The sequence below is a fragment of the Thermosynechococcus sp. QS41 genome, from assembly GCF_031583515.1.
In the GTDB taxonomy this organism is placed as follows: domain Bacteria; phylum Cyanobacteriota; class Cyanobacteriia; order Thermosynechococcales; family Thermosynechococcaceae; genus Thermosynechococcus.
In genome coordinates, this window is record NZ_CP134181.1 from 2,047,555 (window position 1) to 2,160,817 (window position 113,263).

Consider the following 113,263-nt stretch of genomic DNA (forward strand, 5'->3'; position numbering starts at 1 on the left):
CTTGGATATTTTGTTTTATCCCCTGTTCAAGCGGTTGGGTTTGAAGCTGCGCAATCGCATCATCTGGAAATTTGGCCATGGTCTCCATGCCACAAAGCGCTTTTCTGGCCGCTATGAAACGATTCTCTGGTTCACGAAGTCCGATCACTACATCTTTAATTTGGATGCCGTGCGTATTCCAGCCAAATATCCGGGGAAACGCCATTTCAAAGGTCCCAATAAGGGCAAACCCTCGGGCAATCCCTTGGGCAAAAATCCATCCGATGTCTGGGAAATCGTTCTTCAGGATTGGCAAGAACTGGTGTGGGATATTCCCAATGTCAAGTCCAATCATCCTGAAAAAACATTGCATCCCTGCCAGTTTCCCATTGAGTTAGTGGAGCGGTGCGTTCTCGCCCTCAGCCATGAAGGGGATTGGGTCTTTGACCCCTATATGGGGGTGGGATCATCCCTCTTGGCTGCCCTAATGCACAATCGGCGGGCGATGGGCTGTGAAAAGGAACCCACTTATGTCAACATTGCTCGCCAGCGGATTCAGGCCTATGAAAATGGCACCCTGCCCTACCGTCCCCTCGGCAGACCGGTGTACGCCCCCACAGGGCATGAGAAAATAGCCCAAGTTCCTGAAGAGTGGCAACAGTGAATTGGCGATCGCTCGATGAACGGGTACGCATTCAATCCAAGTGGGTGACCTTGATTGCCGAGAAGTGGTTGACGGACACAGGTGAAACCCTAGAATACTGGCGGGTAGAAAAGGCGGACTCGGTGATTGTCCTGCCGCTGCAAGGGAAGGATTTAATCTGCCTGCCGCCAACCTTTCGGGTGGGGGTTCAGCGAGCTACGGTGGATTTTCCCGGTGGCAGAGTAGGGTCGGATCAAGATCCGATCGCGATCGTGCCGCAAATTTTGACACGGGAATTGGGAATTACCGCTAATGTCATTCAAGGAATCACCCCGATCAGTGAGCAGCCTTGGCTAGTCAATATACACCACCGTTTCCTCGCCGTGACTCTCTACCCATGTGTCGAGCTGCTGTTGATACGCTTGTCGCTCTGCCTCACACCGTTCTTGGTAACGTATCTGTTTTTTTTGCGGGTGATGCCCATCTGGTCGAGGGCATAACTAATGGTGGAAACTTGAACGCCAAATCGCTGGGCACGGTCGATTAAACGGTCATCGGGATGGGCAGCAACATCGGCTGCTAAGGCCGCCCAATCCAGCTTCCAAGGACGACGGGGGACAACTGTGGGGGCTAAGTCGTCTCGCTTCAGCCAGCGATGGATAGTGGCGCGGCTCACCTGAAAAATTTGAGTCGCTTCACTGATTTTGCCACCTTGCTTGATATAGGAGACAACCCGCTCTCGTAAGTCCAAGCTATAGCTCATATTCTTGAGTAACATTCATGACGCTTTGAGTATAGCCTATGCCTCTTGAAAATATCTCACTCCCTTTGGAAACAGCTATAGCTATACGTTGACATCTCCCCTATTGCCAAACTTTTATTTTCCCCTAGGGCAAATTTTTGAGCTATGAGCCTATCGGTCAATTATTGCTATAGAGGCTAAAGAGCGATCGAAAGTCGAAGAGACGAATCAACATTGGCCAAAAGGCATCTAGGCCATTGGGGGCTTTGGGTTTGTGCCACCATGTGAGGCCACCATAGAGCAGTTGTACAAGGTGCCGCTGTGCCTCATCACTGACCTCTAAAAACCGCAGGTAAATGCAGCACCGCTCCTCTTCAGTGCGGGTACGAACCACGGCTGCGGTGACGCTAAAGTCCTGTTCCAAAAAGGTCAGCGTGCCGACGGTATCTCTTTGGGCTTCGATAAAACGCCCTGCGGTCAGCAATAGGGCAGCACCAGTCTCCGACACATCGCGGGTATAGCCCCAGTAGGTTTGATCCCCCAGTTGGAAACGACATACAGTGCAAACGGGAAAGCGATCGCTCTGACGGCGGGTGGGCTGATCAATGGAGGACAGAACCGCAATCAAGGCAATAAAGGCGTTGTAGAGCGTCCAAGCCAGCATCACCTCTAAACCCGCCCGTTCATACTCCATTGGTGGCCAGATATGGAGCCAGTAACCCCCATAGCGGATAAAGACCCCCACCCCGACTGCAATCACAAACGCCGCCAGCGGCCATGTATAGCGCAAATTCAACCGCTTCCGATTGGAGAGGGTGCCCTTGTTAGTGACAATGCTGCCAATTTTACCGAAGGGATTGCGGAGGATTTTAATCAGTTGCACCATCCCCGGAAAGGCAAAGGTCACCTCATAGACTTCACCCCAGACGGAAAAATACCGCCCTTCTGTCGCCCAGCTAAAGGTGGCAATTACTAACAGCGTGTAGGGCAGGGCATAGAAAAGGTACTCACCCAACGTCGCCACCGTTAGGGAGATGCCTGTCATTAGGCTCAAAAACGGACCAACGAGAAAGCAGGTGCGGGTAAAGGGATTGATGTTGTGCAACAGCAGCGAGAGGTGGCAACTGCGCTGAAACCACGACAGTTTTGACCAAATGGGGAGATCATCACCACAGAAATAGATTTGCATATTCCCCTGTAGCCAGCGCAGCCGTTGCTCCAGATGATCTTGGAAGTTGCGAGGAGACTCCCCCATGCTGAGGATTTCATTGAGGTAAACGAGGCGATAGCCAGCGATCTGCATTTTGGTTCCCGTTTGGAAATCCTCGACCACACAGCGGGTGTAATAGCCGCCTACGGCTTCTAGGTCACGGCGGCGCACCACATAGGAGGTACCGCAGCAGATAATAGCGTTGCCAAAGTCCCGCCCCGGCTGAATAAAGCCAAAAAAGTACTCCATATCGCCGGGCATCATGAACTCAATGCCAAGGTTTTGGGAGTGGTAGTCAGGGTTAAAGAAGTGCTGGGGGGTCTGCACCATGGACACGTGATCATCTTGAAAGAAGCCCACGGTGCGGCTCAGGAAGTTCTGAAACGGAATAAAGTCGGCATCAAAAACAGCAATCAGTTCACCAGTGGTGTATTTCAGGGCATGGTTGAGGTTCCCTGCTTTGCGGTGCTCATTGGTGGGACGGGTGAGATAGTTGACCCCCAGATGCTCACAGAGATCCGCAATTTCCGATCGCCGACCATCATCGAGGACATAGATGCTTTTATTTCGGTAGTTGATCGCCTGACAGGCCACAATCGTCCGCCGCAAAATATAGGGAGGCTCATTATAGGTGGGAATGAAAATATCCACACTGGGGCAGTATTCACCACTGAGAACCGCCTGCTGATAGTAATTGGCCTGTCGCGATCGCCATGCGGTCGTCAGCCATGCCGTCTGATAGAAGTAAAGCAAATAGGTGAAAAAGTAGAGCACCTCAAGACCATAGAAGCCAATACTGGCAGTAAAGCTCAACCAGTGGGCATCATTGAGCGTCACCCAGCCCCGCCACACCAGATAGCGGCAGCCAAAGAGAATAACAATGAAGCGAATAATCAAGCGTGTGACATTGTTGCTGGGAATAAAATTGAGGGCAACTGCCATCACTGCTGCAAGGACAATGGGCCACCACACGCTTAAATCATCGGTGGGCATCTGCAGGAGGTCAGGCAGAGGCCGCAACTGATCGGGATTCACTAAATCAACGGGAAAGAGCGTCGGTCGCCACACCGTCGCCAACAGCACACCAAAGAGGAATAGGATGCTGAAAACAAAAAGACCCCAGACCCACGGTGAAACCAGTTGCGGGGGGGAAGTGGGCTTGGGTGGCTCATGGGTCATAAGGAGACCCCCTAGGGGAAAAAGAGGAAATTTAGGCCATCGTCGGCATTTGCAGGCGAGCAAAAATCATGCGGCCTGCCGAGGTTTGCAGGGCACTGGTCACAACCACCGACAACTGATCGCCAATGTGATCCACCCCCTCTTCGACAACCACCATCGTGCCATCCTCAAGGTAGCCCACCCCTTGCGCTGGTTCTTTCCCTTCCTTGAGAATCTTCAACTCCAGCGTATCGCCGGGGAGGTAGATGGGGCGCAGGGCTTGCGCTAACTCGTTGACGTTAAAGACATCCACTTTTTGGAAGCGGGCAACTTTGTTGAGATTCAAATCATTGGTGACAAGGGTGCCATTGATCTCTTGGCACAGGCGCACCAGCTTGGCATCCACCGTTGTTAATTCTGGATAGTCTGCGGAGTGAATGATAATGCGATCGCCCAAACTGGCTTGGAGACGATTGAGAACATCGAGACCCCGCCGACCGCGAATCCGTTTTTGCTCATTCCCCGCATCGGCAATGAGTTGCAGCTCCTGAAGCACAAACTGGGGCACAATGATTTGCCCTTCGAGTACCCCGAGATTCAACAGTGCCTCAATGCGGCCATCAATAATGCAACTGGTGTCCAGTACCTTTGCTCGGGCAGGTTTGAGCATCCCCTCAGCCAAGAGACTGCTGGCAACGGCATTGGGGTTAATTAACCGCAGCAGGGCAGGCCCGTGACTATCGGCCAAGGTGGTTCCCGAATAGGCAAAGACAATACTGGTGAGAACAGCAATCAGGGGTTTAATAAAGGAAAAATCTTTGGGAATGGGCAACAGGAAAATCGGTGCCAGCATCAAGTTGGCCAAGAGCAACCCTACCACCAGACCCACGGCTCGCGACAAGAGCGTTTCTGGGGGCAATTGGCGGATACTGCGCTCAAGACGATGGTAAAGGGACTGCAACAATAAACCAAGGGCAATGCCAACGATGGCGCCAAAGCCAGCCATGACCCACTGCAATCCCCGCACATTGGCCACTTGAGCAAGAACCGTTTCTGGGAGGAGGTCAATGCTGTTGAAGCCAACGGCAATTCCCATCACGACGATAATGAAGAGTAAGATGGTATCGAGCATTAGTTCGCTCCTGTCGCGCTGGACATCTCCATAGGCCATTACTTTAGGATTATACTTTTTTCTCTTTTGCTGCGGTGTTGGGCTGCTGCATATCGAGATGGCGACTAATGCGGGTACCGGCTCGGATGCCCTCAGCTTCCGCTTGAGGCCCCAGAATGGCCCGTGCTACCATACCACCGAGGGTCGCCCATAGCGTTTCCTTAGTGAAGGTTTGACTGGTTTTCACCCACCACTCTAGAAAAAGATGCAGGGATGGGGGAGGAGGTTCCTCAGGGGATGGCGCCGCCAACTGTCGCCCGAGATCTTCCCCCAGTTGCGAACCAACCATATTGCCCACTACGCGCCCGACGGTTTCGCCCACAGGCCCCAAGACCACTTGCCCTGCCAAACCGCCAGCAATTTCACCGGCGGTACCCCCGATTTTGTCACCGCTGTGAATCTCCAAAGCTTTCGCGACCCGTTCCGGCGTTTCCTCAAGGGCAGTAAATTGCAGTTGGGTGATTTGCTCCGTGGCTTCCATTCCTAATCGCGCACCAATCACACCGCCAACAAAGGTGCCCACTTGCACCCCCATGACCGCACCCGCAGGCCCCATAAACAGGCCACCCGCCGTTCCCCCCACCATGCCACCAAGAATATCGCCCACGTAGCCGCCCATGAGAAATCCGCCCATGGAGGTGAGTTTGTTGCCCACCTCTTCAGGTTCGAGATCAAAGGCGCGGGTGAGGTTTTGCAAGCCCTTATTGCCTTGGCCAATGATCTGGACATCCCCCCAAAATTGAATGGCCGCCAGCAGTTGTAGGGGCGTGATTTGCTCGAGGTGATACTCAATGGTAATTGAGGCGGCAAGGGGGTTAACGTGAACAGATTTGATCCCTTGGAGGGTTTTCAGATAGGCACTCAGGGAATCGCGAAAGGCAGCATCCGTTTTCAGTTCTTGAATCCGCAATCGCAGGCGATCGCCCGTGAGGTGCATGACTTCGGCAATCGGCGCAGTTTCGGCAGTGGCCATGGGAAACCCACCCAATAGGCTCTAGTTGCCGTTGTAGCACGCGCACCAAAGTAAGGAGGAAGATCTGTCAAAATGTTAAGGGAATCACACACAGAGTGAATGACCATGACAGCTACGGTAAAGGTCGAACATCTCAAGAAGTCCTACGGTCCCATTACAGCGGTGGCCGATGTCTCCTTTAGCGCCCATCAAGGGGAAATTTTTGGGGTGCTGGGGCCAAATGGCTCAGGGAAAACGACAACACTGCGCTGTCTGTGTACCCTCTCGCGACCGGATGCTGGGGTATTGGAAGTCTGTGGTCTTTCGGTTCTCCACCAACCTCATTTAGTGCGCCAAAAATTAGGCTATGTGGCTCAGGAGGTGGCGCTTGATAAAATCCTCACGGGTCAGGAATTTCTAGAATTACAGGCGGCGCTGTACCACATTCCCCGTGCCCTGATTCCAGAGCGCATTGAAGCAGTGCTGGCACGGTTGGATTTATTGGAATGGCGCGATCGCCAGTGTGGTACCTACTCGGGTGGTATTCGCAAACGCTTTGATCTCGCAGCAGGACTACTGCATCAACCCCAAGTGCTTGTCTTGGATGAACCCACCGTAGGCCTCGACATTGAAAGTCGCCAAGTGATTTGGGATGTGCTGCGGGATCTCAAGGCTCAAGGACTGACGATTATCTTGACCAGCCACTACCTTGAGGAAGTGGATCTCCTTAGCGATCGCTTGGTGATTCTCGATCAGGGGCGGGTGATTGCCAGTGGCTCTCCCGAGGAACTCAAGGCCAATATTGGGGGCGATCGCGTCACGTTGCGGGTACGAGAATTTACACCGCGTCAAGAGGCACAAATGGCCCAGGCCCTTCTTAGTCAATTGGACTGCGTGAAATCGGCGCTGATTAATGCCAACCAAGGCAACTCCTTGAATCTGGTGGTCACAGATGCGGCTGTGGCGATCGCAGCCATTAGAAGGGCGCTAGAGGAAGCAGGACTCCCCCTCTTTAGCGTGGCGCAGTCACGACCCAGTTTAGATGATGTCTATTTGGCCGCCACGGGTCAAACCCTCTTGGATGCCGACTTGGCAGCAGCGGCGCAGCGGGACAGCAAACAGTTGAAAAAAGAGGCCATGCAACGCTAATGGGGCAGCCAATTCTTTGGGTTCATGGAGACTGCCTCGACCCCACGGCGCCCATCTTTGACCGCTATCCCAAGGCGCCGGCCATTTTTGTTTGGGATGTAGCGCTCCTCAAGGAGTGGCAAATTCGCCTGAAGCGGCTGGTCTTTCTCTATGAGTGCCTGCTGGATCTCCCCGTGGCAATGTACCGGGGTGAGGTCGCTCCCTTGGTGAATGCCTTTGTTGAGGTGCACGGGGGCGATCGCGTGGTAACAATGGCCAGTCCTAGCCCTCGCTTTCGCGCCATTTGTCAGCAATTGGCCTATCCAGTGGAGATCCTAGAGCCAGAACCCTTTGTCACGTTACCTGCCAATGCCGATTTGAAGCGATTCTTTCGTTATTGGAAGTTGGCAAAACCCCGCTTGGGACTATAAAAGATGCTGGCGATCGCCCGATCCCTTGAGAAGATGCCTTGGCAGCCGCGATTCTCCCTGTTGGATCGCTATATTCTGCGGGAGATGATTCGCCCCTTTGTCTTTGGTTTTGGCATTTTTACGGCGATCGCTGCCGTTATTGGTACAGTGTTCTACCTCATTCGCAATATGGTGGAGCACAACCTTGGCATCCTCAGTGCCCTTCAAGTCTTTTTTCTGCGTTTGCCCACCTTTGCGGTGCTGGGCATTCCCATGGCGATGCTCTTTGGTTCGCTCCTTGCCTATAGTCAACTCTCCCGTCGCAGTGAACTGATTGCTTGCAAAAGCTGTGGGGTGAGTCCGCTGCGTTTAGTGCGACCGGCGCTCCTAGCGGGGTTCTGTGCCTTGCTCTTTACCTTTGCCCTCAATGAACTGGTGGCTCCCCCCATGGCCTACCGCGCCATCAAGACCTTGGAAGTGGCGATTCAACGCCCCCAACCTACCTTTCAAACCCGCAATATCTTCTACCGTCGTTTTGCTGGGGGGCAGCTTCAGCAACTCTTTTTTGCCCATCGTTTTGATGGCGAGGTCATGGGTCAAGTGACGGTGTTGAACTTTGAGCAGGGGCAATTGCGAGAAATTATTACGGCGCAGGAAGCCCAGTGGCAGGGTTCGGCGTGGCTGTTTCGGCAGGGCACCTACCACCACCTGACCCGCGATCGCGACTATGACGTGGCCGAGACCTTCTCAGAACGAACATTTGCCTACCCCCGCACTCCCCTTGATTTGGCCATGGAAACGCGGGCACCAGAGTTTATGACTAGCCGCGAAATCTATCAGTACTTGCAAGTTTTGGCGGAAAGTGGCGATGCCAAACGTCTGCGGCAGTGGCGGGTGCAGTTGCAGGAAAAGCTCTCCCTTCCCTTTTTGTGCCTGAGTTTTGCCGTTGTCGGTGCCGTTTTGGGCATCAGTTCTCCTCGCCAAGGACAGGGGCGTGCCTTTGGTCTCAGTGTGGCGATTATTTTTGGCTATTACGTTGCTGCCTTTATTTTCACCGCCTTTGGCGAGGGGGGAGCAGTGTCGCCCATCGTGGCCAGTTGGTTACCGAAGGTTGTCGTCAGCGCGATCGCCCTCGGCATGCTCTACCACGCCAATCGGCACTAGTAGGGAATCTGCCAATAGCGACAGGCCGCATGGGCAAGGGTCATCACGCCCACAGGGATAGCCTGTTCATCGACATCAAACTCCGGGTGATGCAGGGGATAGTTGGGGCGATCGCGAAACCCCACCCCAAGGCGAAACATCGCACCGGGGGCATGCTCTAGGTACAGGGCAAAATCCTCTGCCCCAAGGGACGGTTCCGGCAAAATATGCACATGGGGGGCACCCACCACATCAGTCGCCGCCTCCGCCAGCAGTTGCGATAGGTAGGGCGTATTTTCCACCCCCGGTACGCCCCGCCGATAGTGGAGTTGGTAACGGGCACCGTAGGCATGGCAGACATTGGCCACAATTTGCTCAATCCAGGTCGGGAGAGTGGCACGGGTTTCTGGATGGAGCGATCGCACCGTTCCCTGAAGCGTCACCTGATCGGCAATGACATTGGCAGCCCGTCCCCCTTGAATTTTGCCAAAGGTGACCACCACGGGTCGCAGGGGATTCTGCGTGCGGCTAATGGCCTGTTGCAAAGCACTGATCACTTGAGCGGCAATCCAAATCGCATCTACCGCTTCATGGGGGCGGGCACCGTGGCCCGATTCTCCCAAAATCGTTAACTCAATGTCATCGGCAGCCGCCGTCAACGCCCCATAGCGTACCGCTACTTCCCCCGCTGGAATGGTGGGAAACACATGGAGCGACAAAATGGCACTCACCTCTTTCATCGCGCCATCGGCAATCATCCAACTCGCCCCTTGGGCAATTTCTTCCGCTGGTTGAAAAATAAACCGCACCCGGCCGGGGAACTCCTCCTTGAGGGCTGCTAACACCATTGCCGTGCCCAGACCCACCGTGGTGTGGACATCGTGACCACAGGCGTGCATCACCCCGCTATGTTTTGAGCTAAACTCGAGTCCAGTGCGCTCTTGAATCGGCAGGGCATCCATATCGGCGCGAATGGCCAAGAGCCGCTGTTTTTTAGGATTCCCCGCCAGTTCCGCAATCACCCCCACTTTGCCCACATCCTGCTGTACGGTTAAGCCGGCGGAGGAAAGTACCCCCGCCACGTAGGCAGCCGTTTGATGTTCTTGACCACTCAATTCGGGGTAGCGGTGCAGATGGCGACGAATTTCAATGAGACGGGGGGTGAGGGTTTGGGTAATCTGGCGAATCCGAGCAAGCATAGCGCAGCCGTGGCGATATTTTTGTATCCTATCGAATCTCAGGAATTGCCGGTTGCCCACTCCTGATAGGGGTGCTCCGCTAAGTAGGCATTGGTATAGCGGGGGTCGTCGGTCACCTCAAGGCCAATCCAAGGGGGTAGAGTCAGGGGATAGTTAGCACGGGGCAATTCAATTTCTGCCAAAATCAGGCCAGTACAGGCGCCAGTAAATTCATCCACTTCCCAACACAGATCACCCGCCGGAATACGATAGCGGTTTTTCTGGATGATGGGTTGTAGGCACAATTCCGCGAGGAGTTCCCTTGCATCAGCAACGGGGATAGCATACTCATACTCACGGCGTTGGCCACCGCTGGCTTTGCCCTTGATCGTGATCCATGCCTCCTCCCCCGCAAGACGCACCCGCACCGTGCGCTCAGGAACTGTGGACAGGTAGCCTTGGGCAAATTGGGACACACTTGTGACCAGCGATCGCCATTCTTCGCCTATGACAAGGAACTTGCGCTCAATTTCGATGCCCATTGCCTAGACCGCTGTGGTAAATGAACCGTGGAGACCATAGGGAATGTGGTGTTTCAAGCGCAATCGTGCCACTGGCCCGGCGCTAATGGCTGCCGCATCAAAGATGAGTAACTGCGATTTGTGGCAACTGGCATCATACACCACCTGCAAAAGCCAGCCATCTTCTTCCCCTTGGGCACCCTGCCAGAGAAAGTCACCCTTTTGCAGACCCCGCGGGACAAAAATGGGTTCACTGGCAAAGCCACGCGGCGCCGCCGACCAAAATTGTTCCTCCCCCGTCTGGCGATCGCACCGCCACAGAGCCTGGAGAGGCGCATTGGTTTTCGGATCATGCCCTGCCGCCAAATAGGTGTAGCGATAGGGTTGCCCCACCTTGGCCGGATGCACTACGGGAAATTCACAGGGGCGATCGCTGACCACTTGCCAATCCACCGCCTTGGTTTTGGGGTTCAATTGAATCCGCCACAGCAGGCTTGAGGGCAGCGCCGCAAAATTCACCTCCCGAAAATCCATGCCCGGTTCGAGATTGGGAAAGTGGCTGTAGGCAATGGACTCCACATGAATTTCATCCCCAGCTTCGTAGGCATTGGCATGGTGAAAGACAAAACAGGCGGGCATCGTCAACATCTGGGGAGTCCCACCCCGACGAGGCAGCAGCCAAACCCGTGTCGGTTCCTGCGCATGGAATTGAATGCACTGGGCAGCGCCCCGCAGTCCCAGCAGATAGGGCAGCGGATTTAACTGCACTGGATTTTGAAAGACAATGGCGTAGTTGGGGGTCAGGGCAAAGTCATGGATAAAAGCAAACCCCGGAATCTGAAATACGGGTTGCGAGACACACTGACCACTGGCATCAAATTCATAGAGTGTAATGCGGGTGCTGAGGCCGGGCTTGACACCAAAATTCACGAGCCGCTGCGTCTGAGGATCAAAGCGGGGATGCGCTGCAAAGGCATCCCTCTCCTTGAGGAGACCCCCTAGGTTGTCGAGGCCAATGGTTTCTAGGGTCACAGGGTCAAGGCAGTAGGGCAGACCGGCTTCCCAGAGCGCCAGTAATTTGCCCCCCCAATAGATCACATGGGTATTGGCAATGTTTTTGACCCGGGTATCGAGGAAATTGGCCAGCCAGCCCCCCGGTTTTTGGGTGCCAAAGACACCGCGATAGAGAAGGCGATTGGCCTTTTCCTCCGCCAAAAATCCGGCGGTACGCACGTAGCGATTGCGAAAATGCACCCGTCCCTTCTCAAAGCGAAAAGCACAGATCATGCCGTCGCCATCAAAGGGATGGGCTAAGGGCACTCCCCCGCGCTCCAACCGTCCAGGGCCATTGCGGTAGAGCGTTCCCACCAAATCCGTGGGCACCGTACCTTCGACATCCTCAATCCAATAGTCATATTCTTGGGTGAGAGATTCGGTCCCCCCCCGCCAATCCGCCATCGTGTAGGGGCGATCTAAAACTCCAGTCATGAGACACTTGGCTCCAACTCAACAGTGACAGAGGATGGAGAGGCGGGCGCCGGCACCTGCTGCGGCAACCAGTTCAACAGGGGTAGGGGCAATAGCGTACTCAGGTTGGTAATGAGCACCAGCAGCCAGAGGCGATCGAAGTTATGCTCGGTAATCCCCAGCCAGTGGGTCAGCAGTGCCCCCAACTCATGGGAGACCAGATTGGCAAGGTTGCTAATGGACATCAGCAGCGCAAAGAGGGTGGCCTCAATCCCCGGCGGACACAGCCGCGCCGCCAACACGAGTACCGGCATAAAGGCAATCTGCCCCATAACTGCCAAAATGAGGCTATCCCCCAAGCTAAACCACTGGTCACTAATGCCCCATTGGCGATTGAGGTGGGTGACCAAAATCAAGCTAGAGAGTCCCAAAAGGGCTGAGAGAATCGTGCTCCAGAAAAAAATGGTACGAATGGGCAGCGTTTTCAAGTAGCGCTGGAAAATCCACACCCCCAAGAGGGAGGCGATGCTAGTGACAAGGCGCACCCGCCCCAAAAACTCCGCCTCAAAGCCCAATTCATTCGTTGTGAAGAAAAAGAAGGCTGATTCCGAGCCGGGGGTGGCTTGCCAGAGGAAGAGAAACGCCACCGGCAACCAAATCCGTTTTTGCATCATTGCTTGGCGCACACGGTTGATGTGCTCCCAAGTCTGACGCAGTTGAGGCCGAGCCGTAACCCGTGCTTCGGCGATCGCCCACGCAACCCCCGACATCAAGAGCGGAAACGCCGCTGTAATTTGAAACACTGTACGCGGACTAAACCACTGCAACAGTTGGCCACTAAAGTAAGCGGTGAGGATGCCCCCCACGGCAGTCGCTGCCCAGCTTAGGGATTGCAGCGTTCCCATTTCAGTCGCCGATTCCTGGCGTGCCCGTTCCACCACCAGTGAATCGACAATCACATCACTGAGGGCGATCGCGATCGAGGCTGCGAGAATCGCTGCCGTTGCCTGCCAAGGGGTAGCCACCCACGTCCCCAAGCTCAACCACGCCCCACAGCCCAGCAAGCCCGACAGAACCAGATAGGAACGGCGACGAAATCCCAAAAGCGGCACACTATCAGAAATGAGGCCAAACACCGGCTTAATGACCCAAGGCAGCGCAGCCACACCCATTAATGCTGCCACTTCCGCCGGCGACAGCCCCAACTCATCCTTAAAGAAAAAGCTAATGGCCAGCCGTGCTAAGCCCAACACCCCTTGGACAAAATACACCAGCAAAATGGCTAAGAGTTCGCCACTGGGTTCTTGCCCAAAAAGGAGCGTCTCCTTGAGCCACTGAAACCAGCGTTGAGGTTGCGAAGGTTGAACTAACATTACCAAATGTTAAGCAACAGCATTGCCTCCATCATATCCAGACAAGCTGAAAATTGCTAACACGGGTACTCTTCATTGGCTCCTAGACTCGCAAGAGACGCTAATGGCGGTTATTTGGCAACCTCCAGTTGATCGAGGCGCAGCCAAACTGTAGGGGTGGGCACTGGAAATTTAATCTGCGCATAGTCACCGCGAATCTCCACCACCTCGCCCCGTCCCTCAAAGAGATAGGGGGGATAGCGATGATCACTGGCTAGGGCCTCAACACTGTTGGCCAATTTTTCAGCAACGACCTTTACCAAATCTCCCTTTTTAATCGCCATAGGAAACCCTAACGCTGCTCAGCCCACATTCTATCCTAAGGAGAATCGCCAAGGGCTTTAAGTCTGTTGATGAATCCAATTGCCAAACCTTAACCAAGGGGAAACGCCACCTCAGTCCTTCACTGCCATTCATCGGGCACTGCCAAAACAGTAGCCCCTAGAAAATGAGCAACAAAAAGAACAGGGGTCTGAACCAAGACGAAGTTCTTTGGCGATAGACTACGCTTAAGCACCACACTACCTAAGGAAAGCCTTGCATGGACTGTATTCCAGTGATTCTATCCGGGGGATCAGGCAGTCGCCTTTGGCCCTTATCGCGCCAAGCCCACCCCAAACAGTTTATGCGTTTAACAGCCGAAGGGCAGAGTCTGCTACAACAAACGTGGCAACGGTTACAGGGGTTGCCCCATCTTCATCCCCCGGTGATCGTGGCCAATGACGCCCATCGCTTTCTTGTGGCAGAACAATTTCAAGAGCTAGGGGTGACACCAACGCGGATTTTGCTTGAACCCTTGGGGCGCAATACGGCTCCTGCGATTACCCTTGCTGCGCTCTACGTCACAGAAGTCCTCGCCACCGATGCCATTCTTTTGGTGCTACCAGCGGATCATTTAATTCAGGATGTTGCCGCCTTTCAGCAGGGGCTACAACGGGCACTGGCACCCGCCACCAAGGACTGGTTAGTGACCTTTGGCATTACCCCCACCTCTCCCCATACAGGCTACGGCTACATTCGGCGGGGGGAAGCCCTCAGTGAGGCCCACACCTATCGGGTGGCAGAGTTTGTCGAAAAACCCGATTTGGCAACGGCAGAGGCTTATCTAGCGGATGGCCATTACCTTTGGAATAGCGGTATGTTTCTCTTCCGCGCCCAGAGCTTCTTAGCAGAATTGGCACAGCAGCAGCCAGACATTTTGCACCATTGCCGCTTGGCACTGCGGGAGGGACAGGAGGATTTGGACTTTATCCGCTTGGCCAAAGCACCCTTGAGTCAGTGTCCCAGTTTATCGGTGGACTATGGGGTGATGGAAAAGACGCAAAAAGCAGCGGTAGTGCCCCTAGAGTGCGGCTGGAGTGATGTGGGGTCTTGGTCGAGTCTGTGGGAGGTGACACCCAAGGATGAATTTGGCAACAGTTGCCGTGGCAATGTCCTTCTCTATAGCAGCAAAGAGTGCTTTGTTCACAGTCAGCATCGCTTGGTGACCCTACTGGGGGTGGACGATCTGATCGTTGTGGAAACAGCCGATGCCGTTCTCATTGCCCATCAGAAGGCAGCACAACAAGTCAAACAAGTGGTGGAGCAACTGCAAGCGCAAGGGCGCCCGGAGGCGGACAACCATCCCGTCGTCTATCGTCCTTGGGGGCACTACACTGCGATTGATGCTGGTCATCGCTTTCAAGTGAAGCGGATTACGGTCAAGCCGGGGGCGAGTCTTTCGCTGCAACAGCACCATCACCGCGCAGAACATTGGATTGTTGTCAGTGGTACAGCGGAAGTTACCTGCAATGGCAAAACGTTTCTGCTGACGGAGAATGAGTCCACCTATATCCCTGTGGGCGCTGTGCACCGCTTGGCCAATCCGGGGAAAATTCCCCTTGAAATGATTGAAGTGCAGTCGGGAGCCTATCTTGGCGAAGATGATATTGTCCGCTTTGAGGATCGCTATGGTCGCGAGACAGGGCGATAACCGCTGGGCAAACCCTTAGACCGCTAGCCAAGCGATCGCCACCCCAAGGGCGGAACCAACGATGACTTGAATGGGGGTGTGCCCCAATAACTCCTTGAGGCGGGCTTCTGCCAATTCGTGCCCATCTTGGAAAAATTCATCAACAATTTGATTGAGAATGCGGGCTTGTTTACCAGCGGCTTGGCGCACCCCGGCCGCATCGTACATGACAATGCAGGCAAAGACAACGGCGATCGCAAACTCAATGCTATCCCAGCCCCGCTGCAGCCCCACCCCAGTCGCCAAAGCAGTAACAAGGGCGGAATGGGAACTGGGCATGCCCCCCGTTTCCACCAGAACGCGGAAATTGAGCTTGCGGTGTTTGGCAATGTCAATCAGTAACTTGAGCATTTGGGCGATCGCGCTGGCGGCGAAAGCGACCCAGAGGACATGGTTAGCCAGTAGCTCACGAAGACCGTCCATCATGGTTACGGACAAGGACAAACTCTGCGCCCATCCTAACCCACTTCGGGATCGTTAATGACTGCGGCTGGTAATGTAGTCGGCGATCGCCTGCAAAGGAACGGCGGCTGCCCCATACACAGCCAACTCTGCCTTCGCCTCTGCCACCAAGCGTTCAGCCTCTTGGCGAGATTTTTCCAGACCCCACAGGCGCGGGTACGTCATTTTTTGGGCGGCCACATCTTTACCAACGGTTTTACCGAGGACATCGCGGGTCGAAGTAATATCCAAAATGTCATCCACAATCTGGAACGCCAAGCCAATATTTGCCGCATAGCGCGACAGGCGAGCCACATCAGATTCATTCGCCCCCGTCAGTAATGCCCCAGAAACCACAGAGGCCTCCAGTAATGCCCCCGTTTTGTGGGAGTGGATAAAGTGCAGCGTTTCTAGACCAATGTTCGGCTGCCCTTCACACTCCAAGTCCACCACTTGACCGCCCACCAATCCCGTTGCTGCCACCGCATGCCCCAACCGCGCCACAATTTTCAGCAGATATTCTGCGGGCACGTTTTTCGTTTGTTCCACCACATATTCAAAGGCATAGGCCAGTAAGCCATCCCCCGCCAGAATGGCAATATCTTCGCCATAGACTTTGTGATTTGTGGGCTTGCCGCGACGGTAGTCATCATTGTCCATAGCCGGCAGATCATCGTGGATCAGCGACATCGTGTGGATCATCTCTAGGGCACAGGCGGTGGGCATGGCCATTTCCACGGTGCCCCCCATCAGTTCACAGGTGGCCAAGCAGAGAATTGGGCGCAGCCGTTTGCCCCCTGCCATCAGTGAATAGCGCATCGCATCGTAAATTTTCTCTGGGTAGGCAACGGGGATCGATGCTTCGAGGGCCGCTTCCACAAGGGCTTGGCGTTCTTTGAGGTAGGCCTTGAGATCAAATGTGCCGGCGGGATGGACTTGGGGGGGATCAGCGGAAATCATGAACAACTCCTCAGGGTGCGGGCGGCATAGAGGTCAACGAGAGCAGGGGCTTGTGCCAGTTGTGACGGCGACAATAGCTCCATACAGTATTGTGCAACAACATGGCAACGGTCATCGGACCGACGCCCCCCGGAACAGGGGTAATATAACTGGCCACAGCACAGGCAGCCTCATAGTCCACATCGCCCCAGAGACTCGATTTGCCGTCGGGGCGTTGAATGCGATTAATCCCGACATCAATGACCACTGCCCCCGGCCGAATCATGTCGGCAGTAATCCGCCGCGGCTGTCCCATCGCTGTGACTAAAATCTCAGCACTACGGGTGACACTGGCAAGATCACGGGTGCGCGAGTGGGCGATCGTCACCGTTGCATTGGCAGTGAGTAACATCAAGGCCAAGGGCTTGCCGACCAAAATACTGCGACCCACGACCACTGCCGAGCGACCTGCAACATCAATGCCATAGGCGACCAAAAGCTGCATCACTCCAGCAGGCGTACAACTGCGCAGTCCCGGTTCATCGCGCACGAGCCGACCGAGATTTTCGGGATGCAGGCCATCCACATCTTTATCCGGATGAATCGCGTATAGCAGGGGACGGGGATCAAGGTGGGGTGGTAGGGGTAATTGCAGCAGAATGCCATCCACCCGTTCGTCCTGATTTAGCTCAGTAATTCTGGCCAATAAATCCGCTTCTGTAATGGTGGCCGGTAAATGGGCACCAAAGGATTGAATCCCGACGCGGCCACAGGCTTGTTCTTTGGCACGGACATACACGGCACTGGCGGGATCATCACCAACCCGCAACACGGCCAACCCAGGCGATCGCCCCCACTGGGCTTGAAACGTCCGCACATGATCAGCCAACTGGCGTTCAATGGACTGGGCTAAGGATTTGCCATCAAGGCAGGCAGCGGAGTTTGCAACCAAAGGACACCTTAAAATTGATCAATCACGAAAGTCTAGGGTTGAGTTGCCGAATGCGTTTCCATCGGTTGGCAACAACATCGAACTAGTTTACCTCAAACAGGGAACACCAAGGCTAGCATTGATCAAGTTCTCTCTGCTAAGCCACCGTAGATAGGGAATTGCGCCAGAAGAGTTAACGAATTGTGCCAAAGGCTTAAGAATCGCTAGGGGCGATCGCCCGAAGGGGAGGTTCGCTCCACTTGAATTTTGGCAATGGCAGGGGTAGTACACAGGTAGGTCAGCACATCCTCCGCACTCATCAGGCGCTTGAGCACCACTTGGCCAATGGTTGAGGCCGGGTCAGGATGGCTGGGCTTCACTTCTACCATGAGAACCATCTCCTCCACTTGGTACAGCCAGAGCTTTTCCTCCCCCTCTAGAATGTAGAGGCAGGTACGGGTGATCACGGGCGATCGCCGCCACGCTTGCTCATTCCAGAGGCCTTGGGGTTCCCACACGCGGCCAATCTGCCACCCCTCAGTGAGGAAAAAGTATTTCATGCCACAGGCGGCGATTCATTCCCTTGGGCACTAGCGGTCTCCTCGGGTTCCATGGAATTAAAACAAGCTGCCGCTATCAGCAAAAATGGCGTTCCTGGCAGGAGGGGTAAAATAAAGCCGATAACCCCAATAATTCCAAAAATCACACCAAGAACCATACGTGCTGTATTACGGATGCTTTTAGTCACAGGCATTCCCTTCGAGTTGCAATCGGCGAGGATGATTCACCTCTAACGTAGCCTGAACCTTGCCTTTTCACAAGTTGCTGGTGCTAAGCTTTATCGAGAATCGCATCCCGCAGATCCATGCCGTCCATTTCTGCTTTGTAGAGGTTTGCCCCCTTAAAGTTGGCACGGCGGGCATTGGCCTTCGACATCTTGGCGGCAATGAGAACCGCATATTCAAAGTTCGCTTCAATGAGACTGGCACTTTCAAGAATCGCTTCTTGCAAAATTGCGCTCTTGAGATCGGCCAAGTGCAGGTTGGCCTGAAAGAGATTGGCACGGGTGAGGTTGGCATAGGCAAGGGTCGCTTCCACTAGGCTCACTCGCCGCAGTAGCGTGCCCACCAAGTTGGCTTGGCGCAGATCGGCCATGGCAATATTTGACTTGTAGAGATCAGCACCCGCTAAGGTAGCCCGTTGTAAACAGGCCCCCTGCAAATCCGCCTCAATCAGGTCACTCATGTAGAGGTTTGCTCCCGCCATGTAGGCATCCTTGAGGAGGGCATGGCGCAGATCCGCACCTGCTAAATTGGCCTGATCAAGATTGGCATTGGTGAGGTTGTACAACTCCAAATTGGCGCCCGTTAAATCTGCCTGTCCCAGATCAGGGCGAATATCACTGTTTTGCTCCCGCCATTGATTCCAAGCGGTAACCCCCTGCTTGAGAAGCTGAAGATGTTGGGGATTGGCCACGGCAGTTATCCTTGGGCACTCGGATCAGTGTTTTGATAACCGTAAAAATCAATGCGATAGTCAACAATTTTCACGCCAGTTTTTGCTTCAATCTCAGCAATGAGAGAGGGGGGTAGCTCAACATGAACGTCAATAATTTTCTGGCTATCGAGACAATTGACATGGCTGTGACTATCACTGATATTGCCGTAAAGGCGCCCATCGGCACGCTCAACGCACTCAATAATGCCATGCTCGGAAAGGGCTTCGAGATTCTGATATACAGAGGTATGGCCGATGTCTTTGCCGGCTTGATTCAGGCGATCGTAGATCTGCCGCGCTGAGAGGTGATCCTTGGCATCCCAGAGCAGTTCAAGAATGGCACGCCGCTGCCGACTCAGCCGCAATCCAAGCCGCTGACAGCGATCGATCGCATCCTCAAGGGAACGAATGGGGGGTAGGGGACTGGGAGCAGGAGACGTGAACACGGCGCTATCCTAAAAAATAAAATTCAAACAGCAGATTTTGCTTAGCTAAGTAGCCTATTGCAGTTAAATCGCAGTTTTAGGGTTATCCATTTGCTAACCTGTAGTCACTATGATAATCAATCCTTTGGTTATAATCAAATTCGCTCCTTGTCAAGGCTGTCAGCCGCTGTTTGAGACAGCAAATAAAACCCCAGAAAGGCAAACATCATGGCAGCGATCGCCTTGACCACTTTCACGGGGATCAATGTGGCAATCCCACTGCCCAAAAGCACACCGAAAAACGTTGTACACACCAAGCCAGAGGCCACGCCTAGAAAGACAGCGGTAGCGGAGCGGGCATTACTCCCTAAAGTAATCGCCACCAGTTGACTCTTGTCCCCCAGTTCTGACAAGAACACAATCGCAAAACTCACGGCAAAGGATTGCCAGTCCATCCAATTTCTCCAAAGATGTTGCTGCTATAGGGCAGATTAACGGTATGGGCAGTTGCGGTCAACGATCGCTAGTGGCGCAGGGTGGCAGGATCAGCTTAAAACAAGTTACGATTCTTAATATCAATTCTGCTTATAGCCCTGTTCTAAATGGCGGAGGTGCTCATGTTGAATACCACTACTGACGGATCGAGCGCGATCGCACCGGACACCACCTCCTTGAGCAGTCTGGCACAGGCTTGGGCAAAGCGCTATATTACCAACCTCAACACCACCGCCCTTGCGGAGGATGATCCAGCGGTGGTTGCCCCTCGGCTCTTGGCCGAATTGCGGAATGCCAGTGTCAAGGCTTGGCAGCGCACTGAAGGCTTTTTGGCCGCAGAGATGATTCGCCATGGCATCCCAGCGGAACTGGTGGATCCTTGGAGCATCTCCAAAGACATCCATGACATTTATCAGCGCACCCTCAAACTCTACGAAGCCGGCAAGGGCACCCAGCAAATGACCGCCAAGCTGGCTAGTGCCATCAGTGAGATTCGCCGCCGCTATACTGCCGTCGATCCGCGGGTGATTGGCTTTGTCAGTATGCAGTTTCACCACACGGGGGTATTACTGCTAGAAGTGGCACCAACGAGCCAACGTCCGATCCTCAGTAGCTTCTTCAAAGTTATTGATGATCACCTCTACATGCCCTTGCACCGTGCCTATAACGCAGCAGCCAACTACGACTACAATGATCCGGCCTTGGCTTTAGTGCGCCATCTGTTGCCCCAGAGCACGGCGATCGCCACCGCTATTTGTGATCGTGTTGCCGAACTCAACCCCCAGCACCGCTGTTTTAGTGGCCCTTTGACCCAAGCCAGTGTGCGTGTTTCCAGTATTCGCGATGTCGAGATGTTCCAAATCTACCTCTGGGTATGTCTTTTGGAGCAAAGCCTTGAGGCGCTGCAACGGGAACTCTTTCCTCTGTGTTTGATGCTTTATCCTTCGCTGAATGTGATATGGGAGCTAGTGTTTCAAATGGTGCACCTTTTGGGTAAGGAAATACAAACCCGTGCCGCTGGCTATGATACAAGTGTTTTTACCCCCTACTATCTATCTCTCCGAGAAATGTTTGATCCCAAGATTTTTCAAGGACTCCTATGATTCCCAATTTGCAGCAGATTTCTCTCTCCCCTATTGCCATTGCGGGGTCTGGTCTGTGGGCGATCGCCCTGTACTGGGGCTTTTATCCCACGGGGCAAGCCTTAATACAGCGTTTAGTGACGTGGCTAGGGGGTGAAGCAAACCAAAGTGCCGAATTCTGGGCAGGGATGGTGGGGCTAGTTCCCTTTATTCTGGTGGGGACGGGTTGCTTTATCCTCTGTAGTTTGGGCTTGGGACAAAGTTGGGCCTTGAGTTTAGGCCTGATGGCAACCATCGGTGGGGCAATCTACGAACTTGGCCGGCGGGATGGCCAACAATCCTAGGTTGGGTTGCGGGGGAGAATCCGCTAACATTTAGTTAATCTTTATGGTGTTTCCTAGAGAGGAAGCGCACTTCGTTGCCCCTGAGAATACTCGCCGGTGATTCAATGAAAGCGTCTGCGGATGCCAGTTCTACCCAAGAAACGACACCGCCGCTCAGTTTGCTCCTGTTTGTTGCCAATCGTCCGGGCGATGAAGAGGAAACCGCTGCTATTCAAGCCCACATTCAGCAACTACCCTCGAACTTTGGCTTTGAGTTAAAAGTGGTGCCCATAGGTGAGCAGCCCTATCTCCTAGAGGAGTACAAGCTGGTTGCCACGCCTGCCTTGATTAAAGTCCGTCCTGAACCGCGTCAAACCCTCGCTGGTCGTAAGCTGCTGCAAAAAGTAGACTATTGGTGGCCGCGCTGGCAGCGGGAAGTGGCTCTCGGCCTACAGGCAGATATGCAAAAGTCGGCAGCGGAGCAGTCCGATTGCTCGATGGAACTCAGCCGCCTGAAGGATGAGCTGTTTCAACTGCGCCAAGAGCGCGATCGCCTTGCCGAACAACTGCAATTTAAAGATCGGATTATTGGCTTGCTGGCCCATGAGTTGCGTAACCCCCTCACTGCTGTTGGCATTGCCCTTGAAACCCTCGAAGCCAACCTTCAGGAAGAGAGCACTCAGCAACTCCATACTGAGGACATCCAACGCCTGTTTCACCATGCCCGCAGTCAAACCCAGATAATGGGACAACTGATTACGGATTTACTCTTAGCGGCGCGCGGGCCCCAAGATAAGCTGCAAATTATGGCGCGGCAACTGGATCTGCGACAACTGTGCCAAGAAACGGTTGAGGATGTGCGCCTCAATTTTGAACGTAAAAAGCAGCACTTTACCACCGACATTCCTTTGGATTTACCCTTGGTCTATGGCGATGGCGATCGCATTCGTCAGGTCCTTGTTAATCTGCTGGACAATGCCTGTAAATACACTCCTGAAGGGGGCAAAATCCACCTGAGCGCCTTTCACCGCATGACTCAAAAAGTACAAGTTACCGTCTGTGACACTGGCCCCGGTATTCCCATTGAGCAGCAGGAAAAAATTTTTGGCGAGACGGTTCGCCTCGATCGCGATCGCACCATTGAAGGCTATGGCATTGGCCTTGCCCTTTGCCGCCAAATTATTCGTATGCACTACGGCCAGATTTGGGTGGACTCCCAACCGGGAAAAGGCAGTTGCTTTCACTTCACACTGCCCGTTTATAGCTAGCGCTGCCCTTCCTTAACCATGCGGGCGATCGTTTCAGCGCGCAGATAGGGATCAGGCCCAAGGGGCAAAATTTCGTAGAACTCGTTATCTGGCAAGCGCATCAGTTGTAGGGATTCCTGCTCGCGATAGATCACATAGACTCCCGGTGGCCATGTTTTGGCACTGCGCACTGGCACAGGAATGTCACGGCGCTCTTCGCCAACGCGGGCAAGGCGTACCACCTGTGTATTGGGACGATAGACCACCTTATCTTCACGGGTCCGCCGAAATAAAAAGCGATCCAAAACCTTGGGTAGAATCTCTGTTTCTGTGCCCCCCAATTGCAAATTCAAATCCAGCAATTTGTCTTCAAGGGTGAGTTCAATGATGTGGGGTTCAGGGACGAGGGGTTGGGAGTGAATCTCAGTGGTCTCTTGGGGTGGTTCGGCGTTAGGTTTCACCTTCTGGACAATTTGGCTGATGTATTCCAGATCCACTGTCGTGATTTTCTTAAAGGTGACAAACCAAGAGAGCAAACTAATGGCTATCCCCGGTTCCAATGTCGTAATCAAGGTTGCTAGATCCAAGTCATCAAGGCGAATGGCCTTAAGAGCAGCATCGGTTTGACCCAAGACAATGGCTGCATCCCCTGGACTGAGATGTTTGAGGCTGCTGTAGAGCAAGCGCAGATCAATCGTTTCTTGGCAGCCTTGGGTGGAAATGCGGTAGGTGATGTCGTAGAGCCAATCTAGCGTCACCAAGTCATGGTTGAGCATCCAGAGGGCAAAGTTAAAGGCCGTTTGGGGAAAGGCAGCTTGGGCAATGCTTTTGACAATGACTTGGGCGCGATCGCGCTGGAGCAAGGTAAGTAAGGCTGCTTGCTTGTCTGCCTTGGTTGTCAGTTCATGGTAGCCAAGGAGCGCTTGGAACAATTCCTGATCACTGGGCAGTAATCGAATGGCTGCTGGAGGAGTCATAAGCTTTAGTGTCGCAGATTCGTGTGACCCATTGCCCCTCACCCTATGATGAACGATCCAAAAGGCAACCCTAGCCCTTAATTCCACTATAGAGGGTGGTTAGAATATCTATGCTATCCCCCTACCTTTGCTTCCAATTGGCGCACTCGCTTGAGGAGATCCGGCAGCTGCTTCACTGCGGCTGAAACCTTGAGGTAGAGGGTTTGATCCATGGCCGGAATCCCCCCCATGCGGCTATCTGGGGGGACAGAGCTACTGATGCCGGATTTAGCAGAGACAATGGTGCGATCGCCAATGGTCAAATGACCCGCTGCCCCCACCTGTCCCGCCAGAACGACATGATTACCAATGTGGGTCGAACCCGCTAAGCCCACTTGAGCACAGAGAATCGCGTTTTCACCGATGGTACAGTTGTGAGCCACCATCGTCAGGTTGTCAATCTTCGTGCCATTCGCCACAGTAGTCTCTCCGAGGGTGGCGCGATCAATCGTTGTGCCGGCACCAATTTCGACATCATTGCCAATGACCACGGTGCCCACTTGCGGAATTTTATAGTGGCGACCATCGGGCAGAGGCACATAGCCAAAGCCATCACCGCCGAGGACAACACTATTTTGCAGAATGACGCGATCGCCCAATTGTACCCGCTCCCGCAGGGCACAGTGGCTATAGATACGGCAATCGGCGCCAACCACCACATCATCGTAGAGCGTGCAATGACTATCAATTACTGTGCGATCGCCAATGCGCACGCGATCGCCAATCACGGTATAGGCACCAATGGTCACCTCAGCTCCCAAGACGACATCGGCTCCCAGAATTGCCGTCGGGTGAATTTTGGCGGAGGGTTTGGGTTGCGGATAAAACCATTCAATACATTTGGCAAAGGCAAGGTAGGGATGGGGCACCCGCAGCAGGGGACAGGCAGCCTCCCCTTGAAAATCGGGACGGACAAACACAGCAGCCGCTGCCGTGGTCTGCAATAGAGCGGTGTACTTCGGATTGGCCAGAAAAGAGATATCCGTGGCTGTTGCTGTTTCTAAGGGGGCTACCCCCAACACGGGGCGATCGCCCTGCTCTGGACAATCAAGGGTTGCCCCAAACCGTTCGGCCACCTCTGCCAACCGCATCTTGCCGTCCTCATCATCAAACTTGAGTTTTAGCTCAGTCTATCAGGTCTCGTTTGTGAAACCGATCAAGAATTTAGCGAAATCGTTCATACTGAACATTTTATCCTTTGCACGGGTGATATTCATTGAGTGGCAACTTTGTCAATGTGTTTGTTATATTTTTTAACACGTATGCCCGATAACATGGAGTAAGGAGTACATTCTATGGAGCAACGCTTCCCCGAACTGAATGTTGACCTCAGCTTTGAACAGGAGTTTCAAATGCGGGTGATGGAGGAGCAAGTGAGTGCCATGAGCCTTCAGGAAGCGCGTGAGCTACTGTTGCAAGCCTCTCGCCTATTGATGATGAAAGACAACGTCATTCGCTCCTTGGTCAAACGCGCTGCCTAGGTCACACAGGTGTGGGACGGACCTCTTTCTCCACCTTGCTTCCTCCGTCGAATCAAGTAGGGGATAGTGGCCTACCACGCACGGGGCTGAAACTGCGGGTCGTTGAGAATCGTCACCCCATCCCCCGACTGCGCCAACACAAACAAACCTTGCCGATAAGCGTAGCGAGCCACCTCGGGCGGCACAATCATCCCTGCCACGGCACCCAAGAGTTTGGTGCCACGATACTGGTGAGCTAGACGGCGAAATTTCGCAATCCGCTCTAAATGTTCATCAACATCCCCTTGGCTAAGTTTTGTTTTCACTTCGATGAGAACGGCTTCATCGGTGTTAACGACCAACAGATCAATTTCTAAACTCTCGTTGCCGTCTTGAAGAATCACATCACTGTAGAGTTGAGAAACAGCAATTCCCCGACTCTGAAATAAGCGCAACACGGCTGGGCGGACTTGCCACTCCACAAATTCCCCAAGGCGATTGCCCAGTTTGCCAATTTGTTGGTTGAGCTGCCGTGCTTCTTCTCGGAGCAACCGTTCGGTTTCTTGAAAACGCCGGTCAGTCTCTTGGAACCGCCGATCTGTTTCTTGAAAACGTTGAGCCGTTTCCTGAAATCGCTGTTCAAGATCCTGAAAACGCCGGTCAGTCTCTTGAAATCGCCGATCTGTTTCCTGAAATCGGCGTTCTGTTTCCTTTTGAGCCGCCAGTAGCTCTGCCAATAATCGCCAAACATCTTCAGGGGTGTATGCCTGTGTCATTCTGGATTGATAATTGCCAACAAACTGGTGCGTATGCCTTACCATCATAACTTAGGAAACAATACAGAAGCTTGGTAGCTTCAACGCTTCAGTACGAGGGAAAAAACCCAAAAAGGACTTTAGTTCCAGAGGATATAATAAGAATGAGGGCTGACCTTGGTGAAAAAAATAAGCGGTTAGAAGAAGCCTACTGTAAAAATTATTTGCGATCGCTCCTAAGAGGTATTGATATATGACTCGTCCACTGCTGCTGAGCGTGGTGTGGCTGGGGATATGTTATCCCTTGGCCACGTTGGCGACTCCCCTGCCCCCGATCTTGAATCCCATTTCCCCGACCACCGGCTTTGAATCCTCGGAAATGAACCGCCTTTGGCAAAATCAGTGGCGTTCTCAAGACCGCCGTGAGGCCAGTACGATGCTGCAACCATCCGCTGACAAGGTGCTACAAATTGAAGTGGATGGCCAACTGCTGACGCCCAGCCAAGCTCAACAACTCCTACTGCGCCAAGAATAATCCTGCGGGACTTAAACTATTAGCGGGAACATTTCACGTACTCGCTATGCCCCTAACCCGTCGTCAAACCCTCGGCCTCCTCGTCGGCAGTGCCGCTACACTCTGGTTGCGATCGCGCCCAGCCGTGGCTGAAAGTGAGCCGTCAGAAATTTATACGCTGCCGCCTTTGCCCTACGGCTACGATGCCCTAGAGCCAGTGATTGATGCGGAGACGATGCAGCTACACCACGACAAACACCATGCGGCCTATGTGAAGACGCTGAACAAGGCACTGACGCCCTACCGGCAATGGCAGGGGCTACCCATTGAGGATTTACTGCGCCACATTCGCCAACTACCCACCGCCATCCAACAAACCGTGCGCAACCACGGCGGCGGCCATGCCAACCATTCCCTCTTTTGGCAAAGTATGGCACCGAATGGGGGCGGTGAACCCACGGAGGAGTTGGCCACAGCAATTGCAACCACCTTTGGCTCGTTCTCAGCGTTTCAAACCCAGTTTCAGCAGGCAGGTCTGAAGCACTTTGGCAGTGGCTGGGTCTGGCTTGTGCTGACGCCCCAAGGAAATCTGGCCATTACCACCACACTGAACCAAGATTCGCCGCTGATGCAAGGGCAAGTGCCGATCTTGGGCAATGATTTGTGGGAGCATGCCTACTACCTGACCTATCGCAACCGTCGCGATCAGTACCTAGAGGCTTGGTGGCAGGTGGTTAATTGGCCTTGGCTGAGCGATCGCTACGCCCAGATGCGCGCTCTTTTGACTTAGTAAGCAAGGCCTGCTCATGGCGATCGTAGGCATCAATAATTCGCTCGACAAGGGGATGGCGAATCACATCCCCCTTGGTTAGATAACAAAACGCGATCCCTTCGACATCTTTGAGAATTTTCGTGGCCACACTGAGGCCGGAGGTTTGATGTTCTGGTAGATCGGTTTGTGTCAAGTCCCCCGTCACCACCAAGCAGGAGTTAAAACCAATGCGGGTCAACACCATTTTCATTTGGGCAGGGGTAGTGTTCTGGGCCTCATCGAGGATGACAAAGGCATTATTGAGGGTACGCCCTCGCATATAGGCCAAGGGAGCCACTTCAATCACCCCCCGCTCCATCAGGTTACTAATTTTCTCCGGCTCCACTAGTTCGTAAAGAGCATCGTAGAGGGGACGCAAATAGGGATCAATTTTTTGCTGTAAATCTCCCGGCAAAAAGCCGAGCCGCTCCCCTGCTTCCACCGCAGGCCGTGTCAAAATCAACCGCTCATAAGTACCCGACAGTAGCGCTTGGACGGCTAGAACGGTGGCCAAGAAGGTTTTGCCGGTGCCCGCTGGCCCAATGCCAAAGGTGAGTGTGTGGCTGCGAATGGCTTGAATGTACTGGCGCTGGCGAAAGGTTTTGGCACGAATAATGTCGCCGCGACGGGTGCGAGCCAGAATATCCTGTTGCAGCTCTTGGAGGGCTTCCCGCTGCTGGGTGTCGTAGGCATGGCGGACGGTGAGAATATCTACCCCAGACACAGGACGCCCCTCGCGCCAGAGGGTACCGAGGTCTTGAATCAGTTGTTGGCAGAGTTGGATTTGAGCAGGGGTACCAGTGATGTAGAGATCCCGCCCCCTTAAAACAAGGGTCGCCCCTGTTTGGGCGGCAAAGATGCGCAGGTTGGCTTCTTGCTCACCGACAAGGGCGATCGCACTCTCAGTGCTGTGGAGGTCAATCGTGAGGCTTTCCCTCGTGGTCATACCCAAGGCTTAGCGATTGCGCTTGCGGGCGGCCTCCTGTTTGCGTTTGCGGCGCAGGCTGGGTTTCTCATAACGTTCACGCCGTTTGACTTCCGAAAGAATGCCCGCTTTTTGGATTTTTTTCTTGAATCGCCGTAGAGCGGACTCAATGGATTCGTTTTCACCTAAACGCACTTCAGACACGCGCTAACTTTGCCTCCTTGATGATGGATAAGAACGACGACGGGATCGTCGGGGGCGATCGCTCCCTTGATGATCTATTTTAGGTGTACTTTTGGCATCGTCATAGACATCTAAGTAAACCTGCTGACCGGCGGCTTGGGCAGCAGCCTGTAAAACCGCTCGAATGGCATGGAGATTGCGACCGCCACGGCCATAGACCCGTCCCTTATCCTCGCCAGCAAAGGCAAGGCGTACCCAGATGCGAGAATTGGCAGGGGAAAATTCCGCATGCAGCCGTAGGGTTTCTGGTGCTTCCATAAAGGGTTCCAGCAGGAAGCGAATCAAGGCAGCGTAATTGGGGGCAGCCGACTCAGTCATTGCCTATTTTTTGGCAGTTTCAGGGAGAAGATTTGCTTTGACAAACAGCCGCCGCACGGTATCTGTGGGTTGTGCGCCCTGCGCCAAACGCCGCTTGATAGCCTCTTCCTTAAGGCGCACTTCATCACGGATCGGATCGTAGAAGCCCAATTCTTCGAGGGCACGCCCATCGCGGCGATCCGTATTATTCATGGCCACAATCCGATAGGTGGCGTTCCGTTTTTTGCCGTAGCGTTTGAGACGCAGTTTAATCATGTCAGCCTATGGAGATAAAAGGGGCAGATTTTTATCGACAATTTTCTAGTATAACGGACATCCCAAATCGGGTAAAGTAGATTGCGGTTCGAGTTGAGCACTGCCGATGACAAAGACAGCATGGTTATTTCCCGGCCAAGGGTCGCAACATCCAGAAATGATGGCGGATTTGCTAACGGCCTATCCCCCAGCCGAGGAGCGGTGCGCACAGGCAGCGGCTATTTTGGGGTGGTCGGTCATTGAGTGCTGTGCAGGTCGTATCGGTAACTTAGATCAAACCCTCTATACCCAGCCGAGTTTGTTTCTGGTGGAGAGCTTGCTTGTGGATGCTCTCAAGGAACGGGGGGCAAAAGCGGACTTTGTTGCGGGGCATAGTCTCGGCGAATATGTTGCCCTCTATGCGGCGGAGGTTTTTGACTTTACAACAGGACTGAAGTTAGTGCAGCGGCGAGCCGAACTGATGAATGCCGCCGGGGGGGGCAAGATGGTGGCCTTGATTGGCTTTGACCGCGAGCAGTTGCAAGAGGCGATCGCCAGCACAGCCAATGTGGTTCTGGCCAATGATAACCATCCGGGGCAGGTGGTGATTTCGGGGCTGCCGGCAGCGGTGGACGCGGTGCTAGGCAAAATTAAGGTGAAGCGAGCGGTTCCCTTGAATGTGAGTGGGGCTTTTCATTCCCCGTTTATGGCGGAGGCCGCAGCCACGTTTGCCACGCTGCTGGAGGAGTACACCTTCCACGAGGCGATCTTTCCCGTTTTGAACAATGTCGAACCTGAACCGACAACAGATGCAGCGGTGATCAAGGCACGCTTGCGATCGCAGATGACCGGCTCTGTGCGGTGGGTGGACACCTGTCATGCCCTTGCGGCAGCGGGGGTGACCCAAGCCTTTGAAATTGGTCCCGGCAACGTATTGGCAGGCTTGGTTAAACGCACGACCCCAGAGATCACCGTTACCAGCATTGCCACGATCGCTAGTTTGGAGAGCCTTGGGTGAGTCGCGATCGCGAGCCGCTGATCAGTTTGCTCCTCTACCATCTTTTCAAATGGTCAGTGGTGAGTCCACTCCTGCACACCTACTTTCGCGGGCGCATCTATGGTGCCCATCAGGTACCGCTGCGAGGGCCACTGGTGGTGGTAGCCAATCATGCCAGCTACTTTGATCCACCCCTGATTTCTAACTGTGTGCGCCGACCGGTGGCTTGGATGGCCAAGGAGGAATTATTCCAGATTCCCATTTTTCGGACATTGATTCGGTGGTATGGTGCCTATCCTGTGAAGCGGGGAGCCGGCGATCGCCGCGCATTGCAGGCCGCCCTCAAAGCTCTAGAACAGGGTTGGGCAGTGGGGGTCTTTTTGGAGGGCACGCGCACGAAAGATGGGCGCATCTATGATCCGAAATTGGGGGCAGCACTCATTGCCGCCAAAGCTCAGGCGCCTCTATTGCCCGTCTGCCTTTGGGGAACCCAAGAGATTCTCAAAAAAGGTGGATTTCCCCGACCGGTTCCGATTACGGTGCGCATTGGTGCCCCCATTCCCCCCCCGGCTTCGGGCGATCGCCCTGCCCTAGAAGCAGTCACACAGCACTGCTGCGAAGTGATCCACCGTCTCCATGACTTGGGTCGCTAGAGCAGACCATCCTTAGCGGCCATCAATTTCAGGAGATCCACCACACGGCAGGAATAGCCCCACTCATTGTCGTACCAAGCCACCACCTTAAAGAAATTGGCATTGAGTTGGATCCCGGCTGTGGCATCAAAGATACTGGAGCGGCCATCGCCAATAAAATCACTGGAGACAACGGCCTCCTCGGTATAGCCGAGAATTCCCTTGAGATCCCCCTCAGCCGCTGCCTTCATTGCCGCACAAATCTCGTCATAGCTCGTGGCCTTCTCAGTTTTGAAGGTTAAATCCACCACCGACACATCGGGCGTAGGAACGCGAAAGGCCATCCCCGTCAACTTGCCCTTGAGTTCGGGCAACACCAGTGTCACCGCTTTAGCAGCGCCGGTAGAGGCGGGAATAATATTTTGGCCAGCCCCGCGGCCGCCGCGCCAATCCTTCTTACTAGAACCATCCACCGTCGGTTGGGTTGCGGTGACAGAGTGCACCGTGGTCATCAAGCCCTCAGCTAGCCCAAAGGTTTGATGTAGGACCTTCGCCACCGGTGCCAAGCAATTTGTCGTGCAACTGGCATTAGAGACAATCACATCCACCGCTGGATCAAAGGCCGCATCATTAACACCAACGACAATTGTTTTCACCTTGTCGGCATCCTTGGTGGGGGCTGAAATCACCACTCGTTTCGCACCGGCCTCAAGATGCTGCGAGGCGCCATCATAGCCGGTAAATAGACCGGTGGATTCAACAATGTAGTCGGCGCCAACCGATCCCCAAGGCAGTTCTGCGGGATTGCGAATGGCCGTACAGGGAATGAACTTACCATCAATTTCAATGCCCTCTGCCGTGGCCTTGACGATCCCCGGATAGATGCCGTGGGTGGAATCGTACTTAAAGAGGTAGGCAAGGTTATCCGCAGGCACGAGATCGTTAATGCCGACAAACTGAATATTGTCGCAGGCGAGACCCGCCCGTAGCACCAAGCGGCCAATGCGGCCAAAGCCATTAATACCGACTTTCAAGGTCATGAAAACTCTCCCAAGGCAATCAACTAATAACGGGGTAGGGTTGGATCCACTGCCGCAGCATAGGCATCAATACCACCGACAATGTTTTTCACATTACGGAATCCCTGCTGAATCAACCAGTGACCCATTTGCGCCGATCGCACACCGTGGTGGCAGAGTACCAAGGTTTCCCGATCTGGATCAAGGAGCTGGCAAATTTGGGGCGACCATTGGGGAAACGCACTCAGGGGCAAAAGGGTGAAATGGGGGAGGTGAACAATCGCCCACTCCTCTGGTTCCCGCACATCAATGAGTTGCAAGGTATCCGCCTCTGTGGCTAGGCGTTGCGCCAATTCCACCACTGTGATTTGTCCTAGCATGGCTTCCCCTTGATTCTAGGGGGATAGATCGGGGATCGTACTAAAGTCATCCTTAAGATTTACCTGCCGGCGGTAGGCTTTGGTAGGCCACCTCGATCGCCGTCGGTTGATGAGCCACTTGGGGCACATCTAGTACTGCCGTATTCACCAAGTTAAAGAGGGGATTGGCCAAGATACCCGCCAAGGAGGTGGCAATCACCGTCATCACTAGACCCACCTGCAACGGACGCATGCCAAAGGTTGACCAAGAAACCTCGGGATAATTTTGCACAGCTAGGGACATTTCTTGGGGTTCCTTGACCACCATCATCTTGACAACACGAATGTAGTAGTAAATCGAGATCACACTCGTTAATAGACCCAGCAGCACCAGACCATAGGCACCGGCTTGCCAACCCGCCCAGAAGAGGTAAATTTTGCCAAAAAAGCCGGCCAAGGGAGGAATCCCGCCTAAGGAAAGCAGGCAGAGGCTCAGGCCGAGGGTCAGCAACGGGTCTTTTTGATAGAGGCCGGCATACTCACTAATTTGATCGGTACCCGTGCGCAGGGAGAAGAGAATCACACAGGTAAAAGCGCCAAGGTTCATGAAGAGGTACACCAGCAGGTAAAAGAGCATACTGGCATAACCTGCCTCAGTGCCAACGACAAAACCAATCATCACAAACCCCGCCTGGCCAATGGAGGAGTAGGCCAGCATCCGCTTCATGCTGGTTTGGGCAAGGGCAACCACATTGCCAAGAATCATGCTCAGGATCGCCAACACCGTAAAGATGAGTTGCCACTGATCGGTGACACTGGGGAAGGCCAAGGTCAAAAAGCGAATGGCAAGGGCAAACCCAGCCGCTTTGGAGCCAACGGAGAGAAAGGCAACCACAGGCGTAGGGGCACCCTCATAAACATCGGGCGTCCATTGGTGAAAGGGCACTGCCGAAATTTTGAAACTAATGCCAGCAATAACAAACACTAAGGCCACCACCAGACCCAAGGATTCCCCAGAGAGAGCTTGGGCAATTTCTGGTAACTGGGTGTGCCCACCGGAGAGGCCATACAACAGTGACGATCCATAGAGGAAAATGGCAGAACTGGCCGCACCAATCAGGAGATATTTCAAGGCGGCTTCGTTGGAGCGGCTATCGCGCTTGGTGTAGCCGGTGAGCAGATAGGAGGCAATACTCAGGGTCTCTAGCGCCACAAAGATAAACACCAGTTCTTGGGCACCGGCAATGAACATGCCACCCACCGTGGCCGTCAACAGAATCGTCATAAATTCGCCGAGGGAACTGCCGGTTTGCTCAACATAGCGAATGGACATGAGAATCGTGCCCAAGGCTGAAAGGGCAATCAGTCCCCGGAAGAAGAGGCTGAGGTGATCAGAAATAAAGCTGCCAAAGAAACTGACGGTGTCGGGCTGAGTCCACAGGGGAATCATCGTGGCGATCGCTCCCCCTAAACCGACAATGGCAAAGTAGGGGGTCCAGCGATCGGCTTGGCGTCCCTGAATCAAATCTGCTAGGAGGACAACAAGCAGCGTCACAATCACGATGGTTTCCGGCAAAATGGTGCCTGCATTCAGCTGTCCGGCCAGTGTCACCAAATCCATAACTCTTTACGCGCCTTGATGGAATCCCCCATATCTTATCACCCAGATTTTCATTTCATTGGTTGCCCGCGATCGCCTTCTGCTTATGAGTGGGATTAGTTTTTACCAATCTCGGCACTGGCAGAGGTGGTATTTTGATTTTGGGTCAGAGCAATAGCCGCAAAGAGCCGCGATCGCCATCTAGCTCAGCTGCCACCCCCACCGGTAAGGCAGCATTGACCCCCTCATGGCCAAAGGGCAAGTCACTGACAATGGGAAGCCCCAAATCCGCCAAGCGATCGCCCAAAACCTCAATCACGCGAAAATTGGGTTGGGTGGTGGGATCCTCACAGCGACTAAAACGACCGAGGGCAATCCCCTGAATCTGATGCAACACACCACTGCGGCGCCACTGCGTCAACATGCGGTCAATGCGATAGGGGGCTTCACCCACATCCTCTAGGGCTAAGATCACATTCTCAAAAGAAGGACAATCAGGCGTCCCCAGTAAATGAGTCGCGACTGTTAAATTCCCCACCAAAAGACGACCCTGCACCACACCGCCCCCCCAACCCGTTCCCAAGAGCGGCTCTAGGGGTTTGCCCCGCACCAGATCAAAAAGCCGCTGCTGACTCCAAAGGGGTTCTGCCGCCAGCGTGGTGAGTACTGGGCCATGGACACCGGCCACCCCTTGGTTAGCATAGCTCCACAGCAAAGCCGTAATATCCGAAAAACCAATCAGCCATTTCGGCGATACCGCTGGCCACTGCCACTGCTCCAACAGACGAGTCGCTCCAAATCCGCCCCGCCCGCAGAGAATACCCTTAATAGAATCATCTTGCAATAAGTGCCGCAGGCGATCGCGCCGCTGTTGATCGGCACCCGCAAGGTAGCCCCAGCCGGCAAAGGCCGCCTCATCGACAATCACCTCATAGCCCTGAGCTTGCCAACAGGCCACTCCCTGCCAAAAAGGTTCCCTTTGGCGGAGGACACCACTAGGAAAGGCGACGGCAAGGCGATCGCCCGGCTGAAGCGGCGGCGGTAATGTTGCAAAGACGGTCACGTTAGAAAAAATTAGAATTGCGGTAAAACTGCAAGCGCCCCGTGCCGATATTTTGACCTATGGCGCGATCTCCTCCCCGAGGAAAGGCTGTCACAGCAAAAAGATACGTCCCATCCCATTGGGGATTGCGCACAGGAGCAACCTCAACCCGCAGGTACCACCCCGGTGGCACAGGGGGATCAAAGGTCACTGTGAGCAGCGCTGAATGGCCATCAAAGGTCACCTTGCCCAAGGGAATCGGCTGGCGGGAGCGATCGCCGATAAAAACACGGGTACGTTGGGGCAAAAAGTAAATCGTCTCAATGCCGGGCAGTTGTTGAATGTCGAGCCGGGCAAGGGGTTCGCCTGCGGTGGTCGGTATCTGCACAATGAAGTTGTAGGTGGTATTCGTTAGCCACACTTGAGGATAGCGGGTATTGGCTTCAACAAAAATGGGTGGCTGATCAAAGGCCACCCGACCATCGGGAAACTCAACCCCTAGGCTCTGAGGGGGCAAAGCAGCTATGCCAACAAGGGCGATCGCGAAGGGTCGTCGCATCCCTTATTTACCCCGCGAGGGGGGTTCTGTGCCGTGGGCGATCGCGCTACTACAGACCCAGTTTTCCGGCAGGCCGGGGTAACCGCGCCGCAACGCCTCTGGACAAATGGTATAGATCGTCAGTTGGCAATCAATCAATTGCACACCATACTTCTCCGTCTGCTTCAGAGCCTGCTTGAGAATCGTATCATTGTCGAACTCCATTGTGCGGTTGCATTGCACGCACACCATGTGGTGATGGTGGTGCGGAGACATTGTATTGAGTTCGTAGTGCTTGTGTCCCTCGGCCAGTTCCAACTCCCGCAGAATACCCATCCGTGACATCAACTTCACAGTGCGATAAACGGTGGATAAACTAATGGAGTGTCCCTGTTTACGCAACTCATGGTGCAGGTCTTCAGCACTCAGGTGGTTGCCCTTAGGCAGATTCTGGAAAATATTGAGAATGGTTTCTCGCTGTGGCGTCAACCGCCAGCCCTTCTCGTTCAGTTCTGCCTTTAAGGCTGCTGCTGTATAAAGTGGCATAGGAGATTCGCCTGATCTGCCGATATTTGGTTTGCATGATAGCCGACAACAAGTGTCATTTGCAACAACCACAGCTTATTGAGAATAATTACAATAGTTTTACTGAACTTTCTGCAAATGAGTTGCAACGCCCAAGCACAACCCAAGCAATCATCAATGGGTTCAATGGCGCAGAACCCAGTTCAAAAACCAATCCTTAATTTGTTTGCCGCTGCGGCTTGGGTCGCTGGAACTTCGACATCGGGGTAAAGTCTTCGACGGGCACATCCTTGAGTGCCTGACTCATGAAATCCCGCCAAATGGGTGCCATAAAGCCACCCCCCGTTGCCCCCTGCCCGAGGGGCGCATAGTTGTCATTCCCTGCCCAAACCGCGGCTGAGAGTTGCGGCACATAACCGACAAACCAAATATCCCGCTCAGAAGAGGTGGTGCCTGTTTTCCCTGCGGCGGGTCGGCCAATGTTGGCACCTGTGCCTGTCCCACTGGTGATCACACTTTTCATCGTGTCATTGATGGCTGCGGCCGCCCAAGGATCCAGCACCAGTTTGGGGCGAGGGGTGTGATCCAAGAGCAAATTGCCATTATTATCCGTAACTTGAATAATCGTCGTGGTGGGGGATTGCCAGCCATTGTTGGCGAATGTGGCATAGGCAGCGGCCATTTCCAAGGGCGTCAGATCCACCGCCCCCAGAGGTAGAGAAACCACAGGAAGCATGGGACTGGTAATGCCAAGGGTACGGCAAATTTCAATAACGCGCTCAATACCCACCTCTTGGCCAAGAACAATGGCAGGAATATTGCGGGACATGGCCAAAGCCATACGCATAGACATCCCACCCATAAAGGAGCCATCGTAATTTCGCGGCACATACCACCCACTGCCATCGCGATACCTAACGGGTGAGTCGTTAATTCCAGAATCGGGCGTATATTTGCCACTGGCATAGGCAGCATAAAAGACAAAGGGCTTAAAGGCAGACCCCGGCTGACGCATCGCTTGGGTGGCGCGATTAAACTGACTGCGGTTGTAGTCCACACCGCCGACAAGGGCTTTGACATAGTGCGTTCGTGGATCTACCGCCGCCAAAGCCAACTGATCGGCGCGCACACCACTGCCCCGTAGGGTTTGATAGCCGCGTTGGATTGCCTCTTCGGCCATTTTTTGCACCTTGACATCAAGGCTACTTTGTACCCGCATTCCCCCACGGATGACCGCTTCACGACCAAATTGGCGGGTCAACTCCTGCAACACAGCATCGGTAATCCAAGGACTGCGACTGCGCTGGAAGGAGGTAATTTCCCCCAGCTTGATCGGTTCTTGGGCAGCAGCAGCCGCCTCCTGGGGGGTGATCCAATCCAATTCCACCATCCGATCCAGCACCAATTGCTGCCGTTCTTTGGCGAGGTCAAAATCCACAAAGGGGCTATAGGCCTCGGGCGCTTGGATAATGCCAGCCATCATGGCAGCTTCGGCAAGCGTGAGATCAGCGGCATTTTTTTTGAAGTAGCTTTGGGCGGCGGTTTGTACGCCGTAAGTGTTATGTCCCCAATAGACTTGATTGAGGTACATCTCCAAAATTTCATCTTTGCTGAAGATCTGCTCGAGGCGCATGGCCAGGACAGCCTCAGCCACTTTACGACTAATGGAGCGATCTTGAGACAAAAAGAGATTTTTCACCAATTGCATCGTCAGGGTAGAGCCACCCTGTACGGTACGCCCCGAGGTGAGGTTGACCATTAAGGCACGGGAAATACCAATGGGATTAATACCGCGATGCTGATAGAAGCTACTGTCTTCGATCGCCATCACAGCCAGCTTCAAACTGGGCGAAATTTCGCTGAGGGGAACGACTTCGCGGTTTTCTTCATCGTGAAGGCTGACAAGGAGGGTGCCCTTAGCATCGTAAATGTGCGTCGTTTCACTGGGAATGTAGCCCCGCAGCGATCGCACATCCGGCAAATTCCGAAAGCTAATCGCCAAGCCCAGCAGCCCCCCGCCGATTGCCGCACAACCAAAGGTCATCCCGACAAGGAAGGTACGGTTAGCAATTCGCAGGACCCCACGCCAGAAGTTTTCATCTTGGGGGCGGGTTTGGGAGGGGTGTTTGCCAAGGGTAGTGGTGGACACGACAGTCGCTTCCTTACGCCAATTATTTTTTACTTCGTATATGATTTTTTTATTGGGATAAAAGTAGGGGATGGCAAAATGGCCCCGCGATCGCAATTGATTGCTATCATAGCCATCCTAGACCAGAAAATGTCCTCGCCCAAATCGAATGCCCAATCCAATGCCCAATCAAGTGATGTCTTCAGACCTTGAGGCCACAATTGCACGGCTGCAGCGCGGCGTTGTCGAAACCTTTCCCCATGTCCCTGATTCCACCAAACCCGAAGAAAATCTCTGGGTCTATTTGCGGCAAATGGAGCGCCCGCTGCGAATTAAGCTTGGCATTGATCCCACGGGCAGCGAAATTCACCTCGGTCATAGCATTGTCCTGCGCAAGTTACGCCAGTTTCAGGATGCGGGGCACTGTGCCGTGCTGATTATTGGTGACTTTACGGCTCAAATTGGCGATCCCACAGGGAAGTCGGAGGTGCGCAAACAACTCACCCCTGAGGAGGTGGCAACCAATGTGCAAACCTACCTTGAGCAAGTGAAGCCCATTTTGGATTTTGAGACCCCCGGCCGCTTAGAAATTCGCTACAACTCGGAGTGGCTCGCCAAGCTGGACTTGCGGAAAATTCTCGAGCTACTGGGAACGATGACTGTTGGCCAAATGCTGGCCAAGGAGGGGTTTGCCGAACGCTACGCCAAGGAAACGCCCATTTTTCTCCATGAGTTTCTCTATCCATTGATGCAGGGCTATGATTCAGTGGCGGTGGCGGCAGATGTGGAACTGGGGGGTACCGATCAAAAATTTAACATTGCTGTGGGTCGCGATTTACAGCGCCATTTTCGCTTGCCCACCGTGCAATTTGGTCTGCTGATGCCGATTTTGGTGGGGACGGACGGAGTACAGAAAATGTCGAAGTCCCTTGGCAACTATGTGGCGCTTACGGAGTCGGCAGCCAGTATGTACTCCAAGCTGGAGAAAATTCCCGATGCCTTGGTGAACCAATACATTGAGTTGCTCACGGATTTGCCTTTGGACAGTTTACCCACCAATCCCCGCGATCGCCAGAAGGCCTTAGCCCTAGAAGTCGTGAGTCAGTACCATGGGCGCGATCTCGCCCTGCAAACCCAAGCGGAACTAGCCGCGATCGTCACCCAAGGACAAACGGCACAGGCGGGATCGATTCCAGAGTATTCCCTTGGGGAGTTTCAGTTCCCTGTGAAGCTGACTTATGTGCTCAGTCACACCAAACTCTGCCCCAGTAGCAGCGAAGCGCGGCGACAGATCCAAGGGGGTGGGGTGCGTCTCAACGGCGAAAAAATTACGGATGTGGACTTTACCCTCACGGCACCGGAACCCTATGTGAACCAAGTGCTGCAAGTGGGTAAGAAAAAATTCCTGCGCTTTGTACCTTAGGTGGCAGTTGGCATTCTCTGCCAGAATGAAGATGAGGTGGTGCAGAGAATGTGTAGGATGAGCGAGCAGGAATTTCAAGCCAAGGTACTCAGCGAGTTGCAGGCGCTGCGTGTAGATGTGGAGAAACTCGGCACCGATGTTGAAAAACTACAAACGGATGTCGAAAAGCTCCAAACTGATGTGCACAAACTGCAAGGGGATGTGAGTGAGTTAGCAACACAGGTCAAAAATCAAGAGTACAAGTTTGAAGTTTATCAACGGGGAACCGATGCCATGGTGCGGATGGCAACAACGATCATTATTGCGGCGGCATCCGTTGTTGTTCTGGCGAGTCTTTCCCCGGCAATTACTACCCTTGTGAGCGCGATCGCCCACCAAGGGAATTAGCTACAACGATGACCCTAGGGCTGGTTCCACAATTCGTTAAGATCTTCTTATTTATTGGCTTGATGCTCTTGAGTACCAGTTTGGCTGTGATTTTTCCCCTGAACCCCGTCGCAGGACTCAGTAGTGGTGTGACCAAAACCGTTTTAGACAATGGCCTCACGGTTCTGATTAAAGAGATTCCCACCGCCCCTGTGGTGAGTTTGCAGGTGTGGTATCGCGTGGGTTCGCGCCATGAGCCCAAGGGGGAAAATGGGATTGCCCACCAACTGGAGCATTTGATGTTTAAGGGCACCAAGAGCCGTCCCGTCCAGTTTGGTCAGTTGTTTTATGCCCTTGGCAGTTCTTCCAATGCCTTTACCAGCTACGACATGACCGCCTACCACCATACGGTGCGCGCTGACCAACTAGAACCACTGCTGATTCTCGAGGCGGATCGCCTGCGCAATACCCTGATGACCCCCGATGCCCTTGAGAGTGAAAAACGGGTGGTGATCTCGGAGCTGCAAGGCTATGAAAATAGTCCTGAATATCGCCTCAGTCGAGCCGTGATGGCCGCCCTCTATCCCCATCATCCCTACGGCTTGCCAGTGGGGGGAACGGCCAGTGATGTGGAGCAGTTTACCCTGCCAGCGGTGAAGAGTTTTTATCACCAGTACTATCGTCCTGATAATGCGGTTGTGGTGATTGCTGGCGATGTCCGTCCCCCAAGGGCACTGGAACTGGTCAAGAAAACCTTTGGGCAGATTCCTCGGCCAACCGACCCTCTAAAGTCTCCTTCATTACCGCCGCCAACAGCAGGTCAAGCCCAGCGAATTCGCCTCACAGAACCGGGAAGTGCGCCGCTATTACAGATTTTGGTACCCATTCCAGCGATGACCCATCCAGATCAGGCGGCCTTGGATGTGCTGGATATGCTCCTCAGTGGCGGACGCAGTTCGTACTTGTATCAGGAATTGATGGAAACGGGTCAAGCCAGTTCGGCCTACTCCTATGTGGCCGCGTTACAGGCGGGGGGCTGGTTTGAAATTGGCGCGATCGCGGCCCCGGAGCAATCCCTTGAGACCATTGAGCAGACCATTGGCCAGATTCTGAACCAGCTGGCAGAGCGTCCCTTGAGTGCCGCTGAACTGCAACGCGCCAAACAACAGCTCAAGGCCAACTTTATCCTGCGCAATCGCGACATTGATGCCCAAGCCAGTCAACTAGCCAACGATGAAACCCTGACGGGAGATTACCGCTTTAGCGATCGCCACCTTGCGGCCATTGAAAAAGTCACGGCTGCGGATGTTCAACGAGTGGTGCAAACCTACTTTGGGCGCGATCGCTGGATTGTGGGGGAATTTATTCCCAGTGAATTTGCCGATGTTGAGCTTTCAGGTCGGCCGGGTGCCCAAACCACCGCCCATAATCTTGTCGGTGAGCCTGTAGATCCGCAAACCATTGCCGCCTATTTACCCCAAGGGAGTGGGCAGGCTGCCCCTGAGGTCAAAAGCAACGGGGTGGAAACCTTTACCCTGAAAAATGGCCTGCGGGTGCTCTTACTCGTGGATCGCAGTACACCAACGATTACGCTGGCGGGGCGCATTGACGCTGGAACGGCCTACGATCTCTTGACCCAACCGGGGGTGGCTCACCTGACGGCTGCGAACCTGCTCAATGGCACGCGGCGCAAAAATGCCCTGACGCTGGCACAAACCCTTGAGGATCGCGGCATTAGCCTAGAATTCAGCGCCTTCCGCGATGGAGTGAATATTGAGGGCTATGCCTTGGCCAGTGAACTGCCCACGCTGTTGCAAACCCTTGGTGAAGTGCTTCAGGAGGCCACCTTCCCAGAGTCGGAGTTTCAGCTCAGCCAGCAGCGCTATCTCACGGCTCTGAGTCTTGAGGCGGATGATCCTGTGCGCTGGGGGCGCCGCGTCCTGCAAGAAACCCTCTATCCCGCCAATCATCCCCTGCATCCCTTTGCCACTCCTGAATCTGTACAAGCAATTCAACGCCCAGACCTGTTGAACTTTTATCGTGCCGCCTATACCCCCGATCACACGATTTTGACCCTCGTGGGAGATTTTGACCCAGTGGAGGTGCGATCGCGCCTCAATGAAATTTTTGGCTCGTGGCAACCCCAAACGGATCCCCTGTCCCTAACCTTTCCTGCGGTTTCGCCGCCCGAGCAAACCCTCTTTAAGAATGCGGTGATTGCCGGTAAGAGCCAAGCGATTACCTATCTGGGGACGCCGGGGATCGATCGCCGCGATCCTCGCTTCTACGCAGCGATGCTGATGAATCACATCCTAGGGGGAGACACGCTGGCCAGTCGCTTGGGCACAGAGATTCGCGATCGCCAAGGGTTGACCTATGGCATCTACAGCTTCTTTAGTGCCAGTCGTCAGGCAGGGCCTTTTATCATTCAATTGCAAACCGCCCCTGAGGATACCGCCAAGGCCATTCAGGCCACCTTGCAACTTCTCAGGGATGCCCACCGCCAAGGATTCACCGCCGCCGAACTCGGAGCCGCCAAGCGCAGCCTCAGTAATACTTACCTTGTCGAATTGGCCAATGTGGATGTGGTGGCGCGGACGCTTGTAGGGAATGCCAGCGTGGATTTACCCCCAGAAGAACTCCAGCAGTTTAGCGATCGCCTGCAGCAGGTGACCTTGGATGAAGTTAATCACACTCTGCGGGATCTGATTGATCCAGAGCGACTGGTGATTGTCACTGCCGGTCCTAGTGTTTCCTTTAGCCCCTAGAACGATGGCCAGCTTAACCTTAGGACTTTACCACCTAGAACAGTGGGCCAACCAATGGGTGACGGCTCAACTGAGTGATCTCACCGTGATCAGTGTCGGTATTGTGTTTCTGGCGGGACTGCTCACAAGTCTGACTCCCTGCACCCTTTCGATGCTGCCAATTACTGTCGGGTACATCGCCGGCTACGCTACAAAGCAAAATAGCTCCGTCTTGCGCCAGTCTCTTGGCTTTGCCCTTGGCCTCGCAACCACCTTAACCCTGTTGGGGATGATTGCTGCTGTTGCTGGTCGCATCTATGGTCAGGTGGGCTGGGGGTTAACGATCGTGGTGAGCTTGGTGGCGATCGCCATGGGCTTAAATTTGCTCAATGCCTTGCCCCTGAGCTTTCCCCGCAGTCGCTTCCTAGAGGAACTGCCGGCTCGGGTTCCTGCGGGGTTGCAAGCTTATACCCTAGGGGCAACATTTGGCCTTGTGGCAGCACCCTGTAGTACGCCGGTCTTGGCAACGCTGCTGGCATGGGTGGCCACAACCCAAAAGCTAGTGGTGGGGGCTGGTCTGCTGTTGGCCTATACAACAGGGTATGTCGCGCCGCTGATTTTAGTCGGAGTATTTAGCGGTGCCTTGCAAAGGCTCTTGGCACTGCGGCAGTGGTCGAGTTGGATTACCCCTGTGAGCGGTGTGCTCCTCATTGCTTTTGGCGTCATTGCTTTAGCCATTCGTCTTTAGTGCTCAAGCCAAAGGGGCAGTGGTTGGCCGATGGCGGTAGCCATGCAAGCACCTCTGGACAAAAATATCCTCTCAGCTCGGCAATTTTCTCAAACCCAGTCTCCACAACGCTTTGAGCAATTTCTAACAGATTTGGAGGTGCTTGAATTTTCCCGAAATTCAGTTCCAGAGTGACTTTCACGTCCTGTGACCCTGTGGATCTAAAAATTTTACAAAAACAAAAAAATGATCCCGTCTAGGTGCTTGAAAATGACCTGTGCTATAGTAGTCGTAGAGCACCTTCTAGGAGGGTGCCGTGCTGGGATTCTTTCCCAGCCGAATTAATGGAAACCTTCAAATCGTCTGAATTAGTTTGTGGTTTGGGAAAGAAGTGCTGGGATTCTTTCCCAGCCGAATTAATGGAAACCTCCAGCTTAAAAATGAAGTTTGGGGCAGTAAATAAACGTGCTGGGATTCTTTCCCAGCCGAATTAATGGAAACGTTTATTTACTGCTCCAAATTTCATTTTCATGCTGGTGCTGGGATTCTTTCCCAGCCGAATTAATGGAAACCACGATGCCTTTTAAATCAGAAACTATGTATTAATTTGTGCTGGGATTCTTTCCCAGCCGAATTAATGGAAACTTTTGGCAGCTCAAAAAATTTGCTGCCATATCGGATGTGCTGGGATTCTTTCCCAGCCGAATTAATGGAAACTGTAAAGGCCATTTTGTTCAGTAATGGTTACTTTGTGCTGGGATTCTTTCCCAGCCGAATTAATGGAAACGCCTCCTTGTAACTCTAAATATATAAAGTATTTCGAGGTGCTGGGATTCTTTCCCAGCCGAATTAATGGAAACTCCTCTGGGAACAAGTATTTGTGCAACAGCATAGTGCTGGGATTCTTTCCCAGCCGAATTAATGGAAACGCCAATAATGGCCGCTTTACTACTTTGTATATATAGGTGCTGGGATTCTTTCCCAGCCGAATTAATGGAAACAGCAAAATCTTCGATTAATTTTGCGTTGTCTCCTGTGCTGGGATTCTTTCCCAGCCGAATTAATGGAAACTGCAAGTTGACGCGCAATTTCGCGCATTAAGTTTTCGCGGAGGTGCTGGGATTCTTTCCCAGCCGAATTAATGGAAACTTTCTATACAAACTAAAAAGTGATCATCAGGTAAGTGCTGGGATTCTTTCCCAGCCGAATTAATGGAAACATCCCAGTAATACTGCTAACTCAGCCCATTTGCAGTGCTGGGATTCTTTCCCAGCCGAATTAATGGAAACAAGAAAAGCCACAATTGTAAATTCGAAAGACTTAGAGTGCTGGGATTCTTTCCCAGCCGAATTAATGGAAACTCGATTAATTTTAACTCCAACTCATCGGCAATCTGCGTGCTGGGATTCTTTCCCAGCCGAATTAATGGAAACTATAGCGGTTTCTTGCCCCCAACCTCACTTCCTGGTGCTGGGATTCTTTCCCAGCCGAATTAATGGAAACTACAAACTGCAGGTGCAATTGCCGTTCCTGCAAAGCTCGTGCTGGGATTCTTTCCCAGCCGAATTAATGGAAACACTTAGTTCTTCTAACTCTCTCCACACACTAAGTTGTGCTGGGATTCTTTCCCAGCCGAATTAATGGAAACTTAAAGTTGCTAGTCCGCTAGTTCACAAAGCGCAATGTGCTGGGATTCTTTCCCAGCCGAATTAATGGAAACTATAGAAGGAGAACCGACTTTTGATTTAGGAAAAGAGTGCTGGGATTCTTTCCCAGCCGAATTAATGGAAACCAGAAGAAAATAACGAAACAATTCAAACAGATCGTGCTGGGATTCTTTCCCAGCCGAATTAATGGAAACCCGTCAGAGAATTTACAAAAGACTTATGCTGTGTATGTGCTGGGATTCTTTCCCAGCCGAATTAATGGAAACTCCATCTAGCCCTTCTTTTAAGATAACTTAGAAGTGTGCTGGGATTCTTTCCCAGCCGAATTAATGGAAACTTTTGGACTCGATGAATGATCAGAAAGAAGTGAATGTGCTGGGATTCTTTCCCAGCCGAATTAATGGAAACAAAGCCAAACTCAAGAAAGTCAACAAGAAAGAAGGTGCTGGGATTCTTTCCCAGCCGAATTAATGGAAACTCTAAAATAGCTAATACACTTGAAAACACTTTTCGTGCTGGGATTCTTTCCCAGCCGAATTAATGGAAACTCGTCAGTTAGACTACGGTGTGTTTGAAGTAATTGAAGTGCTGGGATTCTTTCCCAGCCGAATTAATGGAAACTCCGTCTGGGGCGTCGTCCTTGTCCGTCTGGGGCGTGTGCTGGGATTCTTTCCCAGCCGAATTAATGGAAACTTTAACAAACCCTCTACTGATTGAATGGTGCCGCTTGTGCTGGGATTCTTTCCCAGCCGAATTAATGGAAACACGCCAATCACATAAATCGAAACTTGATCCTTTGAAAGTGCTGGGATTCTTTCCCAGCCGAATTAATGGAAACGCTAGGTCAAACTCGACGTTCTTAAAGGAAACCTGTGCTGGGATTCTTTCCCAGCCGAATTAATGGAAACAAGTCAAACCCCTTAAAAGAGACCACAATGGAAGGTTTGTGCTGGGATTCTTTCCCAGCCGAATTAATGGAAACTTCAGGAAAAGAAAACCGAAAATCAAATTAGCTATTGTGCTGGGATTCTTTCCCAGCCGAATTAATGGAAACGCTAGGTCAAACTCGACGTTCTTAAAGGAAACCTGTGCTGGGATTCTTTCCCAGCCGAATTAATGGAAACAAGTCAAACCCCTTAAAAGAGACCACAATGGAAGGTTTGTGCTGGGATTCTTTCCCAGCCGAATTAATGGAAACTTCAGGAAAAGAAAACCGAAAATCAAATTAGCTATTGTGCTGGGATTCTTTCCCAGCCGAATTAATGGAAACTCACCAACTAAATTATGGTGAACAAATGGGAAAAGGTGCTGGGATTCTTTCCCAGCCGAATTAATGGAAACATTTGAAGGGCTGGTTAAATCACCTAATCCACCTTGTGCTGGGATTCTTTCCCAGCCGAATTAATGGAAACGGTTTCTAGAAGCTTTAAGAAAGGATAAGAAAAGAAGTGCTGGGATTCTTTCCCAGCCGAATTAATGGAAAGTCTACTAAGCTTAATAAGACTTTTGCTGAAGCTAAATGTGCTGGGATTCTTTCCCAGCCGAACAAATGGAAACCTAAACTCGACGGGAATATAATAATTTGTGTATGTGTGCTGGGATTCTTTCCCAGTCGAACTAGTGGAAATGGAAACAGGAAAATGACAAATTGTTGGTTTGAAACACGCAAAGAGTGTCCAGCATGTGGTTCTGCGGCATTCCAAATAATTTATGAGGCTGAATATGATAGACCACCGATTAAGGATTACCTCAACGATTTTTATTCAGGAAGAGTTGAGTTTGATTATTTAGAAGGAGCAGTTTATATTCTATGCGAATGTGACATCTGCGGAATGATTTTTCAAAGAGATATCCCCAACAGAACTCTAATGGAAAGGCTGTATGACCACTGGATAAATTCAAAGGAATCCTTTAAAGAGCATCAAGAGAGCACTAGTCTTGATTACTATTCTCGCTATGTAAAAGAAATCATGCAGATTATTTCGTATTTTAATGAAAAGCCTTTTCGATTGAACTTTCTTGATTTCGGTATGGGCTGGGGTAACTGGGCGCTGATGGCTAAAGCTTTTGGATGTGAGGTGTACGGAGTAGAATTATCAAAAGAGTGCATAGCACATGCTCAGTCAAATGGCATAAAGGTAATTAGCTGGGATGAAATTCATCAGTATCAGTTTGACTTCATTAATACTGAGCAGGTATTTGAACACATATCAGAGCCTCTGAATACCTTAAAGTATTTGAGGATGGCTTTAAAACCAAATGGCATAGTCAAGATAAGTGTGCCCACTGCCAACGACATAGATCGCCGATTGAAGATCATGGACTGGACATCACCAAAGGGTTCTTCTAATTCCCTCAACCCTGTAGCCCCGTTAGAACATATCAACTTCTTTCGGAGATCATCTCTTATTAAGATGGCAGAAGTAGCACAAATGGAAGAAGTTTATATTCCAATACTTAAGCAATATCAATATACAACTGGCTGGTCAGGGATAAGAAATATTGCAAAGAATATTATTTTGCCAATATACCGCAATGTTTTAAAGAAACAGAATTATATTTTTCTTCGCAATGTTGGCCATAAGAGCTAATGCATCTTGTCTAGGAAACCCTCAGTCGAGCTCGGAGAAACACCGCAAGGCCGGATTAAGACAATGGGTGTTTGCTCATCGGCATTACCGGCGGGGTTTTTCTTCAGGGCAGTCGTAAGGAAGTGAGGGGAGACTCCCTGACTAGCTGCAAGCACCTTGACTGCCCCTAGGTCGTTAACATCAACAATGGCGATGCCCAAACCCGTTTTTGCTGCTAGATCCTCCACGACGGCTTGGGGGTTAACAGGTCCCATAACAATAAATTGATCGTAGGGGGGCAGGGTACCTGTCACATCGTCAATGAGGCGAGCTTGTTCGCCAGCCAATTGATAGAATCCGCCCTTGTGGCCAAAGACTTTGGCGATCGCCCCCCCCAAAAAGGCCAAGAGTACCCGTAGCGCTCCCACTTCCTCCACCAGCGCTTGCATGCCACAGGCGGTGGCCAAACTTGAGGTGGGCAAGAAAAACTGACACACCCGCGTTGCTACCCACCCCGGTTGCATTTGTGCCGGATCCTTGAGGCGACCTTGGATAATGGCAAGGGGTGTTTCCCCAATGGCAACAATGTCTCCAGGTTGGGCATGGGGCATCACATAGCGATTGAGCACCTCTAGGGGAATATCCAACGGCGTCAGTAAATGGGTGCGAATGGGGAGTACCTGACATCCCTCCGCCTGTCGCCACACACCTGTATCTCCCGTGGCCGGAAACTTGAGGGGGATAAATTCATGGTGGGTTTTGGCAAAGCGACCATGGGGGCCATAGGCAATGTAGTGAATCTTGACCCAAGCAGCCTTGACCTCGCTCACGCCAATTCCCTGCAAATCCACACAAATCTCGACATTCGTTTGCTTGGTGGACTTGACGATATAGGCAAACCAATAGCCATCGGCACGGGGGGGAAACTCTGGCTCCGGGTGGCGGGGGATGACCTGCACATCCGTCTGAATCATATCGACACGGCCATCGGACAATAGCACCACCTCTGCCCGTAAGTCTGGCACCATCACCTCAAGGCCACGGTGGGGGTTGCTCAGTCCCAATAGCCCCACAAAACGGTAGTGGGTTGGCTCATAGATTTCCAGATTCCAAGTGGCACGGATCACTTCAAGGGGATGGGCTGGCCGCTGGCGATACCGCCCTTCCAAACCAATCGCCACCAAAAGGGCTAGGAATCCTAGGGCGGCTGCCCCTATGCCGATAACTGTTGCAATCATCACGTGTCCTGTACCACTGCATTTCCCGTATTCGCTAGATTACAGTCAGTTAGGCATTTTTGGAGTGACTGGATTTTGGAGTGGCAAGAGGTTCGCGGCAGTTGGCTGTGTCTTCCCCAGCGTCCCTTGGGGTGGATTCACTTTCTGGGGGGAGCTTTTGTGGCAGCGGCACCGCAATTGACCTATCGGCGCTTGTTGGAGCACCTAGCGGAGGCGGGCTATGGCATTATTGCCACGCCCTTTGTGAACACCTTTGATCATGGGGCGATCGCCCTCGATGTGCTGAATAAACTCGACTATGCCCTTGATTGGTTGATCTATCGCCGAGGCTACCCAGCGGCATTGCCCATCTATGGTTTGGGACACAGTATGGGCTGCAAGCTCCACCTGCTGATCAATAGCCTCTACGATGGCGATCGCGCTGGGAATATGTTCATGGCCTTCAACAACTACCCCGCCAGTCAATCCATTCCTTGGATGGAAAACCTTGCCCCCGTGGGTGTCGAATTCAGTCCCAGCCCGACAGAAACCGAAAAACTGATTCAAGAGCGCTATCCTGTGCGCCGTAATCTCTTGATCCGTTTCCAAGAGGACGATATTGACCAAACAGCCCGCCTGCGCAGTCTCCTCAGAGCCAAATTTGGCGATATGGTCACTGCCTTGAAGCTACCGGGGAATCACCTCACCCCCCTCAGCCAAGGACTCAAGTGGCAAGTCGGCGCAGAATTTTCTCCCCTAGATGCCGTCGGCCAGTGGATCAAGCAAAGTCTCTTTCCCGAAATGCAGATTCTGGAGGAGTGTCTGTTGGAGTGGCTCAATCCCCTAGGCACTGCCCGCCGTTCCCGCCCGTAGCGTGGCACAATCACATAAGGAACCCTTGATGAAAAAAGGACTTTGCCCGTGACTGTTGCCCCCTCTGCTGCCCTCAGTGCTGCTGCACGCCCCGACTCCCGCGGTCGCTTTGGTCGCTTTGGTGGCAAGTACGTTCCCGAAACGCTGATGCCCGCCCTCAGTGAATTGGAGGCGGCCTTTGCCCACTATCGCCAAGACCCTGATTTTCAAGCCGAATTGCAGCAACTTCTGCAAGACTATGTGGGTCGTCCTAGTCCCCTCTACTTTGCCGAACGCCTCAGTGCCCACTATGCCCATGATCAAGCCCAACCCCAGATCTATCTAAAACGGGAAGACCTCAACCATACGGGTGCCCACAAAATCAACAACGCCCTCGGGCAAGTCCTCCTTGCCAAACGCATGGGCAAACAGCGCATTATTGCCGAAACAGGTGCCGGTCAGCATGGGGTAGCTACAGCAACAGTGTGTGCCCGCTTTGGCCTCCAATGTGTGATTTACATGGGGGTACAGGATATGGAGCGGCAGCGGTTAAACGTGCTGCGGATGCGTCTATTGGGAGCAGAAGTGGCGCCCGTCAGTGCAGGCACAGGCACCCTAAAAGATGCCACCTCCGAAGCGATTCGCGATTGGGTGACGAATGTTGAAACCACCCATTACATCTTGGGTTCAGTGGCGGGGCCCCATCCCTACCCGATGCTAGTGCGGGAATTCCATGCCGTCATTGGGGCAGAAACGCGGCGGCAGTGCCTTGAAAAATGGGGCGGGCTGCCCGATATTTTGCTCGCCTGTGTTGGCGGCGGCTCCAATGCCATGGGACTCTTCCATGAGTTTGTTGAGGAACCGCAGGTGCGCTTAATTGGTGTTGAAGCTGCGGGTCAAGGGGTGGACACGGGTCACCATGCTGCCACCCTCACCAAAGGGGAAGTGGGGGTACTCCACGGTGCCATGAGCTATCTCTTGCAGGATGCCGATGGTCAGGTGGTTGAGGCCCACTCCATCAGTGCCGGTTTAGACTATCCGGGCGTGGGGCCAGAGCATAGCTACCTCAAGGACATTGGTCGGGCAGAATACTACAGTGTCACTGATGCTGAGGCCGTGGCTGCCTGTGTGCGCCTAGCTCAGTTGGAGGGAATTCTCCCTGCCCTCGAAACCGCCCATGCCTTGGCCTATCTGGAAACGCTATGCCCGCAATTGACAGGGCAGCCGCGCATTGTCATTAACTGTTCAGGACGCGGCGACAAGGACGTGGAAACGATTGGCCGCTATTTTGAGGCACAGCAAGCCCCCTGAGTTAGAACTCCGCATTCCCCGGTATACGCGGAAAGGGAATGACATCACGGATATTGTCCATGCCCGTCATAAACTGCACCAACCGTTCAAATCCTAAACCAAAGCCGGCATGGGGGACACTGCCATAACGGCGTAAATCCAAGTACCACCAGTAGGGGGCAGGGTCTAGGCCTTGGCTCACAATTCGCTCCTGCAGCACGTCAAAGCGCTCTTCCCGCTGGGAGCCACCAATGATCTCGCCAATTTTGGGGGCGAGGACATCCATTGCTGCTACGGTTTTGCCATCGTCATTGAGGCGCATATAGAAGGCTTTGATGGCAGCGGGATAATCATAAACAATCACGGGGCGCTGGCAGTATTCCTCAGCAAGGTAGCGCTCATGCTCCGATTGCAGGTCTAGCCCCCAAGCCACGGGAAATTCAAAGGCGCGACCACTCTTTTCTAGGACTTGAATGGCTTCTGTGTAACTAAGGCGGGCAAAGGGTTGGGTTGCCATCTGCTCAGCGGTGGCCATGACGCTATTGTCAATCCGCTCCTGAAAGAAGGCCATATCCTCACTGCAGTGGTCAAGGACATGGCGAAAGACAAACTGCAAAAAGGCCTCCGCCAGTTCCATATCTCCCATCAGGTCACAGAAGGCCATCTCTGGCTCCACCATCCAAAACTCGGCAAGGTGACGCGAGGTATTGGAGTTTTCAGCGCGGAAGGTGGGACCAAAGGTATAGACATTGGTAAAGGCTGTGGCCATAATTTCTGCCTCCAGTTGGCCACTGACGGTGAGGTAGGCACGACGACCAAAAAAGTCTTGACTGAAGTCAATATTCCCCTCTGGGGTTTTGGGTGGCTGCGCTAAATCCAGGGTGGTGACGGTAAAGAGTTCCCCAGCCCCTTCGCAGTCACTGGCGGTAATGATCGGGGTGTGTACCCAGAGGAATCCCCGCTCCTGAAAGAACTGGTGAATGGCAGTGGCACAGGCATTGCGCACGCGCATCACCGCGCCTAGGGTATTGGTTCGCGGTCGGAGATGACCAATGGTGCGTAGAAATTCAAAGCTGTGGCGTTTCTTTTGCAGGGGATAAGTTTCTGGATCGGCACCGCCCCAAAGGTGAATCTGCTGGGCATGGAGTTCAATGGTTTGGTTTTTGCCGGGAGAACGCACCAGTTCGCCACTGAATTCTGCGGCAGCCCCTGTGGTCAGGTCTTTAATGGCTGGCGTTGCTGCTGCCACAGTGTTGGGAATGACCACCTGCAATCCGGCTAGGGTTGAGCCATCGTTGACGTTGACAAACGTACATTCCTTGAGTTCGCGTTTGGTGCGCACCCAGCCCTTGACGGTGACGCGATCGCCCACTTGACCTTGATGAAGAATGTCCTTAATCCGCTGCTGCATGGGTCTTGTTCCTATAACTGCACAATGGTTACTCCCCGGCCACCCTCTTCAGGAGGCGCAAGGTGATAGCTTTGAACGCTGGGGTGCTGATCTAAAAATTGATGCACAAACTGGCGGAGGGCACCACTGCCGTGGCCGTGGATAATCCAAACCGTTCCCTGCTGGCGGTTGAGAAATTCCTCTAGGAGAGGTTCCGCCTCATGGGTGCGCTTGCCCCGCAGATCGAGGGTACGGCTCTCTGTGCGAATGGCGGGTGCTGGGGTGCGAGAAGGGGGTGGGGGGGGAGCTTGAGCTGGGTCGGACTTGGGTTTAGATGGTGTGCGTACCGGTTCGCCCTTGAGGGACTCTACAGCGTGGGGGGGCACAGTCAATTTCACGGAACCCACTTGGACGACAATATCCCCCTGCTGGCTGATACTGAGGACTTCGCCCACCTGTTGCCATTGGGGCAAGCGAACGCGATCGCCGGGCTGCGGCATAAATCCGGCAGGCGGAGGTGGTGGTAAGTAAGTTTTCTCAATCTGATGCAGCGCCGTTTGGGCAGCTTGTACCTGTTCGGGACTGTTGGCGCGTTGCAGTTGAGCAATGACTTTGGCAATTTCCTGCTGAGCCTGATGGAGGGCGGTGCGTACCTGCTCCTCCTGTTGTTGGCGCAGTTGCTGCTGTCGTTGCCGCAGTTCTTGAGCCTTGGTGGCAATTTCTTGGTAGAGGGCTTCTGTATCCCGCAGGAGCGCCGCTGCCGCTGTGGTTTTGGCCTCTTGGGCTTGGCGTTGTGCCACCAGCCCCATAATCATTTCATTGATGCGGTTGCTGTCGCTACTGAGAAAGGCTTTGGCATCCTCAATAATGCTGGGATATAGCCCCAACCGCTGGGCGATCGCTAGGGCATTAGACTGTCCCGGTATGCCCCACAGCAGCCGATAGGTCGGGGCAAGGGTGGTCTCATCAAACTCAACGGCGGCATTTTCAAAGCGGCTGTCCTGATACTTGAGGGCTTTGAGTTCGCCATAGTGGGTGGTGGCAAAGGTGAGACTGGCGTGGTCTGCCAGATAGCGCAACAGGGCGATCGCTAGGGCTGTACCCTCACTGGGATCCGTGCCGGCCCCCACTTCATCGAGGAGCACCAACGTATTGCCCCCTGTCATCTCGAGCTCTGTGAGAATATCGCGGATATTGCAGATATGACTGGAAAAGGTGGACAGGTTTTGGGTCAGGGACTGCTCATCCCCAATGTCTGCCCAAATCCCTGTAAACCAGGGCAACTCTATGGGCGCTGCCGCTGGCACATACAACCCTGCTTTTGCCATCAGTGCTGCCAAGCCCAAGGCCTTCAAGGTTGCTGTTTTGCCGCCGGTGTTGGGGCCAGTGATTGTCACTACCTTGGTGGGGGGGGGCAATTCAATGTCAATGGGCACCACGGTCTGTCCTTGCTCATGGTGCTCTTGCCACACCAAGAGGGGATGCCGCAACGCCTTCAGGTGCAGCCGCGTGTCACTGACAAACTGGGGTGGGTTGCCCTGCAACCAGAGACTATAGTGGGCACGGGCGACCGCCATATCGAGGGTGGTCAGCACATCGAGCAGATACCACAAATCATCACTAATCGTGGCCAACTGATCCGAGAGGGCTTGGCAAATGGTGCGTTCGGCCTCAGCCTCTTGATGGGTAAGTTGTTGCAGGCGGTTTTGCAGGTCAATGGTTTCTTGCGGCTCAATGTAGAGCGTGGCACCACTGGCGGAGAGATCGTGGACAATTCCCGGCATCTGGTCTTTGTGGGTGGCTTTGACTGCCAACACATAGCGATCGCGCCGTTGGGTGACCACCGCCTCTTGAATGGCACTGGCTCGCTGCTGCAGAATCTGCTGCAGTTGCTGCTGGATCTGGGCACGGCACTGCCGTTGCTGCTGGCGAATCTCAGCCAATTCTGGACTGGCGCGATCGCTCACTTGCCCTTGATCAGTAATACAGCGGTAGATTTCTTGAGCCACCTCAGGATAGGTGCGAATGCCGGCCACCAGTTGCTGAAGCGCCGTGAGTTGCGCGTGTTCCTCAATTTGACGCCGCTGTTGCCGCGCCGCACTCAACAGGTGGGCGATCGCCAGTAGCTCCATTCCCTGCAAACAGCCTTGGCGATCCAGCCGCGCCAGCGCCGGTTCAATATCTGTGACTTGGCTAAAATCGAGGTGCACTTGGTGCACCGTTTCCAGGGTAATCACCTCAGTGGTTTGAGCCAACAGCACTTGACTGGCTGCTTGGGTGCCCCCTAGAATCTCTCCCCCCTGCAGCTGGCGCATCCCCCGTTTGGTAGCAGCAAACGTTGCCAACTGCTGACAGAGACGCGGCCACTCCAGCCGCCCTAGGGATTTGTCTAGTGCACTAACTTGTGACGTGAGAACAACCAATGTTCGCTATCTGCTGAAAACACTACTTTCACTGACTGTAGCACTGCTCACCAATCCGTGCAGCGGTTCTAGAGAACCATCCCCGACGACATCTCCGCATCCACGGCATCCTGCAGTTTCAGCAGGGTACTGGTGAGGGCTTCAGGATTGAAGTAGGTCCATTCGATGGCTTGGGCGATCGTTTGCAATCGCTCGGTAATACTCGTGAGATCTCCAAACAGATTTTCGCGCGGCAAGCCCGCAAAGAGTGCCATCGCGCCTTGGTTGACCGCCCACTTGCACTCCGATTCATGGACACGGGTGCGCAGGCCACTGAGGAGAATGACATTCATTTCTGGATAGCGCTGGCGATACTGGCGACAAAAATCGTAGGGATTGGTTTTTGGCATTCCCAAATCGAGGAGCAAGAGGCTGACTTTGCAGTTGAGGGACTCCACATGGGCAATAATTTTTTCTAACTCAAAGTGGGATGTTGCCCAAATCGTCGAAATCCCTTGGGAGTTCAATAATTCCCGCCACATTTCCCCTTGGGTACGCGAAGAGTGGGTCATCAAGACCGTGACTTGGCCATTACTCCCATGGGAATGATTGGTGTAGGGGTGGGGACTCGGCGCATCCCGCAGGTCAATGTACTCTAGTTCTGACTCACCAATGGAAATGCGATCGCCGTGTCTGAGGAGATGGGGAGCGTGGATACGGTTATTGCCGACAAATGTCCCGTTCATGCTTCTGAGGTCGGTCAGCCGATAGCGATGATCCGCCTGCCGCTCAATGCGAATGTGATGCCGCGAACACCAGCGATCGGGTAGGACAATATCACAATCTTTACTTCGACCAATTTGCCAAACGGGTAACTGATCCAACACAATAGAACGCTGCATGTAAACAGAGTGCAATAACAACCGGGGTGTGGGTGCCGCTAGAATCAGCTCACTGGGACGCATGAACCCCCACTGCTGTTCACCAGAACGGCTGGGTGCTTGTAGGTGTGGAACGTAGGTATTGGGGCGATTGGCTGAGGCGTCCATAGCAGCAGCTAAAAAACACTAAAATCATCAAACTTATTTTTATGCTGCCTATCCTAGCGTTGATGAGCAGCGAGGGACTACCTCCATCTTAGATGTCAATAGAATGGCAATAGCACCCTCTAGGTTGCTAAAACGTACTCGTTATGAGTATGATAAATAGACAGGACAGTTCGATAACTGTCAAAGGAGACCACTATGACTGCAACAATCACACTAAAAGAGCAAGTGCTAGCCACCCTGAAACGGGAACAGGCCAATGCGGTTGTCCTGTATCTGAACTATAAAAAGTACCACTGGCTAACCTATGGCCCCTTGTTTCGGGAGTTGCACCTGCTGTTTGAAGAACAGGGAACAGAAGTCTTTGCCATGATTGATGAACTGGCTGAGCGTAGCTTGATGCTTGATGGCCAGCCAGTGGCAGACCCCGCAGACTATCTCAAAGTGGCAACGGTAACCCCCTCAACCGGCCAACTCACGGTCAAGCAAATGATTGAGGAGGCGATCGCTAACCATGAGCTGATCATTACCGAGATGCACCAAGATGCAGAAGTGGCCACTGAGGCGGGCGACATTGGTACGGCTGACCTCTACACCCGTTTGGTGCAAACCCACCAAAAACATCGCTGGTTCCTTAAGGAGTTTTTAGCCAAAGGCGATGGCTTGGTCAGTTAGTTGCGAATTGGGCCGTTGTAGTCAATGGTGGTGCGACCATCGGCAGCCACAGTAACGACAGTTTCGATACTGGGCAGGGATGCGGGCACGCCATTGCTGACTCGATGGCCCAAAATCCGAAACGTGTAGGAGCCGTCGGCATTGCGCACATAGGGGGCTTCACGGACAGGCCCATGCAGGGACTGATCGGCTCGATAGCGACTTAATCCGCCATTGACACGTTCTGCGGCTTGGCGGGCATAGTTGCGGGCGCGAACGAGCTCGACAATGTTGACAGGCTCAGGATTAGTTGCTTGGGCAACGGCAAAGGGGGCGATCGCTCCCCCAAGGGAAAGACTCAGCACGAGGCTAGCAATCAGCGGCTGGGTCATCAGGCTTCTCCACTCAGCGGTCTTTATCTAAGATAGCCAAGGGGCTTTGCTAACCCCTAGATAGCGGTCTTGATGCAACAATTATTTGCTTTCCGTTTGACAAGGCGTGACCCTCGCTTGTAGTAACTGGTGCGCTTGCTCCTCAGAGAGGGGTTTACCAAAGAGAAACCCCTGACCCCGCTGACAGCCCAACGCCTGCAAGCACTGCTTTTGGGAGAGATGTTCAATGCCTTCGGCAACCACTTCTAGTTGCAGGGCTCGGGCGAGGCTAATAATGGCACGAACAATTTCTAAATTTTGGAAATTGGTTTCGATGTCCCGGACAAAGGACTGGTCAATCTTTAGGGTATACAACGGCAGTTGGCTAAGGCGGCTGAGGGAGGAATAGCCAGTGCCAAAGTCATCAATGCCACAACGAATATCAAGGGCTTGGAGCGCCTCCAATTGCTCTTGGGCAAACCTTGAATCGGGCATGATCACTTCCTCGGTAATCTCCAGAATCACTTGCTGGCCGCGAATCCCATAGAGCGGCAACAGATGCTTGAGCAAAGGAACCATTTGGCCAGAATTAAAGAAAGCACTGGAAATATTGACACTGAGGGTGAAGTCGGCAGCCCGAGAACCCAGTGTCTGTTGCCATTGGTAGAGGTTGAAAATTGCCTTTTGCAGAACCCATTGATCCAGTTTTGTGGCTAGACCCAACCCCAGAGCCAAGGGCAAAAATTCTGCCGGACTGATCCAACCGTTTTCGGGATGCTGCCAACGAACTAATACTTCAAAACCAACAAGGCTGTCCTGACTGAGGCTGACAATGGGCTGGTAGAAGAGCGCTAGTTGCTCCTGCTCTAGGGCACGGCGAAATTCCTGTTCCCGTTGTAAGCGGGTGTAAACCGCTTGGTGGTGCTCCGATTCAAAGAGTTGCATACCGTTGCACCCTTGCCCCTTGGCAGCATACATGGCAATATCAGCATCCCGCAGCAGTTCACCGGCAGTGCGGTAACGAGAATTAACAATGGCGATGCCAATGCTGACGCTGACACTTACTTCAGTGCCCTTGAGCACATAGGGTTCACTAATGCAATGGCGCAGGCGATCGCCATACTCATAAATCTGCTGGAGACCCTCAATGTGTTCGAGGATGGCAATAAACTCGTCTCCCCCCAATCGGCCAACGGTGTCCTGCTGGCGCATACTCGACCGAAGGCGATGGGCAATTTCTAGAAGTAACTCGTCGCCGGCATCATGACCCAAGCTATCATTGATGACCTTAAACCGATCCAAATCCAAAAACAAAACGGCAAAGGGCGGAATGTCACCGCGGTGGTAGGCAGCCAGCAGTTGATCAATTTTTTCTGTGAGGAAGGTGCGATTGGGGAGATTCGTTAAACTATCCTGGCAAGCCAGTTGCCGCAATTTCTCCTCCGCTAGCTTGATGTTGGTGATGTCCAAGCAGGAACCAAGGTAGCCAATGCAAGTGCCGTCTTCGGCATAGCGGGGTGCCGCTTGCTTGAGTACCCAGCGATAGACACCTTGGCCATTGCGCAGGCGGTGCTCAATTTCATAGCTTTGCTGCTGCTCAACGGCAAGACGGATGGCCTGCTCGGTGCGCTCCCGATCCTCAGGATGGACAAGGTCTAACCAGTTCCAGCCAAGGATTTGGTCTAAGGAGGCGCCTAAGACGCGGCAAATGGTTTGGTTGGCAAACTCAATGGTGCCTTTGCTATCTGCCAGCCAGATCATCAAAGGTGAGGCATCGGCCATCTGGCGAAAACGGGTTTCACTTTCCACTAGGGCTAGCATGGCTTTTTTGCGTTGGGTGACATCCACCCCCACCGTGGTGATCAGGTAACTGCCATCCCCTTGAGGTTCAGCGGTGGCATTGAGGGAAATCCACACCTCATGGCCGTCGCGATGTTGAAAGCGATATTCGGTGTGGGCACAGCCTTCTTGGAGTAATTTCTCGCGAAAGGGACGATGATAGGCTTCCCAGTCCTCGGAGGGAACCCGCGATCGCCAAAGATTCGGGTCTTCTTGAAAGTCAAAGGGGCTGTAGCCGAGAATGCGCAGGTGCCCTTGGGAGAGATACTCATAGCGCCAAGAGCCATCAGGAAAGAGCCGTATTTCACTGACAAAGGCATCAGCGCGATCCAACAGTTGATTGAGCTTTTCTTGGGCGGCGTGGAGTTCCCCATTGACTTTGTGCAAATCGAGGGTGCGGGCAATCACCTGCGCCTCAAGGTCCGTTCGCTGGGCTGCAAGTTGCTGGGTTAGCTGCCGTTGTCGCGTGACATCCACTGCCGTCAGTAAAATGAACTGTTGGTTGCTGTTGGGCAGTTGCAGCGGCAGGGAAACCATCTGCCAAATACGCTCTTGTTTGGCGCGAGTGCGGATGCACACATCCCCATGCTCAACCCGTGCCTGCGTTATAAGGCAGCGTTGGAATTCTGTGGCCGCCCACTGGCGTTGCGCTGCTTCAGGAAAGGCAATTGCCAACCACCCCTCCCATGTGAGGGTTTCCTCTGGGCTGCTGCCGGTTTGCTCTTGCCATGCCCGATTCATCAACCACAGTTGACCATCCGCCGCCACCAACGCCATCGGCAGCGGTGACAAAAGCAGGCTGTTGCGGAACACCTCGTCCATTTCAGTGTAGGCGCGCCAAAATGACTGCCGCTCCTGCTCTACTTGGTTCAGATGCTGAGCCTCAATAACTAAAAGAGTGACCAAAAAAGCGATGATACTGATGATCTGCACCTCTTGGGCTAAGCGCTCCGAAAGCCATAGGCGATCGTGGTGCACCCATTGAATTACCCAACCAATGAGGAGGGGACCAAGGATGATCCAAGGCAACAATCGCCGCAAAAGTAGGCCACCTATTTTTTGTGAACTGAAGTAACGCATCACCCCTCGGGAGGGATGCCATTCGATAAGGCAGAGGTTCAGCAGCCCAAGAAGAACACAGGCGAGGATTTGGCCAAGGATAGAGGTACTAAGAGACAGCGGCAATTGGTACAGACCGGCCAATACCTCAAGGAACAGCAGACAGGCACTTGTGATTGCCCCACCTTGGCCGAAAATCACTTGCCAACTTGACTCCCCCATGACCCCCCACAGGGCCACCCCTAGCCCTATAAAGGCCACAGGCCGTAGCAAACTGGTGTAGGCCGGCAAAGATAGAGCTTGCCACGGAGCAGTGATTTCCTGAGCATTGAAAACTGCTACGGCAATTGCCATCCCCATGAGAACAAGCACTAGGCCACAGAGCTGGGGGAGGCATGCTAATTCTCGATCTCTGCTCCTGGATCCCATGAGGGTGATGGCCAATGCGGTTAACCCAAGGGCGATGGCAGCAAAAACATCAATACCGACCAAGAGAGGCGAGTGGGAAGTGATGGCAGCGAGAACCCACTCTATAAAAACAGCTGTTGCTACCCCTAGACTCAACAGAGCAACCACTCGTAAGAATTGGGGATTGGTCATAGGCAGGGGTAAAACTGGCTAGGGACATCGTACCCCGCAGGGCAGTAGCTTTTTTAGTCTAGCTCCTCAATCTTGGGGTTGAGGCCAAGGGGTATGTAAACTAGTGTTGTAGGACAACTCTTTAGGCGTCCTGCAGGAGGGGGTATGCAAACAACTCACCACTACACTCAGGAGTATATCAATCACCTCACCCCCCAGGAGGTGGCTGCCTTGGCACGACGGCTTGAGGAGGATGATTACGATACACCCTTTGCTGCCCTTGAAGACTGGCATCTGCTGCGCTCCATTGCCTTTCAGCGGCCAGAGCTGGTAGAGCCTTATTTGTATCTTCTGGATTTAGAAGCCTTTGACGAGTCCTAGGGCAGTTCCCCATTTATTAGTGGGGGTGGGGGGTGGCATTGCTGCCTATAAAATCTGTGATGTGATCTCCACGCAAGTAAAGGCGGGGTGGCAAGTGTCTGCCATCCTTTCAGAGACCGCCTCGCAGTTCATTACGCCGTTGACCCTTTCGACCCTGTGCCGGCGATCGGTACTCACAGATGCGGATTTTTGGCATCCCCAAGCGCCGCGACCGCTACACATTGAACTGGCAGAAAAGGCAACGCTGATGTTGATTGCTCCCCTCACGGCCAATACGTTGGCAAAGCTGGTGCTGGGTTTGGCGGATAACCTACTGACCAGTACGGTGCTGGCCTCCCAAATACCCATCTTGGTGGCACCGGCCATGAACACGACCATGTGGGAGCAACCGACAGTACAGAGCCATTGGCAACAACTGCAACAACAGCCCCGTTATCATTGCTTACCCCCGGCCTATGGCCGCTTGGCCTGTGACAGCGTCGGTGTGGGGCGGATGGCGGAGACGCAGGAAATCATTGCCTATTTGGACTCCTTGGCCTATACCCACGGCAAACGAGACTTGGCGGGGAAACATCTGCTGATTACTGCCGGTGGCACCCGCGAGTATTGGGATACAGTGCGCTTCATTGGTAATCCGGCAACGGGGAAAATGGGGATCGCTCTGGCAAGGGCAGCCCTGCATCGCGGCGCCAAGGTGACGTTGATTCATGGGGCGATCGCCGAGCCGATCCCAGCCCAGGTACGCGCTATTGAAGCAATCAGTAGCGAAGCAATGTGCAAAGCTGTCCTTGAGGTGTGGCCAGAGGCCGATTGGCTGGTGATGGCTGCCGCCGTTGGCGATGTCCGCCCGGCCCAACAGTGGTCGGGAAAGCTCCCGAAATCGGAGTTGCCTACCGCCTTACCCCTGAGTCCGGTGCCCGATATTTTGCAAGCGGTGGCTCAGATGCGCCAACCCCACCAACGTCTGATTGGTTTTGCTGCCCAAACGGGGGATATTGTAACGCCCGCCCGCGAAAAGCTAGAACGCAAGGGCTTGGATTTGATAGTTGCCAATGCGGTGGATCAAGCCGATGGTGGCTTTGGCAGTAGCGAAAACGCAGCGGTGGTTCTGGATCGGCAGGGGCGATCGCGCGATCTTGCCAAGGTACCAAAGTTAATTCTGGCCCACCAAATTTTTGACGTTGCTCAAGAATGGCTGCCATGAGTGATGGCCTCACGGTTGTCCCCTTGCCGCTCCAAATGCAGCGGGCGATCGCTGCCGCTGAAACCCTCGACTCCCTCGCCACAGTGGTACAGGAGCTTGTGGAAAATGCGCTTGATGCCGGGGCGAGTCGCATTCATCTCCACTGGCGCCCTTCAGCATGGCATCTTGAGGTCACAGACAATGGCGAAGGGATTCGCTGGGCAGATCTCACCCAAGTGGCTCTCCCCTACACCAGCAGCAAGTTGCCCCCCAGCGGGGAATTGGCGGACATCACAACCTTGGGATTTCGCGGTCAAGCCCTCCACAGTTTGGCGCAAATGGCACAGTTAACGATTTGCAGTCGCCACCGTGAGGCGGAGACCGGTTGGCAAGTGAGTTATGATGCCCAGGGTCAAGTGCGCAGCCAGCGTCCTCTGGGAATGGCCGTGGGGACTCGCGTGATTGCTGAGCAAATTTTTCAGGACTGGCCGCAACGTCAGCAGGGAGCAAATCCGAAACAGGTACAGCGGCGGCTTCAGGAAATCGCCCTGTGTTTTCCCCAAGTGGCTTGGCATCTCCTTAAGGATAGCAAGCGCTGGCACCACTGGCCGGCAGTGACGTCTTTGGGCGATCGCCTGCTGCAACTCATCCCACAACTCCATCCCCAAGATCTGCGCCAAATGAGCGATGCCCAAATTGAACTGGTCTTGGCGCCGCCGGATCGCCACCATCGTCCTCGCCCCGATGGCTTAGGGGTGGCTGTCAATGGCCGTTGGGTGGAACTGCACAGTGATCCCTCGTGGCAGCAGGTGATTCTTGAGGCCTTTGGTTGCAGCCTACCTCGGCAGCGCTTTCCCCTGTGTATTGCCCATCTCCATTTACCCCCAGCGGCGATTGATTGGTCAGCAGAACCCCAAAAGCGCACGATCTATCTACGGGAACCAGAGCAATGGCAAGCCCTCTTGGTAGAACGCATTGGCCAACTCCTTGCCTGCCCCTCAATCCCCCTGAGTGATGCCAGCAGCTATCAGGTGCTCAAGGCGGCTGAACCACCAAACCGCTATCGGACGCTGTTATCGCCCAATTCAGCTCAAGTTTCCTTGCCAAGCCTGAAAGTGGTTGGCCAATTGCACAACATGTACATTATTGTTGAGCACGCCGAAGGCATCTGGTTGATTGAGCAGCACATTGCCCATGAACGCGTGCTGTACGAGCAAATTGAAACAGATTGGCAGGTGGTGGAGCTAGAGCAGCCGGTGTTGGTGGACTCCCTCACGGAAACGCAAGTGCAACGCCTTCAAGACTGGGGGTTAGCGATCGCCCCCTTTGGGGTACAGGTTTGGGCAGTGCGCCGTGTGCCTGCTCTATTGCGCGATCGCCCCGATGTAGTAGCTGCCTTGATTGAACTCAGCCAAGTGGCAGATTTAACCGCTGCTAAGGTGGCCGTTGCCTGTCGCAGCGCCATTCGTAACGGCACGCCCCTCACCCTTGCGGAAATGCAAACCCTTGTGGATCAGTGGTACCGCTGCCGTCAACCCCACACCTGCCCCCATGGTCGCCCCATCTGTCTGCAACTGCAAGAATCTAGCCTTGCCCGTTTTTTCCGTCGCCATTGGGTGGTGGGCAAAAGTCATGGCATCTAGCCAAATGAGCAATCCTGCAGAGGAGTGAAGGTGTGAAGATCTGCCCCTTGGCGCAGACACTGCCGCAGGTGCATCAGCAGCCGTCCCAAATAGTTACAGCCTTGGCGATCGCTACCACAGCCCCAATAGCGATCTACGGGGGAATCCTCCACCAATTCTTCATCCCCAGTTGCTAAGAGCAGTTCCTGTAGGTCGGGATGGGTGGTAAATTTGGCAACAAGGGCACGCCACATCACTGCCTGTTTCAGTTGATCCCACTGAGGATGAACGGGGTAACGACCACTGCGACCGAGTTGGGCAGCGGCTTCAGGAGTTGGGGCAGTGCGAATAGTATGACCAAAGGCTTCATGGGCAGTGCCAAAGAATTTATGGGCTTGGTAGTAGTGCTCCGCTGTTGGCCAGTAATAGCCCTCGAGGGTAAACCCGTGGGGAGAGAAATTGGAAAAACTGCCGTAGGCATCCTTGACGCGATAAAAGTAGATGGTCATTGCCAACCGCGTTCCTACACCCCTGTGATCAGCTAGCATTCATCATGGCTGAGATCATCATCCCCCAAATGCAACTCTTTTCACTAGGGATACAACCTGTTCAAAACAGTTCAATCTGAAAGATGACGAACCCCCTATCTTCGAAAGGGGCGATCGCCAAACTTGAGACTCTAGGGGCGGATCCTTGCTAAGATGAGCCTCATGGGTACGTTGAGACCGATTTTGTTTTGGGGTTTGCTATGAGACGTTTTTGGGCGATGGTTTGCGCACTTTTCCTGAGTGTGTCACTGCTCCTGACCAGTTGTGCCAATGTGCCTACTGGGCTAACGGGAAATTTCCGTGAAGATACCCTTGCGCTGATCAGTAGCCTGCGCGAAGCGATCGCCCTACCAGATAATGACCCCAACAAAAAGGCCGCCCAAGCAGAGGCTCGCAAAAAACTCAATGACTTCTTTGCCCTCTATCGTCGCGATGACTCCCTGCGATCGCTCTCTTCCTTTATGACGATGCAAACTGCCCTTAACTCCCTCGCGGGTCACTACAGTTCCTATCCCAATCGTCCCCTCCCGGAGAAGCTGAAAGCCCGCCTCGAACAAGAGTTTAAGCAAGTTGAACTCGCCCTTGATCGCGAAGCCAAGTCCTAGTCCCAATGGGGGATAAGCCCTATACCAAGATTCCTATTGCAGAGTGTGGGGAACCCCTAGCGCCTATTCCACCTACCTTTCTGCGGCTGCAACCCCATCCCTATCAAAGCCGAGGTGCCCCCTATGGCAAAGCCTCTCCGTTTTGGTTGCGGGTGGGGGTCATTGCTGCCCTTGAGCGCGCCCAAGCGTTCCTAGAACCTTACGGCTGGCAACTCGCAATTTTTGATGCCTATCGGCCAATTGCGGTACAGCAGTTCATGGTGGCGCATACCTTTGCTACCCTTTGTCAAGAACGGGGGTATGATGCACAGCAGCTTGAGCCAGCGATCGCCCGCGAGATTTGGCAACAGGTTGATCAATTTTGGGCGGTGCCCAGTTCAGACCCTCAGCAACCACCCCCCCACAGTACCGGTGCTGCTGTTGATCTCACCCTCGCTGACCCCGCAGGCCATCCTTTGGAGATGGGGGGTGTCATTGATGAAGTTTCTGAACGTTCCTTTCCCGATTTTTACGATCGCCATCCTGAGCAGGCTAATGCCGCCTGCTTTAGCCAACGCCGCAAAATTCTCTACCAAGCAATGCGCTATGCCGGTTTTCAGCGCCATCCTAACGAGTGGTGGCACTTTTCCCTTGGGGATCAGTTGTGGGCTTGGCAAACGCAGCAACAGACTGGCCAGCGGGACATCCTCGCTCGCTATGGCCGCGTGGATCTTTGAGTCTGGGCAATGCCTTAGAGCTTGTTGAGATTCAACCCCGCTTCTTTGGCAAATGCACTCAGGCCTTTGCGCTCAAGGGTTTTAATGGCTTTGGTAGAGAGGCGCAGCCGCACCCAACGGTTGCCTTCTGGCCACCATACCCGTTTCCATTGCAAATTCACTTCTTGCAGTTTTTTCGTCCGCCGGTGGGAGTGGGAAATGGCATAGGCGTTATTGGCTTTTTTTCCAGTTAGTTGACAAACACGGCTCATTGGTTTCCTCCCCAGCAAGGCAGATGGTGCAAAATAATCAGGATTTCTAGCCTAGCATATTCAATGGTGCAGGGCACTGCCTATTTGAAGGTCTCCTTAAGAACAGTCCGTGCGGCTAAGTGATTGCGGGTGGTGGTTAAAATTTCTGCTTCCCGCAGTAGGCGATCGTAGGTGGATTGTAGCTCTAGAAGACGTTGCTGCTCCTGAGCCACACCGCGAAAATTACTGGCAATCCAATAGGACAGTTCAAGGGCAGCCGTGGGCACATCGGGGGGCAGCTCCATGGGTTGTTCCGTCAGTTTTGCTGAGAGGCGCACCACATCCTCAAGAAGTTGCCGCACTTCCTTGGCCAAGGGGCGCAGATCAATGCTGGTGGGTTCATCCTCAATCCACTCCACCAGTCCAACGCGGTAGGGTTTTTCGCGCACGTAGTCCAAGATGCGAAACCGCTGCTGACCCAAGGAATCAATGAGCATGCGGTCATCGGGAAGCCGTTCGTAGCGACGCACTTCCGCACAACAGCCCACCGTGGCTGGCCGTCCCGTTTGTGGATCCCACATCACGATGCCAAAGCGGCGATCGCTCTCAAGAATCGTATTCATCATGATGCGGTAGCGAAATTCAAAAATGTGGAGTGGCAGTGGTCGCCCCGGAAAGAGCACAACATCCGGCAAGGGAAAAATGGGGAGTTCGCGAACGGCAATGGACGAAAAAGCCATAATGACAGCGCACAGAAGCCAATGCTTCTATCGTACCGTACTTTGCAGGCTTCCTAGGATGCGGAACCGGGGACTTGAACCCCGAAGTCCTTGCGGACACTAGAACCTGAATCTAGCGCGTCTACCAATTCCGCCAGTTCCGCTCGTGATAGATTTGGTCAGCGATCTTTTATTATCTTGGGTTTGGTGGAGTTCTGTCAACTCATTATTTCATCTTGCCTCGGAAGGTGAGCACAAAGGGCTGACCATCCAATTGACCATTGCCCGCCAAGTTGAGAATGGACTGCTGACCGCCATAACGGAGATTGAGGGTGCCATTGGCATCGGCCATACCAGAACTAGTCAAGCGAATCCGCAGATTGTAGGCATCCTGCTGAATGACGTTGCCAGAAAAGCCAATATAGTTGCCATCCGCCAGTTGCATATTGATATCCGCCACCTTTTGTGGATCAATGGCAATGCTCATAAACGTTACTTTTTGATTCGGGCGACCACTGATGCGAAATAGACCCTCGCCCATATCAGCATAGAAGGTGGTGCCTGCGGGTTGGGCTGGCTGAGCGACCATTGTGGGCATTTGGGGGGCGATCGCGTAGGTGTGCGCCCCAGCGCTGAGGGCAAGCAGCGTTGCTGCAATAATGCTCTTGCTCACGGGAAGTTCCTATAGGTTCATGCTTATCATGACGCTCAAAAAGCGTGAGTGGCACCCAAACAGCCGCATCCTGCAATAAGACTTCATATTGTTCAGCTCGGATCGGTTCGCTCGATTTATAGCCGCTCAAGGGGTGTCAGGCGGGGATCCACCACCCTTTGCCCGCGACGTGGGAAACGAATCACCAAGGAGAGCTCCGGGCCAGTATCAAAGACATGGGTAATTTCCCCTTCGCCATAGACAGGATGGAGAATGCGATCGCCCACCCGCCAACCAGAGGCAGCAGCCTTGCTCAACCGTGCGGGGGATAGCTTCGTGACAGCAGCCATTTTGGGTCGTCGTTGAACATTCCCTGTCAGCAGTTCTGGGGGTAGCTCTGTCAAAAATTGCGAAGGAATCGTATCTTCACTGCCACCGTAGCGGCGACGGCTTTGGGCAAAGGTGAGAAAGAGTTGTTCTTGGGCACGGGTGATGCCGACATAGCAAAGGCGGCGTTCTTCTTCGAGAGCCATGGGGTCGTTGAGACTGCGGAAGTTGGGAAAGAGTCCCTGCTCCATGCCCACCAAAAAGACAACGGGAAATTCTAGCCCCTTAGCGGCATGCAAGGTCATCAGGGAAACGACGCCCTCTCCCTCCTGCAAGGTATCCAAATCCGAGGCAAGGGCAGAACTGTTGAGAAAATCGCTGAGGCTTGCCCCCTCGTTTTCTTCGCTAAATTGCTGGGCAGCGTTAACCAATTCCATTAGGTTTTGCAGTCGCTCTAGGCTTTCGTCAGTGCCTTCGTTTTCGAGTTCGCGGCGGTAGCCTGTCTCTTCAATCACGGTTTTCACCAGTTCAGGCAATTCAATGTCGTCCACTAGCGATCGCAGGCGGGTCATGAGGGTCACAAACTGCTGCACGGCACGACTGGCTCGCCCGGCCAAGGGCGTCATGGATTCGGTATCGGCAATTAAATCCCACAGGGAAATGCCAAGGGTTTGCGCGGCGTCACTGAGGCGATCCAAACTGGTTTTGCCAATGCCGCGTCGTGGCACGTTAATAATTCGCCGCAGACTCACGGTGTCTTGGGGGTTTTGCAGCAGCCGCAAATAAGCGAGAACATCCTTGACTTCCTTGCGCTCATAGAATTTGAGACCACCAACCACGGTGTAGGGAATGTTGGCGCGAACTAAGGCCTCCTCAAAGGGGCGCGATTGGGCGTTGGTGCGGTAGAGAATGGCAAACCGTCCCCATTGGGGTTCGAGGGATTGACTGCCCAAGGCTTTGATGGTTTGGACAACAAAAGAGGCTTCATCGGTTTCAGTGTGGCAACACTCGCAGTAAATGGGAGCGCCTTCTCCTTTGGTGGGACGCAGCACTTTAGCAATGCGTTCGTTGTTGTGCTCAATGAGATGATTGGCGGCCTGCAAAATGTTGGCAACAGAGCGATAGTTTTCCTCTAGCTTGATCATTGTGCGGCTATCGTCATCGGGCAGGCGATCGCCAAAATCCTGCTGGAAATTCATCAGGATAGTGAAATCAGCGCAGCGAAAGGAATAAATGGACTGATCGACATCGCCGACGACAAAAATCGAGCGATCGCCCCAATTCTGAAACTGTTGCGGTGGCGTACCATTGGTGGCCAATAGCCGAATGAGATCGTATTGGGTGCGGTTGGTGTCTTGGTACTCATCCACCAGAATATGTTGGAATTGCTGATGCCAATACTCAAGGCGCTCGGGGTGCTGTTGTAGCAGCTGCACCGTTCGCAAAATCAAATCATCAAAGTCAAGGGCGTTATTCTGGGCAAGGGTTGCCTCATAGCGACGATAAACCTCGGCGGCCACCCGGCCAGCGGGCGATCGCTGTTCCTGCTCCAATTGATCGGGACTTAGCCCTCGGTTTTTGGCATGGCTAATTTTGTAGCGGATACCGCGCGGATCATGCTGGCGCTCATCGAGATTGAGTTCCGCAGTGGCAATTTCCTTAATCAAACTTTGCACATCTGACTCATCAAAAATGGTGAAATGCCGCGTCCAGCGATACCCTTGGGGATGTTGATAGGCCTCTATTTCTAAGCGCAGGAGTCGGGCACACAGGCTGTGGAACGTGCCAATCCAAAGGGGCTTCGTGTACGTTTGATAGACTCGCGATCGCACCCGCTGTTGTTCGAGGGGAGAGAGATCCAGCCAGTCCCGCCCGTAGAGTTGCTGAGCCACCTCTTGACCAAAGAGAGCTTCAATCCGCTCCTTCATTTCGCGGGCGGCCTTATTTGTAAACGTCACCGCCAAGATATTTTCTGGTGCCACCTGATGCTGGCGAATCAAATGGGCAATGCGATAGGTGAGCGTGCGAGTTTTCCCGGAACCAGCGCCTGCCACCACCAACATCGGGCCACAATAGTGCTCCACCGCCTGCCGTTGTGATGGATTCAGTCCTGCGAGAAAATCCCTACTCATTTGCTGCTACGCCCATTCGCCTAAAGTTTTATGATACCTGCTATGACCAGCCAACGGGTTGGCACCCCCATCCGCCAGTACTGCGGGCATCACGGCATCAGACGGCGATGGGTTGACACAAATTGATATTAAAGGGGATTTTGGATTATGAGTTGAGTAATTCCCGATGAGTTTTTACAAACAGCGCACATCACTGAAGCTGATCTCAAACTCGAAATTGCCATTCTACTACTCCAGTAGGGAAAAATTACTCTGGGCACGGCCCGCCAGCTCTTCTTCTTGATGAGTCAAGATAACACAATCACTGCGGGGGTAGGCAACGCAGGTTAAGACGAATCCTGCATCAATACTCAAAGAATCAGGGGAAGTTTCTGGCGATCGCGCCCCTGTTGTTCGAGGCAGCGGTTAATGCCCGTCACCGCCTCGTTGTACATGGCAATCTTGCCCTCTAGTTCCTTCAGTTTGGCGGCATTGTGCTCAATGCTTTCAGCCGCTTCTTTCTCTAGGGTTTTGCCGAGGTGCTCCCGTGCCTGTTGCTGTTGCTGGAGAATCTCTTGGCTATGTTGCTTGGCGGCAGTGAGGAGAGGCTCTGTAATCGCGGTGGCGATCGCGGCTCGATAGGTCACTTCAATGGTTTTCTTGATCTTGTGAACAAAGTCCATTTTCAGGAGTTCCCGCAGTTCGGTTTCCGCCTCAAACATACTCGAAGCATCAAAGGTATTGCAGGCTTTGCGCAGCACCTCCCGCAGTTTCATCACCCCTTGGGTATCATGATAGAAATCCTCGCGCTCCCGCACATAGCGATCGCACTCAATGCGTGCCACCGTCGTAATACTAGTCAGTACCTCCTCCTCCAGCTTGGCCAACATTTGATCAATGCCGCTGTCATTCCCCAGTAGGCGAAAGAGTTCGCGATAGTAGGGCTGCTGGTAAATCTCCCGCCTCAACTGCTTAAAGAGATTTTTGATCACCTCTTGGGAAGACTCGACGAGGGTTTTCTTGAGACCATTGGCCAAGTAATAGAAGGCCTCCGCCAAAATCCCCATGACGGGAACAACGGAGTTGGTGGGATGACTATCAAGGGCCTGTTGATAAATAGTAGCCACGGAGAACTGGCGCAGGAGTTGCTCGAGGGAAGTGACAAGGTTGTTTTTCAGCCGTTTATAGTCCTGCTCTGCCTCTGGAGACTGGCCGCCCTTGATACGATTGAGAAACTGATCAATATGCCGATAAAACTCATCCCCGGCGATTTTCAGTTCTTGGCTAAGATCCAACTGTAGAGGAGTTCGCGCTCCAATAGTGCATTGATCAGCATTGATTTGCCAGCACTAAAAGGCCCTGCAAAAACAATCTCAAATGTCGGCGAAACCGCCTTGCGCAGGGAAGTTTGAACTGGCGTAATATCAAAGGAGCGCAGCTTGGGTTCCGCATTCAATAGGTCAAGGAGGCGATCACAATCCGCTTGCAAATTGGGGCAGGTGTTGAGGAGGTCGCTCATAGCAAAGAAGCACAAACTATTGTCAGCAACAGCCTAACATAGCTCTCCTAGCCTCCCCTAGGTGGTGGATGTTAATTTTTTTTGCGATTTTGCTCCCCTCTAAACCCGAGAACCCCTCAGGTTACAATGAGAATCCATCTTACCCATCACACTCTATGGACAGCGTCCACTGGCAGCAGGTTCACCACTACACTGACATCCTCTACCACAAAACGACGGGCATTGCCAAAATTACGATTAACCGTCCCCACAAGCGCAATGCCTTTCGTCCCCAAACTATTGTGGAAATGAGTCAGGCCTTTGAGGATGCCCGCAACGATCCCACGATTGGCGTTGTCTTGCTCACCGGGGCAGGCCCCCACACCGATGGTAAGTATGCCTTTTGTGCGGGTGGTGACCAACGTATTCGGGGTGAGGCAGGCTATCTGGATGATCAGGGGGTAGCACGGCTGAATGTGCTGGATCTGCAACGGCAAATTCGCTCCCTGCCAAAGGTGGTGATTGCCCTTGTGGCCGGCTATGCCATTGGCGGTGGCCATGTGCTGCACTTGGTCTGTGACCTCACCATTGCTGCTGAGAATGCCATTTTTGGTCAAACGGGGCCACGGGTGGGTAGTTTTGATGCGGGGTTTGGTGCGAGTTATCTTGCCCGCATTGTCGGCCAGAAAAAAGCGCGTGAAATTTGGTTTCTCTGTCGACAATATACAGCTCAGGAAGCCTTAGCGATGGGTCTAGTCAATGCTGTTGTCCCCGTTGAGGAACTGGAGGCTGAGGGGATCCGCTGGGCGCAAGAGATTCTCACCAAAAGTCCCTTGGCCATTCGCTGCTTGAAGGCGGCCTTTAATGCCGATTGTGATGGTCAAGCCGGCCTACAGGAATTAGCCGGCAATGCAACCTTGCTGTACTACCTCACTGAAGAGAGTGCCGAGGGCAAAAACGCCTTTTTGGAAAAACGTCCCCCCAACTTTCAGCAGTTCCCTTGGCGCCCCTAAGGGATGCGCTAGAGTAGGAGCATGTGGCATTGGGAGAGTTCCATGTGTATCTGTGTTAACTGCGCCCTTGTGGATCGCTGTACCACATACTATGCCGTTGAGGAGCAGCACCAACAGCCCCATCTGACCCTCACGCCAGACTTTGACCCAATTGAGCCGACGATCAATATCAACATCCGTACCCAAGGGGAAGAGATTCTATTGGAGTGGGATGTGGTTGGTTGTGCCAGTTTCGTCGAAGAACAGGGACGGTGGGCAAAACTGCGTCCGGGAGAATTGATTCCCACCTAAATCTGATGGTTAGCCGGCGATCGCGGCAAATTGCGGCAATTTGATGTTCTCTTCTAGCGGCACTCATGGGACAAAGCCGGCTAAGACAACAGCTTGATCTATTTCTGCACGCACCACAGGTAGAAATCAGCCTGTTGGTTTTGATCCTCATATGGGTACTTTTAGTGGTGGTCGATCTTTTCTGGGTACAGCCCGGCCACCCTAATTTTTTTCTGATGCTGGCGGATTTGCCCCTACGGCTGTGCTTTGTTGTTGAGTTATTCCTACGCTTTGCGATCGCCCGCAAAAAGCAACGATTTTTCCGCCACTACTGGCTTGATCTAGTCGCGATTTTACCGATGCCGCCCCAGTGGCCCCTGTTTCGTCTGCTGCCCCTTTTGCGCCTACCCCGTGCCTCGATTTTGATCAATCGCAACCTACACTACATTTCTCCCCAGATTTCTGGTCTCTACGGTGCCCAAATTTCAGCACTGTTAATCATTGTGTTGATCATGCTCTTTGGGGGACTGGCTTTTTATATTATCGAAGGAACCTCAAACCCAGACATCGAGACCCTTGGGGATGCCCTGTGGTACAGCTTCTTTTCCTTAGTGTCCGCCGAACCCATTGGTGCCTATCCCAAAACCCATGCCGGGCGGATCATTACCCTAGTGGTGGTTTTGTCGGGGCTGACCTTGTTTGCAGTGTTTACAGGGGTGGTGTCTGCCTTCATGGTGCAGCGGTTGCAATCAGTCATGAGCATTAAGAACTTTGACTTGGATGAGTTGCGCAACCACATTATTCTCTGTGGCTGGAATCGCAGTGCCCCCCTAGTGTTGCAGGAGTTGCAAACCGATCCCCAAACCCGCCATGCACCGATTGTCATTGTTGCTGAACTGGAACAGTTGCCCTTGAGTGAGTTGCGGAGAGTAGATCAAAATCGCCTCTACTTTTATTCGGGAGACTATACCCGCATTGACGTTTTAGAGAAGGTGCAGATTTACCACGCCTCCCGTGCCATTCTCTTGGCGGATACCAGCCAGCCCCGCAGTGATCAAGACCGCGATGCCCGAACGGTTCTCGCTGCACTGACCATGGAAAAACTCAATCCAACGATTTACACCTGTGCCCAGCTTTTGGATCGCAATAATAATGTGCAACTTCAGGCGGCAGGGGTGGAAGATGTGGTGGTGGCTGATGAAATGGCGGGTCATCTCATTGGCAATGCGGTGCGCAATCAAGGGGCGATGGATGTCTTTGCCGAACTCCTAACGGTACAGGTGGGCAATCAATTTTATCGGCTGCCTTTGCCGTCAACGCTGGCAGGCAAAACCTTTTGGTATGCGCAACGACACCTCAAGGAGCAGTACGATGCCCTCTTAGTCGCTGTGGAACGTCGCATTGAGGGGCGTCGCCAGACGGAGATTAACCCACCAATGGACTATGAGCTGCAAGGGGGGGACTATGTGGTTGTGATTGCGCGGCAGTATCCACAGTGGGGATAGGGTGATGGAAATTGCCTCCCAAGTAGAGCTGCCCTTTCCCCGCGAGCACGTCTATCGTACCTATCGCGATCGCCTGCCTGAGTTAGTCAACTGGATGCCCAATGTGCGTAAAATTGAGGTGCAAGAGCGCAGGGAACAGCCTGAGATCTTAGAGATGGTTCTGGTCTGGCATGGGGGTGGCGAAATTCCGGCAGCGGCTCGGGCACTGCTGAGTGAGGCAATGCTCTCGTGGACGGACTACACCCATTGGGACGATCGCCACTATCTCACCCGCTGGCGCATTGCACCCCATGCCTTTACCGAGGCCATTGACTGCCAAGGGGAAAATCAATTCATTGCTGTGGGTGACTCAACAATTATCACTAGCCGAGGTCATCTACGCATTGATCCAAAACGCATTCCGGGGGTACCCTCCTTCCTAGCTGGCATGATTGCTCGCGCTGTGGAGGAGTATCTCGGCCAACGCATCGAACCCAATTTTCAGCAGTTGGCAGCCAGTGTCGCAGCATTTTTGCGTGCTCAAGGATAACGATCAGCGATGAAAATCTTGGAGCAAACGGACTATCGCTTGCGCTTGCGGGAGCGCCCTTTGCTGAGTTGGTTTATGGGTGGGGTGTTTGCTCTTGTACCTACGTTGATGCTCAGCTTCTTTCCTGTTGCAGAAATTCACTGCCAACGCCAAACCCTACCCTATGAATGTATTGCCACCACAACCTCCTTCGTGAGCCAAGAGCGGGTGAAAATTCCGCTTCCTCTACTGCGACAGGCAAAGTTGGAGGACTACATTGACAGCGAAGGCGATCGCATGTACCGCGTTGTTCTTGAAATAGCGGGCAACTCAACCATATTAGGCGTTGCCTCCTCGGAGCCGGGCGATCGCGCCGCCATGGTGCAGCAAATTAATCAGTTCTTAGCCAATCCCAATCAAACCGAACTTTCAGCGCGTGTGGACGATCGCTGGCTCATTGGGATCATTGCGGGGGTGTTCTTTCTGGTAGGGATGAGTTTCATTTCTTTCGCATCCGTCTTAACACTGGATTTGGATCGGGGCAGTGGCACCTTGACGATTCTCCATGCAAATTTTTTCCGCCGCACTCAGAAGGAATTGCACTTGCGCGCGATCAGGGACATTGCGATTGAAAGCTCCGTGGATTCTGATGGCGATCGCTTCTATCGCGTCGTGGTGCACCTCACTTCTGGCGAGACAGTTCCCCTGCGGCAGTACTACAGTAGCGGCTATGACAGCAAGAAAAAACTCGCTAATCTCCTGCGGCAGTTTCTCTATCTGCCACCTCTATAAGTCGTCCTGCGGGTGTGGCGGTGGCCTGTTGATTACACTGAAGATGATGGCATAATGCATTCACGGTCGGTGGGGTTTTGCCCTCAATTATCACTATGCAACCAACGGATCCAACAAAGTTTACTGATAAAGCATGGGAAGCCATTGTTAAGTCCCAAGATGTGGCACGGGAATATCGCAGCCAATATCTGGAAACAGAGCACTTGATGATTGCCCTCCTGCGGGAAGAGGGACTGGGGCAACTGATCTTTGAACGGGCTGATATTGACACTGAATGGGTTCTCAAGCGGCTGATGGACTTTGCCAAACAGCAACCCCGCGTGCCAACGGGAAGCGAACTCTACTGTGGCCGCAGCTTGGATGCTCTCCTTGATGAAGCCAATCGTCTGCGCCAAGAGCAAGAGGATCAGTTTATTTCGATTGAGCATCTTGTCCTCGCATTTGTGGGCGATCGCCGTATTGGTCAACGTCTGTTCCGCGCTTTGAATTGCGATCGCGAGCAGTTGGTGGCCACCGTCAAAGCCATTCGCGGCGCCCAAAAAGTCTTAGACCAAAACCCCGAAAATAAATACGCTGCCCTTGAAAAGTACGGTCGCGATCTCACCGAAGCAGCCCGCCAAGGTAAACTGGATCCGGTCATTGGCCGCGATGAGGAAATCCGCCGCGTCATTCAAGTGCTCTCGCGCCGCACTAAGAATAATCCCGTGCTCATCGGCGAACCTGGAGTTGGGAAAACAGCGATTGCCGAAGGTCTTGCCCAGCGGATTATCAATGGCGATGTACCCGAATCCCTGAAAAATCGGCGGTTGATTTCCCTTGATCTGGGGAGTCTGGTGGCGGGTGCCAAGTTTCGCGGTGACTTTGAAGATCGCCTCAAGGCGGTTCTCCACGAAGTGACCCATTCCGACGGTCAAATTGTTCTCTTTATTGATGAATTGCACACCGTGGTTGGTGCCGGTGCCAATCAAAACGCCTCGATGGATGCCAGCAACCTCCTGAAGCCGATGTTGGCGCGGGGCGAACTGCGCTGTATTGGTGCCACCACCCTAGACGAGTACCGCAAGCATATTGAGAAGGATGCTGCCCTCGAGCGTCGCTTCCAGCAGGTGTATATTGGCCAACCCAGCGTTGAGGATACAATCTCAATTTTGCGGGGTCTCAAGGATCGCTACGAAATTCACCACAACGTCAAAATTACTGACTCGGCATTGGTGGCAGCGGCGATGCTTTCGGATCGCTATATTAGCGATCGCTTTTTGCCCGACAAGGCCATTGATCTCGTGGATGAAGCGGCGGCCAAACTGAAAATGGAAATCACCACCAAGCCCGCTGAACTGGAAGCCCTTGAGCGGCGCCTGCGGCAACTGGAGATGGAAAAACTCTCCCTCAAGCAGGAGGAAAGCCTACCCCTGAGCCAAGTGCCACTGCAAGCCACCCGCGATCGCCTGCAGCGCATTGAAGAGGAAATTGCCCAACTGCAACCGCGACAACAGGCCATGCAAGCCCGCTGGCAAGCCGAAAAAGACCTCCTAGAGCGCATCAACAGCCTCAAAGAAGAGGAAGATCAGGTAAAGCTGCAAATCGAGCAAGCGGAGCGGGACTACAACCTCAACAAAGCTGCTCAACTTAAATATGGTCGCCTCGAGACGCTGCAACGGGAATTGGAAAGCACCGAAGCCCAACTTTTGGAACTTCAGGCCGAAGGTGGCACCTTTTTGCGCGATCAAGTCACCGAAGCCGACATTGCTGAAATTGTTGCCAAGTGGACGGGAATTCCGCTGCAAAAATTAATGGCCTCAGAACGGCAAAAACTCCTGCAACTGGAACAAGTCCTCCATCAGCGGGTGATTGGTCAAACCGATGCCGTGGCCGCCGTGGCCGCAGCGATTCGCCGAGCGCGAGCCGGCATGAAAGACCCTGCCCGTCCCATTGGTTCCTTTCTCTTTATGGGTCCCACGGGGGTGGGCAAAACAGAACTGGCCCGTGCTCTTGCCGAAGCCCTCTTTGATGATGAAAATGCCCTTGTGCGCATTGATATGTCGGAGTACATGGAAAAACACGCTGTCTCCCGCATGATTGGCGCACCACCGGGGTATGTCGGCTTTGACAGTGGCGGTCAACTCACGGAAGCGATTCGCCGTCGTCCCTATGCCGTGGTTCTGTTTGACGAGGTGGAAAAAGCCCATCCGGAAGTCTTTAATGTGCTCTTGCAGGTGCTCGATGATGGCCGCGTCACTGATTCCCAGGGGCGAACGGTGGACTTCCGCAATACCGTGATCATTATGACCAGCAACTTGGGCAGCGAGCATATTTTAGATTTGGCCGGGGATGACAGTCGCTATGAGGAAATGCGCCAACGGGTACTCCAAAGTGCGCAAAAGTATTTTCGCCCCGAATTTCTCAACCGCATTGATGACTTGATCCTCTTCCATGGCCTAGGGCGGGCTGAACTGGCACAGATTGCTCAAATTCAACTGCGACGGGTGGAGAAACTCCTTGCGGATCAAAAAATTCGCCTGCGCCTCACCCCGGCAGCGCTAGATCATTTGGTGGCGGTGGGCTTTGATCCAGTCTATGGGGCACGTCCTCTGAAACGCGCCATTCAACGGGAATTGGAGAACCCCCTCGCCGTGAAGATCCTTGAAGAGGTCTTTGCACCCGGCGATACGATTTTGGTAGATTTGGTCAACGGTGAGTTGACCTTTAGCCCTGCCAACCTCGCAGGTGCAGGCGATCGCGACACCGTCACCGCCTCCTCAGCCTTCAGTAATCCACTCGACGGGAAAGAAGTGTGAAAGTTATTACCATTTATCACAACAAGGGTGGTGTGGGGAAAACTACTGTTGCTGTCAACTTAGCAGCTGCCTTTCGTTGTCGGGAAAAGCGGGTTTTGGTTATTGACATGGACTCTCAAGCCAATACGACCTTTGCCACTGGCTTAATGAGTTTTCTGCTTGAAGAGGAGGATACACTGCGGGATGCTCATATCTTCCATGTGCTCAGATATGCCGATGAGTATCCCATTGAAAAAGTGGTTAGGAAATCCCAGTCTTTTAATCACCCAGAGATTGATGTTGTCCCTGCCCATATTGATTTAGTGAGCATTGAAACCCGTGATCTCCTGAAGGAGATTGATGCCATTCATCTACAACTGCTTATGAAGTTAGAAGCACTCAAGGATGCCTACGATATTGTCATCATAGATGCACCGCCAGCTTGGGATCTCTACGCCGAAATTGCCCTGATTGCCTCAGATTATCTCATTATTCCCTCAGATTTTAAGCCCTTTGCCAATCAAGGCCTAAAGTACGTCATATCGTTTGTGAAAGATATTAATCGACGATTTGCAGACTTGCGGGTCAAGTTGGGTAAAAAACCCTTGGATATTGTGGGAATTTTGCCCTCAAAAATTCATGGCCGAACTAGGAATTCAAGTAAGTTTATTGCTGTTCAAGAAGCAATTACGAATAAGTATCCTCTGAAAATTCTAGAGACAATTATCACCGAATCTGTTGACTTATCCAATAGCCTCAATGGCGTGACTGCCAGTGGCGATAGTGAAATACCAGCCCCCCAATCCATTTTTCGCTTTAAGCCCAATTCAAATTCTGCCCGTGAATTCAATGATTTGGTAGATGAACTCAATTGGATCACTCAGTCCTAGTCAGCCCTAAAATGTAATGGTCAATAGCAAACGTATTCAATTGACAGCGATTGAACTGAGCCCTGACCTTGTGCCCGCAGATCAGGGAAGGATAGAGGAACTGGCTAGTTCAATTCTGAAAGCAGGTATCTGTTTTCCACCGCTAGTGGTGCGGCGTTTGGGCGATCGCTTAGCCTGTCATCGCTTCAAACTCTTGTCAGGTCATCAGCAGTATTATGCTGCCCAAAAAGCCAATCTTAAAGAAATCAATGCCCTGATTATTGAAGAAAATGATACGCTAGAAATAGAAACTGCAATTCTCAGTCAAATTCAGTCTAACTCCACAATTTCTGAAGTAACAGAAGCACAAAACCAAGAACAAACTACAGAGCCTTTAGCTTTTGACTCACCAGCGAGCAACTCCAACGAAAATCTTACCAAGACACTCCTTCAGCAGCTTCTAGAGCAAAATCAAGCTATTTTTCAGTTCCTAAAAGAAATGGAGGCAGCCCTAGTAAACATCAATGCCAAACTAGATAACTTACCACTGCCACAGGTGTCACCCCCCACACCAACAACAACGCTATCAGGCTCCTCGGTAGATCGCAACCAACCTCAGTTAAAAATACGCTTGCTTAATCAGGGCTCCAGAGCCGAAATCCAACAGTGGCTTATAAATGCAGGAGTAGGTGAAACAAGCCGTCGAAAATATATCAAAGAGATTATTGAATTTCGTACTCAATCTCCCTTTCAGTCTCTCATTCACCTTAAAGAAATTTTGAACCTGAGGCCTCAGACCCTTACAAAACTCGAAAAGTGCCCCGTACCAGCAAGTTTGAGTTTTCTTCACTAGGCCGTGCCAGTTAACCATTGGCCACCGCATAATCCAACTGTTGCTCCCACAGCAAGGGCGATCGCTGGGTGCCATTTGAGGCGCGTAATCGCCACAAGGGAAAAGACCAAGAGCACGCTATTGAGAATGAGACTGACGGGCTGATCGAGGTGGACAATGGCAGGCGCAAGGTTAATGGCTGCTGACAACACCATACCCACCACCGCAGGATTGACCCCTGCCAAAAATTGCTTCACCCGTTGGAGATGCTTCACCACTTGATAGTAGTGGGCAAGAGCAAACATCAATAATAGGGATGGCAAAAATAAAGCCACGGTTGCCAAAAAAGCACCACCAATACCAGCAACACGGAATCCCGCAAAAGTGGCAATGACAGCGATCGGCCCTGGGGTCAATTGACTAATAGCCACACCATCAATAAATTCCTGCTGCGTCAGCCAATGTAACTGATCGATCAACAGTTGTTTCAACACGGGGATCAGGACAAAGCCACCACCAAAGAAAACAATGCCCACTTTGAGGAAGGTAAGCACTAGGGTCAGCCACTGAACGGGTTGAGAAGAGGCAGTGGCCATTTGGGCAGCTTGGTGGGGTAGGGTCTGGAGCGCTAGGGGTAAGCCAACGAGGGCGGATTTTTGGGAAGTTTGGAGTTTTGTGGTTTTTGTCGGTGGGCTGAGTTGGAGAATGAGACCAATAATGCCACCACTGCCAAGGATGAGCAAGGGATTAATGTGGGTCAAACTGCCGAGACAGGCCGCAATGGCGATCGCGATCGTGACCGTCGAGCGCACAGACTTTTGCCCCATTGACCAGACTGCTGCCAAGATGATGCCAATGACCACTGGCGTTAGCCCCGCCAGGGCACCTTGCAATGAGGGAATCGTATGAAACCCAAAATAGAGCCAAGATAGTAAAATTACCGCCACAACGGACGGCAGCAGAAAGGTCAGACTACCCAACAGACCGCCCCAAAAGCCATGGAGGCGATAACCAATAAAGAGCGCCGTATTGACTGGGAACGATCCTAGGATTTGGCTGAGGGCAACCCCATGCAGAAATTCATCAATGGCCAAGAGCCGCCGTCGCTTAACAAACTCATTTTCCATGAGGGCGATCATGGCAATTCCACCGCCAAAGCCAATACTGCCCAGTTTCAGAAATACAGCGGTCATTTCCCAGAGATTCAGAGGCAGGGGGGACGATGACTCTTCGATCTCGGACTCTAGCATGGGTTCCTCGCAATGGCTGTAGCTAATTATATTTTCTTATATTGCCATATAGTTAAATAATAAACAAGAGGGAATGAGGTCAATTGTAGATAAAGTAAAAAAATGTGAAACAAACCTTGACAGAGTCTTAGTACTTAACTTAGGATTTTGGCTAAATTATATTAGTCATAAAACTTCTTGCAAAAATTTAGACTATGCTCGACAAGCTCTCTAAATCACCGACCTACCTAAAAACCATGACCGCTATTGGCATCGTGGGTCTAATTTTTACTCTAATTGAAGAAAAAAGCAGTGAAAGTAAAGGAGATACAACGGCTGTAGACGAGGCTAGGAAACGAAGAGAGTTTATTACCAAAGCTACAGCACGGAGTTTAATCAAATTGCTTTGGAATAACAACAATCTTTAAGAGTTAAGGAACCCTGTCCATCAGTCAAGGCGCCAAGTACTGTATCTTTACAGAATCATTGACCTTAAGTCCCAATTCAGCGGCGCGGCCACCTGCCAGTTCTAAAACGGCATCGACTGGAACCCCAGATTCGTAGGTGGGGCAGGGCAGGGTTTCGCAGGGGGGCGCTGCGGGGGCGATCGCTACCACTTTACCGTCCCTAAGAAAAATCAAGTCCAAGGAAATGAGACAGTTTTTCATCCAGAAGCTAGCCACTTGAGGCGGAGAGATGGGAAACAGCATCCCGCGATCGGGGGGTAACTCCGAACGAAACATCAAGCCCAACTGCTGCTGTGCCGGCGTGCGTGCCACTTCCAACTGAATCCATGTATCGTGAATGCGCGCCTTGGCCGTAATGGGTAGATATTGCGGAATGCCGCGAACCACTTGCGGGGGTGCGGCCGGATCCCCTTGGCTCAGACTTTGACAGCCCAGCAGTAACCCCAACGTGACCAATCCCAGAACCAGCCAGCGTAACTTAGGCTTCACGGAGAACATAGCCCACTCCTCGCACTGTGTGAATCAATCGTTTTTCGCCATCGGGTTCAATCTTCAACCGCAGATAGCGAATATACACTTCAATGACGTTGGATTCTCCCAAAAAGTCATAGCCCCAGACATTTTCTAAAATTTGCTCACGGGTAAGGACTTCGCGGGGATGCTCCATGAGAAACTTCAGTAGTTCATACTCCTTCATCGTTAGATCGATCGTGCGTCCATTGCGCTCCGCCCGCCGCGTCAAGAGATCAAGGGTCAAATTATCAAATCGCAACACCTCACTTTGGGTGACTGGCGGCTTCAGATAAAGCTGAATCATTTGCAAAAAGGGCTTGGGACTATAGGGCAGCAGTAGGTAATCATCGGCACCCGACTCCAGCACCGCCACCCGATCCTCTAGGCGATCGCTCTCCAGCATCAGTAGAATTGGCAAACTAATCCCCTGCTGGCGCAACCGCTGGCACAACTCCATACTGTTGAGCCGCCCCAAATAGCGATCCATGATGATCAGGGCAGGCTGCCATTCTGCGCAGGCCAAGTGACATTCCTTTTCCGTTGTTGCAATCACGGGGTCATAGCCTGCGGCTTGGAGGTCTTGCCCCATGCGCTGTGACAAGGGGTTGTCAGCACAGACCAAAAGTAAACGTGAAGGGGGAGAATTTAGCTCCATCTCAATCATCCCTACTATGAAGAGAAGATCTTACTTTCAGCTTATGCCTTGTGGGAAAATGTTCAAAAATGCGCCCGTAGCTCAGCGGAATAGAGCACTCGCCTTCTAAGCGATTGGTCGTTGGTTCGAGTCCAACCGGGCGCGTCTAACCTGCTATCGTTGATGGGGAGCGTATTGGAGTGCAAGAATCCTCGCAATGAGTCCTAAATATCGCCGCGTATTGCTCAAATTGAGCGGTGAAGCCCTCATGGGCAACCTGAACTACGGCATTGATCCAAAAGTGGTGCAGGCATTTGCCAGCGAAATTGCTCAGGTGGTGCAAGCGGGAGTTCAAACTGCCATTGTGGTGGGGGGTGGCAATATCTTTCGTGGTATGAAAGGGGCAGCGGCTGGCATGGATCGGGCGACCGCAGACTACATTGGTATGATTGCCACCGTTATGAATGCCCTGACCCTGCAGGATGCCCTCGAACAGATGAATGTCCCTACGCGGGTACAAACTGCCATTGCTATGCAGGAGGTGGCTGAACCCTACATTCGCCGCCGCGCCATTCGCCATCTGGAAAAGGGACGGGTGGTCATCTTTGGAGCCGGGTCAGGAAATCCCTTTTTTACCACTGACACAACAGCCGCCCTGCGAGCTGCCGAAATTGATGCCGAAGTGATCTTCAAAGCCACTAAAGTCGATGGCGTCTATGATGCCGATCCCCACAAAAATCCGAATGCGCGTCGCTACCGCAGTCTCACCTACACCCATGCCCTCACCCATAACTTGGCGGTGATGGACAGTACAGCGATCGCCCTGTGTAAAGATAATGATATCCCCATTATTGTGTTTAGTTTAGAAACGGCCGGTAATATCTACCGTGCCTTGACTGGGGAACCCATTGGTACGATGGTTGGAGGCTCCTGTGAAATTAGCTGATGTCGAAGAGCGGATGCAAAAATCGGTTGAAGCAACCCAGCATGACTTTAATAGTATCCGCACGGGTCGCGCCAACGCGGCGTTATTAGACCGGGTGATGGTGGATTACTACGGCACGGAAACCCCCTTGCGCTCCTTGGCCAACATCTCTACCCCCGATGCAACCACGATTTTAATTCAACCCTACGATCGCTCCACATTGGCCAGCATTGAAAAAGCCATTCAACTCTCTGACTTAGGATTGACGCCCAACAACGATGGCTCCAGCGTCCGCCTCAATATTCCGCCCTTGACCACAGAGCGACGCAAAGAACTGGTGAAAACTGCCGCCAAAATTGCCGAAGGGGGCAAAGTTGCCATTCGCAACATCCGTCGTGATGCCATTGATCACATCAAAAAAGAGGGCAAAGCCGGCGAACTCACTGAAGACGAAGTGAAAGACTTGCAAGAGAAAGTGCAAAAGCTCACCGATAAATACATCGGTAAAATTGATGCCCTGCTCGCCGAGAAAGAAAAGGACATTATGACCGTATAGGCTAGGTGCCCGGCAAGTGCCGCAGTTCGGGACTCAGGTGCGATCGCTCCGCAAGGGCAAGGAGCAATGGCCCACGGGAGGTATATTCGACAATACTGACACTGGCTACTGGGGCAGCAATGCGATCGCGAAACCGTCCCACATCAATACCCAGAAGACCACAGAGCATAATCCGAATGGTGGCCTTGTGGGAAACCAGCAGAACATTGCCGTCGGGATACTCGCGCTCAATTTCTAAGAGAACGGCATTACTGCGGTAGTAGATGTCAATCCCCCGCTCACCCCCTGTGGGGGCATTCCAGCCCGGATCCGCCAGCCAGCGCACATAGTCATCGTGAAACTTGGCATTCACCTCTTCCGGGGAGAGGCCTTCCCACTGACCATAGTAAATTTCCCGCAGACCATCGCGAACCTGCATTTGAAGACCCACGCGATCGCACAAAAACTGTGCCGTGGCTCGAGTGCGCAACGTTGGACTGACAAAGACGGCTTGCCAAGGCAACTGGGCGTAGTGTTCGGCAAAGGCCTCAGCCATCGCTAGACCGGCATCCGTCAAGGGTGGATCCAGTTCTCCACAGTAGGCATTGACGCGACTAAAGCTAGTTTGCCCGTGGCGCAAGAAATAGAGTGTTAAGACCACAACCTTCACCCCATACCGCTAGGGGCAGCATAGTCGAGGGGCACAAACCTCGTCAACGCTGAGTCGTGTCCAATACACTCAATGTAACGCCTTGGTAATAATGCCCCAAAATTTGGTCGTAGGTGTAGCCCTGTAATGCCATACCGTAAGCCCCCCATTGACTCATGCCCAAGCCATGACCGTGACCCCGGCCAGTAATTGTAAAGGCCACTGGCACACTTTGCCCCCTTTGACTGGCCACATTGCCATACTCTGGCGTAATCGTCAGTAGGGTACTGCGCAATCCCAACACCCGCCGTAGTTCACTACCTGAAATGGTGCGGCTACCTGCTGTGCCCACCACTTGCACTGCCATGACTCGCCCTTGGGGAGTCAATTGCAAGGGCCGAAAGCCAACGATGGTACCAATACCGGGGAGGCGTTGTTGCAGTTGTGCCGCCGTGAAACGCACCGTCCACTGAAAGTTGGGGGAGATTTGGTCAAAGTCAGGGGTACCGCGCAGGTAGGGAACGGCATTTTGCCAAATGTGCTCTGAATTTTCGGTGTGACCCCCTGAGGAGGCATGGAAGACGGCTTCAATGATTTGGCCATTGTAGGTGAGCACTTGACCGCGTGTGGCGGCAACGGCAGCTAGGGTACTGGCGGTTTCTGAACTGACCCCCGGATACACCTGATGGGTGACGGTGGCACCCACATCAAAAAGACTACCGGGACGACGGCGTTCGCGATCGCGCCGAAAGAGGACAAAGGAACGGGAGGCCACCGCTTGAGCTTTGAGGGCTTCCAGCGGCCAAGAGGGATACATTTCCTTGCCCACGACACTGGGCAGATACTCCTCTAAATCCACGAGGTTGATGGCGATAATCCCCTCACTGGTACTCACCAATTGCAACCGCCCGCGATACCAGCGATCGCCCACCCGCACGAGGCCATGGTCTCGAGGTTCGAGGAAAACTTGCCGCCCCTGCACACCCCCTGCTTGTACCCCCGCCCCCGTCAGAACCGCCGTAATATTCTGCTGCGGTGCCACTGTCAGCACCCGACCCGCCTCATCCCGTAATTGCGCTGGGGTGGAGCTACTAATTGTTACTTGGCGTACCCGATCTAAAACCGCGACCCGCAATTCCACTGCTGCGGCCGTCAGTTGGAGCAGCAGGCTGATCAAGCAGCCGAGACCCAGCGACTGCGACAGAAGACGCCAACGCACAATGAGGTAAAGCATATTCTACTCCTCAGGTAGGCGGCAATGGTGACGATGCCTAGCGGTGCTCGCGCAGACCACTCCAACCAATGGTAATGAAGCCCACTGCCAATAGAAAACTACGAATTCCTACCCTGAGACGATTCACAAAGGCTTCCTGTTGCGCCCGATTCACCGCTTCCTGTTGTTGGTTGCGGATGCGCTCCCGTGCCTGACCCGCTTGTTTATCAAGGGCTTGGGGATCTTTTTGTAGCTGCTCGAGAATCGCCCGTTGATCGGGGGGGAGTTGATTGCTCTTGAGGAGTTGCTCCAGTTGACCGCTACTGGCCAGTTGTTTGATTTGCTGCTGTTCCTGATCAACCCGAATTTCTGCCTGTGCCGCCTCTTGATTAATTTGGTTGACCGCCTGTTCCGTAATTTGCCCCGTAATCGATAGGTAGAGGGGAATCCCCAGCAGGCAGAGCAATCCTAGCAAACTCGAGAGGACAAAGACCCAAAATCGCCAATCCTTGAGGGCAGGTTCCCCCGGCTCCGGCTGCGTCGTACTGCCAGAAACCGCTTGAATCCAAAAGCCAGTGTAGATAAAGACAAACCCAATCAAGGGGGTGGCACCGCGCTCAATGAATTGGTTAACGACCGTGAGTTGCCACTGGCTGTTATTGAACTGGGGAGTAATAAAGAGAATGCTCCACTCGACCAAAAAGGTGAGGAGCAGGATGATTCCCACCAATTTTAGGAACTGAGCCGCCAAGGGGACAGGTCGCTTGGTTGATTTTGAAGCAGTCATGGACTGTGAGTGACTCGTCAACTACTGCATCAACCTTACTGGATTTTGGGGTCGTTGATTCATCTTGGACGCATTGACTCGCCTGTGGTGCTGCTATCTTTGGCTACCGCAACCTTGGTATACTCCAATTGTGCATGGCGCTGATGCGGCTGGGCTGCTTCTCCCCAGTATTGCTCGTTTGCCATCCCTTTGCGCATTGAGGCACAACAAATCCATGGTCATTGTGGCAGTCTTAGCGGCAGGACGAGGCACACGGATGAAATCCTCGCTGCCAAAAGTTCTCCATCCCCTAGGTGGGCGATCGCTGGTGGGCTGGGTTTTGCACCAAGTTCAATCTCTGCAACCGCAACGGCAGTTTGTGATCATTGGTTATGGAGGCGACACAGTGCGGGCTGCCTTAGCGGATCAACCCCACGTGGAGTTTGTCGAGCAGCGCGAACAACTGGGAACGGGTCATGCGGTACAGCAGCTTTTGCCCCACCTCAAGGACTATGAAGGCCATCTTTTGGTACTCAATGGCGATGTGCCCCTCTTGCGTGGGGAGACGCTGGCGAAGTTGCTCGCAGTCCACCAGAAACACAACAATGCGGCCACGATTTTAACGGCACAAATTCCCAACCCCCAGGGCTATGGCCGTGTGATTTGTGACAGTCAGAATATCTTGAAGCAAATTATTGAAGACCGTGACTGCACCACAGCCCAAAAGCAAAACCGCCGCATCAATGCTGGGGTGTATTGTTTCCACTGGCCCCAACTGGCTGCTGTGTTGCCCCATCTCCAATCCAACAATGATCAGCAGGAATACTACCTCACCGATGCCGTCAATGCCCTCAGTCCTGTGATGGCGGTGGACGTGGAAGACTATGAGGAAATTTTGGGCGTTAACGATCGCGTGCAGTTGGCGGCAGCCTATCAAGTGCTGCAAAATCGCATCAAAACTGCTTGGATGCAGGCGGGGGTGACCCTGATTGATCCGGCCAGCATTACCATTGAGGACACCGTGGAGCTGGCTCCCGATGTGGTGATTGAACCCCAAACTCACCTGCGCGGCCAAACCCGTATTGGCAGTGGTAGCATCATTGGCCCCGGCACTTTGATTGAAAACAGTGTGATTGGCGAACGGGTGACGGCTCGCTATGCCGTGATTAGCGACAGTGAGATTGGCCATGATACCCAAGTGGGGCCTTTTGCCCACATCCGCCAGCAAAGCCTGGTTGCCGATCACTGCCGCATTGGTAACTTTGTCGAGCTAAAAAAAGCGCAGTTGGGCAGTGACACCAAGGCCTCTCATCTGTCCTACCTAGGCGATGCCACCTTGGGCGATCGCGTCAATATCGGGGCAGGAACCATTACCGCCAACTACGACGGCGTGCGCAAGCACCCCACCCATATCGGTAGCGGCACCAAGACCGGGGCTAACAGTGTTTTAGTGGCTCCGGTAACCCTCGGCGAAAATGTTACGGTGGCGGCGGGTTCAACGGTGACAGAAGATGTACCGGCTAATGCCCTTGTCATTGCCCGCTGTCGTCAAGTGGTCAAGCCCAACTGGCACCCCAAAGCCTAGCCCGCCCCACAGCAGGGTTCAATGCCCAGCCGCCGCAGGAGCAGATCACTCACCGCATTAGCAACCGCAAACTCGCTATAGAAGCTTTGGGAAAAATCAAACTCTTGCAACTCCGTGACCAGAGCCAAGAGAATGCCGCCAAGATCATGCTCCCCTTCCAGCCGCTGACGGCGGTACACTTGGGCGGCTCGCTGGGCGATCGCCAGATTCACAGCTTCTGGCAAATACTCGGTGTTGAGCCAATCGAGAAGAGCTGCCTCCAACCATGCCGCATCCGCAGTGCAGTCACCACAAGGGGGAAGCTGAATCGGCGGAATCGGGGTACTCATGGCAGAGTCCTAAACTCGTCTGATTATGTTCATCTTATAACTTGAACTAAGCAATGGGCGATACTGGATTCGAACCAGTGACCCCTTCCGTGTGAAGGAAGTGCGCTACCACTGTGCTAATCGCCCTAGTTCAGACAATTCTTAATCATATCTTGGATTGCAGGTTTTTGTAAATTGCCTTAAACAACGCTGCGGCAAATTTCATCAAAGGTTGCGGCGGGATCCGCTGCTTGTAAAATCGGACGGCCAATTACAAGGTAAGAGGCACCAGCAGCAAAGGCGGCATTGGGCGTCAGCGATCGCGCTTGATCCCCTGTGGCAGTACCAAGGGGGCGAATCCCCGGACAAATTCTCAAGAACTCCTCTCCGCAGCGTTGTTTTACCCGTGCCGCCTCCTGAGGAGAGCAGACAATGCCCGCCAGTCCCGCTTGATGGGCTAGATCAGCCATGCGTTCAACATAGGTGGCCGGATCAAGGGGAATCTGGAGTTCTTGCTGCAGGGTGTTTGCGTCAATGCTGGTGAGCAAGGTCACCCCAATGAGTTGGGTGGCGTTTTCCCCTAGAGCCGCCTGCGCGCTTTTCAGACCCGCTAATCCCGTTGCCGCATGGATAGTCACAAAGTCCACGCCATAGGGGGCGATCGCCCGGGCTGCGGCGGCCACCGTATTGGGAATATCGTGGAGCTTCAAATCGAGAAAGATACGCTTCCCCTGATCCTTGAGGACATCGAGAATAATCGGCCCGCTGGCACAAAAGAGTTCTAGCCCCACCTTCCAAAATTGCACTTGGGGCAGCGTATGAATAGTGGCGATCGCGACCTCCAAATTGGGCACATCCAAGGCCACAATAATTTTGCTGGCAACAGCCTCTTGAGAATTAAACAAGTCTCTTGGATCTCCTCAGACGATTCACAGGGGACGGCGCACACAGCGCAACAACCACAGCGCCACAATAATACCCGTCAACTGAGCGGCAATCGTATTCACCTTCGCCTGAATCACAAAAATCTCCAACGGCTCAATCAAGACATTAGTGGCATAGACCGCCGCCCCTTGGGGAATTGACAGCACCTTGAGCAACAACATGCCCACATTCCACTCTGCGGCAGCCACCGTAAAAATCATGCCCGCAATATTTACCCAGAGACCAATATTCAAACTGCGGATCACGTGCTCCTTGGTCGGGCGTTTTTCTGGGCGATCCAAGCGTCGTCCCAGTTGCGGATAGCGATAGCAGCAGTAAATACTCACGCCCAAAAACACTAGACCAATAATCGCCAGCACTAAGCCCAGTGTGGGACTATTCATGCCATTTTGCGGACGATTGATATTGAATTGGCGACTAAAGATAACAATGATAATAATCAACAGCGAGACAAAGCCAAGGACGACCTGTGTCCAAAAGCCAATCCAGCCAAAGCGTTGCAGTTCACGGCCAAGACGGTGGAGAGGCTGGGTCGTACTTCGATGGGATGGTGGGGGGGCATTACTGGGAAGACGTTCCATGGTCGGGTGAGGAAGAGGGCTTAGGCTTGATCATAGCGAACGGTCATGAGGTGCCGCCAAGTAGGAACACCAATCGCTCCAACTGCCCGCATAGAGCTTGGTTTGATGCAGGCCAGCGATCGCCAGCCCCAAAATATCCACACAGGCCGTTACCCCCGATCCGCAATAGACAATAATTTGCTCAGCCTCAGCCAAAGGCTGCCAGTGGGCTTGCAGTTCCGCCACAGATTTCAGGCGCCCCTGTGCATCGGAGATGGCCTGCCACGGATAATTCACTGCTCCGGGAATATGACCCGCGATCGGATCAATGGGTTCAATTTCACCGCGATAGCGACGGGGTTCGCGGGCATCCACAATCACTGTCTGGGGGTCAGCTTGAGCAGCCATCACGCCAGTCCGATCCACCACCCACTGCGAATGAGGATGGGGCTGGAAATTGCCCGGTCGAGGCGAGGGAACCTCAGGGGTTGTCGGATACCCGGCTTCGACATAGGCGCGATAGCCACCATCAAGCACCGCTGCGCGATCGTGTCCCAGCCAACGTAAGAGCCACCAGCAGCGAGCGGCATAGGCAAACCGCGAATCATCGTAGGCCACCACCAAGGTGTCTGGGGTAATCCCCATTTGATTGAGCCGTGCTGCCAACTTCTCTGGATCGGGTAGGGGATGACGCCCGCCACGCTCTTGCCGAGGGCTGGAGAGATCCTGCTCTAGGTCGAGATAGTAGGCTCTTGGAATGTGCCCCTGATCATACTCCCGTTGCCCGCGGGTGATGTCCATGAGGTCAAAGCGGCAATCCACAATCACCACTGTGGGATCGGCCAAATGCTCAGCCAACCAAGACGCCGTTACGGCATAGGGGATCATAGCGGCCGTGGGTTTAGGCGCGCCATTTCACTTTGGGCAGAATGTGATTAACATCCACCCGGTCTTTGTACTTGATGGCAAAGTTCAGCAGGGAGTCGAGGAGCGAATCCGACAGGTAGTGGGGTTGCAGTCCCAAATCCAGCAGTTTGGTGTTTTTGGCGTTGAAGTAGTGCTCTTCTTTTTCAACACGGGGGTTTTCGAGGTGCTGGATTTCCACCTTGAGGCCGAGGGCTTTACCCGCTTCTTGGACTTTGTGGGCAAGGTCACCGACACTAAATTGTTCTGTGAATTGGTTGAGGACGCGGAATTCACCCGGTGCGGCGGGGTTGTTAACGGCCAATTCGATACAACGCACGGTATCGCGAATATCCAAGAAACCGCGAGTTTGCCCGCCCTTGCCATAAACCGTCAGGGGATGACCAATGGCAGCTTGAATACAGAAGCGGTTCAGGGCGGTGCCAAAGATGCTGTCGTAGTCAAGGCGGTTGATCAACAGTTCGTCCATGCCCGTTTCTTCGGTGAGCACGCCATAGACCACCCCTTGGTTCAAATCGGTGGCGCGCAGTCCCCAAATGCGGCAGGCAAAGTGGATGTTGTGGCTATCGTGAACTTTACTGAGGTGATAGAAGCTACCGGGCTGCTTGGGATAGGGCAATGTATCCTTGCGACCATTGTGCTCAATGGTGATGTAGCCCTCTTCAATGTCAATGTTGGGGGTGCCGTATTCACCCATCGTGCCCAGTTTGACAAGGTGGCAGTCAGGGTTGTGGGTATGGATGGCGTACAGCAGGTTGAGGGTGCCGACAACATTATTGACTTGGGTAAAGACGGCGTGCTCCCGGTCAATCATGGAGTAGGGGGCGGAGCGTTGTTCGCCAAAGTGGACGATCGCCTCGGGCTGAAACTCCAGCATGGCACGCTCAAGGAAGTGATAGTTACAAATATCGCCAATATAAAGGCCAATTTTCTTGCCAGTGAGATCCTGCCAGCGTTGCAGACGGTGCTGAATGGGGGCGATCGGGGTGAGGGTCTCGACACAGAGTTCGGCATCCCAGTGGCGCCGAATCAAGCTATCCAAAATCGCCACATCATGGCCACGATTTGAAAGGTAGAGGGCTGTCGCCCAGCCGCAATAACCATCACCGCCAATTACGAGGACTCTCATGCTAACCGTGCTGAAATCGATAATTACTCCGCCAGCCATTGAATGGCTTCCATACCACGTTACCAGTAATGGGGACATCGGTGATCCATTGGGTTAGAATTCGGGGGCGCGAGTTTCACTCTCAGAAAAGATATGTAATTTAATGGTTTGTCCCGCTAAGTCAATTTGCACAATATCGCCAGAAAGAAAATCCAAGGCTTCTAATAGGGCTTGTAATTGCGGTGTGCTGGCACCCGATTCTTGGTAGAGGCGATCGCTCAAATGGCTGAGGCGCTGCCACGTGGTATAAAGCCGAGCAATGGTACTTTCCAGTTGGGCGGCCTGCTGCAGGAGATCGGCAACGGTTTGCAGTTGCTCAAGGCGCTGGGCTTCGATCAGGACTTGTTCCAGATCCACAGGGTGGGTCTTGAGGGCTTGAATTTGGGGAGCGGCCTCAAGATAGCGGCTGAGTTGGCGAGCCGTCGCCGTGATTTCCTTAACCGTTTCCACACTGGGATCGCTGGCCAGTTCTTGGGAGAGTTCCTGCTGCTGTTGGGGGGGGAGCTTTTCTAATTCTTTGACTAAGGGGGCAACGTAGCGGGGGGCAAGGGTGCGATCGCTGGCCTTTTGGCGCACCACTGGCGGTAAGAGATCAGAGTGCAGAGCCGTCCATTCCGCTTGGAGTTGGCGCACTTCACGGTGGGTAATGCGATCGCCCGCTGCTGCGGCTTGGGTAATCAGGGCTTGCACCTCAGGATCCGCTGCGGCGGTTTCCAAAAAGGCGCGTTTACTAAAGCGAGAAATGGCTTCGGGAGGCAGGGGACGTTCCTTGAGCAATTCATCGGCGCGATCGGCCAACTGAATCAAATCATCGGCACGGCGTTTACTAATTTCGTGTTCCTGGAGCCACTGCTGAAAGCCAATACCCCGCTCATCCCCTTGATGGCGATAGCGATCGCGCACCGCCCGTAGAATTTGCCCCCGCCAGATCTCTGTTTGTAGATCAAAGCGCTCACACACCTGCCACGCTTGGCGCACCTGTTGAAGAAATTCCTCCTCAGAGAGGGGAGTATCCGCAGCCGGAATGGGCAAAACAAAGTCAGGCGTTGGCTCCATTGGTCGGCGAAAACCACAGCTTCAGCAGTATAGCCTATCCCAAACAGTAGAGATAACCATCCCGTGCGGCAATATAGACCTTGCCGTCCCAAACAACAGGTGAAATTCGCTGTCATCGGGAACCCGCGTTTGGGCTTCACGCCATTAGCGGAGGGTCAAACTGGCTACCAAGCCTGCATTTCCCCAGAGGAGTAAGCGGTTGATTTGGCGACGTTTCACTGACAGACTCTGTCCCAAGAATTGACCACGCTCAAAACCCTAGTAGAAGAACATTTCACCGTGTACCCCATATGTTAGAAAGGGGCGTTGAATTGCTTAGGATTGAACTATCGCGTTGACGGGAACTCTGATGACCACAGTATTGGAGCCAGCGGTCACGTACCTCACTCCGGAAGCTTACTTAGCTCAAGAAGTGGTGGCAACGGAACGTCATGAGTATCGCCAAGGAGAACTTTACACTATGCCCGGGGGCAGCGTTAATCATAATGAGTTGGTTCGTTCCTTAACTGTTCTGTTGAGTTTGGCACTCAAGGGACAGCCCTACCGCGTCTTTGTCACAGATCAACGCCTCTGGATTCCGGAAACGCAGTCGTACTACTATCCTGATGTCATGGTGACGCCGAAGCCGGTGCCCTTGGTGGCGGGACGCAACGATGTGGTGATGCAGCCGATTTTCATTGCTGAGGTTTTATCGCCTTCGACAGCGGATCGCGATCGCGGGACAAAATTTTTCGACTATCGCCAGATTCCAACCCTGCAAGAATATCTCCTGATTAGCCAAGATCGCCCCTTTGTTGAACAATATTTGCGGCAGGCTGAATATCAATGGCTGCTCACGATTTGGCAAGATATTACGCAGGAACTACTACTGCCCTCGTTACAGACTTCCTTAAAACTCAGTGATCTCTATGCAGACGTTGAGTTAGGTGAGTCCTAAAAAGAATTCCTTGACTTCCCTGTGCCATGCCTTACCCATCTCACCAGCGTGGGCTATGGCGATATTACTCCCACAAGTCCTTTAGCGATGGCGATCGCCAATCTTGAGGCCATTTTTGGTCAAATGTATTCAGCAATTGTCATGGCGCGGCTTGTCAGTCAATATCTGAATAGTCCCAACCCCAACTAAGTCTTGCGCAAATGTCGATGTCCCCTATCACTGCTGATGCCTCCCCCAACTTTGGTCTCATCATTGTCGAGGGAGAGGATGTGGTGCGTCTTGGCCTTTGGACAGGAATTCAGCAGCAGTTGGGGATTGAGCCGCTGGTCTTTCACGATGGCCATGGTCTGATCACCTATCTGGAAAACACGCCCCTCGATCAAGAACGCACGCCTTGGATTGTTCTCTGTGATGCCCAACTCACAGTAAATGATGCCACTACCCCTTGGCTGTGGCAGTGGTTGAAGCAGCACTATCCTGCCCTGCGGATAATTCTCACTGTCCGACCCGCTGCCCTTGAGTTAGTTTCCCTTGCCCAACAGGCGGGTGTCGAAGGCATTTACCATCGCAATACGGCGCTGAGTGATCTCTTGGCGGCAATTCTGGCCATTGCCCAAGGGGAAATCGTTCACACCGTCACGCCCCCAAAACCCCCCTTGAGTGTGCTCTTTCCCAATCCGTGGGATCGTTGGCGGTATCAGGTTCTGCAGCAGGGATTGGGGGAAATGGATGCGTGGTTACAGGCTTTGGATCAGTACTTGGGGCGATCGCGCCTCTCTGCCCTCGAACGGCTGGTGTGTGAAGGTCGCCATCGGGAAATTCGTGCCGCCCGCTGGTTAGTCTCCCGTTTCTTGCCACAGCCAACTCAAGCCCCTCCTGCGCCAGTGGTGTCCCCCGTGCGTCCGCAGATTGAGATCATTTCCCAATTGGTGGATCGCTGCTTACAACGGATGCAGTCGGATCTCTTGAACCTAACGTCGCGGCCTTTGGAGTTAGAGGTGCTCACCCTACAACAGCGGCGGGAACTGCTCTATACCATCCTGCGGCAGTGGGATCTCCTCGTGCGCACTTTACAAGCAACACCACCCAGTATTGAAGTTCTGCACCAGCGGGGTAGCTCCCTACTGCAAGACCTGTGGGAACAGAGCCTGCGGGAGTTTTTTCGTCCCTATCGTTTTGCCCTCGGCAGTGACGCCGACCTGATTGAGCAATTGCTCACAGAAAGAGAAACTGTGGCCAGCGTCTATCTGAAGCCAATCCCCTTTGTGGCGGAGATGCTGGCTCATTTACTGGTGCAACAGCCCCTCACCCTCCATCAGCAGACCTATCGCTACGGCACCGCTGCCGCCTTGGAGATCCTCGATGCCCTCCTCGATCACTGGTTGCTCACTGTCGCCAATGGCATTGTCTATCCGCTGCTGAATCGGTGTTGCTATAGTGCAGTGATTCAACAGACATTTTTTCAGCCGCAATACACCTCAACGCGGGAAATGGAACGCTTTCGCAATGCCCTCTCTTGGCATTACCGCTGGCGGCGCTGGGTCAAGGAACCCCAAGATATCTTTGAAAGTCGTTTGGTCTTACTGCGGCTCACGGAGCGAGGAATTCAGGAACTAGCGCTGACCGTCCCCCGTCAACAGGAACTGATGCAACTCGAGGGGATTCCCTACGCTCTGACCTTGGCGCTGGAGGCGCGCGATGCTTTAGCCCCCCCAGTACGGGCAGTGGTGGCTTGGGTGGGCAAGGGAGTGGTGTATCTGCTGACGCAGGTGATTGGCCGCGGTTTGGGGCTGATTGGCCGCGGCATTTTGCAGGGAATTGGTCAATCCGTTGGCAGTGGCTGGAGTCGCTCTGAAGCCCAAAAAACCTCATCCAAACCTTGAGCTGGCCTAATTCTTAAACGGCTCCTAACCTTGAGATAACCTTAAGCCAACGAACACGGTGTTAGAATCTGGCTGGTAAGTAACTATCTCTGCCCCTTGGGGGATAGTTTCTATGAGATGTGCTAAAGCCTCTGTAAGAAAGCCTGATAGCTCAGCTTGCTGGCAGATGAATAACTTTAGCGAGCATCTCAGTAGGATCAATAATTGAAGGAGAATTCTGTCTTAGGGACTCGTTCTTTAGGACAAGTTCATTGAGGAGTGAAGGAGTAAGACGTTATGTCCCGCATTTTTTCGGGGTTGGTTTTGACCTCGCCTGTTTTATTGTTGGGTGTGCTGGCAGGTGCAGCGACAGCCGCTGATACCTCTTTGACCAACTTCAGTAGCACTCAGTTTCAAACCCCTACTGCTGGTGCTGAATCCCTAACCACACTGCCCACCAGCACGACACTTGTTGCCCAAAATCGCCGCAGCAACCTCTCTGTGCCCTCAGTGGCCGAACTAGAAGCGGGGCGTGTCCCTACGACATCGAGCATGGGTCAAGTGACCTCTGTTAGCCAACTCTCGGATGTGCGCCCCACCGATTGGGCCTATCAAGCCTTGGCCTCCCTTGTCGAGAAATACGGCTGTATTGCCGGTTATCCCGATGGCACCTTCCGTGGCAATCGTGCCGCTACTCGTTATGAAATGGCAGCCGCTTTGAATGCCTGCCTCGATGTAATTAGCGATCGCTTTGCCACCAAGGAAGACCTTGAAACCCTGCGCCGCCTGATGCAGGAATTTGCCAATGAACTCGCCGTCATCAAAGGCCGCGTCACCAACCTTGAAGGCCGCGTTGCCAACCTCGAAGCCACTCAATTTGCCACCCTCACTAAGCTCAACGCTACGGTTATCTTCAACGTCTCCGATATATTGACGAACGAGCGGGCACTACGTCCTGGTCCAGGTGGTGTGCAACCCCCAATTGATGACAACACTGTTGTTAACAACCGCGTTCGTCTCAACCTCGATACCAGCTTCTATGGCAAGGATCGCCTACGGTTGCGCTTGCAAGCAGCTAATATTACTAGTTATGCCGGATTGATGGGCACCAATATGGGGCGCCTTGGCTATGATGGCAATAATAATAACCAATTTGAACTGCAAAAAGCCTTCTACAGCTTCCCAGTGACCCGTCGCGGTCAAATGATCCTAGATTTTGTGGGGGGTGAGTTCAACGACAATGTCAACAATTTCAACCCCTTCCTCCAATCCAGTGATACGGGTGCCCTCTCTCGCTTTGGGCGTTTTAATCCCATCTACCGTGCTGGGAATGCTGCCAATGCTGCGGGTGTGACCTTTAAGTACGACCTCATTCAAAATAAAGAACGGGGCACCGGCGTCACCCTCAATGTGGGCTACCTTGCACCCTTTGCCAACGACCCTGATCGAGTCGCGAACAATGGCCTCAATGGCTTCTTTGATGGTGCCTATGCTGCTTTGGCTCAGGTGGATGTGCGCCCCATTAAAAACCTCGCCTTGGGGGTGACCTACACCCACTCCTATGGCCTTGATCCCTTTGGGGGAACAGGTAGCTCTGGTTTCCGCTCAGCGGCAAACCCTTTGGGGGCTCCACCACCAGCTTTTGCAGCTAACAACGTGCCTAACCAAGCAGCGGATGCGGTGGGCTTTCAGTTTACCTATCGCCCGATCAAGCAGTTGAATGTTGCGGGCTGGGCAGGGTATGCCAATGTTTATGGTGTTCGACCGAATGCTTTTGTGCCATTTGGCCGCCGTGAGGCTGAAATTGTCAACTGGGCCATTACCTTTGCTTCCCCTGACCTCTGGCGGAAGGGAGATCTGCTGGGTCTTGTTTTTGGCCAGCCCCCGCAGCTTATTAGCATCACAAACGTCCCTGATGTTCCTGGCGAAAGTTACACGCGCTTTAACTCCTATCACCTAGAGGGCTTCTACCGCTTTGCGGTGAGTCGCAATATCTCGATTACCCCTGGGGTGATTGCCATCTTCAACCCCAACAGCAACTCAAACAACGACCCCATTGTTGTTGGCGCTGTGCGGACAACCTTTAGCTTCTAAATCCGCACTGACCTGTTTCCCCCTCCCTGTGAGGGGGATTTTTTTATGTGGGAACGATAGAATAGGGGCGAGGCGTTGTCAATGGATTTGTGGGGTGAAATACTGGGCAATTCTCGGCGTCGGTGTTGCACTATTGGGAATGCCGTCAGCACTGGGGGGCACCAGTACGCTCAAGGATGCTCCCAAGGCCTTGGTCGATGAGGCGTGGCAAATTATCTACAGAAGCTATCTGGATCGCAGTTTCAATCGTCTGGATTGGCAGGCCATTCGTCAGGAGTTGCTCTCCCAACCCTATGGCGATCGCGAGGCCGCCTATCGGGTGATTCAACAAACCCTTGTCCGCCTCAATGATCCCTATACCCGCTTTCTGCCGCCCCAAGCGTACCGCCAACTGCTCCTGCAAACCCAAGGCCAGCAGGTGGATGTGGGTCTCACCCTCGTGGAGTCGGGGGAACTCTTTCGCATTCAGGCAATCCAAGCGGGGTCGGTGGCTGCCAAGGCGAATTTGAAAGTGGGAGATGAGATTCTGGCCATTAACGGTCGGGGGAGCGATCGCCTGACCTTGGAGCGAGCCAATCTGGCGTTGCGAGGGCCAGCGGGGAGTCAGTTGCGCCTACTGGTGCGCCGTGAGGGTAAACCCCAACCCTTTAGTGTCGAACTCACCCGCGCCGGTGAAATTCCGCGTACAGTGAATTTTCAGGTTCTGAATCATCCTCGGGTGGGTTACATTCGCCTCAGTGGTTTTAATAGCCGCTCCCAACAAGAGATGCAAGCGGCGATCCAAATCCTGCAACGGGAGAAGGTTCAAGGCTTCATTCTCGATTTGCGCCACAATTCGGGGGGGCTCTTAGAAGCCGGCATTGAAATTAGCCGCCAATGGCTCGATTCTGGGGTGATTGTGCGCATTCAGCAAAACCAGCGAGAAGAGACGATTCGTGCCCACCAACGCGCCTTGAGTCAGTTGCCCCTTGTGGTCTTGGTAAATCAGGCCTCCGCCAGTGCCAGTGAAATTTTAGCCGCTGCTTTGCAGGATCAGGGGCGCGCAACCGTGGTGGGGACACCAACTTTTGGCAAGGTGCGGGTTCAAGCAGTTCATGAACTGGGGGATGGCTCTGCCCTCGTGGTAACAGTAGCTCGTTATCTGACGCCAAAGGGTCGCGATATTGCCGCAGGGGGGATCACCCCCGATGTGCTGGTGACGGTCGATCCCAGTAGCGATTTGGAATTGCGGCTCAATCCCAACTTGGTGGCACGACCCACGGATCCAATGGTGGCCAAGGCCTTAGAATTATTGAGCACTAAAATCAGTAACGCCCGTCATGTCCAGTGAGGCTCTTGTTGTCCCTTCTGCTCCAGCGATCGCGCCCGCGCCCCATCCCCTGCGGTTAGGCGTTTTAGCTTCTGGCAATGGCTCCAACTTTGCTGCCCTGGCGGAGGCGATCGCCCAGGGCGAACTGGCTGCCCAAATTCAAGTTCTGATCTACAACAATCCCGATGCCTTGGTGGCAGAGCGCGCCAAACAGTGGCAGATTCCCAGTGTCCTCCTCAACCATCGCCACTACCCCAGCCGTGAAAGTCTGGATGCGGCCATTGTCGAAACCCTCAAAGCCTATGGGGTCGAGTGGGTAGTGATGGCGGGCTGGATGCGGATTGTGACGCCTGTCCTCCTCAATGCCTACCCCCAGCGGGTAATTAACCTGCATCCCAGTTTGCTCCCCAGTTTTCGGGGATTGCGTGCCGTTGAGCAGGCCTTGGCAGCAGGTGTGAAAATTACTGGGTGTACCGTCCATCTGGTGGAAGAGGAAGTGGATAGTGGCCCAATTTTAGTCCAAGCAGCAGTGCCCGTTCTCCCCGATGATACGCCTGCCACCCTCCACGCCCGCATTCAAGTCCAAGAGCATCGTATTCTCAAGCAGGCGATCGCCGACATTGCCGCGCGGCAATCACAAGCTTCCTGCTGATCCTTGGCTAATAGAAGGATCTCTCAGGGCGAGGGTCCACCCTCTTTTCTGATTGGCTTGGGAATTGCGTCAGCATCCTTTTCTCGGTGGGGAGCATTGATTCGGATTAGGATTGGGGATGTATCCGTGAGCAATTGTTAATCCAGTCATGACGCAGGCATACACCCCTGAAGATGTTTGGCGGTTATTGGGGGAGCTATTAGAGGCTCAGAAGGAAACCGAACGCCGCTTCCAAGAAACGGAGCGCCGCTTCCAAGAAACGGATCGGCGATTTCAAGAGACTGACCGACGGTTCCAAGAAACGGAACGCTTGCTGCGCGAAGAAGCGCGCCAACTCAACCAGCAACTAGGGAAACTGGGCAATCGCCTTGGGGAATTTGTGGAATGGCAGGTGCGCCCCGCCGTGCTGCGCTTATTTCAGAGTTGGGGCATTGCCGTCTCTCAACTTTACAGCGATGTCATTCTCCAAGATGGCAACGAGAGTTTAGAAATTGATCTGCTAGTCGTCAATACTGATGAAGCCGTCCTCGTCGAGGTGAAAACGAAACTGAGCCAAGGGGATGTGGATGAGCACTTAGAGCGGATCGCGAAATTTCGTCGTTTGGCACACCAGTATCGGGACACCCAGCTCTTGGGCGCCGTAGTAGGAATGATCGTACCCCCTGAAGTAGCTCGCTATGCCTATCGGCAAGGTTTGTTTGTGTTGGCGCAATCAGGAGATGGGGTGGCGATTCTCAACGATGTGCAGTTTCAGCCCCGTACATGGTAGGTGACTCTAATCGCTCTAATTCAATTCTCAAGCGTCCTAAGGATGATTCTGGAGCCAGTGTTTGAGGGTAGCAACAAAGCGATCGCACTCCTGCGGCAGCGTAAAGTAATGCACACAGGCTCGCACCGAGGCAGGATAGAGCAATTCCCGCACCAAGATATTCTCTGCCTCAAGGTCTTGCACCAATTGGCGATGCTGACCATTAGCTAACTGAAAGGCCACCAAGCCCGACGGCGGCGGCACGGGACTCAAGCAGGTCAAACCCACCATGCCCTGTAACTGCTGCCAAAGATAATGACTCAGCTCACAAATGCGCTCATATCGCGCTTGGGCAGTCCCCCATTGATCATGCACCCGCAGGGCAGTGGTTAACCCCGGTACCAAGGAAAAGGCGGTTGTGGCCACTTCAAAGCGACTGGCATCCTCCTTCCAGCCGGCGGGTTGGGCATCACGGGTTTGGTGAATGCCGCGCCAGCCAATAAAGGTGGGTTCCAATGTGGCTAGGCGATCGCGCCGAATGTACAGCCCGCCGAGACCCGCAGGGCCACAGCACCACTTGTGTCCCGTAAAGGCATAGTAGTCCACCCCCAAGGCGGGTAAATTGAGGGGCACCATACCCACACTTTGGGCACCATCCGCCAAGACTTGGATGCCGCGACGGTGGCAAAGGTCAACAATTTTCTCCAACGGCAAAAGTTTCCCGGTATTCCACAGCAAATGACTGAGGACGACCAAGCGTGTGCGGGGATGGAGTTGGGCTTCAATGGCGGCCACCTCATCGTCACACCAAGGCCAAAAGGCCACTCGATCCACCACCACCCCCAACCGCCGCGCCAATTGTTCGGTAATCGCCACTACCCCCGGATGCTCACAGTTAGAAATCAGCAGGCGATCGCCCGCTTGCCAGTTGATCCCCCAGAGAACGATATTGCAGCCAGTGGTTACAGAATCTGTGAGGGCAATGGTCTCGGCGCTCGTCCCCAAAAGCTGTGCCAGTTCTTGCCGCAGGGTTTGCAGTTGTTGGCTCAGCCACGGAAAGACGCGATTGGCAAAGGGGCCTTCCTCTTGAATGTGGCGATCGCTCTGGATGATGGCCTGCCATGTGTCTTGGTGCAGCGGCCCTTGTCCCCCATAGTTGAGGTAGATCTTATTCAGTAGGGCGGGGTAGGTGTCGTGGTAGGTGCGCAGTGTCTCTAGGTTCATCGATAGTGATTGCAGAGCGATAGATAGATGCTACCGCAAAGGATTTAAGATAAAGATCTGTAGCAAGTCCCCTTTTCATTCCCTCACTCAAGGGGCGGCACTTGCAAGCACGGCTCGGTAAATTAATCCTGTCAATTAAGTCATGACAAAGGCATACACTCCTGACGATGTTTGGCGATTACTAGGGGAGCTGTTAGAAGCTCAAAAGGAAACCGAACGCCATTTCCAAGAAACAGAGCGCCGCTTCCAAGAAACAGAGCGCCGCTTTCAAGAAACAGAGCGCCGCTTTCAAGAAACAGAGCGCCGCTTCCAAGAAACGGATCGGCGATTTCAGGAGACGGATCGGCGATTTCAAGAGACGGATCGGCGATTTCAAGAAACGGATCGGCGATTTCAAGAAACGGAACGCTTGTTGCGGGAAGAAGCGCGCCAACTCAATCAGCAACTGGGGAAACTGGGCAATCGCCTTGGGGAATTTGTGGAATGGCAGGTGCGCCCCGCCGTGCTGCGCCTATTTCAGAGTCGCGGCATTGCCGTCTCTCAGCTTTACAGCGATGTCATTCTCCAAGATGGCAATGAGAGTTTAGAAATTGATCTGCTAGTCGTCAATACCAATCAAGCGGTTCTCGTCGAGGTGAAAACCAAACTGAGCCAAGGGGATGTGGATGAGCATTTAGAGCGGATCGCGAAATTTCGTCGTTTGGCACACCAGTATCGAGACACCCAGCTCTTGGGAGCGGTAGCAGGGATGATCGTGCCCCCTGAGGTGGCTCGCTATGCCTATCGGCAAGGGTTATTTGTGTTGGCGCAGTCGGGAGATGGGGTAGCGATTCTCAACGATGCGCAGTTTCAGCCCCGCACATGGTAGCCCGTGCCCAAGAATTTGAGCAGACAACTTTTCAGCCTCCGTTATAGCTGCGGATCAGCGGGTGCCAGTGTTGCTTTTGCGGCTTGAGAACGGGCATCGAGCCATTGTTGCAAAATGAGGGCAGCAGCAATTTGATCCACTAAGTCCTTGTGGTGACGGGGCGATCGCCGCCGCTGTTTGAGGATTTCCTCCGCTTGAAAGGAGGTTAGCCGCTCGTCAACGTATTCCACGGGTAAATTTAGGGCTGCGCCAATTTTTTCTGCCAAATGCTGTACCTGCCGTGCTTGGGATCCCAGTTGGCCATCCAAGGTATAGGGCAAGCCCACAATTAGCTTCTCCACCCCCCGCTCTTGGCAGATCTGGCGAAGCTGCGCCACATCACTGGCAAAATTGCGCCGCTGGATGGTTGTAATGCCTGTGGCCAACTGCCCCAAGCGATCGCACCCTGCCACACCAATGCGCTTGCGCCCCAGATCCAAACCTAGAACGGAAATCATCCTTGAGTGAATAAGAACAGTTCTCCTACAATTGAATCCATTCCCGATTTTTTCTTGCCCTCCAACGATCATACCCCGCTGTACCCACCCATGACTGACGCGACCCCCGACTACAAAGACACCGTCAACCTGCCCCAAACCACGTTTGAAATGCGGGCAAATGCAGCCACACGGGAACCCCAATTACAGGCCTTTTGGGCACAGCACCAAATTTATGAAACGCTGCAGCAAACCAATCCGGGTGAGGTCTTTATTCTCCACGATGGCCCCCCCTACGCCAATGGCGCTCTCCACATTGGCCATGCCCTCAACAAAATTCTCAAGGACATCATCAACAAGTATCAACTGCTGCGGGGACGCAAGGTTCACTACCGCCCCGGTTGGGACTGCCACGGCCTGCCCATTGAACTCAAGGTACTGCAAAACCTGAAACCCGAACAGCGTGCGCAGCTAACCCCCCTGACCCTCCGCCAACAGGCCAAGGAATTTGCCCTCAAAACCGTTGCCGAGCAAAAGCAGAGTTTCCAACGCTATGGGGTTTGGGGCGACTGGGAGCACCCCTATTTGACCCTCACCCCTGACTACGAGGCCGCCCAAATCGGCGTTTTTGGTGAAATGGTGCTGCGGGGCTATATCTATCGCGGTCTCAAGCCCGTCCACTGGAGTCCTAGCTCCAAAACCGCCCTCGCCGAAGCCGAGCTGGAATATCCCGAAGGCCACACCTCCCGTAGTCTCTATGCCGCCTTTGAAGTCATCGAACTGCCGCAAGGGCTAGCCAAATCGTGGTACAAAGCCCTCGGCAAATTGGGGGTTGCCATCTGGACAACGACCCCTTGGACCATTCCGGCCAACTTGGCGGTGAGTGTCAATCCGGATCTCCCCTATGCCCTTGTTGAAGTCAAACCCAGTGCCCGCTACAAATATTTGATTGTGGCCAAGGATCTGGTGGAGCGCCTTAGCCAAACCCTCGGTTGTACGCTCAAGGTGGTTGCCACCGCCAAAGGGGCTGACTTGGAAAATGCGCGCTATCGCCACCCCCTCTTTGAGCGCGAGAGCAAAATTGTCATTGGCGGTGATTATGTCACGACCGACTCCGGGACGGGTCTGGTTCACACGGCCCCTGGCCATGGCTTAGAGGACTATGCGGTGGGTCAGCGCTATGGCTTGCCAATCCTGTCGCCCGTGGATGAAAATGGTTGCTTTACTGCGGAAGCGGGACAATTTGCCGGTCTCAATGTCCTCAAGGAAGGGAATGAGGCGGTGATTGCGGCACTGCAAGCGTGTGGCGCCCTCCTCAAGGAAGAACCCTATGTCCACAAATACCCCTACGACTGGCGCACGAAAAAACCAACCATCTTCCGCGCCACGGAGCAGTGGTTTGCTTCCGTTGAAGGCTTTCGCGATGCCGCCCTCAGGGCGATCGCCGAGGTGAAGTGGATTCCTGCCCAAGGGGAAAACCGCATTACGGCAATGGTGGCGGAGCGTTCCGATTGGTGTATTTCGCGGCAGCGCAGTTGGGGCGTGCCCATTCCCGTCTTTTATGACAAAGCCACGGGGGAACCCCTGCTGACGGCAGAAACCATTGCCCATGTGCAAGCCATTATTCGCGATCGCGGGTCTGATGCTTGGTGGGAACTCTCCGTTGCGGAATTGCTGCCTGAATCCCTACGAGATCAAGCCGATCGCTACGAAAAGGGCACCGATACGATGGATGTCTGGTTTGATTCTGGCTCTTCCTGGGCGGCGGTTCTCGGCGATCAACAGGCGGATCTCTACCTCGAAGGCTCTGACCAACACCGCGGCTGGTTTCAATCCTCATTGTTAACACGGGTTGCCGTTAAAGGCCAAGCCCCCTACAAAGCAGTCCTCACCCACGGCTTTGTCCTCGATGAGCAGGGACGGAAAATGAGCAAGTCCCTCGGCAATGTCACGGATCCCCGCGAAGTGATTGAGGGGGGCAAAAACCAAAAGCAAGACCCTGCCTATGGTGCCGATGTATTGCGCCTGTGGGTGTCCTCCGTGGACTATGCCAATGATGTCCCCATTGGTAAAAATATCCTCAAGCAGTTGGCGGATGTCTATCGCAAGATTCGCAATACGGCTCGCTTTCTTTTGGGGAATCTTCACGACTTTGACCCCGATCAAGATGCCATTCCCTATGCCCAACTGCCCGCCTTGGATCGCTACATGCTACATCGGCTGCATGAAGTCTTCAGCGAAGTAACGGCGGCCTTTGATAGCTTTCAGTTCTATCGCTTTTTCCAGACCATTCAAAATCTCTGCGTGGTAGATTTATCCAATTTCTACTTAGATATTGCCAAGGATCGGCTCTACATCAGTGCTGCCGCTAGCGATCGCCGGCGCAGTTGTCAAACGGTTCTGGCCGTTGCCGTTCAAAACCTCGCCCGTGCTATTGCCCCAGTGCTTCCCCATTTAGCCGAAGATATTTGGCAGCATTTGCCCTTCAAAACCCCCTATCTTTCGGTTTTTCAAAGCGGCTGGGTACAGCTTCCTGCCCAGTGGCAGGATCAGGAGCTAGCCAGTGAGTGGCAACGCCTGCGGCAACTACGCCTAGAGGTGAATAAGGTGCTCGAACAGGCCCGTGCCGAAAAGCTCATTGGCTCCTCTTTGGAAGCCAGAGTGTGGCTCTATGTTGCCGATCCACAGTGGCGCGATCGCCTTCAGGACATGAATCCCAGCGATGCCCTCAGTGGCAATGGGGTGGATGAATTGCGCTATCTCTTTTTGGTGTCCCAAGTGGAGCTGATGCCGCAACAGGCAGGGGTGGACGTACCCTATGTCCTTGAAGCCGAAGGACTATGGATTGGTGTTGGTCATGCCAAGGGTGAGAAATGCGTCCGCTGCTGGAATTATTCTGAAAGTGTGGGACAATCAGCCTTGCATCCCCAGTTGTGCGATCGCTGTCAAGCCGCCCTAGAAGGGATGTTTTAGATGATTGAGCGAAAGCATGCTAGAGATTGATCGTATCTACCAAGCTGATGCTTTTACCCTCTTGCCCCAGATTGAAAGTGCGAGCATTGATCTCATTATTTGCGACGGCCCCTACGGTGTAACCACCAATCCATGGGATCGCATCTCTAACATCCAAGAGTTTAACCTCAAACTCATCACTATCTTTGCTGAAAAATTGAAAGAGGGAGGAGCACTCTACCTTTTTGGTAAACCTGATTGTATTGACTTTATTGACTACCGTCCATTTCTTAACTTACAGGCAAAAATTGTCTGGTATCAGCCCAGTCGCCTAGCCCAAGGACGGATCAACTACACAAATAACTATGATCTTATTTGTTACTTTATTAAAGGCCAGCGTCCCAAAACCTTTAACTTAGATGCCATTCGGGTACCACAGCTAGTAGAGCTAGAGCACCGTCGTCGTTGTGAGCGGGTACCATCAGTGATTAATGGTAAGTATGGCAAAACTAAATTCAATGAAGAAGGTAAAAATCCAGGAGATGTCTGGGGAGATATTAAACAGCTCACGTATAAATCAAAAGAACTAGTAGCTCGCGAAGCACTCAATACCATTCAAAAGCCAGAGCAGCTGATTGAACGCTTAGTCAAGGCAAGCTCTAATAAGGGTGACTTAGTGCTTGATCCATTTGCCGGTGTCGGTACAGCCCCTGTAGTTTGTAAACGCTTGGGAAGGCATTTCATTGCTATTGAGCAAGATCAAAAGTTTGTCCAAGCAGCAAACGAGAGATTACGTGAGGCAGAGTATGAAATCGCGGGGAGGCTTTTTGATTGGTGAAACAGCAAGTTTATCGTCAAATTGTTGATCTGATCCGTCAAGCGTCTCAACTTGCTCAAACAATTGGTATTCGCAACCTACTGCAGCCGGGGTTAGTTAAGGAAATGATTATTGCTGACCTGCTAGGTCACGAACTAATTGATTCTAAGCGTGATGCCGATGCTCATGCCATGAGCGACCCAAGTGAAAAGTATGAATATTTATCTTGTATAGAAGGTGGAAGCGGTCAGCTTGACCGAATGTTTAAGGAACCTCCTGAAAAGCGTGCCCAATCACTTACACGAATTACCCGCAACACAAAAATTTACTTAGCCGTTTTTGAGAAGCAAAACCAAATCAACTGCAAAGTGATTTACGAGCTAGAACCTAGTGATGTACTTACCGAAGCAAATCGTCAGCTTGATCAAAGTCGGAATGCCATTTCCCATATCAGCTTCTCGGAAAACTGGGCTAGGGAGCATGGTCGTGTTGTCTATCAAATCAGTAGCTCCCATGATTAATCGAATTTACCTGCAAAGGAGTCAATGACTTGCACCTTGTAGGTTCTCTTGGTCAACTGACCGCCCCGTAACGGTTCAACTAAGCCAAGGGGGCAGCAATAGTTTTACACCGCGACAAATGAGCAGTGGGAGCGATCGCCTGAACTATAACCTCTACCTCGATGCTATAGCCATTTCGAAAGGAGATGAGATATTTTCAAGAGGGATAGGCTATACTCAAAGCGTCATGAATGTTACTCAAGAATATGAGCTATAGCTTGGACTTACGAGAGCGGGTTGTCTCCTATATCCAGCAAGGTGGCAAAATCAGTGAAGCCACTCAAATTTTTCAGGTGAGCCGCGCCACTATCCATCGCTGGCTGAAGCGAGAGGACTTAGCCCCCACAGTTGTCCCCCGTCGTCCTTGGAAGCTGGATTGGGCGGCCTTAGCAGCGGATGTTGCTGCCCATCCCGATGACCGTTTAATCGACCGTGCCCAGCGATTTGGCGTCCAAACTGTGATCTGCGGGGCGCGAACCTAATGGATGCCAATTTGTTTAAGGCGAATTTAGCAGGTGCCAATTTGGAGGGCGCTTATCTGGCGGGTGCGAATCTCTTTGGCGCCAATTTGGAAAGGGCAAACTTGAACCGTGCCAGTCTCTATCTAGCGATTTTGGTCAATGCCAATTTGGCAGGGGCACAACTGGTGGGAACACGCCTCACCCTTAGCAACCTTGTCAATGCCAACCTTAGCGGTGCCAATTTGGAGAATGCGGTCATGAAGGGGGCAAACATGATTGATGTGAATTTGACGGCTGCAAACCTGAAGGGGGCAGATCTCGATCGCGCAAATTTAAGTGGGGCTAATTTAAGCCAAACGATCTTCGATCGCCCCCCAGCCCCTAGGAAGTAACCTGTGCCTGTGTCAATGCTGCCGCAAGTCGCGGTTGATCCCAGCCCCGTTGGTGGAGAATTTGCCACGTGGCCATTAAATCAGGACCGTGGACAGCACCCGTGAGGGCAGCGCGCAGCGATCGCATCGTTGCTCCCTTTTTGACCCCTGCGGCTTTGCTGGCCTGTTGAATCAGGTGTTGTCCCATCTCCACCGTGAGCTTTGGCTCTGTCGGCAAGTGTGCTAGTAGGTACGCCAAAATCGTCGCACTCTGGGGTTGACTCAGTTGAGCCATTGCTTCAGCATCAAGGGTGATGGTGGGTACAAAGAAAACTGCCCCTTGATCAATGGCCTCCTTGAGGGTGTTGAGACCCGGTTGAAGGAGTTGGGCAAGGTCAAGCAACCAAGGGCGATCGCCTCCCTCATCAAAGGCATAGCCTGCCCCCTGCCATAAGGGAATCAGTTCTGCCAAAAGTTCTGCTGGCTCTAGTTGCTGAATGTACTGACGATTGAGCCAATTGAGCTTATCCCAATCAAAGCGGGCACCTGCCTTGTTAATTCGTTCAAAACTAAAGTGCTTCGCCGCCAGATCAAGGGTAAAGAGTTCCCCTATCCCTTCAGGGGGCGACCAACCCAAGAGTGTCATGTAGTTGGCCAAGGCGGGGGCTAAATACCCCATGGCTCGGAAGTCAGAAATGGAGGTCACCCCATCTCGTTTCGAGAGTTTTTGCCCCGCTGAGTTGAGAATCAAGGGAGTATGGGCAAAGTTGGGGGGAGTGGCGCCAAGGGCTTCATAGAGCAAAATTTGTTTGGGTGTGTTGCCAATGTGGTCTTCACCGCGAATGACATCGGTAATGCCCATGGCAATGTCATCGACGACCACCACCAAGTTGTAGAGGGGGTAGCCAATTTCGCCGCGGGGGGCAGCTCGCGCAATCACCATATCGCCCCCCAGATCAGCCCCCTGCCAACTCACTCGACCGCGCACCAGATCCTGCCATTCAATCTGGCGATCGTCCTCAATTTTGAAGCGAATGACGGGGGTGCGTCCTGCGGCATCAAAGGCGGCTTGCTCCTCTGGGGTCAAATGGCGGTGACGGTTGTCGTAGCGCGGGGCTTGTCCCTTGGCTTTTTGTGCGGCTCGCAGGGCATCGAGTTCTTCGGGGGTGCAGTAGCAGTAGTAGGCAAGTCCCTTGTCCAAGAGGGTTTGAATCGCTTGGCGGTACAGATCAAGGCGATCGCTCTGGAAATAGGGGCCTTCATCCCACGTCAGCCCCAGCCATTGCAAGCCCTCAAGGATATTCTCGGTATATTCGGGTCGAGACCGCTCGCGATCGGTATCCTCAATCCGCAGAATGAATTTCCCTCCCCGATGGCGGGCGTAAAGCCAGTTGAACACAGCGGTACGGGCAGTCCCAATGTGCAGATTTCCTGTCGGACTCGGTGCTAAACGAACACGAACTGTCACTGCTGACCTCGAATACAAAAATCGCCCTTTCGATCCTACCCCATTGGCTGAAAAGCTTCTAGGCAAGGGTATAGGGACGATTCAGCCGCTCCAACTGCTGCACCATCAGGCTGAGGAACAGTCCCACATCGGTGACCACGCCCACGGATTCCACAGAACCCCGATCCGCTAGTTTAGTGACGACCGCTGGGTTAATATCCACACAGACGAGCTTCACCCCAGCGGGGGTCATATTGCCGACACCAATGGAGTGCAGCATTGACGAGAGCATCAAAATCATGTTTGCGCCCTGAATCAGGCGGGCATACTCCCGCTGCGCCTCAATTAAATCCATGAGGGTATCGGGCAGTGGGCCATCATCACGGATTGACCCCGCTAGGACAAAGGGCACATTATTCTTCACACACTCATACATCACGCCACTGGTGAGGATGCCCTGAGCCACGGCGTTGGCAATGCTGCCACAGCGACGAATGGTATTGATCACTTTCAGGTGGTGACGGTGACCGCCCCGCACAGGAACGCCCCGCTGCATATCCACCCCCAAGGAGGTGCCCATGATGGCTTGCTCCATATCGTGCACCGCGATCGCGTTACCGCCGAGGAGTCCTTGGACATAGCCTTCACGGATCAGCTTGGCTAAATGCTCACCACCGCCGGTGTGGATAACCACTGGGCCGGCCACCACAATCACTTTGCCCCCCTGATCGCGGATGCGCCGCAGTTCCCAAGCAATTTGTTCCACCACCAGTTCGACGCGGCGTTCACTGGAGACCCCTGATCCCATGAAGGTGAACTCTTGGGTGCTGCGCTGGCTTTCCGTTTTCCGAATCGTGCGGATGCCTTCGACGCCCACGACCACGCGATCGCCCACCTCTAAATCCCGCAGAATGCGACACTCCGCCACCGTGCCTTCCGGGGTTGAGCGCACCACAATCGCCCCATCCATGCGTTGGTTTTGAACCCGAACCCACTCGCCGGCAACTCGTACCTCTGTGGGATAAATCGTGGTTACATAGAAGTCATCCGGGGCAACCCCCGCTTGGGTGACGGTTTCGAGGGTCGCATCACACACCTCTGAGGGCGGTAAAATCGCACCGAGGGTGATCAACTGCGCCATGATCGCATCCATGACCTCGGCATCGGGCGCCATGACCCGAATATCCGCTTGGGAGGGACTTTGCCGTTGTTCGCCAAGATTAAATTGCAGGACTTGGAAACTGCCGCCACTTTCCACAATTGTGTCTAGGACACGGTTCACAAGGCCAGAGTCGAGGAGGTGTCCCTCCAGATGAATGACCCGACTGGGAATTGTCGCCGTGGCATGGAGTTCTTGGCGCACGGGTTCGGTCACCCGCAAGGTCAAGCATTTAGCTGCACCCCCCGCTTTGAGAAATTCTGTCAGGGGCGTTTCCACCACCTCAAAGCCCACTTGGGCAAGGGCAGACTTCAATTCTTGGCTGGCACAGTTGAGAATCACCGTGCGATCGATATTGACGGCATTGCAAGCAAAGTTGACCGCATCAGCCTCTTTAACGGCAATTCGTTTATCCGCTGGTACCCGCAGTTCAATCAGGCGGTTGGAGTAGGCATCAAAGGCGGGAGGATAGTAAAGTAAGTAGCCATCCGTGAGCGGACAAAAACATGTGTCAAGGTGGTAGAAACGCTCATCCATGAGCCGCAGGGAGAGGACTTCAATATCCAGCCACTTCGCCAAATAGGCATGGGAATCCAATTCTGAACGGAAGCCATACCCTGCCCACAGCCAGCGACCCTCACGATCCAAGAGGGCATCTCCGGCTCCCTCAAAGGGCAGTTGCTTCGGTAGCTCAAAAACTTGATACCCCTGAGATTCAAACCACGCTTTGAAATAGGGTTCTTCCCCTTGACGTTCTGGATGATAAAAACGACTGAGCACCACGCGATCGCCGAGCACCAAGCCCGCATTCGCCGTAAACACCATATCCGGCCAGCCCGGCTGCGGCTCAATTAGGTCAACCGTGGCTCGAGCATGGATAATTTCGTAGAGTTTTTGCCACTGCTCCTGTGCCCGATCGCGGGAGGACTTGTGGATATTTCCCTCCATCCAAGGATTGATCACATAGTCCACCTCATAATGGGTGGGAGGGCACATGAGGAATCGCAGGGTTGAACTCATAGGGGTTGTTTAGAAATCGTTGCAATTTGTGAAAATAGTTAGGTGTGTGCTACACGGCACCCATGACAAACTTTTATTCTATAGGCAGTGGGGATCTTGACGATTGGTTTTGTCATCAAACCTTGACATTACACCCATTGTCCTGTGTCTTTAAGCGCAACTCCATTTGCAAAGAGCAGGGGAAATCTGCGCTAAAATTATAATTTGTGCGATCGCGCACAGCCAACTGACACTACACTGACACCATTTGCGAAGGGGAATGACCTTGACTGACGTGACTGACATCATTTCCATGACGACTGAACCCCGTGCCAATAGCCAACTCCTCGCCACGATTGAGGTTTCGGGGGCACACTCTCAACAGGTCTATAACCAAGTGGTCAATGATCTCCTTCGCCATACACAGGTACCCGGATTTCGCAAGGGCAAAGCCCCCCGGCAGCTTGTCTTGCAGCAAATTGGCAAAGAGCGGCTGCGCTATGTGGCCATAGAAAAACTGATTGAGGATACCGTCAAAGCCGCCGTCGAAAAGAACAACATCCCCTATCTAGGCAACCTCGAACTCCAAGGGGATATTACAGAGCTACTGAACCAATTTCAGCCGGGGGACAACTTTTCTTTCAGCGTCACGTTTGATGTCGAACCAGAAGTGACAGTCACAGCCTATAAAGGGCTAACCATTGAGTACACTCCCGTCACCTACAATCCCGAAACTGTCGAGAAGCTCTTGCAGCGGCACCAACGGGAGCACGCCACCCTCATTCCCGTCGAAGACCGACCCGCTCAGTGGGGCGATGATGTCACCCTAAAACTGGTGACCAAAGATGAAAATGGGGAGGTGGTGAAGGAACTCTCAGCAGATGAACTGCCCCTGTCCCTCGATGAAGAGCAACCCTTTTTGATTAAAGAAATTCCTGCTGCTGTTGTCGGCATGAGTGTCGGTGAAGCCAAAACGGTGACGGTGTCTGTTGCCGAGGAAGTCAAGGAAGGGAAAGCAGACATCCCCAAACAATTGACTGCTGAGATTGAACTTTTAGGGATTAAAGCACCGGAACTGCCCCCCCTAGACGATGCCTTTGCCGCTGAGCACAGTGAATTCAGTACGATGGCAGAATTGCGGGCCTATCTAGAGCAAAACCATCAGGAGCGAGCTGAAAATCAAGACAAGAAAGCGAAAGAAGCTGCCCTCATTGATACCCTCATTGCCCAAAATCCAGTTGAATTGCCAAAAACCCTGATCCGCAAAGAGGCAGATGTGAAGGTGCGGACGACGCTGATGCAAATTCAGTCCCAAGGCGTTGATCTCAACAAGATCATGACCGAGGAACTCTACGAAAAAATGCGTCAAGAGGCAGAGCCGGGGGCAGCGAAGGAGGTGCACTCCCGTTTATTGTTGAGGGCGATCGCTCGTCAAGAGGGCATTGAACCTAGTCCCGACGCAGTGGAGGAACGGCTGAACCGCTACAAAGAGGTGTTGGGCAACCAAACAGCCAAGGATCTAGAACGACTCCGCGAATTTGCCCACGATGAAGTGCAGCAGGAGGAAGCCCTCAACTGGCTCCTAGAGCAAAATACATTTCAGCCAGTGCAGTCCGACACAGCCACTGAGCAGCCCACAGCGACTGCTGAAGCGCCCAAAGATACCCAGACGGAGGCCGTTGCTGAAAAGCCATCTAAGCCGCAAAAACGCTCTGGGAAAAAAGCAAGTTCTGCCCCAGCCCAAGAATAGTTCGGCATAATGAAAGTGATGATCCCTACGGGGACAAACCGCTAGTTACAATTAATTACAAACGAACCGTCATTCTAGGCAACTATGCTGCAATCGCGTTACGACCATCCCCTCAGTGCCATTCT

General features: G+C 53.2%; 113 protein-coding genes, 3 tRNA genes, 2 pseudogenes and 1 CRISPR repeat array (2 of these 119 running past the window's edge). Of the genes and pseudogenes, 55 read left to right on the forward strand and 63 right to left on the reverse strand.

The genetic code is table 11. The annotated features are described in order from the left end of the window. Both RHJ80_RS10105 and RHJ80_RS10110 read left to right on the forward strand, forming a co-directional pair. Positions 1 to 643 carry the 3' portion of a site-specific DNA-methyltransferase gene (locus RHJ80_RS10105; RefSeq protein WP_206201684.1) on the forward strand. It extends 182 nt beyond the left edge of the window, so the window shows 643 of its 825 coding nt (coding positions 183-825); the start codon falls outside the window, past its left edge; it ends in the stop codon at positions 641 to 643. Continuing rightward, positions 631 to 1,122: a hypothetical protein gene (locus tag RHJ80_RS10110; protein ID WP_310800919.1), complete on the forward strand. Its 492-nt coding sequence runs from the start codon at positions 631 to 633 to the stop codon at positions 1,120 to 1,122. The genes RHJ80_RS10105 and RHJ80_RS10110 overlap by 13 nt, the downstream gene beginning before the upstream one ends. Here the strand turns inward: RHJ80_RS10110 and RHJ80_RS13210 are convergent. The 4 genes from RHJ80_RS13210 to RHJ80_RS10125 all read right to left on the reverse strand — a co-directional run bounded on the left by RHJ80_RS13210 (position 1,014) and on the right by RHJ80_RS10125 (position 5,876). Continuing rightward, a complete protein-coding gene (locus RHJ80_RS13210) occupies positions 1,014 to 1,400 on the reverse strand; it encodes an IS630 transposase-related protein (RefSeq protein ID WP_206200062.1) in 387 nt (128 codons plus the stop codon). The genes RHJ80_RS10110 and RHJ80_RS13210 overlap by 109 nt on opposite strands. A 142-nt stretch (positions 1,401 to 1,542) precedes the next feature. After that, positions 1,543 to 3,753: a glycosyltransferase gene (locus RHJ80_RS10115; protein WP_310800920.1), complete on the reverse strand. Its 2,211-nt coding sequence runs from the start codon at positions 3,751 to 3,753 to the stop codon at positions 1,543 to 1,545. Between the two features lie 31 nt (positions 3,754 to 3,784). Then, positions 3,785 to 4,864 carry a PIN/TRAM domain-containing protein gene (locus tag RHJ80_RS10120; RefSeq protein WP_310800921.1) on the reverse strand — a complete coding sequence of 360 codons (1,080 nt, stop codon included), beginning with the start codon at positions 4,862 to 4,864 and terminating at the stop codon, positions 3,785 to 3,787. Positions 4,865 to 4,913: 49 nt separating this feature from the next. Beyond that, the gene (locus RHJ80_RS10125) at positions 4,914 to 5,876 is read right to left on the reverse strand and encodes an HMA2 domain-containing protein (protein ID WP_310800186.1); all 963 of its coding nucleotides are present in this window, start codon (positions 5,874 to 5,876) and stop codon (positions 4,914 to 4,916) included. Positions 5,877 to 5,981: 105 nt separating this feature from the next. Here RHJ80_RS10125 and RHJ80_RS10130 point away from each other — a divergent pair, with 105 nt between their 5' ends. Genes RHJ80_RS10130 through RHJ80_RS10140 form a run of 3 tightly spaced genes read left to right on the forward strand, consistent with a single transcriptional unit; the run spans position 5,982 to position 8,557 of the window. After that, positions 5,982 to 7,004, forward strand: coding sequence for an ATP-binding cassette domain-containing protein (locus RHJ80_RS10130; protein ID WP_310800187.1), 1,023 nt, complete (start codon positions 5,982 to 5,984; stop codon positions 7,002 to 7,004). After that, positions 7,004 to 7,414: a hypothetical protein gene (locus RHJ80_RS10135; RefSeq protein ID WP_310800922.1), complete on the forward strand. Its 411-nt coding sequence runs from the start codon at positions 7,004 to 7,006 to the stop codon at positions 7,412 to 7,414. Before RHJ80_RS10130 ends, RHJ80_RS10135 begins: the two co-directional genes overlap by 1 nt. A gap of 3 nt (positions 7,415 to 7,417) precedes the next feature. Then, the gene (locus tag RHJ80_RS10140) at positions 7,418 to 8,557 is read left to right on the forward strand and encodes an LptF/LptG family permease (protein WP_310800923.1); all 1,140 of its coding nucleotides are present in this window, start codon (positions 7,418 to 7,420) and stop codon (positions 8,555 to 8,557) included. On the opposite strand, the gene RHJ80_RS10145 is transcribed toward RHJ80_RS10140, so the two are convergent. The 5 genes from RHJ80_RS10145 to ndhO all read right to left on the reverse strand — a co-directional run bounded on the left by RHJ80_RS10145 (position 8,554) and on the right by ndhO (position 13,398). Then, the gene (locus RHJ80_RS10145; protein WP_206200069.1) at positions 8,554 to 9,735 is read right to left on the reverse strand and encodes a M20 family metallopeptidase; all 1,182 of its coding nucleotides are present in this window, start codon (positions 9,733 to 9,735) and stop codon (positions 8,554 to 8,556) included. The genes RHJ80_RS10140 and RHJ80_RS10145 overlap by 4 nt on opposite strands. A gap of 38 nt (positions 9,736 to 9,773) precedes the next feature. Continuing rightward, positions 9,774 to 10,256 (reverse strand): CYTH domain-containing protein, encoded by a 483-nt coding sequence (locus RHJ80_RS10150; RefSeq protein ID WP_310800924.1) that lies wholly within the window; start codon positions 10,254 to 10,256, stop codon positions 9,774 to 9,776. Positions 10,257 to 10,259: 3 nt separating this feature from the next. Continuing rightward, positions 10,260 to 11,723, reverse strand: coding sequence for a carotenoid oxygenase family protein (locus RHJ80_RS10155; RefSeq protein WP_310800925.1), 1,464 nt, complete (start codon positions 11,721 to 11,723; stop codon positions 10,260 to 10,262). Continuing rightward, entirely contained in the window at positions 11,720 to 13,075 is a 1,356-nt protein-coding gene (locus RHJ80_RS10160; protein WP_310800926.1) for a folate/biopterin family MFS transporter, read from the reverse strand. The genes RHJ80_RS10155 and RHJ80_RS10160 overlap by 4 nt, the downstream gene beginning before the upstream one ends. 110 nt (positions 13,076 to 13,185) lie before the next feature. Next, the gene (gene ndhO, locus RHJ80_RS10165; RefSeq protein ID WP_181494778.1) at positions 13,186 to 13,398 is read right to left on the reverse strand and encodes a photosynthetic/respiratory NAD(P)H-quinone oxidoreductase subunit O; all 213 of its coding nucleotides are present in this window, start codon (positions 13,396 to 13,398) and stop codon (positions 13,186 to 13,188) included. Between the two features lie 257 nt (positions 13,399 to 13,655). Here ndhO and RHJ80_RS10170 point away from each other — a divergent pair, with 257 nt between their 5' ends. Continuing rightward, positions 13,656 to 15,086 carry a mannose-1-phosphate guanylyltransferase/mannose-6-phosphate isomerase gene (locus RHJ80_RS10170; protein WP_302678215.1) on the forward strand — a complete coding sequence of 477 codons (1,431 nt, stop codon included), beginning with the start codon at positions 13,656 to 13,658 and terminating at the stop codon, positions 15,084 to 15,086. A gap of 15 nt (positions 15,087 to 15,101) precedes the next feature. On the opposite strand, the gene RHJ80_RS10175 is transcribed toward RHJ80_RS10170, so the two are convergent. From RHJ80_RS10175 to RHJ80_RS10205, 8 genes are all read right to left on the reverse strand, one after another. Beyond that, complete coding sequence (locus RHJ80_RS10175; protein ID WP_149819142.1) at positions 15,102 to 15,551, reverse strand: divergent PAP2 family protein; 450 nt, start codon at positions 15,549 to 15,551, stop codon at positions 15,102 to 15,104. 51 nt (positions 15,552 to 15,602) lie between these two features. Then, positions 15,603 to 16,526: a geranylgeranyl diphosphate synthase CrtE gene (crtE, locus tag RHJ80_RS10180; RefSeq protein ID WP_149819144.1), complete on the reverse strand. Its 924-nt coding sequence runs from the start codon at positions 16,524 to 16,526 to the stop codon at positions 15,603 to 15,605. Between the two features lie 10 nt (positions 16,527 to 16,536). After that, positions 16,537 to 17,457 (reverse strand): bifunctional methylenetetrahydrofolate dehydrogenase/methenyltetrahydrofolate cyclohydrolase FolD, encoded by a 921-nt coding sequence (folD, locus tag RHJ80_RS10185; protein WP_302678216.1) that lies wholly within the window; start codon positions 17,455 to 17,457, stop codon positions 16,537 to 16,539. A gap of 203 nt (positions 17,458 to 17,660) precedes the next feature. Further along, entirely contained in the window at positions 17,661 to 17,996 is a 336-nt protein-coding gene (locus RHJ80_RS10190; protein WP_149819148.1) for a hypothetical protein, read from the reverse strand. Continuing rightward, entirely contained in the window at positions 17,993 to 18,190 is a 198-nt protein-coding gene (locus tag RHJ80_RS13145) for a DUF454 family protein (protein WP_302678217.1), read from the reverse strand. The genes RHJ80_RS10190 and RHJ80_RS13145 overlap by 4 nt, the downstream gene beginning before the upstream one ends. Positions 18,191 to 18,267: 77 nt before the next feature. Further along, positions 18,268 to 18,912, reverse strand: a complete 645-nt coding sequence (locus tag RHJ80_RS10195) for a pentapeptide repeat-containing protein (RefSeq protein ID WP_302678218.1) — start codon at positions 18,910 to 18,912, stop codon at positions 18,268 to 18,270. A gap of 5 nt (positions 18,913 to 18,917) precedes the next feature. Next, a complete protein-coding gene (locus tag RHJ80_RS10200; RefSeq protein ID WP_206200077.1) occupies positions 18,918 to 19,379 on the reverse strand; it encodes a Fur family transcriptional regulator in 462 nt (153 codons plus the stop codon). A gap of 134 nt (positions 19,380 to 19,513) precedes the next feature. Next, positions 19,514 to 19,813, reverse strand: a complete 300-nt coding sequence (locus tag RHJ80_RS10205) for a TMEM165/GDT1 family protein (RefSeq protein ID WP_286627074.1) — start codon at positions 19,811 to 19,813, stop codon at positions 19,514 to 19,516. Between the two features lie 162 nt (positions 19,814 to 19,975). On the opposite strand from RHJ80_RS10205, the gene RHJ80_RS10210 reads away from it, so the two are divergent. The 3 genes from RHJ80_RS10210 (at position 19,976) to RHJ80_RS10220 (ending at position 22,526) form a co-directional block, all read left to right on the forward strand. Next, positions 19,976 to 20,956, forward strand: a complete 981-nt coding sequence (locus tag RHJ80_RS10210) for a hypothetical protein (protein ID WP_206201685.1) — start codon at positions 19,976 to 19,978, stop codon at positions 20,954 to 20,956. After that, on the forward strand, positions 20,953 to 21,279 hold the full coding sequence (locus RHJ80_RS10215; RefSeq protein ID WP_310800927.1) for a hypothetical protein: 327 nt from the start codon (positions 20,953 to 20,955) through the stop codon (positions 21,277 to 21,279). The genes RHJ80_RS10210 and RHJ80_RS10215 overlap by 4 nt, the downstream gene beginning before the upstream one ends. Before the next feature lie 104 nt (positions 21,280 to 21,383). Beyond that, entirely contained in the window at positions 21,384 to 22,526 is a 1,143-nt protein-coding gene (locus RHJ80_RS10220; protein ID WP_206200079.1) for a histidine kinase, read from the forward strand. On the opposite strand, the gene RHJ80_RS10225 is transcribed toward RHJ80_RS10220, so the two are convergent. After that, complete coding sequence (locus tag RHJ80_RS10225) at positions 22,523 to 23,482, reverse strand: hypothetical protein (protein ID WP_310800928.1); 960 nt, start codon at positions 23,480 to 23,482, stop codon at positions 22,523 to 22,525. The genes RHJ80_RS10220 and RHJ80_RS10225 overlap by 4 nt on opposite strands. 113 nt (positions 23,483 to 23,595) lie before the next feature. Next, positions 23,596 to 24,612: a UDP-3-O-(3-hydroxymyristoyl)glucosamine N-acyltransferase gene (lpxD, locus tag RHJ80_RS10230; RefSeq protein WP_206200081.1), complete on the reverse strand. Its 1,017-nt coding sequence runs from the start codon at positions 24,610 to 24,612 to the stop codon at positions 23,596 to 23,598. Between the two features lie 204 nt (positions 24,613 to 24,816). Between lpxD and RHJ80_RS10235 the strand changes: the two genes are divergently transcribed. Continuing rightward, positions 24,817 to 25,002 (forward strand): NblA/ycf18 family protein, encoded by a 186-nt coding sequence (locus RHJ80_RS10235; protein WP_024125509.1) that lies wholly within the window; start codon positions 24,817 to 24,819, stop codon positions 25,000 to 25,002. 71 nt (positions 25,003 to 25,073) lie between these two features. Here the strand turns inward: RHJ80_RS10235 and RHJ80_RS10240 are convergent, their stop codons facing one another. Next, positions 25,074 to 25,757 carry a hypothetical protein gene (locus tag RHJ80_RS10240; protein ID WP_310800929.1) on the reverse strand — a complete coding sequence of 228 codons (684 nt, stop codon included), beginning with the start codon at positions 25,755 to 25,757 and terminating at the stop codon, positions 25,074 to 25,076. Positions 25,758 to 25,989: 232 nt separating this feature from the next. Between RHJ80_RS10240 and RHJ80_RS10245 the strand changes: the two genes are divergently transcribed. Together RHJ80_RS10245 and RHJ80_RS10250 are read left to right on the forward strand one after the other, a co-directional pair. After that, complete coding sequence (locus RHJ80_RS10245; RefSeq protein ID WP_310800930.1) at positions 25,990 to 26,271, forward strand: hypothetical protein; 282 nt, start codon at positions 25,990 to 25,992, stop codon at positions 26,269 to 26,271. A 46-nt stretch (positions 26,272 to 26,317) separates the two neighbouring features. Further along, entirely contained in the window at positions 26,318 to 27,040 is a 723-nt protein-coding gene (locus tag RHJ80_RS10250; RefSeq protein ID WP_310800931.1) for a superoxide dismutase, read from the forward strand. Here the strand turns inward: RHJ80_RS10250 and RHJ80_RS10255 are convergent. The 4 genes from RHJ80_RS10255 to rpsP are packed head-to-tail and all read right to left on the reverse strand — an operon-like array spanning position 26,985 to position 28,802. Then, positions 26,985 to 28,007, reverse strand: coding sequence for a PhoH family protein (locus tag RHJ80_RS10255; protein ID WP_149819174.1), 1,023 nt, complete (start codon positions 28,005 to 28,007; stop codon positions 26,985 to 26,987). The genes RHJ80_RS10250 and RHJ80_RS10255 overlap by 56 nt on opposite strands. A 9-nt stretch (positions 28,008 to 28,016) precedes the next feature. Further along, on the reverse strand, positions 28,017 to 28,190 hold the full coding sequence (gene rpsU / locus RHJ80_RS10260) for a 30S ribosomal protein S21 (RefSeq protein WP_015126245.1): 174 nt from the start codon (positions 28,188 to 28,190) through the stop codon (positions 28,017 to 28,019). 3 nt (positions 28,191 to 28,193) lie between these two features. Next, on the reverse strand, positions 28,194 to 28,547 hold the full coding sequence (locus tag RHJ80_RS10265) for a KH domain-containing protein (RefSeq protein WP_181494762.1): 354 nt from the start codon (positions 28,545 to 28,547) through the stop codon (positions 28,194 to 28,196). A gap of 3 nt (positions 28,548 to 28,550) precedes the next feature. Further along, positions 28,551 to 28,802 (reverse strand): 30S ribosomal protein S16, encoded by a 252-nt coding sequence (gene rpsP, locus RHJ80_RS10270; RefSeq protein WP_149819178.1) that lies wholly within the window; start codon positions 28,800 to 28,802, stop codon positions 28,551 to 28,553. Between the two features lie 106 nt (positions 28,803 to 28,908). On the opposite strand from rpsP, the gene fabD reads away from it, so the two are divergent. Both fabD and RHJ80_RS10280 read left to right on the forward strand, forming a co-directional pair. After that, positions 28,909 to 29,799 carry an ACP S-malonyltransferase gene (fabD, locus tag RHJ80_RS10275; protein WP_206200085.1) on the forward strand — a complete coding sequence of 297 codons (891 nt, stop codon included), beginning with the start codon at positions 28,909 to 28,911 and terminating at the stop codon, positions 29,797 to 29,799. Beyond that, complete coding sequence (locus RHJ80_RS10280; RefSeq protein WP_149819182.1) at positions 29,796 to 30,431, forward strand: 1-acyl-sn-glycerol-3-phosphate acyltransferase; 636 nt, start codon at positions 29,796 to 29,798, stop codon at positions 30,429 to 30,431. Before fabD ends, RHJ80_RS10280 begins: the two co-directional genes overlap by 4 nt. Here RHJ80_RS10280 and gap read toward each other — a convergent pair. The 7 genes from gap to RHJ80_RS10315 form a co-directional block, all read right to left on the reverse strand. Continuing rightward, positions 30,428 to 31,450, reverse strand: coding sequence for a type I glyceraldehyde-3-phosphate dehydrogenase (gap, locus tag RHJ80_RS10285; protein WP_310743754.1), 1,023 nt, complete (start codon positions 31,448 to 31,450; stop codon positions 30,428 to 30,430). The two genes, RHJ80_RS10280 and gap, sit on opposite strands and share 4 nt — an antisense overlap. A gap of 23 nt (positions 31,451 to 31,473) precedes the next feature. Then, entirely contained in the window at positions 31,474 to 31,809 is a 336-nt protein-coding gene (locus RHJ80_RS10290) for a rhodanese-like domain-containing protein (RefSeq protein ID WP_302678226.1), read from the reverse strand. A gap of 52 nt (positions 31,810 to 31,861) precedes the next feature. Next, complete coding sequence (locus RHJ80_RS10295) at positions 31,862 to 33,409, reverse strand: NAD(P)H-quinone oxidoreductase subunit N (RefSeq protein ID WP_206200089.1); 1,548 nt, start codon at positions 33,407 to 33,409, stop codon at positions 31,862 to 31,864. 145 nt (positions 33,410 to 33,554) lie between these two features. Beyond that, entirely contained in the window at positions 33,555 to 34,451 is an 897-nt protein-coding gene (locus RHJ80_RS10300; protein ID WP_206200090.1) for an LD-carboxypeptidase, read from the reverse strand. 1 nt (position 34,452) lies between these two features. Beyond that, positions 34,453 to 34,989, reverse strand: a complete 537-nt coding sequence (locus RHJ80_RS10305; RefSeq protein WP_206200091.1) for a DUF2808 domain-containing protein — start codon at positions 34,987 to 34,989, stop codon at positions 34,453 to 34,455. Between the two features lie 3 nt (positions 34,990 to 34,992). Continuing rightward, on the reverse strand, positions 34,993 to 35,514 hold the full coding sequence (locus RHJ80_RS10310) for a transcriptional repressor (RefSeq protein ID WP_206200092.1): 522 nt from the start codon (positions 35,512 to 35,514) through the stop codon (positions 34,993 to 34,995). A 196-nt stretch (positions 35,515 to 35,710) separates the two neighbouring features. Beyond that, positions 35,711 to 37,642, reverse strand: coding sequence for a transglycosylase domain-containing protein (locus RHJ80_RS10315; RefSeq protein ID WP_399372871.1), 1,932 nt, complete (start codon positions 37,640 to 37,642; stop codon positions 35,711 to 35,713). Between the two features lie 175 nt (positions 37,643 to 37,817). Here RHJ80_RS10315 and tyrS point away from each other — a divergent pair, with 175 nt between their 5' ends. From tyrS to RHJ80_RS10340, 5 genes are all read left to right on the forward strand, one after another. Continuing rightward, on the forward strand, positions 37,818 to 39,044 hold the full coding sequence (gene tyrS / locus RHJ80_RS10320) for a tyrosine--tRNA ligase (RefSeq protein ID WP_206201686.1): 1,227 nt from the start codon (positions 37,818 to 37,820) through the stop codon (positions 39,042 to 39,044). A gap of 57 nt (positions 39,045 to 39,101) precedes the next feature. Beyond that, a complete protein-coding gene (locus RHJ80_RS10325) occupies positions 39,102 to 39,431 on the forward strand; it encodes a hypothetical protein (protein ID WP_310453763.1) in 330 nt (109 codons plus the stop codon). Between the two features lie 8 nt (positions 39,432 to 39,439). Further along, complete coding sequence (locus tag RHJ80_RS10330) at positions 39,440 to 42,178, forward strand: pitrilysin family protein (protein ID WP_310800932.1); 2,739 nt, start codon at positions 39,440 to 39,442, stop codon at positions 42,176 to 42,178. Between the two features lie 4 nt (positions 42,179 to 42,182). After that, entirely contained in the window at positions 42,183 to 42,905 is a 723-nt protein-coding gene (locus RHJ80_RS10335) for a cytochrome c biogenesis protein CcdA (RefSeq protein WP_310453765.1), read from the forward strand. A gap of 295 nt (positions 42,906 to 43,200) precedes the next feature. Continuing rightward, positions 43,201 to 46,179: a CRISPR direct-repeat array (repeat unit 36 nt; unit sequence GTGCTGGGATTCTTTCCCAGCCGAATTAATGGAAAC). Positions 46,180 to 46,191: 12 nt separating this feature from the next. Continuing rightward, on the forward strand, positions 46,192 to 47,142 hold the full coding sequence (locus RHJ80_RS10340) for a class I SAM-dependent methyltransferase (protein ID WP_206200097.1): 951 nt from the start codon (positions 46,192 to 46,194) through the stop codon (positions 47,140 to 47,142). Here RHJ80_RS10340 and RHJ80_RS10345 read toward each other — a convergent pair. After that, positions 47,139 to 48,359, reverse strand: coding sequence for a F420-0:Gamma-glutamyl ligase (locus RHJ80_RS10345; RefSeq protein ID WP_310800933.1), 1,221 nt, complete (start codon positions 48,357 to 48,359; stop codon positions 47,139 to 47,141). The genes RHJ80_RS10340 and RHJ80_RS10345 overlap by 4 nt on opposite strands. Positions 48,360 to 48,434: 75 nt before the next feature. Here RHJ80_RS10345 and RHJ80_RS10350 point away from each other — a divergent pair, with 75 nt between their 5' ends. Both RHJ80_RS10350 and trpB read left to right on the forward strand, forming a co-directional pair. Next, entirely contained in the window at positions 48,435 to 49,211 is a 777-nt protein-coding gene (locus RHJ80_RS10350; RefSeq protein ID WP_310800934.1) for a DUF1350 family protein, read from the forward strand. 48 nt (positions 49,212 to 49,259) lie between these two features. Then, positions 49,260 to 50,501: a tryptophan synthase subunit beta gene (trpB, locus tag RHJ80_RS10355; protein WP_302678242.1), complete on the forward strand. Its 1,242-nt coding sequence runs from the start codon at positions 49,260 to 49,262 to the stop codon at positions 50,499 to 50,501. A 1-nt stretch (position 50,502) separates the two neighbouring features. Here trpB and asnS read toward each other — a convergent pair whose 3' ends face one another. The 3 genes from asnS to RHJ80_RS10370 form a co-directional block, all read right to left on the reverse strand. Beyond that, the gene (gene asnS, locus RHJ80_RS10360) at positions 50,503 to 51,891 is read right to left on the reverse strand and encodes an asparagine--tRNA ligase (RefSeq protein WP_310743758.1); all 1,389 of its coding nucleotides are present in this window, start codon (positions 51,889 to 51,891) and stop codon (positions 50,503 to 50,505) included. 11 nt (positions 51,892 to 51,902) lie between these two features. Next, the gene (locus RHJ80_RS10365) at positions 51,903 to 54,293 is read right to left on the reverse strand and encodes an endonuclease MutS2 (protein ID WP_310800935.1); all 2,391 of its coding nucleotides are present in this window, start codon (positions 54,291 to 54,293) and stop codon (positions 51,903 to 51,905) included. 68 nt (positions 54,294 to 54,361) lie between these two features. After that, positions 54,362 to 55,321 carry an FHA domain-containing protein gene (locus RHJ80_RS10370; RefSeq protein WP_310743760.1) on the reverse strand — a complete coding sequence of 320 codons (960 nt, stop codon included), beginning with the start codon at positions 55,319 to 55,321 and terminating at the stop codon, positions 54,362 to 54,364. A gap of 195 nt (positions 55,322 to 55,516) precedes the next feature. On the opposite strand from RHJ80_RS10370, the gene RHJ80_RS10375 reads away from it, so the two are divergent. Further along, on the forward strand, positions 55,517 to 55,993 hold the full coding sequence (locus RHJ80_RS10375) for a Dps family protein (RefSeq protein ID WP_302678246.1): 477 nt from the start codon (positions 55,517 to 55,519) through the stop codon (positions 55,991 to 55,993). On the opposite strand, the gene RHJ80_RS10380 is transcribed toward RHJ80_RS10375, so the two are convergent. Together RHJ80_RS10380 and RHJ80_RS10385 are read right to left on the reverse strand one after the other, a co-directional pair. Next, positions 55,990 to 56,364 carry a hypothetical protein gene (locus RHJ80_RS10380; protein WP_310800936.1) on the reverse strand — a complete coding sequence of 125 codons (375 nt, stop codon included), beginning with the start codon at positions 56,362 to 56,364 and terminating at the stop codon, positions 55,990 to 55,992. The genes RHJ80_RS10375 and RHJ80_RS10380 overlap by 4 nt on opposite strands. An 81-nt stretch (positions 56,365 to 56,445) precedes the next feature. Beyond that, positions 56,446 to 59,601 carry an EAL domain-containing protein gene (locus RHJ80_RS10385; protein ID WP_310800937.1) on the reverse strand — a complete coding sequence of 1,052 codons (3,156 nt, stop codon included), beginning with the start codon at positions 59,599 to 59,601 and terminating at the stop codon, positions 56,446 to 56,448. 384 nt (positions 59,602 to 59,985) lie between these two features. On the opposite strand from RHJ80_RS10385, the gene RHJ80_RS10390 reads away from it, so the two are divergent. Genes RHJ80_RS10390 through mutL form a run of 3 tightly spaced genes read left to right on the forward strand, consistent with a single transcriptional unit; the run spans position 59,986 to position 63,027 of the window. Continuing rightward, on the forward strand, positions 59,986 to 60,201 hold the full coding sequence (locus RHJ80_RS10390; RefSeq protein ID WP_206200107.1) for a DUF2555 domain-containing protein: 216 nt from the start codon (positions 59,986 to 59,988) through the stop codon (positions 60,199 to 60,201). Continuing rightward, positions 60,188 to 61,405 (forward strand): bifunctional phosphopantothenoylcysteine decarboxylase/phosphopantothenate--cysteine ligase CoaBC, encoded by a 1,218-nt coding sequence (gene coaBC / locus RHJ80_RS10395; protein ID WP_310743014.1) that lies wholly within the window; start codon positions 60,188 to 60,190, stop codon positions 61,403 to 61,405. Before RHJ80_RS10390 ends, coaBC begins: the two co-directional genes overlap by 14 nt. Continuing rightward, entirely contained in the window at positions 61,402 to 63,027 is a 1,626-nt protein-coding gene (mutL, locus tag RHJ80_RS10400; protein WP_310800938.1) for a DNA mismatch repair endonuclease MutL, read from the forward strand. The genes coaBC and mutL overlap by 4 nt, the downstream gene beginning before the upstream one ends. On the opposite strand, the gene RHJ80_RS10405 is transcribed toward mutL, so the two are convergent. Then, positions 63,024 to 63,515 carry an NADAR family protein gene (locus RHJ80_RS10405; RefSeq protein WP_310453466.1) on the reverse strand — a complete coding sequence of 164 codons (492 nt, stop codon included), beginning with the start codon at positions 63,513 to 63,515 and terminating at the stop codon, positions 63,024 to 63,026. The two genes, mutL and RHJ80_RS10405, sit on opposite strands and share 4 nt — an antisense overlap. A gap of 239 nt (positions 63,516 to 63,754) precedes the next feature. Here RHJ80_RS10405 and psb27 point away from each other — a divergent pair, with 239 nt between their 5' ends. After that, positions 63,755 to 64,159: a photosystem II protein Psb27 gene (gene psb27 / locus RHJ80_RS10410; protein WP_315863336.1), complete on the forward strand. Its 405-nt coding sequence runs from the start codon at positions 63,755 to 63,757 to the stop codon at positions 64,157 to 64,159. A gap of 5 nt (positions 64,160 to 64,164) precedes the next feature. After that, a complete protein-coding gene (locus tag RHJ80_RS10415; RefSeq protein WP_302677631.1) occupies positions 64,165 to 64,875 on the forward strand; it encodes a M15 family metallopeptidase in 711 nt (236 codons plus the stop codon). A gap of 14 nt (positions 64,876 to 64,889) precedes the next feature. Here the strand turns inward: RHJ80_RS10415 and rpmB are convergent, their stop codons facing one another. The 7 genes from rpmB to RHJ80_RS10450 all read right to left on the reverse strand — a co-directional run bounded on the left by rpmB (position 64,890) and on the right by RHJ80_RS10450 (position 70,433). After that, positions 64,890 to 65,126, reverse strand: coding sequence for a 50S ribosomal protein L28 (gene rpmB / locus RHJ80_RS10420; RefSeq protein WP_149819231.1), 237 nt, complete (start codon positions 65,124 to 65,126; stop codon positions 64,890 to 64,892). An 80-nt stretch (positions 65,127 to 65,206) separates the two neighbouring features. Further along, positions 65,207 to 65,845 (reverse strand): LON peptidase substrate-binding domain-containing protein, encoded by a 639-nt coding sequence (locus tag RHJ80_RS10425; protein ID WP_149819234.1) that lies wholly within the window; start codon positions 65,843 to 65,845, stop codon positions 65,207 to 65,209. Between the two features lie 59 nt (positions 65,846 to 65,904). Beyond that, a tRNA-Leu gene (locus tag RHJ80_RS10430) sits at positions 65,905 to 65,988 on the reverse strand. Positions 65,989 to 66,050: 62 nt separating this feature from the next. After that, on the reverse strand, positions 66,051 to 66,497 hold the full coding sequence (locus tag RHJ80_RS10435) for a hypothetical protein (RefSeq protein ID WP_206200112.1): 447 nt from the start codon (positions 66,495 to 66,497) through the stop codon (positions 66,051 to 66,053). 116 nt (positions 66,498 to 66,613) lie between these two features. Further along, entirely contained in the window at positions 66,614 to 68,935 is a 2,322-nt protein-coding gene (gene pcrA, locus RHJ80_RS10440) for a DNA helicase PcrA (protein ID WP_310743763.1), read from the reverse strand. Positions 68,936 to 69,285: 350 nt separating this feature from the next. Beyond that, complete coding sequence (locus RHJ80_RS10445; protein ID WP_310743764.1) at positions 69,286 to 70,209, reverse strand: hypothetical protein; 924 nt, start codon at positions 70,207 to 70,209, stop codon at positions 69,286 to 69,288. Beyond that, the gene (locus RHJ80_RS10450; RefSeq protein WP_206200115.1) at positions 70,188 to 70,433 is read right to left on the reverse strand and encodes a hypothetical protein; all 246 of its coding nucleotides are present in this window, start codon (positions 70,431 to 70,433) and stop codon (positions 70,188 to 70,190) included. The genes RHJ80_RS10445 and RHJ80_RS10450 overlap by 22 nt, the downstream gene beginning before the upstream one ends. 155 nt (positions 70,434 to 70,588) lie before the next feature. Between RHJ80_RS10450 and menB the strand changes: the two genes are divergently transcribed. From menB to RHJ80_RS10490, 8 genes are all read left to right on the forward strand, one after another. Then, complete coding sequence (gene menB / locus RHJ80_RS10455; RefSeq protein ID WP_206200116.1) at positions 70,589 to 71,425, forward strand: 1,4-dihydroxy-2-naphthoyl-CoA synthase; 837 nt, start codon at positions 70,589 to 70,591, stop codon at positions 71,423 to 71,425. A 42-nt stretch (positions 71,426 to 71,467) separates the two neighbouring features. Next, positions 71,468 to 71,716: a Ycf34 family protein gene (locus RHJ80_RS10460; RefSeq protein ID WP_149819240.1), complete on the forward strand. Its 249-nt coding sequence runs from the start codon at positions 71,468 to 71,470 to the stop codon at positions 71,714 to 71,716. A 164-nt stretch (positions 71,717 to 71,880) separates the two neighbouring features. Further along, a complete protein-coding gene (locus tag RHJ80_RS10465) occupies positions 71,881 to 73,200 on the forward strand; it encodes a TrkA-related ion transporter (RefSeq protein ID WP_310438031.1) in 1,320 nt (439 codons plus the stop codon). Positions 73,201 to 73,204: 4 nt separating this feature from the next. Next, on the forward strand, positions 73,205 to 73,729 hold the full coding sequence (locus RHJ80_RS10470) for an SRPBCC family protein (protein ID WP_206200117.1): 525 nt from the start codon (positions 73,205 to 73,207) through the stop codon (positions 73,727 to 73,729). 9 nt (positions 73,730 to 73,738) lie between these two features. Beyond that, on the forward strand, positions 73,739 to 74,500 hold the full coding sequence (locus RHJ80_RS10475; protein ID WP_310800939.1) for a hypothetical protein: 762 nt from the start codon (positions 73,739 to 73,741) through the stop codon (positions 74,498 to 74,500). Between the two features lie 95 nt (positions 74,501 to 74,595). Continuing rightward, positions 74,596 to 77,295 (forward strand): ATP-dependent chaperone ClpB, encoded by a 2,700-nt coding sequence (gene clpB, locus RHJ80_RS10480; RefSeq protein ID WP_310800940.1) that lies wholly within the window; start codon positions 74,596 to 74,598, stop codon positions 77,293 to 77,295. Beyond that, on the forward strand, positions 77,292 to 78,164 hold the full coding sequence (locus tag RHJ80_RS10485; RefSeq protein WP_310800941.1) for an AAA family ATPase: 873 nt from the start codon (positions 77,292 to 77,294) through the stop codon (positions 78,162 to 78,164). Before clpB ends, RHJ80_RS10485 begins: the two co-directional genes overlap by 4 nt. A 40-nt stretch (positions 78,165 to 78,204) precedes the next feature. Next, complete coding sequence (locus RHJ80_RS10490; RefSeq protein WP_310800942.1) at positions 78,205 to 78,996, forward strand: ParB N-terminal domain-containing protein; 792 nt, start codon at positions 78,205 to 78,207, stop codon at positions 78,994 to 78,996. Here the strand turns inward: RHJ80_RS10490 and chrA are convergent. From chrA to nblR, 3 genes are all read right to left on the reverse strand, one after another. Then, positions 78,993 to 80,225 (reverse strand): chromate efflux transporter, encoded by a 1,233-nt coding sequence (gene chrA, locus RHJ80_RS10495; RefSeq protein WP_310800943.1) that lies wholly within the window; start codon positions 80,223 to 80,225, stop codon positions 78,993 to 78,995. The two genes, RHJ80_RS10490 and chrA, sit on opposite strands and share 4 nt — an antisense overlap. A 431-nt stretch (positions 80,226 to 80,656) precedes the next feature. Continuing rightward, the gene (locus RHJ80_RS10500; RefSeq protein ID WP_310743019.1) at positions 80,657 to 81,169 is read right to left on the reverse strand and encodes a DUF192 domain-containing protein; all 513 of its coding nucleotides are present in this window, start codon (positions 81,167 to 81,169) and stop codon (positions 80,657 to 80,659) included. After that, positions 81,150 to 81,839 carry a response regulator transcription factor NblR gene (nblR, locus tag RHJ80_RS10505; protein WP_149819255.1) on the reverse strand — a complete coding sequence of 230 codons (690 nt, stop codon included), beginning with the start codon at positions 81,837 to 81,839 and terminating at the stop codon, positions 81,150 to 81,152. Before nblR ends, RHJ80_RS10500 begins: the two co-directional genes overlap by 20 nt. A gap of 70 nt (positions 81,840 to 81,909) precedes the next feature. Between nblR and RHJ80_RS10510 the strand changes: the two genes are divergently transcribed. The 3 genes from RHJ80_RS10510 (at position 81,910) to frr (ending at position 83,299) form a co-directional block, all read left to right on the forward strand. Continuing rightward, positions 81,910 to 81,983 (forward strand) — tRNA-Arg (locus RHJ80_RS10510). A 52-nt stretch (positions 81,984 to 82,035) separates the two neighbouring features. Continuing rightward, positions 82,036 to 82,764, forward strand: coding sequence for a UMP kinase (gene pyrH, locus RHJ80_RS10515; protein WP_206200124.1), 729 nt, complete (start codon positions 82,036 to 82,038; stop codon positions 82,762 to 82,764). Continuing rightward, positions 82,751 to 83,299 carry a ribosome recycling factor gene (gene frr / locus RHJ80_RS10520; RefSeq protein ID WP_149819259.1) on the forward strand — a complete coding sequence of 183 codons (549 nt, stop codon included), beginning with the start codon at positions 82,751 to 82,753 and terminating at the stop codon, positions 83,297 to 83,299. The genes pyrH and frr overlap by 14 nt, the downstream gene beginning before the upstream one ends. Position 83,300: 1 nt before the next feature. Here frr and RHJ80_RS10525 read toward each other — a convergent pair whose 3' ends face one another. From RHJ80_RS10525 to RHJ80_RS10535, 3 genes are read right to left on the reverse strand one after another with little or no spacing between them, the layout of a single operon-like run. Then, positions 83,301 to 83,939, reverse strand: a complete 639-nt coding sequence (locus tag RHJ80_RS10525) for a histidine phosphatase family protein (protein ID WP_310800944.1) — start codon at positions 83,937 to 83,939, stop codon at positions 83,301 to 83,303. 52 nt (positions 83,940 to 83,991) lie between these two features. Continuing rightward, the gene (locus RHJ80_RS10530; protein WP_302678264.1) at positions 83,992 to 85,161 is read right to left on the reverse strand and encodes a SpoIID/LytB domain-containing protein; all 1,170 of its coding nucleotides are present in this window, start codon (positions 85,159 to 85,161) and stop codon (positions 83,992 to 83,994) included. Positions 85,162 to 85,198: 37 nt separating this feature from the next. Continuing rightward, the gene (locus RHJ80_RS10535; protein WP_310800945.1) at positions 85,199 to 85,927 is read right to left on the reverse strand and encodes an HpsJ family protein; all 729 of its coding nucleotides are present in this window, start codon (positions 85,925 to 85,927) and stop codon (positions 85,199 to 85,201) included. A 214-nt stretch (positions 85,928 to 86,141) separates the two neighbouring features. Here RHJ80_RS10535 and glmU point away from each other — a divergent pair, with 214 nt between their 5' ends. Beyond that, positions 86,142 to 87,491, forward strand: coding sequence for a bifunctional UDP-N-acetylglucosamine diphosphorylase/glucosamine-1-phosphate N-acetyltransferase GlmU (gene glmU, locus RHJ80_RS10540; protein ID WP_310743022.1), 1,350 nt, complete (start codon positions 86,142 to 86,144; stop codon positions 87,489 to 87,491). On the opposite strand, the gene RHJ80_RS10545 is transcribed toward glmU, so the two are convergent. The 8 genes from RHJ80_RS10545 to RHJ80_RS13215 form a co-directional block, all read right to left on the reverse strand. After that, positions 87,488 to 87,820, reverse strand: a complete 333-nt coding sequence (locus RHJ80_RS10545) for a hypothetical protein (RefSeq protein ID WP_250681830.1) — start codon at positions 87,818 to 87,820, stop codon at positions 87,488 to 87,490. The genes glmU and RHJ80_RS10545 overlap by 4 nt on opposite strands. Before the next feature lie 54 nt (positions 87,821 to 87,874). After that, a tRNA-Val gene (locus tag RHJ80_RS10550) sits at positions 87,875 to 87,946 on the reverse strand. Between the two features lie 53 nt (positions 87,947 to 87,999). Continuing rightward, positions 88,000 to 88,704, reverse strand: a complete 705-nt coding sequence (gene pyrF, locus RHJ80_RS10555) for an orotidine-5'-phosphate decarboxylase (RefSeq protein WP_310743768.1) — start codon at positions 88,702 to 88,704, stop codon at positions 88,000 to 88,002. A 24-nt stretch (positions 88,705 to 88,728) separates the two neighbouring features. Further along, a complete protein-coding gene (locus RHJ80_RS10560; RefSeq protein WP_302678267.1) occupies positions 88,729 to 89,325 on the reverse strand; it encodes a DUF3611 family protein in 597 nt (198 codons plus the stop codon). A gap of 30 nt (positions 89,326 to 89,355) precedes the next feature. Next, positions 89,356 to 90,192 (reverse strand): sulfurtransferase, encoded by an 837-nt coding sequence (locus tag RHJ80_RS10565; protein WP_310800946.1) that lies wholly within the window; start codon positions 90,190 to 90,192, stop codon positions 89,356 to 89,358. Between the two features lie 13 nt (positions 90,193 to 90,205). After that, positions 90,206 to 91,357 (reverse strand): NAD-dependent epimerase/dehydratase family protein, encoded by a 1,152-nt coding sequence (locus RHJ80_RS10570; protein WP_310438512.1) that lies wholly within the window; start codon positions 91,355 to 91,357, stop codon positions 90,206 to 90,208. A gap of 93 nt (positions 91,358 to 91,450) precedes the next feature. Next, positions 91,451 to 92,452, reverse strand: a complete 1,002-nt coding sequence (locus RHJ80_RS10575; protein WP_206200132.1) for a hypothetical protein — start codon at positions 92,450 to 92,452, stop codon at positions 91,451 to 91,453. Between the two features lie 34 nt (positions 92,453 to 92,486). After that, on the reverse strand, positions 92,487 to 92,558 hold the full coding sequence (locus RHJ80_RS13215; RefSeq protein WP_206201689.1) for a PQQ-binding-like beta-propeller repeat protein: 72 nt from the start codon (positions 92,556 to 92,558) through the stop codon (positions 92,487 to 92,489). A gap of 243 nt (positions 92,559 to 92,801) precedes the next feature. Between RHJ80_RS13215 and RHJ80_RS10580 the strand changes: the two genes are divergently transcribed. The 7 genes from RHJ80_RS10580 to RHJ80_RS10610 all read left to right on the forward strand — a co-directional run bounded on the left by RHJ80_RS10580 (position 92,802) and on the right by RHJ80_RS10610 (position 100,075). Beyond that, positions 92,802 to 93,389: a Uma2 family endonuclease gene (locus RHJ80_RS10580; RefSeq protein WP_310800947.1), complete on the forward strand. Its 588-nt coding sequence runs from the start codon at positions 92,802 to 92,804 to the stop codon at positions 93,387 to 93,389. A 21-nt stretch (positions 93,390 to 93,410) separates the two neighbouring features. Next, complete coding sequence (locus RHJ80_RS10585) at positions 93,411 to 93,578, forward strand: potassium channel family protein (protein WP_310800948.1); 168 nt, start codon at positions 93,411 to 93,413, stop codon at positions 93,576 to 93,578. Positions 93,579 to 93,595: 17 nt separating this feature from the next. Beyond that, positions 93,596 to 95,272 (forward strand): DUF3685 domain-containing protein, encoded by a 1,677-nt coding sequence (locus RHJ80_RS10590; RefSeq protein WP_310800949.1) that lies wholly within the window; start codon positions 93,596 to 93,598, stop codon positions 95,270 to 95,272. Between the two features lie 276 nt (positions 95,273 to 95,548). Further along, complete coding sequence (locus tag RHJ80_RS10595; RefSeq protein WP_310800950.1) at positions 95,549 to 97,345, forward strand: iron uptake porin; 1,797 nt, start codon at positions 95,549 to 95,551, stop codon at positions 97,343 to 97,345. 94 nt (positions 97,346 to 97,439) lie between these two features. Then, positions 97,440 to 98,675, forward strand: coding sequence for a S41 family peptidase (locus RHJ80_RS10600; RefSeq protein ID WP_310800951.1), 1,236 nt, complete (start codon positions 97,440 to 97,442; stop codon positions 98,673 to 98,675). Next, positions 98,665 to 99,306: a phosphoribosylglycinamide formyltransferase gene (purN, locus tag RHJ80_RS10605; RefSeq protein ID WP_310800952.1), complete on the forward strand. Its 642-nt coding sequence runs from the start codon at positions 98,665 to 98,667 to the stop codon at positions 99,304 to 99,306. Before RHJ80_RS10600 ends, purN begins: the two co-directional genes overlap by 11 nt. 148 nt (positions 99,307 to 99,454) lie before the next feature. Then, positions 99,455 to 100,075 (forward strand): hypothetical protein, encoded by a 621-nt coding sequence (locus tag RHJ80_RS10610; RefSeq protein ID WP_310800953.1) that lies wholly within the window; start codon positions 99,455 to 99,457, stop codon positions 100,073 to 100,075. Positions 100,076 to 100,111: 36 nt separating this feature from the next. Here RHJ80_RS10610 and RHJ80_RS10615 read toward each other — a convergent pair whose 3' ends face one another. Beyond that, entirely contained in the window at positions 100,112 to 101,278 is a 1,167-nt protein-coding gene (locus RHJ80_RS10615) for an aminotransferase class V-fold PLP-dependent enzyme (protein ID WP_302678274.1), read from the reverse strand. Between the two features lie 142 nt (positions 101,279 to 101,420). Between RHJ80_RS10615 and RHJ80_RS10620 the strand changes: the two genes are divergently transcribed. Then, complete coding sequence (locus tag RHJ80_RS10620; protein ID WP_286627136.1) at positions 101,421 to 102,146, forward strand: hypothetical protein; 726 nt, start codon at positions 101,421 to 101,423, stop codon at positions 102,144 to 102,146. A gap of 41 nt (positions 102,147 to 102,187) precedes the next feature. On the opposite strand, the gene ruvX is transcribed toward RHJ80_RS10620, so the two are convergent. Beyond that, a complete protein-coding gene (ruvX, locus tag RHJ80_RS10625; RefSeq protein ID WP_310743029.1) occupies positions 102,188 to 102,643 on the reverse strand; it encodes a Holliday junction resolvase RuvX in 456 nt (151 codons plus the stop codon). A gap of 90 nt (positions 102,644 to 102,733) precedes the next feature. Between ruvX and ileS the strand changes: the two genes are divergently transcribed. From ileS to RHJ80_RS10650, 6 genes and pseudogenes are all read left to right on the forward strand, one after another. Then, entirely contained in the window at positions 102,734 to 105,595 is a 2,862-nt protein-coding gene (gene ileS, locus RHJ80_RS10630; RefSeq protein ID WP_310800954.1) for an isoleucine--tRNA ligase, read from the forward strand. 16 nt (positions 105,596 to 105,611) lie between these two features. Continuing rightward, positions 105,612 to 106,412, forward strand: a complete 801-nt coding sequence (locus RHJ80_RS10635; protein WP_206200141.1) for a site-specific DNA-methyltransferase — start codon at positions 105,612 to 105,614, stop codon at positions 106,410 to 106,412. Further along, entirely contained in the window at positions 106,409 to 106,912 is a 504-nt protein-coding gene (locus RHJ80_RS10640; RefSeq protein WP_310800955.1) for a hypothetical protein, read from the forward strand. The genes RHJ80_RS10635 and RHJ80_RS10640 overlap by 4 nt, the downstream gene beginning before the upstream one ends. Positions 106,913 to 107,018: 106 nt before the next feature. Further along, positions 107,019 to 107,168 (forward strand): annotated as a pseudogene (locus tag RHJ80_RS13220) (hypothetical protein); the annotation flags it as partial. Next, positions 107,158 to 107,406, forward strand: a pseudogene (locus RHJ80_RS10645) (IS630 transposase-related protein); the annotation flags it as partial. The pseudogenes RHJ80_RS13220 and RHJ80_RS10645, both read left to right, overlap by 11 nt. Before the next feature lie 26 nt (positions 107,407 to 107,432). Then, positions 107,433 to 107,804, forward strand: coding sequence for a pentapeptide repeat-containing protein (locus RHJ80_RS10650; protein WP_302678276.1), 372 nt, complete (start codon positions 107,433 to 107,435; stop codon positions 107,802 to 107,804). Here RHJ80_RS10650 and gltX read toward each other — a convergent pair. Next, positions 107,794 to 109,251 (reverse strand): glutamate--tRNA ligase, encoded by a 1,458-nt coding sequence (gltX, locus tag RHJ80_RS10655; protein WP_310744537.1) that lies wholly within the window; start codon positions 109,249 to 109,251, stop codon positions 107,794 to 107,796. The genes RHJ80_RS10650 and gltX overlap by 11 nt on opposite strands. A gap of 58 nt (positions 109,252 to 109,309) precedes the next feature. After that, a complete protein-coding gene (locus tag RHJ80_RS10660; RefSeq protein ID WP_206200144.1) occupies positions 109,310 to 111,409 on the reverse strand; it encodes a TIGR00300 family protein in 2,100 nt (699 codons plus the stop codon). 259 nt (positions 111,410 to 111,668) lie between these two features. Here RHJ80_RS10660 and tig point away from each other — a divergent pair, with 259 nt between their 5' ends. Further along, the gene (gene tig / locus RHJ80_RS10665) at positions 111,669 to 113,138 is read left to right on the forward strand and encodes a trigger factor (RefSeq protein WP_310800956.1); all 1,470 of its coding nucleotides are present in this window, start codon (positions 111,669 to 111,671) and stop codon (positions 113,136 to 113,138) included. 84 nt (positions 113,139 to 113,222) lie between these two features. Further along, a protein-coding gene (clpP, locus tag RHJ80_RS10670; protein ID WP_149819305.1) for an ATP-dependent Clp endopeptidase proteolytic subunit ClpP crosses the window boundary here: on the forward strand, positions 113,223 to 113,263 show its 5' portion. The gene runs 649 nt beyond the window's last position; only the first 41 of its 690 coding nucleotides appear in the window; the start codon lies at positions 113,223 to 113,225; its stop codon lies beyond the right edge, outside the window.

Bases quoted from the DNA above. Each gene is read 5' to 3' on its own strand.
- RHJ80_RS13210 (WP_206200062.1), bottom strand. From the start codon at position 1,400: ATGTTACTCAAGAATATGAGCTATAGCTTGGACTTACGAGAGCGGGTT.
- RHJ80_RS10115 (WP_310800920.1), bottom strand. From the start codon at position 3,753: ATGACCCATGAGCCACCCAAGCCCACTTCCCCCCCGCAACTGGTTTCA.
- RHJ80_RS10120 (WP_310800921.1), bottom strand. From the start codon at position 4,864: ATGCTCGATACCATCTTACTCTTCATTATCGTCGTGATGGGAATTGCC.
- RHJ80_RS10125 (WP_310800186.1), bottom strand. From the start codon at position 5,876: ATGGCCACTGCCGAAACTGCGCCGATTGCCGAAGTCATGCACCTCACG.
- RHJ80_RS10130 (WP_310800187.1), top strand. From the start codon at position 5,982: ATGACAGCTACGGTAAAGGTCGAACATCTCAAGAAGTCCTACGGTCCC.
- RHJ80_RS10135 (WP_310800922.1), top strand. From the start codon at position 7,004: ATGGGGCAGCCAATTCTTTGGGTTCATGGAGACTGCCTCGACCCCACG.
- RHJ80_RS10140 (WP_310800923.1), top strand. From the start codon at position 7,418: ATGCTGGCGATCGCCCGATCCCTTGAGAAGATGCCTTGGCAGCCGCGA.
- RHJ80_RS10145 (WP_206200069.1), bottom strand. From the start codon at position 9,735: ATGCTTGCTCGGATTCGCCAGATTACCCAAACCCTCACCCCCCGTCTC.
- RHJ80_RS10150 (WP_310800924.1), bottom strand. From the start codon at position 10,256: ATGGGCATCGAAATTGAGCGCAAGTTCCTTGTCATAGGCGAAGAATGG.
- RHJ80_RS10155 (WP_310800925.1), bottom strand. From the start codon at position 11,723: ATGACTGGAGTTTTAGATCGCCCCTACACGATGGCGGATTGGCGGGGG.
- RHJ80_RS10160 (WP_310800926.1), bottom strand. From the start codon at position 13,075: ATGTTAGTTCAACCTTCGCAACCTCAACGCTGGTTTCAGTGGCTCAAG.
- ndhO (WP_181494778.1), bottom strand. From the start codon at position 13,398: ATGGCGATTAAAAAGGGAGATTTGGTAAAGGTCGTTGCTGAAAAATTG.
- RHJ80_RS10170 (WP_302678215.1), top strand. From the start codon at position 13,656: ATGGACTGTATTCCAGTGATTCTATCCGGGGGATCAGGCAGTCGCCTT.
- RHJ80_RS10175 (WP_149819142.1), bottom strand. From the start codon at position 15,551: ATGATGGACGGTCTTCGTGAGCTACTGGCTAACCATGTCCTCTGGGTC.
- crtE (WP_149819144.1), bottom strand. From the start codon at position 16,526: ATGATTTCCGCTGATCCCCCCCAAGTCCATCCCGCCGGCACATTTGAT.
- RHJ80_RS10190 (WP_149819148.1), bottom strand. From the start codon at position 17,996: ATGAAATACTTTTTCCTCACTGAGGGGTGGCAGATTGGCCGCGTGTGG.
- RHJ80_RS13145 (WP_302678217.1), bottom strand. From the start codon at position 18,190: ATGCCTGTGACTAAAAGCATCCGTAATACAGCACGTATGGTTCTTGGT.
- RHJ80_RS10205 (WP_286627074.1), bottom strand. From the start codon at position 19,813: ATGGACTGGCAATCCTTTGCCGTGAGTTTTGCGATTGTGTTCTTGTCA.
- RHJ80_RS10210 (WP_206201685.1), top strand. From the start codon at position 19,976: ATGTTGAATACCACTACTGACGGATCGAGCGCGATCGCACCGGACACC.
- RHJ80_RS10215 (WP_310800927.1), top strand. From the start codon at position 20,953: ATGATTCCCAATTTGCAGCAGATTTCTCTCTCCCCTATTGCCATTGCG.
- RHJ80_RS10220 (WP_206200079.1), top strand. From the start codon at position 21,384: ATGAAAGCGTCTGCGGATGCCAGTTCTACCCAAGAAACGACACCGCCG.
- RHJ80_RS10225 (WP_310800928.1), bottom strand. From the start codon at position 23,482: ATGACTCCTCCAGCAGCCATTCGATTACTGCCCAGTGATCAGGAATTG.
- lpxD (WP_206200081.1), bottom strand. From the start codon at position 24,612: ATGCGGTTGGCAGAGGTGGCCGAACGGTTTGGGGCAACCCTTGATTGT.
- RHJ80_RS10235 (WP_024125509.1), top strand. From the start codon at position 24,817: ATGGAGCAACGCTTCCCCGAACTGAATGTTGACCTCAGCTTTGAACAG.
- RHJ80_RS10240 (WP_310800929.1), bottom strand. From the start codon at position 25,757: ATGACACAGGCATACACCCCTGAAGATGTTTGGCGATTATTGGCAGAG.
- RHJ80_RS10245 (WP_310800930.1), top strand. From the start codon at position 25,990: ATGACTCGTCCACTGCTGCTGAGCGTGGTGTGGCTGGGGATATGTTAT.
- RHJ80_RS10250 (WP_310800931.1), top strand. From the start codon at position 26,318: ATGCCCCTAACCCGTCGTCAAACCCTCGGCCTCCTCGTCGGCAGTGCC.
- RHJ80_RS10255 (WP_149819174.1), bottom strand. From the start codon at position 28,007: ATGACCACGAGGGAAAGCCTCACGATTGACCTCCACAGCACTGAGAGT.
- RHJ80_RS10265 (WP_181494762.1), bottom strand. From the start codon at position 28,547: ATGACTGAGTCGGCTGCCCCCAATTACGCTGCCTTGATTCGCTTCCTG.
- rpsP (WP_149819178.1), bottom strand. From the start codon at position 28,802: ATGATTAAACTGCGTCTCAAACGCTACGGCAAAAAACGGAACGCCACC.
- fabD (WP_206200085.1), top strand. From the start codon at position 28,909: ATGACAAAGACAGCATGGTTATTTCCCGGCCAAGGGTCGCAACATCCA.
- gap (WP_310743754.1), bottom strand. From the start codon at position 31,450: ATGACCTTGAAAGTCGGTATTAATGGCTTTGGCCGCATTGGCCGCTTG.
- RHJ80_RS10290 (WP_302678226.1), bottom strand. From the start codon at position 31,809: ATGCTAGGACAAATCACAGTGGTGGAATTGGCGCAACGCCTAGCCACA.
- RHJ80_RS10295 (WP_206200089.1), bottom strand. From the start codon at position 33,409: ATGGATTTGGTGACACTGGCCGGACAGCTGAATGCAGGCACCATTTTG.
- RHJ80_RS10305 (WP_206200091.1), bottom strand. From the start codon at position 34,989: ATGCGACGACCCTTCGCGATCGCCCTTGTTGGCATAGCTGCTTTGCCC.
- RHJ80_RS10310 (WP_206200092.1), bottom strand. From the start codon at position 35,514: ATGCCACTTTATACAGCAGCAGCCTTAAAGGCAGAACTGAACGAGAAG.
- tyrS (WP_206201686.1), top strand. From the start codon at position 37,818: ATGTCTTCAGACCTTGAGGCCACAATTGCACGGCTGCAGCGCGGCGTT.
- RHJ80_RS10325 (WP_310453763.1), top strand. From the start codon at position 39,102: ATGAGCGAGCAGGAATTTCAAGCCAAGGTACTCAGCGAGTTGCAGGCG.
- RHJ80_RS10330 (WP_310800932.1), top strand. From the start codon at position 39,440: ATGACCCTAGGGCTGGTTCCACAATTCGTTAAGATCTTCTTATTTATT.
- RHJ80_RS10335 (WP_310453765.1), top strand. From the start codon at position 42,183: ATGGCCAGCTTAACCTTAGGACTTTACCACCTAGAACAGTGGGCCAAC.
- RHJ80_RS10340 (WP_206200097.1), top strand. From the start codon at position 46,192: ATGACAAATTGTTGGTTTGAAACACGCAAAGAGTGTCCAGCATGTGGT.
- RHJ80_RS10345 (WP_310800933.1), bottom strand. From the start codon at position 48,359: ATGATTGCAACAGTTATCGGCATAGGGGCAGCCGCCCTAGGATTCCTA.
- asnS (WP_310743758.1), bottom strand. From the start codon at position 51,891: ATGCAGCAGCGGATTAAGGACATTCTTCATCAAGGTCAAGTGGGCGAT.
- RHJ80_RS10370 (WP_310743760.1), bottom strand. From the start codon at position 55,321: ATGGACGCCTCAGCCAATCGCCCCAATACCTACGTTCCACACCTACAA.
- RHJ80_RS10375 (WP_302678246.1), top strand. From the start codon at position 55,517: ATGACTGCAACAATCACACTAAAAGAGCAAGTGCTAGCCACCCTGAAA.
- RHJ80_RS10380 (WP_310800936.1), bottom strand. From the start codon at position 56,364: ATGACCCAGCCGCTGATTGCTAGCCTCGTGCTGAGTCTTTCCCTTGGG.
- RHJ80_RS10385 (WP_310800937.1), bottom strand. From the start codon at position 59,601: ATGGGGATGGCAATTGCCGTAGCAGTTTTCAATGCTCAGGAAATCACT.
- RHJ80_RS10390 (WP_206200107.1), top strand. From the start codon at position 59,986: ATGCAAACAACTCACCACTACACTCAGGAGTATATCAATCACCTCACC.
- mutL (WP_310800938.1), top strand. From the start codon at position 61,402: ATGAGTGATGGCCTCACGGTTGTCCCCTTGCCGCTCCAAATGCAGCGG.
- RHJ80_RS10405 (WP_310453466.1), bottom strand. From the start codon at position 63,515: ATGACCATCTACTTTTATCGCGTCAAGGATGCCTACGGCAGTTTTTCC.
- psb27 (WP_315863336.1), top strand. From the start codon at position 63,755: ATGAGACGTTTTTGGGCGATGGTTTGCGCACTTTTCCTGAGTGTGTCA.
- RHJ80_RS10415 (WP_302677631.1), top strand. From the start codon at position 64,165: ATGGGGGATAAGCCCTATACCAAGATTCCTATTGCAGAGTGTGGGGAA.
- rpmB (WP_149819231.1), bottom strand. From the start codon at position 65,126: ATGAGCCGTGTTTGTCAACTAACTGGAAAAAAAGCCAATAACGCCTAT.
- RHJ80_RS10425 (WP_149819234.1), bottom strand. From the start codon at position 65,845: ATGGCTTTTTCGTCCATTGCCGTTCGCGAACTCCCCATTTTTCCCTTG.
- pcrA (WP_310743763.1), bottom strand. From the start codon at position 68,935: ATGAGTAGGGATTTTCTCGCAGGACTGAATCCATCACAACGGCAGGCG.
- RHJ80_RS10450 (WP_206200115.1), bottom strand. From the start codon at position 70,433: ATGAGCGACCTCCTCAACACCTGCCCCAATTTGCAAGCGGATTGTGAT.
- menB (WP_206200116.1), top strand. From the start codon at position 70,589: ATGGACAGCGTCCACTGGCAGCAGGTTCACCACTACACTGACATCCTC.
- RHJ80_RS10460 (WP_149819240.1), top strand. From the start codon at position 71,468: ATGTGTATCTGTGTTAACTGCGCCCTTGTGGATCGCTGTACCACATAC.
- RHJ80_RS10470 (WP_206200117.1), top strand. From the start codon at position 73,205: ATGGAAATTGCCTCCCAAGTAGAGCTGCCCTTTCCCCGCGAGCACGTC.
- RHJ80_RS10475 (WP_310800939.1), top strand. From the start codon at position 73,739: ATGAAAATCTTGGAGCAAACGGACTATCGCTTGCGCTTGCGGGAGCGC.
- clpB (WP_310800940.1), top strand. From the start codon at position 74,596: ATGCAACCAACGGATCCAACAAAGTTTACTGATAAAGCATGGGAAGCC.
- chrA (WP_310800943.1), bottom strand. From the start codon at position 80,225: ATGCTAGAGTCCGAGATCGAAGAGTCATCGTCCCCCCTGCCTCTGAAT.
- RHJ80_RS10500 (WP_310743019.1), bottom strand. From the start codon at position 81,169: ATGTTCTCCGTGAAGCCTAAGTTACGCTGGCTGGTTCTGGGATTGGTC.
- nblR (WP_149819255.1), bottom strand. From the start codon at position 81,839: ATGGAGCTAAATTCTCCCCCTTCACGTTTACTTTTGGTCTGTGCTGAC.
- pyrH (WP_206200124.1), top strand. From the start codon at position 82,036: ATGAGTCCTAAATATCGCCGCGTATTGCTCAAATTGAGCGGTGAAGCC.
- RHJ80_RS10530 (WP_302678264.1), bottom strand. From the start codon at position 85,161: ATGCTTTACCTCATTGTGCGTTGGCGTCTTCTGTCGCAGTCGCTGGGT.
- RHJ80_RS10535 (WP_310800945.1), bottom strand. From the start codon at position 85,927: ATGACTGCTTCAAAATCAACCAAGCGACCTGTCCCCTTGGCGGCTCAG.
- glmU (WP_310743022.1), top strand. From the start codon at position 86,142: ATGGTCATTGTGGCAGTCTTAGCGGCAGGACGAGGCACACGGATGAAA.
- RHJ80_RS10545 (WP_250681830.1), bottom strand. From the start codon at position 87,820: ATGAGTACCCCGATTCCGCCGATTCAGCTTCCCCCTTGTGGTGACTGC.
- RHJ80_RS10560 (WP_302678267.1), bottom strand. From the start codon at position 89,325: ATGGAACGTCTTCCCAGTAATGCCCCCCCACCATCCCATCGAAGTACG.
- RHJ80_RS10565 (WP_310800946.1), bottom strand. From the start codon at position 90,192: ATGATCCCCTATGCCGTAACGGCGTCTTGGTTGGCTGAGCATTTGGCC.
- RHJ80_RS10570 (WP_310438512.1), bottom strand. From the start codon at position 91,357: ATGAGAGTCCTCGTAATTGGCGGTGATGGTTATTGCGGCTGGGCGACA.
- RHJ80_RS10575 (WP_206200132.1), bottom strand. From the start codon at position 92,452: ATGGAGCCAACGCCTGACTTTGTTTTGCCCATTCCGGCTGCGGATACT.
- RHJ80_RS10580 (WP_310800947.1), top strand. From the start codon at position 92,802: ATGACCACAGTATTGGAGCCAGCGGTCACGTACCTCACTCCGGAAGCT.
- RHJ80_RS10590 (WP_310800949.1), top strand. From the start codon at position 93,596: ATGTCCCCTATCACTGCTGATGCCTCCCCCAACTTTGGTCTCATCATT.
- RHJ80_RS10595 (WP_310800950.1), top strand. From the start codon at position 95,549: ATGTCCCGCATTTTTTCGGGGTTGGTTTTGACCTCGCCTGTTTTATTG.
- purN (WP_310800952.1), top strand. From the start codon at position 98,665: ATGTCCAGTGAGGCTCTTGTTGTCCCTTCTGCTCCAGCGATCGCGCCC.
- RHJ80_RS10610 (WP_310800953.1), top strand. From the start codon at position 99,455: ATGACGCAGGCATACACCCCTGAAGATGTTTGGCGGTTATTGGGGGAG.
- RHJ80_RS10615 (WP_302678274.1), bottom strand. From the start codon at position 101,278: ATGAACCTAGAGACACTGCGCACCTACCACGACACCTACCCCGCCCTA.
- RHJ80_RS10620 (WP_286627136.1), top strand. From the start codon at position 101,421: ATGACAAAGGCATACACTCCTGACGATGTTTGGCGATTACTAGGGGAG.
- ruvX (WP_310743029.1), bottom strand. From the start codon at position 102,643: ATGATTTCCGTTCTAGGTTTGGATCTGGGGCGCAAGCGCATTGGTGTG.
- ileS (WP_310800954.1), top strand. From the start codon at position 102,734: ATGACTGACGCGACCCCCGACTACAAAGACACCGTCAACCTGCCCCAA.
- RHJ80_RS10635 (WP_206200141.1), top strand. From the start codon at position 105,612: ATGCTAGAGATTGATCGTATCTACCAAGCTGATGCTTTTACCCTCTTG.
- RHJ80_RS10650 (WP_302678276.1), top strand. From the start codon at position 107,433: ATGGATGCCAATTTGTTTAAGGCGAATTTAGCAGGTGCCAATTTGGAG.
- RHJ80_RS10660 (WP_206200144.1), bottom strand. From the start codon at position 111,409: ATGAGTTCAACCCTGCGATTCCTCATGTGCCCTCCCACCCATTATGAG.
- tig (WP_310800956.1), top strand. From the start codon at position 111,669: ATGACCTTGACTGACGTGACTGACATCATTTCCATGACGACTGAACCC.